88 protein-coding genes and 5 pseudogenes (1 of these 93 running past the window's edge) are annotated in these 115,343 nt (G+C 72.3%); 52 read left to right on the top strand and 41 right to left on the bottom strand.

Going from position 1 to position 115,343, the window contains the following annotated elements:
• Together ACIA8F_RS13165 and ACIA8F_RS13160 are read right to left on the bottom strand one after the other, a co-directional pair.
• Window positions 1-8,696, bottom strand: partial view of an amino acid adenylation domain-containing protein gene (locus ACIA8F_RS13165; RefSeq protein ID WP_399378400.1) — the 5' portion only. 1,921 nt of this gene lie to the left of the window's left edge; 8,696 of the gene's 10,617 nt are visible here — the first part of the coding sequence; the start codon lies at window positions 8,694-8,696; its stop codon lies off the left edge, out of view.
• Entirely contained in the window at window positions 8,693-16,660 is a 7,968-nt protein-coding gene (locus tag ACIA8F_RS13160) for an amino acid adenylation domain-containing protein (RefSeq protein WP_399378399.1), read from the bottom strand. Before ACIA8F_RS13160 ends, ACIA8F_RS13165 begins: the two co-directional genes overlap by 4 nt.
• Window positions 16,661-16,950: 290 nt before the next feature.
• On the opposite strand from ACIA8F_RS13160, the gene ACIA8F_RS13155 reads away from it, so the two are divergent.
• Window positions 16,951-17,466 carry a hypothetical protein gene (locus tag ACIA8F_RS13155; protein ID WP_399378398.1) on the top strand — a complete coding sequence of 172 codons (516 nt, stop codon included), beginning with the start codon at window positions 16,951-16,953 and terminating at the stop codon, window positions 17,464-17,466.
• Window positions 17,467-17,574: 108 nt separating this feature from the next.
• Here the strand turns inward: ACIA8F_RS13155 and ACIA8F_RS13150 are convergent, their stop codons facing one another.
• From ACIA8F_RS13150 to ACIA8F_RS13120, 7 genes are all read right to left on the bottom strand, one after another.
• The gene (locus ACIA8F_RS13150; RefSeq protein WP_399378397.1) at window positions 17,575-18,648 is read right to left on the bottom strand and encodes an ABC transporter permease; all 1,074 of its coding nucleotides are present in this window, start codon (window positions 18,646-18,648) and stop codon (window positions 17,575-17,577) included.
• The gene (locus ACIA8F_RS13145) at window positions 18,645-20,336 is read right to left on the bottom strand and encodes a sugar ABC transporter ATP-binding protein (RefSeq protein WP_399378396.1); all 1,692 of its coding nucleotides are present in this window, start codon (window positions 20,334-20,336) and stop codon (window positions 18,645-18,647) included. Before ACIA8F_RS13145 ends, ACIA8F_RS13150 begins: the two co-directional genes overlap by 4 nt.
• A 15-nt stretch (window positions 20,337-20,351) precedes the next feature.
• Window positions 20,352-21,311, bottom strand: coding sequence for a sugar ABC transporter substrate-binding protein (locus ACIA8F_RS13140; protein ID WP_399378395.1), 960 nt, complete (start codon window positions 21,309-21,311; stop codon window positions 20,352-20,354).
• A 98-nt stretch (window positions 21,312-21,409) separates the two neighbouring features.
• Window positions 21,410-21,799 (bottom strand): D-ribose pyranase, encoded by a 390-nt coding sequence (gene rbsD / locus ACIA8F_RS13135; RefSeq protein ID WP_399378394.1) that lies wholly within the window; start codon window positions 21,797-21,799, stop codon window positions 21,410-21,412.
• A complete protein-coding gene (locus ACIA8F_RS13130; RefSeq protein ID WP_399378393.1) occupies window positions 21,789-22,727 on the bottom strand; it encodes a ribokinase in 939 nt (312 codons plus the stop codon). The genes rbsD and ACIA8F_RS13130 overlap by 11 nt, the downstream gene beginning before the upstream one ends.
• Window positions 22,720-23,826, bottom strand: a complete 1,107-nt coding sequence (locus ACIA8F_RS13125; protein ID WP_399378392.1) for a LacI family DNA-binding transcriptional regulator — start codon at window positions 23,824-23,826, stop codon at window positions 22,720-22,722. The genes ACIA8F_RS13130 and ACIA8F_RS13125 overlap by 8 nt, the downstream gene beginning before the upstream one ends.
• 175 nt (window positions 23,827-24,001) lie before the next feature.
• A complete protein-coding gene (locus tag ACIA8F_RS13120) occupies window positions 24,002-25,165 on the bottom strand; it encodes a nucleoside hydrolase (RefSeq protein ID WP_399378391.1) in 1,164 nt (387 codons plus the stop codon).
• A gap of 411 nt (window positions 25,166-25,576) precedes the next feature.
• Here ACIA8F_RS13120 and ACIA8F_RS13115 point away from each other — a divergent pair, with 411 nt between their 5' ends.
• The gene (locus ACIA8F_RS13115; protein ID WP_399378390.1) at window positions 25,577-26,185 is read left to right on the top strand and encodes a hypothetical protein; all 609 of its coding nucleotides are present in this window, start codon (window positions 25,577-25,579) and stop codon (window positions 26,183-26,185) included.
• Window positions 26,186-26,301: 116 nt separating this feature from the next.
• On the opposite strand, the gene ACIA8F_RS13110 is transcribed toward ACIA8F_RS13115, so the two are convergent.
• On the bottom strand, window positions 26,302-27,147 hold the full coding sequence (locus tag ACIA8F_RS13110) for an alpha/beta fold hydrolase (RefSeq protein ID WP_399378389.1): 846 nt from the start codon (window positions 27,145-27,147) through the stop codon (window positions 26,302-26,304).
• Between the two features lie 65 nt (window positions 27,148-27,212).
• Here ACIA8F_RS13110 and ACIA8F_RS13105 point away from each other — a divergent pair, with 65 nt between their 5' ends.
• A complete protein-coding gene (locus ACIA8F_RS13105; protein WP_399378388.1) occupies window positions 27,213-27,674 on the top strand; it encodes a MarR family winged helix-turn-helix transcriptional regulator in 462 nt (153 codons plus the stop codon).
• A gap of 120 nt (window positions 27,675-27,794) precedes the next feature.
• Here the strand turns inward: ACIA8F_RS13105 and ACIA8F_RS13100 are convergent, their stop codons facing one another.
• Window positions 27,795-28,496, bottom strand: coding sequence for a TetR/AcrR family transcriptional regulator (locus ACIA8F_RS13100; protein WP_399378387.1), 702 nt, complete (start codon window positions 28,494-28,496; stop codon window positions 27,795-27,797).
• Window positions 28,497-28,551: 55 nt separating this feature from the next.
• On the opposite strand from ACIA8F_RS13100, the gene ACIA8F_RS13095 reads away from it, so the two are divergent.
• The 4 genes from ACIA8F_RS13095 to ACIA8F_RS13080 all read left to right on the top strand — a co-directional run bounded on the left by ACIA8F_RS13095 (window position 28,552) and on the right by ACIA8F_RS13080 (window position 33,543).
• Window positions 28,552-29,457: an SDR family NAD(P)-dependent oxidoreductase gene (locus tag ACIA8F_RS13095; protein WP_399378386.1), complete on the top strand. Its 906-nt coding sequence runs from the start codon at window positions 28,552-28,554 to the stop codon at window positions 29,455-29,457.
• 15 nt (window positions 29,458-29,472) lie between these two features.
• Window positions 29,473-30,075: a SpoIIE family protein phosphatase gene (locus ACIA8F_RS13090; protein ID WP_399378385.1), complete on the top strand. Its 603-nt coding sequence runs from the start codon at window positions 29,473-29,475 to the stop codon at window positions 30,073-30,075.
• A gap of 762 nt (window positions 30,076-30,837) precedes the next feature.
• Window positions 30,838-32,463 carry an IPT/TIG domain-containing protein gene (locus ACIA8F_RS13085; protein ID WP_399378384.1) on the top strand — a complete coding sequence of 542 codons (1,626 nt, stop codon included), beginning with the start codon at window positions 30,838-30,840 and terminating at the stop codon, window positions 32,461-32,463.
• 120 nt (window positions 32,464-32,583) lie between these two features.
• Window positions 32,584-33,543, top strand: coding sequence for a virginiamycin B lyase (locus tag ACIA8F_RS13080; protein ID WP_399378383.1), 960 nt, complete (start codon window positions 32,584-32,586; stop codon window positions 33,541-33,543).
• A gap of 168 nt (window positions 33,544-33,711) precedes the next feature.
• Here the strand turns inward: ACIA8F_RS13080 and ACIA8F_RS13075 are convergent, their stop codons facing one another.
• From ACIA8F_RS13075 to ACIA8F_RS13065, 3 genes are all read right to left on the bottom strand, one after another.
• On the bottom strand, window positions 33,712-34,011 hold the full coding sequence (locus ACIA8F_RS13075; RefSeq protein WP_399378382.1) for a ubiquitin-like protein: 300 nt from the start codon (window positions 34,009-34,011) through the stop codon (window positions 33,712-33,714).
• Window positions 34,012-34,199: 188 nt separating this feature from the next.
• Window positions 34,200-34,586 (bottom strand): restriction endonuclease, encoded by a 387-nt coding sequence (locus tag ACIA8F_RS13070; protein WP_399378381.1) that lies wholly within the window; start codon window positions 34,584-34,586, stop codon window positions 34,200-34,202.
• Between the two features lie 591 nt (window positions 34,587-35,177).
• Window positions 35,178-35,786 carry a hypothetical protein gene (locus tag ACIA8F_RS13065; RefSeq protein WP_399378380.1) on the bottom strand — a complete coding sequence of 203 codons (609 nt, stop codon included), beginning with the start codon at window positions 35,784-35,786 and terminating at the stop codon, window positions 35,178-35,180.
• A gap of 1,151 nt (window positions 35,787-36,937) precedes the next feature.
• Between ACIA8F_RS13065 and ACIA8F_RS13060 the strand changes: the two genes are divergently transcribed.
• The 5 genes and pseudogenes from ACIA8F_RS13060 to ACIA8F_RS13040 form a co-directional block, all read left to right on the top strand.
• Window positions 36,938-37,141, top strand: a complete 204-nt coding sequence (locus ACIA8F_RS13060; protein WP_399378379.1) for a cold-shock protein — start codon at window positions 36,938-36,940, stop codon at window positions 37,139-37,141.
• A gap of 444 nt (window positions 37,142-37,585) precedes the next feature.
• Window positions 37,586-37,978, top strand: a complete 393-nt coding sequence (locus ACIA8F_RS13055) for a lipocalin/fatty-acid binding family protein (protein ID WP_399378378.1) — start codon at window positions 37,586-37,588, stop codon at window positions 37,976-37,978.
• Between the two features lie 502 nt (window positions 37,979-38,480).
• Window positions 38,481-38,777: a hypothetical protein gene (locus ACIA8F_RS13050; protein WP_399378377.1), complete on the top strand. Its 297-nt coding sequence runs from the start codon at window positions 38,481-38,483 to the stop codon at window positions 38,775-38,777.
• 257 nt (window positions 38,778-39,034) lie between these two features.
• Entirely contained in the window at window positions 39,035-39,442 is a 408-nt protein-coding gene (locus tag ACIA8F_RS13045) for a PPOX class F420-dependent oxidoreductase (RefSeq protein ID WP_399378376.1), read from the top strand.
• 414 nt (window positions 39,443-39,856) lie between these two features.
• Window positions 39,857-40,048 (top strand): annotated as a pseudogene (locus ACIA8F_RS13040) (HAD-IA family hydrolase); the annotation flags it as partial.
• Window positions 40,049-40,106: 58 nt separating this feature from the next.
• Here the strand turns inward: ACIA8F_RS13040 and ACIA8F_RS13035 are convergent.
• On the bottom strand, window positions 40,107-40,343 hold the full coding sequence (locus tag ACIA8F_RS13035) for a hypothetical protein (protein WP_399378375.1): 237 nt from the start codon (window positions 40,341-40,343) through the stop codon (window positions 40,107-40,109).
• Window positions 40,344-40,380: 37 nt separating this feature from the next.
• Entirely contained in the window at window positions 40,381-40,830 is a 450-nt protein-coding gene (locus ACIA8F_RS13030) for a hypothetical protein (protein ID WP_399378374.1), read from the bottom strand.
• Between ACIA8F_RS13030 and ACIA8F_RS13025 the strand changes: the two genes are divergently transcribed.
• From ACIA8F_RS13025 to ACIA8F_RS13005, 5 genes and pseudogenes are all read left to right on the top strand, one after another.
• The gene (locus ACIA8F_RS13025; protein ID WP_399378373.1) at window positions 40,798-41,568 is read left to right on the top strand and encodes a hypothetical protein; all 771 of its coding nucleotides are present in this window, start codon (window positions 40,798-40,800) and stop codon (window positions 41,566-41,568) included. The genes ACIA8F_RS13030 and ACIA8F_RS13025 overlap by 33 nt on opposite strands.
• Before the next feature lie 241 nt (window positions 41,569-41,809).
• Window positions 41,810-42,216, top strand: a pseudogene (locus tag ACIA8F_RS13020) (site-specific integrase); the annotation flags it as partial.
• A gap of 147 nt (window positions 42,217-42,363) precedes the next feature.
• Window positions 42,364-43,608, top strand: coding sequence for an MFS transporter (locus ACIA8F_RS13015; RefSeq protein ID WP_399378504.1), 1,245 nt, complete (start codon window positions 42,364-42,366; stop codon window positions 43,606-43,608).
• 136 nt (window positions 43,609-43,744) lie between these two features.
• Window positions 43,745-44,087: pseudogene (locus ACIA8F_RS13010) on the top strand (site-specific integrase); the annotation flags it as partial.
• 119 nt (window positions 44,088-44,206) lie between these two features.
• Window positions 44,207-45,769, top strand: a complete 1,563-nt coding sequence (locus ACIA8F_RS13005; RefSeq protein ID WP_399378372.1) for an FAD-dependent oxidoreductase — start codon at window positions 44,207-44,209, stop codon at window positions 45,767-45,769.
• A 127-nt stretch (window positions 45,770-45,896) separates the two neighbouring features.
• On the opposite strand, the gene ACIA8F_RS13000 is transcribed toward ACIA8F_RS13005, so the two are convergent.
• Complete coding sequence (locus ACIA8F_RS13000; protein ID WP_399378371.1) at window positions 45,897-46,712, bottom strand: IclR family transcriptional regulator; 816 nt, start codon at window positions 46,710-46,712, stop codon at window positions 45,897-45,899.
• Between the two features lie 96 nt (window positions 46,713-46,808).
• Between ACIA8F_RS13000 and ACIA8F_RS12995 the strand changes: the two genes are divergently transcribed.
• Window positions 46,809-47,762 (top strand): amidohydrolase family protein, encoded by a 954-nt coding sequence (locus ACIA8F_RS12995; RefSeq protein WP_399378370.1) that lies wholly within the window; start codon window positions 46,809-46,811, stop codon window positions 47,760-47,762.
• Between the two features lie 29 nt (window positions 47,763-47,791).
• The gene (locus tag ACIA8F_RS12990; RefSeq protein WP_399378369.1) at window positions 47,792-49,237 is read left to right on the top strand and encodes an amidohydrolase family protein; all 1,446 of its coding nucleotides are present in this window, start codon (window positions 47,792-47,794) and stop codon (window positions 49,235-49,237) included.
• Window positions 49,238-49,456: 219 nt separating this feature from the next.
• Here ACIA8F_RS12990 and ACIA8F_RS12985 read toward each other — a convergent pair whose 3' ends face one another.
• Both ACIA8F_RS12985 and ACIA8F_RS12980 read right to left on the bottom strand, forming a co-directional pair.
• Complete coding sequence (locus tag ACIA8F_RS12985) at window positions 49,457-50,566, bottom strand: hypothetical protein (RefSeq protein ID WP_399378368.1); 1,110 nt, start codon at window positions 50,564-50,566, stop codon at window positions 49,457-49,459.
• Window positions 50,567-50,769: 203 nt separating this feature from the next.
• A complete protein-coding gene (locus ACIA8F_RS12980) occupies window positions 50,770-51,342 on the bottom strand; it encodes a TetR/AcrR family transcriptional regulator (protein ID WP_399378367.1) in 573 nt (190 codons plus the stop codon).
• A 78-nt stretch (window positions 51,343-51,420) separates the two neighbouring features.
• Here ACIA8F_RS12980 and ACIA8F_RS12975 point away from each other — a divergent pair, with 78 nt between their 5' ends.
• Both ACIA8F_RS12975 and ACIA8F_RS12970 read left to right on the top strand, forming a co-directional pair.
• Window positions 51,421-52,053, top strand: coding sequence for an NAD(P)-dependent oxidoreductase (locus ACIA8F_RS12975; RefSeq protein ID WP_399378366.1), 633 nt, complete (start codon window positions 51,421-51,423; stop codon window positions 52,051-52,053).
• Entirely contained in the window at window positions 52,050-52,958 is a 909-nt protein-coding gene (locus ACIA8F_RS12970) for an SDR family NAD(P)-dependent oxidoreductase (protein ID WP_399378365.1), read from the top strand. Before ACIA8F_RS12975 ends, ACIA8F_RS12970 begins: the two co-directional genes overlap by 4 nt.
• Before the next feature lie 11 nt (window positions 52,959-52,969).
• Here the strand turns inward: ACIA8F_RS12970 and ACIA8F_RS12965 are convergent, their stop codons facing one another.
• From ACIA8F_RS12965 to ACIA8F_RS12955, 3 genes are read right to left on the bottom strand one after another with little or no spacing between them, the layout of a single operon-like run.
• Window positions 52,970-54,712, bottom strand: a complete 1,743-nt coding sequence (locus tag ACIA8F_RS12965; RefSeq protein ID WP_399378364.1) for an acyl-CoA dehydrogenase — start codon at window positions 54,710-54,712, stop codon at window positions 52,970-52,972.
• A 56-nt stretch (window positions 54,713-54,768) separates the two neighbouring features.
• Window positions 54,769-60,585: an alpha/beta fold hydrolase gene (locus tag ACIA8F_RS12960; RefSeq protein WP_399378363.1), complete on the bottom strand. Its 5,817-nt coding sequence runs from the start codon at window positions 60,583-60,585 to the stop codon at window positions 54,769-54,771.
• Window positions 60,586-60,599: 14 nt separating this feature from the next.
• Complete coding sequence (locus ACIA8F_RS12955) at window positions 60,600-62,369, bottom strand: methyltransferase (protein WP_399378362.1); 1,770 nt, start codon at window positions 62,367-62,369, stop codon at window positions 60,600-60,602.
• A gap of 211 nt (window positions 62,370-62,580) precedes the next feature.
• On the opposite strand from ACIA8F_RS12955, the gene ACIA8F_RS12950 reads away from it, so the two are divergent.
• Entirely contained in the window at window positions 62,581-63,513 is a 933-nt protein-coding gene (locus tag ACIA8F_RS12950) for a hypothetical protein (RefSeq protein WP_399378361.1), read from the top strand.
• Between the two features lie 203 nt (window positions 63,514-63,716).
• Here the strand turns inward: ACIA8F_RS12950 and ACIA8F_RS12945 are convergent, their stop codons facing one another.
• Window positions 63,717-65,069 (bottom strand): hydrolytic protein, encoded by a 1,353-nt coding sequence (locus tag ACIA8F_RS12945; protein WP_399378360.1) that lies wholly within the window; start codon window positions 65,067-65,069, stop codon window positions 63,717-63,719.
• A gap of 195 nt (window positions 65,070-65,264) precedes the next feature.
• On the opposite strand from ACIA8F_RS12945, the gene ACIA8F_RS12940 reads away from it, so the two are divergent.
• From ACIA8F_RS12940 to ACIA8F_RS12905, 8 genes are all read left to right on the top strand, one after another.
• Entirely contained in the window at window positions 65,265-65,987 is a 723-nt protein-coding gene (locus ACIA8F_RS12940; RefSeq protein ID WP_399378359.1) for a LuxR C-terminal-related transcriptional regulator, read from the top strand.
• Window positions 65,988-66,204: 217 nt separating this feature from the next.
• Entirely contained in the window at window positions 66,205-69,375 is a 3,171-nt protein-coding gene (locus ACIA8F_RS12935; RefSeq protein ID WP_399378358.1) for a hypothetical protein, read from the top strand.
• Entirely contained in the window at window positions 69,372-70,085 is a 714-nt protein-coding gene (locus tag ACIA8F_RS12930; protein ID WP_399378357.1) for a DUF4255 domain-containing protein, read from the top strand. The genes ACIA8F_RS12935 and ACIA8F_RS12930 overlap by 4 nt, the downstream gene beginning before the upstream one ends.
• Window positions 70,082-72,211 (top strand): ATP-binding protein, encoded by a 2,130-nt coding sequence (locus ACIA8F_RS12925; RefSeq protein WP_399378356.1) that lies wholly within the window; start codon window positions 70,082-70,084, stop codon window positions 72,209-72,211. Before ACIA8F_RS12930 ends, ACIA8F_RS12925 begins: the two co-directional genes overlap by 4 nt.
• Window positions 72,212-72,586: 375 nt before the next feature.
• Window positions 72,587-74,146 carry a phage tail sheath family protein gene (locus ACIA8F_RS12920; RefSeq protein WP_399378355.1) on the top strand — a complete coding sequence of 520 codons (1,560 nt, stop codon included), beginning with the start codon at window positions 72,587-72,589 and terminating at the stop codon, window positions 74,144-74,146.
• Between the two features lie 46 nt (window positions 74,147-74,192).
• Complete coding sequence (locus ACIA8F_RS12915; protein ID WP_121833625.1) at window positions 74,193-74,633, top strand: phage tail protein; 441 nt, start codon at window positions 74,193-74,195, stop codon at window positions 74,631-74,633.
• Window positions 74,630-75,133 (top strand): hypothetical protein, encoded by a 504-nt coding sequence (locus ACIA8F_RS12910; protein ID WP_399378354.1) that lies wholly within the window; start codon window positions 74,630-74,632, stop codon window positions 75,131-75,133. The genes ACIA8F_RS12915 and ACIA8F_RS12910 overlap by 4 nt, the downstream gene beginning before the upstream one ends.
• Complete coding sequence (locus ACIA8F_RS12905) at window positions 75,130-75,288, top strand: DUF6760 family protein (RefSeq protein ID WP_399378353.1); 159 nt, start codon at window positions 75,130-75,132, stop codon at window positions 75,286-75,288. Before ACIA8F_RS12910 ends, ACIA8F_RS12905 begins: the two co-directional genes overlap by 4 nt.
• Before the next feature lie 1,719 nt (window positions 75,289-77,007).
• Here the strand turns inward: ACIA8F_RS12905 and ACIA8F_RS12900 are convergent.
• A complete protein-coding gene (locus tag ACIA8F_RS12900) occupies window positions 77,008-77,148 on the bottom strand; it encodes a hypothetical protein (protein WP_399378352.1) in 141 nt (46 codons plus the stop codon).
• Window positions 77,149-78,019: 871 nt separating this feature from the next.
• Between ACIA8F_RS12900 and ACIA8F_RS12895 the strand changes: the two genes are divergently transcribed.
• The 10 genes and pseudogenes from ACIA8F_RS12895 to ACIA8F_RS12850 form a co-directional block, all read left to right on the top strand.
• Window positions 78,020-78,427, top strand: coding sequence for a hypothetical protein (locus ACIA8F_RS12895; RefSeq protein ID WP_399378351.1), 408 nt, complete (start codon window positions 78,020-78,022; stop codon window positions 78,425-78,427).
• 29 nt (window positions 78,428-78,456) lie between these two features.
• Window positions 78,457-78,882 (top strand): phage tail protein, encoded by a 426-nt coding sequence (locus ACIA8F_RS12890; protein WP_399378350.1) that lies wholly within the window; start codon window positions 78,457-78,459, stop codon window positions 78,880-78,882.
• 63 nt (window positions 78,883-78,945) lie between these two features.
• The gene (locus ACIA8F_RS12885) at window positions 78,946-79,668 is read left to right on the top strand and encodes a LysM peptidoglycan-binding domain-containing protein (protein WP_399378349.1); all 723 of its coding nucleotides are present in this window, start codon (window positions 78,946-78,948) and stop codon (window positions 79,666-79,668) included.
• Entirely contained in the window at window positions 79,665-81,488 is a 1,824-nt protein-coding gene (locus ACIA8F_RS12880; RefSeq protein WP_399378348.1) for a VgrG-related protein, read from the top strand. The genes ACIA8F_RS12885 and ACIA8F_RS12880 overlap by 4 nt, the downstream gene beginning before the upstream one ends.
• 51 nt (window positions 81,489-81,539) lie before the next feature.
• Complete coding sequence (locus ACIA8F_RS12875) at window positions 81,540-81,857, top strand: PAAR domain-containing protein (protein ID WP_399378347.1); 318 nt, start codon at window positions 81,540-81,542, stop codon at window positions 81,855-81,857.
• A 37-nt stretch (window positions 81,858-81,894) separates the two neighbouring features.
• Window positions 81,895-82,317, top strand: a complete 423-nt coding sequence (locus ACIA8F_RS12870; RefSeq protein ID WP_399378346.1) for a GPW/gp25 family protein — start codon at window positions 81,895-81,897, stop codon at window positions 82,315-82,317.
• Window positions 82,317-84,275: a putative baseplate assembly protein gene (locus ACIA8F_RS12865; protein WP_399378345.1), complete on the top strand. Its 1,959-nt coding sequence runs from the start codon at window positions 82,317-82,319 to the stop codon at window positions 84,273-84,275. The genes ACIA8F_RS12870 and ACIA8F_RS12865 overlap by 1 nt, the downstream gene beginning before the upstream one ends.
• Window positions 84,272-84,841 (top strand): phage tail protein, encoded by a 570-nt coding sequence (locus ACIA8F_RS12860; protein ID WP_399378344.1) that lies wholly within the window; start codon window positions 84,272-84,274, stop codon window positions 84,839-84,841. Before ACIA8F_RS12865 ends, ACIA8F_RS12860 begins: the two co-directional genes overlap by 4 nt.
• 2 nt (window positions 84,842-84,843) lie before the next feature.
• The gene (locus tag ACIA8F_RS12855) at window positions 84,844-86,190 is read left to right on the top strand and encodes an NADase-type glycan-binding domain-containing protein (RefSeq protein ID WP_399378343.1); all 1,347 of its coding nucleotides are present in this window, start codon (window positions 84,844-84,846) and stop codon (window positions 86,188-86,190) included.
• A 135-nt stretch (window positions 86,191-86,325) separates the two neighbouring features.
• Window positions 86,326-86,499: pseudogene (locus tag ACIA8F_RS12850) on the top strand (Ku protein); the annotation flags it as partial.
• Between the two features lie 8 nt (window positions 86,500-86,507).
• On the opposite strand, the gene ACIA8F_RS12845 reads toward ACIA8F_RS12850, so the two are convergent.
• Window positions 86,508-87,086, bottom strand: coding sequence for a TetR/AcrR family transcriptional regulator (locus ACIA8F_RS12845; RefSeq protein ID WP_399378342.1), 579 nt, complete (start codon window positions 87,084-87,086; stop codon window positions 86,508-86,510).
• Window positions 87,087-87,435: 349 nt separating this feature from the next.
• On the opposite strand from ACIA8F_RS12845, the gene ACIA8F_RS12840 reads away from it, so the two are divergent.
• Window positions 87,436-88,134 (top strand): ALF repeat-containing protein, encoded by a 699-nt coding sequence (locus tag ACIA8F_RS12840; protein WP_399378341.1) that lies wholly within the window; start codon window positions 87,436-87,438, stop codon window positions 88,132-88,134.
• Window positions 88,135-89,245: 1,111 nt separating this feature from the next.
• Here ACIA8F_RS12840 and ACIA8F_RS12835 read toward each other — a convergent pair.
• Window positions 89,246-89,803: an EF-hand domain-containing protein gene (locus ACIA8F_RS12835; RefSeq protein ID WP_399378340.1), complete on the bottom strand. Its 558-nt coding sequence runs from the start codon at window positions 89,801-89,803 to the stop codon at window positions 89,246-89,248.
• 142 nt (window positions 89,804-89,945) lie between these two features.
• Here ACIA8F_RS12835 and cqsA point away from each other — a divergent pair, with 142 nt between their 5' ends.
• Complete coding sequence (cqsA, locus tag ACIA8F_RS12830; protein WP_399378339.1) at window positions 89,946-91,133, top strand: alpha-hydroxyketone-type quorum-sensing autoinducer synthase; 1,188 nt, start codon at window positions 89,946-89,948, stop codon at window positions 91,131-91,133.
• A 759-nt stretch (window positions 91,134-91,892) separates the two neighbouring features.
• On the top strand, window positions 91,893-92,543 hold the full coding sequence (locus ACIA8F_RS12825) for a TMEM175 family protein (RefSeq protein WP_399378338.1): 651 nt from the start codon (window positions 91,893-91,895) through the stop codon (window positions 92,541-92,543).
• 302 nt (window positions 92,544-92,845) lie between these two features.
• Here ACIA8F_RS12825 and ACIA8F_RS12820 read toward each other — a convergent pair whose 3' ends face one another.
• The gene (locus tag ACIA8F_RS12820; protein WP_399378337.1) at window positions 92,846-93,118 is read right to left on the bottom strand and encodes a hypothetical protein; all 273 of its coding nucleotides are present in this window, start codon (window positions 93,116-93,118) and stop codon (window positions 92,846-92,848) included.
• Between the two features lie 291 nt (window positions 93,119-93,409).
• Window positions 93,410-93,826 (bottom strand): hypothetical protein, encoded by a 417-nt coding sequence (locus ACIA8F_RS12815; RefSeq protein ID WP_399378336.1) that lies wholly within the window; start codon window positions 93,824-93,826, stop codon window positions 93,410-93,412.
• 186 nt (window positions 93,827-94,012) lie between these two features.
• Between ACIA8F_RS12815 and ACIA8F_RS12810 the strand changes: the two genes are divergently transcribed.
• Window positions 94,013-94,276 carry a hypothetical protein gene (locus tag ACIA8F_RS12810; RefSeq protein WP_399378335.1) on the top strand — a complete coding sequence of 88 codons (264 nt, stop codon included), beginning with the start codon at window positions 94,013-94,015 and terminating at the stop codon, window positions 94,274-94,276.
• A gap of 256 nt (window positions 94,277-94,532) precedes the next feature.
• On the opposite strand, the gene ACIA8F_RS12805 is transcribed toward ACIA8F_RS12810, so the two are convergent.
• The 4 genes from ACIA8F_RS12805 to ACIA8F_RS12790 form a co-directional block, all read right to left on the bottom strand.
• Window positions 94,533-95,120, bottom strand: coding sequence for a hypothetical protein (locus ACIA8F_RS12805; protein ID WP_399378334.1), 588 nt, complete (start codon window positions 95,118-95,120; stop codon window positions 94,533-94,535).
• A gap of 882 nt (window positions 95,121-96,002) precedes the next feature.
• Complete coding sequence (locus tag ACIA8F_RS12800) at window positions 96,003-96,368, bottom strand: RNA polymerase sigma factor (RefSeq protein WP_399378333.1); 366 nt, start codon at window positions 96,366-96,368, stop codon at window positions 96,003-96,005.
• 153 nt (window positions 96,369-96,521) lie between these two features.
• Window positions 96,522-96,824, bottom strand: coding sequence for a hypothetical protein (locus tag ACIA8F_RS12795; protein WP_399378332.1), 303 nt, complete (start codon window positions 96,822-96,824; stop codon window positions 96,522-96,524).
• 172 nt (window positions 96,825-96,996) lie between these two features.
• Window positions 96,997-97,269, bottom strand: coding sequence for a hypothetical protein (locus ACIA8F_RS12790; RefSeq protein WP_399378331.1), 273 nt, complete (start codon window positions 97,267-97,269; stop codon window positions 96,997-96,999).
• A 491-nt stretch (window positions 97,270-97,760) separates the two neighbouring features.
• On the opposite strand from ACIA8F_RS12790, the gene ACIA8F_RS12785 reads away from it, so the two are divergent.
• Window positions 97,761-99,371 (top strand): hypothetical protein, encoded by a 1,611-nt coding sequence (locus ACIA8F_RS12785; RefSeq protein WP_399378330.1) that lies wholly within the window; start codon window positions 97,761-97,763, stop codon window positions 99,369-99,371.
• 87 nt (window positions 99,372-99,458) lie between these two features.
• Here ACIA8F_RS12785 and ACIA8F_RS12780 read toward each other — a convergent pair.
• Window positions 99,459-99,663 (bottom strand): annotated as a pseudogene (locus ACIA8F_RS12780) (adenylosuccinate synthetase); the annotation flags it as partial.
• Window positions 99,664-99,897: 234 nt separating this feature from the next.
• Between ACIA8F_RS12780 and ACIA8F_RS12775 the strand changes: the two are divergent.
• Entirely contained in the window at window positions 99,898-100,935 is a 1,038-nt protein-coding gene (locus ACIA8F_RS12775; protein ID WP_399378329.1) for a hypothetical protein, read from the top strand.
• A 92-nt stretch (window positions 100,936-101,027) separates the two neighbouring features.
• Here ACIA8F_RS12775 and ACIA8F_RS12770 read toward each other — a convergent pair whose 3' ends face one another.
• The 5 genes from ACIA8F_RS12770 to ACIA8F_RS12750 all read right to left on the bottom strand — a co-directional run bounded on the left by ACIA8F_RS12770 (window position 101,028) and on the right by ACIA8F_RS12750 (window position 103,490).
• Window positions 101,028-101,354: a hypothetical protein gene (locus ACIA8F_RS12770; RefSeq protein ID WP_399378328.1), complete on the bottom strand. Its 327-nt coding sequence runs from the start codon at window positions 101,352-101,354 to the stop codon at window positions 101,028-101,030.
• A gap of 161 nt (window positions 101,355-101,515) precedes the next feature.
• Window positions 101,516-101,779, bottom strand: a complete 264-nt coding sequence (locus ACIA8F_RS12765; RefSeq protein WP_399378327.1) for a hypothetical protein — start codon at window positions 101,777-101,779, stop codon at window positions 101,516-101,518.
• Between the two features lie 45 nt (window positions 101,780-101,824).
• Window positions 101,825-102,616 (bottom strand): maleylpyruvate isomerase family mycothiol-dependent enzyme, encoded by a 792-nt coding sequence (locus ACIA8F_RS12760; RefSeq protein WP_399378326.1) that lies wholly within the window; start codon window positions 102,614-102,616, stop codon window positions 101,825-101,827.
• A gap of 12 nt (window positions 102,617-102,628) precedes the next feature.
• A complete protein-coding gene (locus ACIA8F_RS12755) occupies window positions 102,629-102,958 on the bottom strand; it encodes a hypothetical protein (RefSeq protein WP_399378325.1) in 330 nt (109 codons plus the stop codon).
• Between the two features lie 133 nt (window positions 102,959-103,091).
• Window positions 103,092-103,490, bottom strand: a complete 399-nt coding sequence (locus ACIA8F_RS12750; RefSeq protein ID WP_399378503.1) for an STAS domain-containing protein — start codon at window positions 103,488-103,490, stop codon at window positions 103,092-103,094.
• Between the two features lie 424 nt (window positions 103,491-103,914).
• Between ACIA8F_RS12750 and ACIA8F_RS12745 the strand changes: the two genes are divergently transcribed.
• Window positions 103,915-104,127 (top strand): hypothetical protein, encoded by a 213-nt coding sequence (locus ACIA8F_RS12745; RefSeq protein WP_399378324.1) that lies wholly within the window; start codon window positions 103,915-103,917, stop codon window positions 104,125-104,127.
• Between the two features lie 397 nt (window positions 104,128-104,524).
• On the opposite strand, the gene ACIA8F_RS12740 is transcribed toward ACIA8F_RS12745, so the two are convergent.
• Window positions 104,525-104,692 carry a hypothetical protein gene (locus ACIA8F_RS12740; RefSeq protein ID WP_399378323.1) on the bottom strand — a complete coding sequence of 56 codons (168 nt, stop codon included), beginning with the start codon at window positions 104,690-104,692 and terminating at the stop codon, window positions 104,525-104,527.
• A gap of 409 nt (window positions 104,693-105,101) precedes the next feature.
• On the opposite strand from ACIA8F_RS12740, the gene ACIA8F_RS12735 reads away from it, so the two are divergent.
• From ACIA8F_RS12735 to ACIA8F_RS12715, 5 genes are all read left to right on the top strand, one after another.
• Entirely contained in the window at window positions 105,102-108,566 is a 3,465-nt protein-coding gene (locus ACIA8F_RS12735; RefSeq protein ID WP_399378322.1) for an RHS repeat-associated core domain-containing protein, read from the top strand.
• 60 nt (window positions 108,567-108,626) lie between these two features.
• Complete coding sequence (locus ACIA8F_RS12730; RefSeq protein ID WP_399378321.1) at window positions 108,627-108,764, top strand: hypothetical protein; 138 nt, start codon at window positions 108,627-108,629, stop codon at window positions 108,762-108,764.
• Window positions 108,765-108,977 (top strand): hypothetical protein, encoded by a 213-nt coding sequence (locus ACIA8F_RS12725; protein ID WP_399378320.1) that lies wholly within the window; start codon window positions 108,765-108,767, stop codon window positions 108,975-108,977. It abuts the gene before it with no gap.
• A gap of 1,714 nt (window positions 108,978-110,691) precedes the next feature.
• Complete coding sequence (locus ACIA8F_RS12720; RefSeq protein ID WP_399378319.1) at window positions 110,692-111,312, top strand: RHS repeat-associated core domain-containing protein; 621 nt, start codon at window positions 110,692-110,694, stop codon at window positions 111,310-111,312.
• Between the two features lie 756 nt (window positions 111,313-112,068).
• The gene (locus ACIA8F_RS12715) at window positions 112,069-112,221 is read left to right on the top strand and encodes a hypothetical protein (protein WP_399378318.1); all 153 of its coding nucleotides are present in this window, start codon (window positions 112,069-112,071) and stop codon (window positions 112,219-112,221) included.
• 557 nt (window positions 112,222-112,778) lie between these two features.
• Here the strand turns inward: ACIA8F_RS12715 and ppk2 are convergent.
• Both ppk2 and ACIA8F_RS12705 read right to left on the bottom strand, forming a co-directional pair.
• The gene (gene ppk2, locus ACIA8F_RS12710) at window positions 112,779-113,738 is read right to left on the bottom strand and encodes a polyphosphate kinase 2 (protein ID WP_399378317.1); all 960 of its coding nucleotides are present in this window, start codon (window positions 113,736-113,738) and stop codon (window positions 112,779-112,781) included.
• Between the two features lie 145 nt (window positions 113,739-113,883).
• Window positions 113,884-114,912: a magnesium and cobalt transport protein CorA gene (locus tag ACIA8F_RS12705; protein ID WP_399378316.1), complete on the bottom strand. Its 1,029-nt coding sequence runs from the start codon at window positions 114,910-114,912 to the stop codon at window positions 113,884-113,886.
• Window positions 114,913-115,343: the final 431 nt, after the last annotated feature.

Here is a 115,343-nt window from a genome sequence, read left to right as displayed (position 1 = left end):
TCCCGGTCGACGACCCGTACGGTCGCACCGCACACGAGCGGGACCAGCAGCTCCAGCACGGCGATGTCGAAGGAGGCGGTGGTGACCGCCGCGACCGTGTCACCGGCCGTCAGCTCCAGCCTGCTCACCATGTCCCGGGTGAAGTTGGCCAGCGCCCGGTGCGGGACGGTGACCCCCTTCGGGCGTCCCGTGGAACCCGAGGTGTACAGGGTGTAGGCCAGTTGCTCCGGCTCCGGGGCCAGCTCGGGCCGCTCGGCCCGCTCGGGTCCGAGCGCGCGGCCGGCGGGGGCCGCGGCCCCGGTCAGCGCGTCGAGGTCCAGCACCACGACCCCGTCCGGTGCCTCGGCGGGGCCGGCCAGACCCGACACCACCAGCACCCGGGCGCCGCTGTCCGCGATCATGTAGCCGATCCGGTCGGCCGGGTACCCGGGGTCCACGGGCACGTACATGCCGCCGGAACGCAACACGCCCAGCAGCGCCACCGGCAGCAGAACGGAGCGCTCCGCGCACACGGCCACCGCCGTCTCCGGACCCACACCCAGGCGGGCCAGCTCCCGGGCCAGTCGGCCCGACGTCTCCCACAGCCCGGCGTAGGTGAGGGTCCGTTCGCCGTCGTCCACGGCGACGGCCCCGGGCGTCCGCAGGGCCTGCTCGCCGACGAGCACGGGGAGCGCGGGGAGCGCGGGCAGCGCCCGCACGGCGGCGGGCCCGGCGGCTCCGCCGCCCGCTTCCAGGACCCGGGCCTCCGCGGCCGCGTCCATCAGGGGCAGCGCACCCAACGGGGTGGCGGGATCGGCGACCGCGGCCGCGAGCAAGGCGGCCAGAGCCGACGTCATCCGCGCGACGCTCGCCCGGTCGAAGAGGTCGGTGGCGAACACGGCCTCGCCGCGCAGCGCCCCCTGCTCCTCGACGAAGTACAGCGACAGGTCGAACTTCGAAGCGCCGCTGGCCAGCGAGAGCGGTTCGAGGTCCAGGCCGGGCAGGGCGGGCGGCTTGGAGGCCTCCTCGTCCAGCACCAGCATCACCTGGAACAGCGGGTTGCGGCTCAGGTCGCGCTCCGGCCGCACCTCCTCCACCAGGCGCTCGAACGGCACCTCCTGGTGGGCGTACGCACCCAGGGCCGTCTCACGGGCCCGGTCCAGAAGCTCGCCGAAGCCGGGATCGCCGGACAGATCGGTGCGCAGTACCAGGCTGTTGACGAAGAAGCCGATGAGCGGCTCCAGTTCGGTGCGGTCGCGCCCGGCGATGGGGGAGCCCACCGCCACGTCCTCAGCGCCCGACCAGCGGGCCAGGAGGGCCTGGAAGCCCGCCAGCAGCACCATGAACAGGGTCGCGTCGTGCCGCCGGCCCAGCTCACGCAAGCCCCGCAGCAGCGGCTCGGGCAGTGTGAAGGAGAACTGCTCGCCGCGCCCGGACGGGGTGGCCGGCCGGGGCCGGTCGGTGGGCAGGTCCAGCGGGGCGAGCCCGTCGAGCCGGCCCCGCCAGTACTCCAGGGTGTCCGCGAGGGCTTCACCGCTCAGCCGCTCGCGCTGCCAGGACGCGAAATCGCGGTAGAAGACGGCGAGTTGCGACAGTGGCTCGGCTCCTTCGAGGGTGCGGGCCCGGTAGGCGGCGGAGAACTCCCGCCAGAACACCCCCACCGACCAGCCGTCGAAGGCGATGTGGTGCGCGACGATCACCAACAGGTGCTCCTGCGGGGCGATGCGCACCAGCCTGGCCCTCAGCGGGCCCGCCGCGGAGAGGTCGAAGGGCAGCGCGGCGTCCTGAGCCGCCAGCTCCCGCGCCCGCTCCCCGGCCACCGTCGCACCCAGCTCCGACAGGTCGGTGAACAGAGGCGTGAACATCGAGGCCGGACCGGGCACGACCCGGGCCGCGAACACCGCCTCGGCGCTGCTCCCTTCGGCCTGGCAGCCTTCTTCGGTCTCTTCGATCCGCGAACGCAGCACCTCGTGCCGGGTGACGACGTCCTCCAGCGCGCCCAGCGCCGCGGCGCGGTCCAGCGCCCCGGTCAACCGCACGGCGCCGGGCATGTTGTAGTCGGGCCGGCCCGGCTGGAGCCGGTCCAGCAGCCACAGCCGCTGCTGCCCGAAGGAGAGCGGTCCCGGCCCCGGGGGCAGCGCCGGGATCACCGGCTCCGACGCGTCCGACGCACCCAGCGAGGCCAGCGCCCGTGCCAGGTCCTCGGCCACCGGATGCCGGAAGAGCAGGTGAACGGGGATGTCCAGCTCCAGCAGGGCGCGCAGCCGGGAGACGACCCGGGTGGCGCGCAGGGAGTGCCCGCCGCGCTCGAAGAAGTGGTCGCGGACCCCGATCGGGCCCTCCCCGAGCACCTCCTCCCAGACCTCGACGACCGTCCGCTCCAGCGCGGTGCGCGGGGCGATGTGCGCGCGGTGGCCGCCGGCCGTGCCGGGCTCCGGCGCGGGCAGCGCCCTGCGGTCGGTCTTCCCGTTCGGCGTCAGCGGCAGCGCGTCCAGTACCACCAGCGCGGACGGCACCATGGCGGCCGGCAGGGCAGCGCGTACGAAGTCCAGTACGGCGGCCGGATCGCCGGTGCCGTCCCGCCAGACGACGTACGCGGCGAGCGCCCGGTCGGCGCCCTCGCCGTGCGCGGCGGCCACGGCCCGTGCGACGTCCGGGTGGCGCAGCAGGGCGGCCTCGACCTCGCCGAGTTCGATGCGGTGACCCCGGACCTTGACCTGGTTGTCCCGGCGGCCGTGGAACTCCAGCACCCCGTCGGAACGCAGCCGCGCCAGGTCACCGGTGCGGTACATGCGCGCACCGGGCGGCCCGTACGGGTCCGGAGGGTACGACTCGGCGGTGCGGGCCGGGTCACCGAGGTAGCCGCGGGTCACCCCCCGTCCGGCGATGAAGAGTTCACCGATCGCGCCCCGCGGCAGCGGTTCGAGGTGCTCGCCCAGCACGAGCACGCGGGCTCCGGGCAGCGGCCGGCCGATGGGGATGCGGCCCGCCTCGATGTCGGCGTCCGTCACCTCGTGCCAGGTGGTGGTGTTGGTGCACTCCGTCGGACCGTACTGGTTGACCAGCCGCAGCCGGCCGGGCGTGCCCAGGGTGTGCCCGGCCCGGGCCAGCCCGGGCGTCAGCGCCTCACCGGTGGTCATCACCAGCCGCAGGGCCGGCGACGGCCCCTCTCCCGCGGCCACGGCGCCGACCAGCGGCTCCAGCATCGACGGGACGATCGACAGCAGCGCCGTCACACCCTCGGCGTGCAGCAGCCGGGCCAGGGCGTCCGGATCCCCAGCCTCGTCCTGGGAGGCGAGGACGATCCGGCCGCCCGTGGTCAGCGGGGCGAACAGGTCACGGACCGACGGGTCGAAGGTCAGCGCCGTCCGGGCGAGCACCGCGTCGTCGGGGCCGAGCCCGAAGGTGGAGGTCAGGGCTGCCAGATAGCCGGTGATCGCGGCGTGCGTGACGGCCACGCCCTTGGGACGGCCGGTGGACCCGGAGGTGTACAGCAGGTAGGCGAGGTGCGCGGGGGAGGCCGTGGCGGGCGGCTCCGTCGCGGGCAGTGCGTCCACCCGGTGCCGCTCGGCGTCCAGGTCCAGGTCCAGCACCGGTACGGCGCCGGCCAGGTCCGCGGGCAGCCCCCCGGGCAGGCCCGCCGTCAGCACCAGTCGGGCACCGCTGTCGGCCAGGACCGTGCGGACCCGCTCGGCCGGGTGCCCCGCGTCGAGTGGCAGGTAGGCGCCGCCGGCCTTCAGGACCGCGAGGACGCAGACCAGCATGCGCAGGTCGCGGCCGGCCAGCACGGCCACCGTGGTCTCGGGGCCGGTCCCGAGCTGACGCAGCCGGTGGGCCAGCCGGTTGGCGGCCGCGTCGAGCTCCGCGTAGCTGGTGGTGCGGCCCGCGCAGGTCACGGCGGGGGCGTCCGGCCGCAGCCGGGCCTGCTCCGCGACCAGGGAGTGCAGCGTCCGGTCTGCCGGCCGGTCCGCGCGCGGGCCCGGCTCCTCCCCGAGCAGGGCGGCGTGCTCCTGCGGGGACAGGACGTCCAGCCGCGACAGCGGTGCGTCGGGTTCCTCGGCGGCGCCGGCCAGCAGGCGCAGGTAGTGCGCGCCGAACCGCTCGACCGTGGCCCGGTCGAAGAGGTCCGTCGCGTACTGCACCGTGCCGGTCAGACCGCCGGGGTGCTCCGTCATCGCGAGGCTGAGGTCGAACTTGGCCGTCCCGTTGGACGTGTCGAGGTCCTCGACCTCCACACCGTCCAGCGGCAGGGCGGCGAGCTGCTCGGGATGCAGCTGGAACAGCACGTCGAACAGCGGGTTGCGGCTGAGGTCGCGCTCCGGCCGCAGCTCCTCCACCAGCCGGTCGAAGGGGACGTCCTGGTGTTCGTACGCGGCCAGCGCGGTGCGGCGCACCCGGCTCAGGAGTTCACCGAAGGCCGGGTCACCGGACAGATCGGTGCGCAGGACCAGGGTGTTGACGAAGAAGCCGATGAGCGGCTCCAGTTCGGTGCGGTCGCGGCCCGCGATGGGCGAGCCCACCGCGATGTCGGCCTGGCCCGTGTAGCGGGCCAGCAAAGCCTGGAAGCCGGCCAGCAGCACCATGAACAGGGTGGCGCCGCGCTCACGGGCCAGCACGCCGAGCCGCCCGGCGAGTGCGGCCGGGACTTCGAAGACGAAGGAGCCGCCCGTACCGGAGCGCACCTGCGGCCGCGGCCGGTCGGTGGGCAGCTCCAGGGCCGGGAGCCCGGCCAGTGCCTCCCGCCAGTGGGCGATCCCCGCGTCGGCGTCGCCGTTCGCCAGCCGGTTCTGCTGCCAGAACGCGAAGTCCCCGTACTGGACGCTCAGTTCCGGCAGCACGGGACGCTCACCGCGGCGCAGCGCCGCGTAGGCACCGGACAGCTCCCGCCACAGCACCGGCATCGACCAGCCGTCGCCGACCGTGTGGTGCAGGACCAGGACGAGCAGGTGCTCATCGGCCGTGACCCGCACCACCCGGGCCCGCAGCAGGGGAGCGGAGCCCAGGTCGAAGGGGGCGGCGGCATCCGTGTGGGCCAGGCCGAGCGCCCGTGAACGGGCCTCCTCCGCGGGCAGGTGGCCCAGGTCGGTGCGGACGGGGACGAAGACCTCCGGGGCTTCCACGGTCTGTACGGGACCTCGCGGGCTCTCGGTGATGCGGGAGCGCAGCACCTCGTGCCGGGTCACCACCGTGCTCAGCGCGTCGGCCAGCGCGTCGGCGTCGAGCGGGCCCCGCAGCCGGGCCGCGACCGGGATGTTGTAGTCGGGGCGGCCGGGCTGGAGCTGGTCCAGGAACCACAGGCGCTGCTGGGCGAAGGACAACGGCGCGGGTTCCCCGGCGGGCCGGGCACCGATCGCGCTGACGCGGCCACCGGCCGGGCCGGCGGCGTCCGCACGCAGGGCGTCCAGCGCCGAGGCGAACCGTTCGAGCGTCGGGTGTTCGAAGAGCAGCCGCAGCGGTACCCCGGTGCCCAGGCGGGCACCGAGCCGCGACACGGCGCGGGTGGCCCGCAGGGAGTGCCCGCCGAGCGCGAAGAAGTCGTCGTGGCGGCCGGTCCGCTCGGTGCCCAGCACCTCGCACCACACCGACGCGGCGAGTTCCTCCGACGGGGTCGCCGGTGCGGCGAACTCGGCCCGGTGCACCCCTTCCTCGGGCGGAGCGGGCAGCGCGCGCCGGTCCAGTTTGCCGTTCGGCGTGACCGGCAGCACGTCGAGCGGCACGATCGCCGAGGGCAGCATGTACGCGGGCAGCCGTGCGGCGAGCACCCGGTGCAGCTCGGCCGGTTCGGCCTGCTGCCCCTGCGCGGGCACCACATAGGCGATGAGCCGCTGCTCGCCGGGGACGTCCGCGCGCACCACGATCGCGGCGTGCCCGACCTGCGGGCAGCGGGTCAGCTGGGCCTCTATCTCGCCCGGCTCGATCCGATGGCCGCGGATCTTGACCTGCTGGTCGCTGCGGCCCAGGTAGTCGACGGCGCCGTCCGGGCGCCGCCGGGCGAGGTCGCCCGTCCGGTACATCCGGGCGCCCGGGACGCCGTAGGGGTCGGGGGTGAACTGCCGCGCGGTCAGGCCGGGCCGGTCCAGGTAGCCGCGGGCCACCCCGGTGCCGCCGATGCACAGCTCGCCCACGGCGCCCTGCGGCACCGGGCGACCGCGCTCGTCCAGGACGTAGAGGCGGGTGTCGTCCAGCGCGGTGCCGATGGGGATCCGGCCGTCCACGACGGCTCCGGCGCTCGGGTCCAGCCGGTGCCGGGTGGCGAAGGTCGTGGCCTCGGTGGGCCCGTAGACGTTGACGAGGACGGTCCCGGGCGCCTGCTCCAGAGCCCGGGCGAAGGCGTGCGGGGAGGCGGCCTCACCGCCCGTCCACACCTCCCGCACGTGCGTCAGGAGCTCCACGCACTCCTCGACCACCAGGTTGAAGAGGGCGGCCGTGAGGAACAACGAGGTGATCCGGTGCTCCTGCACCAGCCGGGTCAGGGCCGCGGTGTCCACCCGGCCGGGCGGCGCCAGGACCACCTGCCCGCCGGACAGCAGCGGTACCCACAGTTCGTACGTCGAGGCGTCGAAGGACAGCGGCGAGTGCGCCAGCACCCGGCGGTGCGCGGCGCCGAAGGAGGCATCCTGGGCGAGCGCCGCGACGTTGGCGTGCGTGACGCCGATGCCCTTCGGCTCGCCGGTGGAACCGGAGGTGTACATCACGTACGCCAACTGGTCCGGCGAGCACGGCGGGTACGGGCCCGGCGAGGCGGCCGGGGCCCCGTCCAGCAGCGCCTCGTCCACCGGTGTTTCGTCCACCGGAGCGCTTTCTGCCACTGCCGAGACGTCGAGCACCGGCACCGGCGAGGTACGCACGGCCTCGTGGCCGGCCGTCGCGGCGTCGGCGAGCAGCAGGCGGGCGCCGGTCCGCTCCAGCATCCAGTGCAGCCGGGTGACGGGGAACCCCTCGCCGAGCGGTACGTAGAGCCCGCCGGCCTTCAGGACGGCCAGGATCGCCACCGGGAGGTGGACCGAGCGCTCCATCAGCAGGGCCACCGGCGATTCGCGCACCACCCCGGCGGCGGCCAGCCGGGCCGCCAATTGGTCTGACCGGTCGTCGAGTTCGGCGAAACTCAGGCGGTCGGCGCCGCAGACCACAGCCTCCGCTCCGGGGCTGCGCCGGGCCTGAGCGGCGAACAGCTCGACCAGGGTGGCCGGGGCGAGATCGGGGCGGACCGCGCCGTGGCCCTCGGTGACGAGCCGGGCCGCAGTCGGGGCGGAGGGCAGCAGCCCGGCCAGGGGCCGGTCGGGCTCCTCGGCGGCGGAGGCGAGCAGCTCCAGGTAGTGGCCGAGGAGGAGCTGGGCGGTGGCCCGGTCGAACAGGTCGGTGTCGAAGACGAGCGAGCCGGAGCACGTCTCGGCACCCTCGGAGACGAAGACGCTCAGGTCGAAGAGGGACCCGCCGAAGTCGGTCCGTTCGACCTGTGCGTCAAGGCCCGGCAGCCGCAGCCCGGCGGTCTCGTCCGGAGCCGACGCGAACATCACCTGCACGAGCGGGTTGCGGTCGCCGACCCGCTCGGGGTTCAGATGCTCCACCAGCCGGTCGAAGGGCACCTCCTGGTGGTCGTACGCGTCCACGGTCGCCCGGCGGACCCGGCCGAGCAGCTCGCGGAACCCCACCTCGCCCGACAGATCGGCGCGCAGCACCACGGTGTTGACGAAGAACCCGACGAGGGGCTCCAGCTCCACCCGGTCGCGCCCGGCTACCGGAGTGCCGACGGCGATGTCGGTGCGGCCGCAGCAGCGGGCCAGGGTGGCCTGGAAGCCGGCCAGCAGGGTCATGAACAGGGTGGCGCCGCCGCTCTCGGCGATCCCGCGCAGCCGCGCGGTGAGACGGGAGTCGATGGCGAAGTCCAGGCTCGCGCCGTCTCCGCTGCGGCGGGTGGGCCGGGGCCGGTCCGCGGGCAGTTCGAGGGGCTCCAGCCCCGCGAGGGACTGCTCCCACCAGCGCAGCTGCCCGTTCATCGCCCCGCTCGCGAACCGCTCGCGCTGGGTACGGGCGTACGCCTGGTAGTCGAGGGGGAGCGGCGCCCGCGGGAGCGGCCGGTCCGCGAGCAGGGCCGCGTAGCCCTCAGAGAGCTCCTGCCAGAGCAGCCCCATGGACCAGCCGTCGGTCGCGATGTGGTGGACCACGAGCACCAGCAGGTGGTCCTCGGCACCGAGCCGGATCAGCAGGGCGCGCAGCAGGGGACCCGTCGCCAGGTCGAAGGGTCTGCGGACCTCCTCCCGGGCCAGGGCGTGGGCCCGCTCCTCCAGTCCGGCGAGGGGGGCCTCGCCCAGGTCGAGCACCGGCAGCGGGAAAGCCTCCGGCGCGGGCAGGACCACGGGGTGCGGGGCGCCGTCGCGCTCCTCGAAGACGGTGCGCAGCGGTGCGTGGCGGGCCACGACGGCGGTCAGGCTCCGGCGCAGCAGGTCCGGCCGGAGGGGGCCGCGCAGCCGGACGACCTCGGGGATCGCATAGCCGGGGGTGCCGTCACTCATCCGGTCCACCAGCCACATCCGCTCCTGGGCGAATGAGGCGACAGGGGCGGGGCCGTGGCCGTCGGCGGCCGTGGTGGGGGGCGCCGAGGTGACCGGGGCGGCCGCCGAGTCGTCCAGCGCCGCGCGCACACGGCGGCGCAGCAGTTCGCGGGCGGCGGCCAGCCGGCCGTCCACACCGGCGGGCAGGCTCTCCTGGGTGGTCACGAGGTCTCTCCCTGAAGTACGAGTGAAGGAACGCTGTCGATGGCGTCGAGGACGGCGTCGGGGTGGGCGCCGCCGTCGGCGGTGGTGATGGCGGTGGCGGTCTCGGACCGTTCCTCGAACGGGCCCGTTTCGGCCTCCAGTTCGGCCAGCAGCACCGTCTCGACGGCGGTGGCGAGCGCGGCGACGGTCCGCTGTTCGAAGAGGGTGTGCAGGGGCAGATCGAGCCCGAGGGACTGGCGCAGCCGGGCCGCCACCCGGGTCGCGCTCAGCGAGTGCCCCCCGAGGGCGAAGAAGTCGTCGTGGCGGCCGATCCGCGGCGCGTCCAGTACGGAGGCCCACACCATGGCGACCAGTTCCTCGGTCTCCCCGGCGGGCGGCTCGTACCGGGTGGCGGCGGCCTCGGCGGCCGGCGCCGGGAGCGCCCTGCGGTCGAGCTTGCCGTTCGCCGTGACGGGCAGCGCGTCGACGACCACCAGCAGCGGAACCATGTACTCCGGTAGGGAACGCGCCAGTTCGGCGTGCATCGCCTCCGTGTCCGGGGCAGGCACCGCATCCGGGCCCAGGGCTCGGGCTCGTCCCGGTTCCCGTCCCGGGTCCTGGGCGGCCCCGGCCTCCGGGACGACGTACCCGACGAGCCTTCGCTCGCCCGGGACGTCCTCGCGGACGACGACCGCGGCCCGTCCCACCCCGGGGAGCCGGCCCAGCGCCGTCTCGATCTCGCCGAGTTCGATCCGGAAGCCGTGGATCTTGACCTGGTCGTCGGTGCGGCCGAGGTATTCCACGGAACCGTCGGCCCGGTGCCGGGCCAGGTCACCGGTGCGGTACATGCGCGAACCCGGCGGGCCGAACGGATCGAGCGGGAAGCGCTCCGCGGTCAGCGCCGGGCGGCGCAGGTAGCCGCGGGCCAGGCCCGCGCCCGCGAGGTACAGCTCGCCCGCCACGCCCACCGGGACGGGCCGCCCCCGCGGGTCGAGCACGTGCAGCGAGGTGTTCCAGATCGGCCGGCCGATCGGCACGGGCCCCGTCTCCTCGCGGAGGCAGTCCCAGTGCGTGACGTCCACGGCCGCCTCGGTGGGCCCGTACAGGTTGTGCAGGGGCACGTCGAGCACGTCGAGGAATCGGTTCTTCAACTCCTCCGGCAGGGCCTCGCCACTGCACACGACCCGTCGCAGCGACCGGCAGCGGCCCGCCTGCGGGTCCTCCGTGAACGCCGCCAGCATGGACGGCACGAAGTGGACGGTGGTGATCGCCTCCTCCTGGATCACCCGGGTGAGGTAGGCGGGGTCCTTGTGCCCGCCGGGCTCGGCGACGACCAGGGCCGCACCGGTCAGCAGCGGCCAGAAGAACTCCCACACCGACACGTCGAAACCGAACGGGGTCTTCTGGAGCACCCGGTCGTCCGCGCCCAGCCGGTACCGGTCCTGCATCCACAGCAGCCGGTTGACGATCGCCGCATGCTCGACGACGACCGCCTTGGGCCGCCCCGTCGACCCGGACGTGTAGATCACGTACGCGGGGTGCGCGGGCAGCGGCGCGGGCAACGGCGCACCGCCACCACCGCCGTGGACGGCCCCCGGATCCAGCCGCGGCAGGCCCGCGGCGGCGGGCAGCGCGGCCGCCACCGTGTCGTCGGCGAGCAGCAGGACGGGCTCGGCGTCGGACAGCAGGTACGCGATCCGGTCCGCCGGCAGCGAGGGGTCCACCGGAAGGTAGGCCGCCCCGGACTTCAGTACGGCCAGCAGCGAGACCACCATCTCGGTGGAGCGGTGCAGGGCGACCGCGACGATCCGCTCCGGACCGGCGCCTCGGTCGCACAGCTCCCGCGCCAGCCGCTCGGCACGGGCGTCGAGCTCGGCGTACGTCAGGCGCTCGCCGCGGAAGACGGTCGCCGGGGCGGCCGGCGTCCGGGCCACCTGCTGGGCGAACAGCTCCACCAGCGTGGTGCGGGGGACGGGCACGGCCGTGGCGTTCCACTCCCGGATCAGCCGGTGCTGCTCCGCGGAGAGCAGGTCCACCTCCCCGACCGGGGTGGCGGGAGCGTCGGCGACGGTCGTCAGCAGGCGCTCCAGCGCCTCGCCCAGACTGCGCGCCGTCCGCGCGTCGAGGACGTCCGTACGGTGGTCGAGGTGCAGCCGCAGCCGCTCCCCGGGCAGGACGATGAGATTGACGGTGTAGTGGGTGGCGTCCGAGCCCTCCACCCCGGTCAGCCGCGGCCCGCCGGCCAGGTCCCGCATCGACTCCAGGTCGAGCGGGTAGTTCTCGACGACGACGGTCGTGTCGAAGAGGGTGCCCAGCCCGACGGCGCGCTGGATGCCGGCCAGTCCGACGTGCTGGTGGTCCATCAGGTCCGCCTGCTCGTCCTGGAACCGGGCGAGCGCGGCCAGCAGCGGCTCGTCCTCGCGGATCCGGAACCGCACGGGCAGCGTGTTGATCAGCAGCCCGACCATCTGGTCGATTCCCGCGACGTCCGCGGTGCGCCCGGAGACGGTCCCGCCGAACACCACGTCGTCCCGCCCGGTCACCCGGCCCAGCAGCACCGCCCACAGGCCCTGGACGACGCTACTGAGGGTCACCCCCGCGCTGCGGGCCCGCGCGGTGAGCCGCGCCGTCAGTTCCGCCGACAGCTCGACCGCGGCCCGCTCGGGCAGGGCGTCGATCCGGTGGGGGTCGGCCGCGCCCAGCAGCGTGGGCTCCGCCAGCCCGGCCAGCGCGCCGTTCCAGGCGGCCTCGGCGGCGCGGTGGTCCTGGCGGGCCAGCCAGTCCAGGTGGGAGCGGTACGCGACCCCTTCCGCGACCGGGCCGCTCTCCCCGGGCCCGTTCCGCCCGGCGGGCGCGGTGCCTTCGGCGTATCCCGCGAGCAGTTCGCGCAGCAGGACCGCCGAGGACCAGCCGTCCCACAGGATGTGGTGGTTCGTCATGACCAGCCGGTGCTCCTCGGCGCCGAACCGGACCAGGGTGAAGCGCACCAGCGGGGGCCGCTCCAGGTCGAAGCGGCGGGCCCGGTCGGCCGCCAGCAGCCGCTCCCACTCGCGCTGCCCGTCCGCGGATCCGAGTCCGCCGAGGTCCACCGTCTCCCAGGGCGCCTCCACGGATTCCAGGACGATCTGCACGGGGCGGTCCAGCCCCTGGTCGGTGAAGGCGGAACGCAGCGCGCTGTGGCGGCGCAGCAGCCGGTCGCACGCCGTCCGCAGGGCGCGCTCGTCGACGGGGCCCTGAAGGGTGAGGACGAGCTGGCCGGTGTAGGCGTCCATCGCGCCCGTGTCGAAGGCGGAGTGGAAGAAGAGCCCCTCCTGGAGGGGGGAGAGCGGCAGCACGTCGACGAGCCCGGCGTGGCGTGCGGACAGGACGTCCGCCTCCGGCTGCGTCAGCCGGACCAGGGGCAGGTCCCGGGGGGTGAGCCTGCGGGGCCGCGCGGCGCCCGTCCAGGCGGCCAGCAGGCGCAGCGCCTCCCCCCAGGCCGCCACCAGGGCGTCCGCCTCGGCGTCGCTCAGCAGGGCCCGCGGATGGGTGACGGCCGCGGTGAAGGCGGTGCCGTCGGCGCCGTCCACGGCCATGGCGTCGATCTGCACGGCGTGCTCGACGGGCATCGCCGGGTCCACGTCGGCCCGCAGTCCGCCCGCCTCGGGGGCGGGGCTCCACGGCGCCTCGTCACCGCCGGAGAACCGGCCGAGGTAGTTGAAGAGCACCCGGGGGCGCGGGAGCGCGGACAGTTCCGCCGCGGCACGCGGATTGAGGCGGCTCAGCAGGCCGAAGCCCGTGCCGTGGTCCGGTACGGAGGCGACCACCGTGTGGATCCGGGCGACCAGCTCGGCGAGCGCCTCGCCGCCCCGGGCCGCCGCATCCAGGTCGAGGCCGGCCGGATCGAAGCGGACCGGGTACTGGGTGGTGAACCAGCCCACGGTGCGCGCCAGGTCGTGGCGGCCGGTGCGGTCGACACGGCCGTGGCCCTCCAGGTCGACCAGCAGCGGCCCGGTGGCGGTCCCGGGGGAGCGCAGGCGGTGGGCCGCGAGGACCAGCCCGGCGAGCAGCACCTCGGCCGGCCCGGTGCGCAGCGCGCCGGGCACCTCGGTCAGCAGCGGGCCGGCGACCTCGGGCGGCAGGCCGAGCGTCAGCGTGCGGGTGGTGCCCGCGGTGTCCCGCACCGGGTCGGGGACCCGGTTCCACGGAGTCCCGGGGGCGGCTTCCGTCCCGGGGGCCTGCAGCGTCGAGCGCCAGAAGGGGAGTTCGGCGAGCACCTCCGGGTCCTGCGCCAGGAGTTCGAGGTGCCGGGCCCAGGTACGGAACGACACTTCCCCGTCGGCGGCCGGCAGCGCCCGCCCGGCTACGGCGGCCTCCCAGGCCTCGGCCAGGTCGGCCGTCAGGATCCGCCAGGACACCCCGTCCACGGCCAGGTGGTGCACGCACAGCAGCAGCCGGTCCGGCCCGGCCCCACCGGCGTCGAAGCGCACCGCCCGCAGCATCACCGAGGCAGCGGGGTCCAGTTGGCCGGCCGCCTCCCGCGCCGCCCCGGCCATGGCCTCGGCGCGGGAGGACGCCTCCTGCCCCGCCACGGCCACGGTGCGGTACAGCCGGGACACGTCGACGGAACCGGGCTCGCCGACCGTGCACAGCGGTCCCTCGGGACCGGCGGCCACGCCGAGGCGCAGCGCCGCGTGCCGGTCCACGACCGACTGCAGGACCCGTACGAGCGTCGCATCGTCCGCGCCCGCGGGCAGGGACAGCACCATGGACTGGCTGAAGCGCCCGATGGGGCCCGGTCCGTCCAGCAGCCAGCGCATGACCGGCGTCGCCGGCAGCGGACCCCATGCGTCGGCGGCCGGAGCGGCGGACGGGGACGTACCGGTGGCCGGCTCACCCACGGCCGCGGCGAGGGCGGCTGCCGTCTTGTGCGCGAACACGTCGCGCAAGGTGAAGGAGAAGCCGTGCGCCCGGGCCCGGCTGGTCAGGGTGAGGGCGGTGATGCTGTCACCGCCGAGTTCGAAGAAGTTGTCGTCGGGAGCGGCGGTGACGCCGAGGGCTTCGGAGAACAGCGCCGCGAGGCTCACCTCGACGGCCCCGTACGGGCGCCCAGGGCCCTCAGGACGCGCCGCGGCCCGCGGTACGCGGAGCCGCGCGCGGTCCACCTTGCCGCCCGGGGTGAGCGGCAGCCGGTCCACGGCCACGATGGTGCGGGGCACCATGTAGCCGGGCAGGACCCGGCCCAGCTCCGCCGCCAATCGCTCCGGTTCGGGCTCCGGGCCGTCCTGCGGCGGTGCCACGAAGGCGACCAGACGCCGGGCGGCGCCGGCCGGCGCGTGCACGATCACCGCGGCCTGACCGACCGAGGGCTGCCGGCCGAGCACGGCCTCGATCTCGCCCAGTTCGATCCGGTGGCCGTTGATCTTGACCTGACGGTCCACCCGCCCGAGGAACTCCAGTTCGCCGCGCGCCGACCAGCGCACGAGGTCGCCCGTCCGGTACATCCGCGCACCGGGAACACCCGAGAACGGATCGGGCACGAAACGGTCGGCCGTCATGGCCGCGCGCCCCGCGTATCCCTGGGCGAGCCCCGCACCGGCCACGCACAACTCGCCGGTCGCCCCCGGCGGCAGCAGCCGCAGGTCCCGGTCCACCACGTACGCCCGGTGGTGGTCCATCGGACGCCCGATCGGCGGGATCCGGCCGTACGAGGGCGGTACCACCCGGTGCATGGTGACGGACACGGCCGCCTCCGTGGGCCCGTAGGAGTTCCAGACCTCGCGGCCGTCCGCCGCCCAGCGGTCGACGGCGTCCCCGGACGGGGCCTCGCCGCCGGTGGACAGGAAACGCAGCTCGGGAAGGGAGGCCGGGTCCAGCAGCGGCAGGAGCGCCGGCGGGAGGTCGGCGACCGTCACCGCTTGCCCGGCGAGCAACGCCTGGAGGCGGTCGACGTCGACCCGCTCGGCATCGGTGGCGAGCACCAGGGTGGAACCGCTCAGCAGGGAGCCGAAGACGTCCAGGACCGACACGTCGAAGGACAGCGAGGCGAACCCGAGGAACCGCTCCGTACGCCGGGCGCCCGCCGCCGCCGCGGCTCCGGCGGGTTCGCCCGCGCCGCACAGCGCGAGGTGACCGCGTACGAAGTCGACGGCCGCCGCGTGCGGGACCACGACGCCCTTCGGTTCGCCCGTACTGCCCGAGGTGTACAGCAGGTACGCGGCGCAGGCCGACGGCACCGCCGCACCTGCGCGGCCACCGAGGACCGGGCCGTCCACCGCTCCCGCGAGGACCACGGACGGCAGGTCGTGCGGCAGCCGGTCCCGGGTCCCGGGCCCGGCGACGACCGTACGCAGCCCCGCGTCGCGCACGACGTACGCGATCCGCTCCGTCGGCAGGCCGGGGTCGAGCGGTACGTAGCAGCCACCGGCCTTCAGTACGCCGAGCAGAGCGGCGACCATCGCGGGGGAGCGCTCCACGCACACACCGACGGGGGTGCCCGGCTCCACGGCCGGCCGCAGCCGGTCCGCGATGTCCGAGGCCCAGGCGTCGAGTTCGCGGTAGGTGACCTCCTCGCCCGCGCAGACCACGGCGACGGACTCGGGTGCCCGCGCCGCCTCCTCCTCGAACAGCGTGTGCAGCAGCCCGCCGCGCGGAGCGGGGTCGCCGCCGCCCTCGGCGAGGCCGGCGAGGCGCTCCTCGTCCTCGGCGGTCAGGAAGGGCAGCGAGCCGACCGGGGCCTCGTCGTCCGCCGCGGCGAGCGCGACCAGGAACCGGGTGAACCGCACGCGCAGCGCGTCGAGTTCGTCCGCGCCGACATCGGCGGCGTCGCCCTCGGCCTGCACGGTCAGCGGGCTGTCGCCGCCACGGTCGTAGACGTTGAGGGAGACGTGCTCGACCGGTCCGACCGCGAGGTTGTGCGCCGACGCGGGCGCGCCGGCGAAGGACAGCTCGTAGTCGAAGGACATGAGGTTGACCGCGGCGTCCCAGGACCGCGGTCCGGTCCCGGTGTACTCCTCGATCCGGTACCGCTGGTGGCGCAGGGCCTCCTTGATGCCGGCGGAGGTGTTCCGCACCAGTGCGCCGACCGTGGTGTCCCCGGTCACCGTCAGCCGCAACGGCAGGACCTTGGAGAACATGCCGGGCGCCCGGCGGGCGTCGGGGGTGGTGCGTCCGGTGACCGGCAGGCCGAGGACCACGTCCTCGGTGCTGCCGGCACGGTGCAGGTGGGCGGCGGCCGCGGCCATCACCAGCGCCGACCAGCGTGTCCCGTGCCGGCGCGCGGCCTCGCGCAGGGTACGGGCGTCGGCGGGGTCGAGCTCGCCGCTCACCCGCACCGTCGTACCGGACGCCGGCGCCGGGGCGCTCCCGGTGAAGGAGACGGGCTCGGGGGCGCCCTCCAGCCGGGCCCGCCAGAACTCCCGATCCGCCGCGCACCGTTCGGAGCGGGCGTACTCCTCCTCCTCGGCCACGATCCGCTCCCACGGGGCGCTCCCGTGAGCCGGTACGGGCTCTCCCGCGACCAGCGCCGAGTACACCTCGGCCACGCGCCGCGCGAGGATCGAGCCGGTGACCCCGTCGGCCACGAGGTGGTGATAGCCCTGCATCCAGCGGTGGACCTGCGGACCGGTCCGCACGAGCAGGTGACGGCACACGTCCCCGTTCGCCAGGTCCGTCGGCCGGCCCAGCTCGGCACGCATCAGCCGCTCGGACTCGGCGTCCGGATCGGGGTGAGCGCTGACGTCCACCGTGTCCATCCGCAGCGGCGGAGGCCCGGCCGGTATCTGGTGCACCACCCCGTCCACCTCGGCGAACCGCACGCACAGCGTCTCGGTCCGGGCCACCACGGTGCGCACCGCCTCGGCGAGCAGCTCCGGATCCACCGCCCCGCGGATCTCCAGGTACTCGCCGATGGTGTAGTCGAGGCGGGTGGGGTCGAGCTGCTGCGCGAACCAGACGCCGTTCTGCGGCGGGGTCAGGGGCAGCGGCCCGCGGTCGTGAATGGCCATGCGGTGGTCAGTCTCCTCAGTCGGATCGGTCGATCAACGACGACGTGACGCCACTCTCCGCGACGGCCGCAGGGCCCCGAAAGTCCCACTAATACGCCTCTTGACGAGCCCCGATCCACCCGGAAAAGTCCCCGGTACCGCATTCCCGTGACCACCCCGCCACGCCACGCCCTGCCTCCGCGGACGACGACGCCCCCTACGCCGGCCTGTCCGCCGCAGGCGCTGCGCTCCGTCTCCGCCCGCCGGCCACGAATCCCCGCACAGGGCCGCTGACCTGCGCGATCGTCCGCGTGGAGCGCCATGACGGGGCGCGTCGTTCCTCCCCTGCCTCGGCACTGGGCTCGTACCGGGCGGCTCTGCCCGGGAGCCGGCTGGAGGCGTGGGAGACGGCGGTCGGGCCGGACGGTGCCGACCTCGCGCTGGTACGGGCGAAGGCCGTGGTCAACCTGGCCCGGCACCAACGCGGAGGCGGCTGGGCGAAGGACACCGGCCATGAACAGTTCGCCGGTTTCCACGCCACGCCGGCCCGGGCCCCGCAGGAGAACGCGCGTGCGGCCGAGCTGAACCCCGACGACCCCTCGCCCCATGTCAACGAGATCTTCGCCGTGCTCGTCCTGGGCTGCTCCGACGAGGCCGTGCAGCAGATCTGGAAGGAGATCATCACCCGGGACCCGCACCACTACGGCGCCCACCACGCGGCACTGCAGTACTGGTGCGCGAAGTGGCGCGGCTCGGAGGAACGGGCCAGGGCGGCGGCGTACTGCCAGCGGAGGCACCGCGCCGCCCACCGAGCCCGCCAACGCTGAGGACTCGCGCGGCCGGACCGACCGAACCGCTGTGGGCGAGCGGGCCTGCGTGACGGAGTCCGCCCCGACGGTCGATCGACAGGATGCCGCCCAGGACGGGCCCCGGGCTCAGGCCGCGGCCCGGTCGTCGATTCGGGCTACCGGCAGGCGGTTGGCCAGACGGCCGCGGTAGTGGTCGACGACCACCGCGACCACGATCACCGCTCCGGTGATGATCTGCCGCTGGAAGTCCGAAACCCCCATCAGCAGGAGTCCGTTGGTGAGCACCCCGAGCAGGCACGCCCCCAACAGGGTGCCCACCATCGAGCCCTTGCCGCCCGACAGCGAGGCCCCGCCGATCACCACCGCCGCGATGGCGCTCAGCTCGTAGCCGCTGCCGATGATCGGGCTCGCGATGGACAGCCGCGCCATGTAGGTGACCGCCGCGATCCCGACCGCGAAGCCGGCGATCACGTACACCACCACCTTCACGAGGCCGGTCCGGTGCCCGGAGAGCCGCACGGCCTCCTCGTTGCCGCCGATCGCGAAGACCAGCCGCCCGAACACGGTCCGGGTGAGCACCAGGTGACCCACCAGCACCATCAGGAGGGCGATCCAGAACAGCGCGGGCACACCCAGCAGGGTCGAGGTGCCGAAGCGGGTGAAGCCGGGCGGGAAGTCGTAGAGGGTCTTGGCGTCGGTGAACTCAAGGGCCGCGCCCCGGGCCATGTTGAGCATGCCCAAGGTCACGATGAACGACGGAACCCGCCAGCGCTCCGAGACGAAGCCGTTCACCAGCCCGCACAGCATCCCCGTCCCGGCCGCGACGAGTACCGCCAGCGGCACGGCGATCGCTGCGGGGAATCCGCCCGAGGTCAGCACCTCGCCGGCGACCACGGCCGCCAGCGCCATCACGGCGCCCACCGAGAGGTCGATGCCGCCGACCAGGATCACGAAGGTCATCCCGACCGCGAGCATCGTGTTGAGGGTGATCTCCGTAGCGATGTTGGTCAGGTTCGCGCTGGTCGCGAACTTCGGCGCGACCAGCGCGAACACGGTCACAAGGGCCAGCAGTGCGATGCCGATGCCGGCCTCTCCCATCACCTGGCGGGCGAGTGAGGAGCCGGTGGGCGAACGGCGGCCGGCGGCCGGCCCCGTCCGCGCGGGAGCCGTGGACGGGGACTGGGTCGTCGAGGCGGTCACGGGGTGTCACCTTTCTGTGCGGGTGCGGGTGCGGGTGCGGGTGTAGGCGTAGGTGTAGGCGGCGTAGGTGTGGATCTGGTCCCAGACGCGGTATCGGGTCCGGTCCCGGGTGGGTGCTCGGTCCGCCCTTGTGTCGCGGTGTCGGTGTAGCCGGAGTAGGCCAGGGCGAGGATGTGCGAGCTGTCGAAGTCGGCCCGGGCGACCTCTCCGGCCAGGCCTCCGCGCGAGAACACGAGGATCCGGTCGCAGATGCCGATCAGTTCGGGCAGGTCGGAGGAGACCACCAGCAGTGCGCGCCCCTCGGCGGCCAGGTCGATGAGCTGCTGGTGGATCTCGTAGCGGGCGCCGACGTCGATGCCCCGGGTCGGTTCGTCGACCATGAGCACGTCGGCCCCGGCGAGGAGCCAGCGGGCGAGCACCACCTTCTGCTGGTTGCCGCCGGAGAGGGTGCGTACGGGAGTACGGATCCCCGGGGTCCGCACGGCCAGGGACTCCACCGCCTCCCGCGCCAGCCGGTCCTCCTCGGCCCGTCGCAGCAGGCCGCCCCGCGACACCTTGGCGGTCGCGGCGAGGGTCACGTTCGCCGCGAGGGGCATGTCCAGGACCAGGCCCTGCTCCTTGCGGTCCTCGGTGAGCAGCCCGAGTCCCTGGCGCACCGCGTCCCGGGGGCTGTGAATGCGTACCTCCCGGCCCCGGAGCAGGACCCGGCCGCCCACCGCCCGGTCGGCGCCGAAGAGAGCGCGGACCGTCTCCGTGCGCCCCGACCCCACGAGCCCGGCCACGCCCACGACCTCGCCCGCGCGCAGCGCGAAGGAAGCGGGCCGTCCTCCGGGTGCGGTGAGCCCCTCGGCCCGCAGCAGTTCGGGGCCCGGCTCGCGGGGCACGTGGGGTGGGTAGGCGGCCTCCATGTCGCGGCCGACCATGAGCCGGATCACCTCGGCGGTGTCCGTGTCGGCGGGCTCCTTGGTGACCACGTTGCGGCCGCCCCTGAACACCGTCAGCCGGTCGGAGATCTCGAACACCTCCTCCAGGTGGTGGGAGATGTAGAGGACGGCCGTACCGCGCGCGGTGAGCCGGCGCAGCAGGGTGAAGAGCCTTTCGGTCTCGCGCGGGGTGAGGGTGGCGGTCGGTTCGTCCATCACCAGCACCCGGCAGTCCTGCCACAGGGTGCGGGCGATCTCCAGCAGTTGCATCTGCGCGATCCCCAGGCGTTCCACGGGGGTGCCGGGGGCCACGTCCAGTCCTACCTCGTCGAGGAGTTCACCGGCCCGGCGGTGCAGGGTGCGCCGGTCGACGAGGCCGAAGCGTCGCGGCAGCCGCTGGAAGAAGAGGTTCTCGGCGACGGTCAGGTTCGGCAGCAGGTTCAGCTCCTGGTGCACCACCTGGACGCCCGCGCGCATCGCGTCGGCCGTGCAGGTGGGGGCGTACGGGCGGCCCTCCAGGAGCATGGCGCCCTCGTCCAGGGCCTGGACGCCGCCGAGGATCCGCACCAGGGTGGACTTGCCGGCGCCGTTCTCCCCGAGGAGGGCGTGTACCTCGCCGGGGTGCAGCGTGAGGTCCACCCCGGCGAGGGCGGTGACTCCGGGGAAGCGTTTGGTGATGCCGCGGGCCTCGAAGACGGGGTCTTCCTCGGCGTACGGGGTCTCTGCCGGGATGCCGGCCGGACGCGGTTGCGGTCGGGGGTTCACGGGACGGGTCACCGCTCAGCCCAGGTCTGCGGCGGTGACGAGGGTGAGCTTCGTCTTGACCCAGCCCTGAGGCTGTTCGCCCTTGACGGCCTTCATCGCCTCGTCGATGCCGTTCGCCGCCTGCTGGGCCCCGTACTGGTCCACGGTGGCCACCACGGAGCCGTCCTTCACGTACGGACGGATCGCCTCGATGTTGTCGAAGGAGGCGATCTTGACCTTGCTCTGCTTGGCCTGGACGGCCTTCACCGCGCCGAGGGCCATCGAGTCGTTCGAGGCGAGCACGCCCTGGATCTCGGGGTGGGTGGTGAGCCAGTTCCCGACCACGGTGTAGGCCTCGTCGGTCTCCCAGTGCGCCGTCTTGGAGTCCACGACCGTGAGGCCGGCGGCCCGGGCCGCGGCCTCGAATCCGGCCTTGCGCTGCTGGGCGTTGGCCGCGCCCGGGTTGCCCTCCAGGATGACCACCTTGGCCCCCTGGCCGAGCGACTTGCCGAGCGCCTCGCCGGAGAGACGGGCGCCCTCGGTGTTGTCCGGGCCCACGAAGGGGATGTCGAGGCCCGCCGCCTTCAGGGCGCCGTCGTCGAGCTTCACGTCGATGTTGACGACCTTGATCCCGGCCTTGACGGCCCGCCCGAGGGGGGCGACCAGGGCGCGGGAATCGGCCGGGGCCACCACGATGGCCTGGGCCTGCGCGGTGATGCAGCTGTTGACGGCGGCGACCTGTCCGTCGATGTCCGTCTCGTTCTGGATGCCGCTGGCCTTCAGGACCAGGTCGCCGCGCTGGGCTACGTGTTCCTCGGCGCCCTTCTGCATGGCCTGGAAGTACTCGTTGCCGAGCGACTTCATCACCAGGCAGACGGTGGGGCGGCCGCCGCCGGAGGCCTTGGCGCCGGATCCGGCACTCGGCTGGGCCCCGCCGTCGCCTTCCTGGCCGCAGGCGGTGAGGGCGGAGGTCAGGACGAGGGCAGTCGCGGTCATCTGGAACATTCTGTTCCGGTTGATGTTCATGAGGTCTCCCAGAAGGGTTGGAAGGGAAGGTTCGAAAGGGGTTTCTGCGAGGGGGGATTCAGGGGGATTCAGAAGGGAACGCCGGCGTGGAGCACGACGTTCGCGTAGGGGGTTGTTTCCCCGGTCCGGACCACCGCCCGGGCCCGACCGGTCAGTTCCTTGAGTCGTGCGTGCGGCACCCGGTCCACCGGCAGGCCCGCCAGCTCGCGGCCGAACACCGCCAGCAGCTCCGGAGCGCGGGCCTCTTCGGCCACCGTCGCGCGCTCGGCGACCAGCTCGCCCAGTACCGTCGCCAGCACCGGCCCGAGCGGCGGATCTCCTCGCCGCCAGACCAGGTCGACGCACTCCACCCCGGCCGGTACGGGCAGCCCCGGATCGGCGATGACCAGCAGGTCGCCGTGCCCGAGGCCGGTGATCAGATGCAGGAGTCGCGGATTCCACAGACCCTCAGCGCGCATGGACGGCCTCCAGCAGCTCCTCCACCTCGGCGCGGGTCGGCAGCCCCGCCTGCGCCCCCGGCCTGGTCGTGGCCAGGGATCCCGCGGCGCAGGACCGGCGCAGGGCCTGCGGGAGCGGGATTCCCGCGCCCAGGGCCAGGGCCAGCTGCGCGCAGAAGGCGTCACCGGCGCCCACGGTGTCCACGGCGTCCGCCGGGAAGCCTGGCTCGGACACCGTTCCCAGCGGTCCGGCGGCCACCGCGCCCGCCGCCCCCAGGGTGATGACCACGACCCCGGGCCCCAGCTCGCGCAGCCGCCGGGCGTGCGCGGCCCAGTCCGGGCCGGGGTCACAGGACAGCAGTCCCGCAGCCTCCGTCTCGTTGACCACCAGCACGTCCACCGCCCCGAGCAGCGCCTCCGGCAGCGGTACGGGGGGCAGCGGGGCCGCGTTCAGTACGGTGAGGGCGCCCGTGGCCCGCGCGGCCCGGGCCGCGGCGAGCACCGTCTCCACCGGCACCTCCAGCTGGAGCAGCAGGGTCTCGCCGGGTCCGGCCGGCGCGGTTGCCCCGTACAGCAGCTCCAGCGCGGCGGGGTCGAGGCGCCGGTTGGCCCCCGGGGACAGGGTGATGGTGTTCTCCCCGTCGCGCTGGACCACGATCAGCGCCAGCCCCGTCGACGCGCCGGGCAACAGGGCCACGCCCCGCACGTCGACTCCCTCCTCGGCCAGCCGGACCCGCAGCTCCCCGCCGAGGGTGTCCTCGCCGAGCAGGCCGGTCATCCGGACTTCGCCGCCGAGCCGGGCCGCGGCCACGGCCTGGTTGGCGCCCTTGCCCCCCGCGCCGCGCACCACGTCGGCGCCCGACACCGTCTCTCCCGGGCTGGGCAGCCGGGGCACGGTGACCGACAGGTCCATGTTCAGGCTGCCGATCACCACCAGTCGTTCACTCATTGCCGGGGTACTCCTCCGTCGAGCTCGTCGGGGCGGCGTGTTCGCCGCCCTCGGGGTCGGGGCACCCGCAGGAGCCCCGGGCCAGCAGGGACATCGGCAGGACATCCCGGGTGGGCGGCAGGTCCGGCTCCTTCATCCGCCCGAGCAGCCGTTGTACGGCGGTGCGCGCGAGGGCGTCGAAGGGCTGGCGCATCGTCGACAGGGCCGGGGTCGTGTACGCCCCGGCGGCGATCCCGTCGAAGGAGACCAGGGCGAGGTCGTCCGGGACCCGGATGCCCAGCTCCGTCGCCGCGCGCAGCACCCCGAAGGCCTGCTCGTCGGAGGTGACGAACAGCGCGTCCACCGAACGGTCCACGGACAGCAGCGCCCGCCCCGACCGGTAGCCGTCGAGCCGCCCGAACTGCCCGTGCAGCAGCGGGGCCGCCCCGGGGCACGCCTCCCATCCGGTGGTCCCGCCCGAACCGGAGCCCGCCCGCATCCCGGCAGCCTCCAGCGCACCGCGCCAGCCGACGACCCGGTCCACGGTGGGATGGATGCCGACCGGGCCCGCGATGCACCCGACCCGGCGGCGGCCGTGGGCGAGCAGGTGCTCCGTGGCGGCCCGCGCCCCGCCGACGTTGTCCACCACCACGTGGGAGGCGGCCACGCCGGTCAGTTCGCGGTCGAAGACGATGCTGGGCACCGCAGCCCGCGCCAGCTCGGCCCGCCAGGGCCGGGCGCCCTGGGACGGGATCAGCACCAGCCCGTCGACCTGCCGGTCGACGAAGGTCCTGATGTAGCCGGCCTCACGGCCCGGATCGTCGACGGTGTTGCCGACGAGCAGGGTGTATCCGGCCGCCCAGGCGTGGTCCTCCAGCGAGCGGGCCAGCTCCGCGAAGAACGGGTTCGCCGCGTCGGGGACCACCAGCCCCAGGGTCATCGTCTGGCTCATCCGCAGGGACCGGGCCACCGCGTTGGGCCGGTAGTCCAGTTCCCGTACGGCGGCCAGCACCCGTTCCTTGGTGGCGGGCGCCACCGAACGGGGCCCGTTGTTGAGTACGTAGCTGACCACCGCGGGCGAAGTGCCCGCGAGCCGTGCCACGTCCTGCCGAGTCGCCATGCTCAGAAACCCCCTGGAAGTGGGCGGACGCCGCTCCGCCCCGCTGCCGTGCGCGGCCGTGAACCCTGCCGCAACACGAGTTGGCAACTCGTGTTGCGCGGAGTATGGGAAGCAACCGGAGCAACCACAAGACCCCGGGAGGTCCCGGATCCGCGCACGGGTGACACGTTTCAGCTCAGGGGCGGCGCAACAGGCCCGTGTAGAGCGGCCAGAAGCGCCCGGCATCGATCCGGGTGACCACGGTGGCCTTGCGGGTCCCCACCGGATTGCGCGGGGCCGCGAACTCGTCCAGCCGGTATCCGATCGACCGCCCGTAGTCCGGCCCGAAGGTGGCGTCCACGTCCACGTACCGCTCCTCAGGTCCGACGGCGAGCGACGGGTCCAGCAGCACGGCCGCCGTCAGGGCGTCCCACACGTAGGTGAAATGGGCCGGGTCCTTGGCGAACTCCGGTCCCTGGAGGTCCTTGAACATCCGCGTCACCGGGGTCGAGGGGCCCGCGACGACGGCTTCGTACTCCTTGCGCGTGTACTTCACCCCCACGGCCGCGTCGTCCGGCAGTACGGTCTGCTTCGCGAAGGGGGTGCGCACGGCGATCCGGGCGGCCTCCGGGTCGAACCACCAGTTGAACTCGGCGGCCGGGGTGATGTTGCCGGGCTTGTCGAAGGCCCCGCCCATGTAGATGACCTCCTTGAGGAGCGGGACGATCTCCGGGTGACTGCGCACGGCCAGCGCGAGGTTGGTGGCCGGCCCGGCCTCGATGAAGGTGATCTGGTGCGGGTGCTTCCTGACCTGCTCGACGATGAACTCGACCGCCGTGGCCCGTACCGGCCGGGTGCGGGGATAGCCGCCGTACGGGGGCTTCGCGAGCCGGTCGTAGGAGGGCGGGCGCGGGGACTCGAAGGCCCCTGTCCACGGGGCGGTCCCGTAGAGGGCGTTCTCGGCGGTCAAGCGCTCCTGACGGCCGGGCATCAGGGGCTCACCCGCTCCGGCGGCCACCGGGACCTCGGGACGGCCCGCGATCTCCAGCTGGCGCAGCGCGTAGGCGGTGCCCTCCTCGACCCACGTGTTGCCTGACACCACGGTGACACCGAGCAGGTCGATCCGGGGCGACTTGGCCAGCATGAACATCGTGACGGCGTCGTCGTTCAGCTCGCCCATGTCGGCGTCGAGGATCACTTTGCGGGCACCTGAGGCGGGAGCGGACGCGACGGGAAGCAGGGCGGCGGGCACGGCGGAAGGAGCCGAGGGCTCCGGACCGGCGGCGGCCGAGGAGGCGGTGATGGCGGGAACCGCCAGAACGGCGGCGAGCAGGGACGAGAGCATGGCGCTTCTGCGCACGGAGACCTCCACGAAGCGGGGCGGTGGGCCGCGCGAGTATCGGGAGCAACCCGGTCAACGGCAAGGGGTTGAGAGCGGCGAGGGGTTGAGAACGGCGAGGGGTTGAGAACAGCAAGGGGTCGAGAGGTGACGTGCCGATCACGGCAGGTCGCATCGCTCGGCACCGTCCCCCGGCGGATGTGCTCGGAGGAGGGTTTCCCGCCGCCGAACCGGGCCAAGGGCGACCATGGCCCCGAGGAGTGGCCGCCGCATGCGAAGACGTAACCGGCCCGGACGGTACGGCTTCGGTGCGGATCCATGCCACCACTTCGTGAAAACCCGTCTGCCCGTCGGCCTGGCTGCGGCATCGTCGTGTTCAGGCGGCCCCGCACCGCGGGCCGCCTGAACACGGGGCAGCAGAGGGGCGGGGCCGTGGTGAGTAGGCGCGAGACGTGGACGACGGAGGAGTTCGGGACCTCCCACACGGGCGCGGTCGAGGCTGTCCTCGCTGATGGAACCGTCCCGGCCCCGGTGTACTTCGACAGCGGCTCGGGCGGGGGAGGGGACCCGGTGTCGCAGTGGAGCGTCTACGACGGCCACTGGCCCCACATCCCGAAAGCGGCCGCGCTGCGTGCGGTGTGCTCCTGTGGCTGGACGGGCCCCGAACACCGTCTGGACTGGGCGGCGATCGGGGACCAGGACCTTGAGGAGGGCGGGGGAGAGCAGGCGGACGCGGGCGAACGCGACTGGGACGGGCACACGGCCCAGGTCGAGACGACGGCGGTCCCCCTGCCGGAGACCGTCACCACGCTGCTGGAGCGACTGGAGGAGGAGATCGGCAAGCTGACGAAGAGCTCCCCGGTCGCGGGCGTGCGGGCGGCCCGCCGCCTGGAGGTCGTCGCGGAGCGGGTCGGGTACTGGGCGGCCCGGGACACCGCCGCGGACCTGGACACCGCGCAGGCCGCCGTGCACCTGGGCCTCAACGAGGACGCCGCGCGCAAACTGATGGCCCGCTTCGGCCGGTGGAGCCCCTACCGCTGACCCGGACGGGCCGCTCGTCCCGGCAGACGGTGCACATCACGCAGGAAGGCGGCCCCTACACGTCGAGGACTGCCCTCCCCACGAAGACGTTCGTTGTCTCACCCGCCCCACCCCCCTTACAGCCGGCGGGTGATCTCCCCGGCGGCCGTCAGCGGCAGCGCATGGTGCCCGACGCCCGGTAGTACCTCGACGCGCGCACCCGGCAGTGCCGCGCGGGCGGCCCGGGCCGCCCGGACGGCGTCGTGACAGCGGGCGCGCTCCGCGAACAGAACGTCGACGCGCATGCCCGGCGTCGTCGCGAGCGCGGCCAGGTCCGGGCGCGGTCCGGTGACCGGGCGGAGGGCGGGGAAGCGTGCGCTCTCGTCCTGCAACCGCAGCCAGGCCGGGTCAAGAGCGGCCCCGCGGGTCTCCCAGTCGAGGAATGAGCGGAGCCGCTCCGGGGTGGGCCGCACCAGCACGGGCAGTGCGCGCAGCACGTACCCGGGGCGGAGCCCGGCGAAGACCTGGGTGGGGTCGATCAGCACGAGGCGGTCGAGCCGGGCCGCGCTCCTGGCGGCGTAGTGGGCGGCGATCCAGGCCCCGTACGAATGGCCGCCGAGAGTCAGCGGTCCCTGCGCGCCGAGCCCGTCAAGGACCGCGTCGAGCCAGCCGACCAGGTCCGTCACGGACCGGATGGCCCGCCCGGGCGCCGGGACGCTGAGCCCGGGGTCGCCCACCAGATCCAGGGCGTGCACCCGGTGCGTGCGGGCGGCCCCGGCGGCGACGGCGCCCCACACGAGGGAGGTGGCTCCGCCGCCCGGCAGCAGTACCAGCGGCGGGGCGTCGGCCGGGCCGCAGCTGTTGACGCGGGTGATCCCGTACGGGGTGGGCAGGTCGACGGCCTCGACGGGCCCGGGCCACTCGCCGAGCGCAGCGTCGTAGGCGGCGCGGAAGGAGCGTGTCCGGAACACGGCGGATGACATGGCGGGGCTCCGATGCTTCGATCGGCGATAATCTCGCTCAGCGAGATATCATAGGCGGAGGCGATGTGGACGACAACCAGGAACCCGACAACCTGCAGCTGGTGCACCTCCTGCGGGCGGTGACCGTCGAGTTCGGCCTGCGCCAGGCGGAGTTCGCCGCCCGCAACGGGATGCACGCCACCGACGTACGGGCCCTCATCTGCCTGCTCGACGCGGCCCGCGCGGACGAGCCGGCCACAGCCGGCCTCCTGGGCGCCCGGCTGGGCCTCAACTCGGCCGGCACCACCGCCGTGATCGACCGGCTGGAGCGGCTCGGCCACGTGGAGCGGATCCGCGACGAGCGCGACCGACGGCGGATTCTGCTGCGCGTGGAGCCGGCCGCGATGCGGCTGGGCCGGGAGTTCTTCGGCCCGCTGATCGACGGGGTGCTCCACGTGCTCGACGACCTCGCGCCCGCCGAACAAGACACCGTCCGCCGCTTCCTGACGGCCACGCACGCCGTCTTCGCGGACCGTCCGGGTCATTGATCGTGGCAAGGCCGCGCCGCTGTTTGAGCTGGGTGGTGCAGCGCTCGACGGTGTTCCGCTGTTCGTAGGCATCGGGGTGGAAGGCCGGCGGCCTGCCGCCCCGGCTGCCGAAGAGACGGTCTAGCGGGCCCTCTCCCCGCGCTCCCCGTCCCCGCGGTCTCCGTCCCCGCGTTCTCCGCGTTCTCCGTCTTCGGCGACCATCCGGACGAGGGTGTCGACCAGGTCGTCGGAGGTGGCGCTCAGCCCGCCGGCTCCGAGGTGCCCGCTGAGCTCCATCTCCGCGATGCCGTGCGCGCCGGCCAGCAGCAGGGCGCCGTAGTGCCGTGCGTTCCGCTTCCCCACCAGGCCGGTGACCACGGCCTGGAATTCGTCCTGGAAGCGTCCGGCCGCCCGCATGCGGTCCGCGACCTCGTCCTCCGCCGGGGCGCACAGCTGCCGCCGGACGCGGTCGAGCCCCTCCGCCTGCTCCTCCGGACGGTGTCCGGGCCGCCGGAACAGCATCTGGTAGAGGTGCGGCCGGTCCCGGCCGACGCCGATCAGGGTGTGCAGGGTGCCGCGCAGCCTCTCGGCGGGCGCCAGTGCCGGATCGGTCCGCAGCGCGTGGACCCGGTCGGCGATCTCCTCCCAGCTCCCCGTCGCGACGGCGGTCAGCAGGCTGTCCTTGCCGGTGAAGTGCCGGTACGGCGCTCCTCGGCTGACCCCGGCCCGCGCCCCCACCTCGCGCAGGGTGACAGCTTCGGGTCCGCCGAGGTCGAGGAGCTCGGCGGCCGCGTCGAGCAGGGCGCGGCGGGTGAGGGCGGCGGATTCCGCACGGGTGACCATGGTGCCGATCCTACAACCAGTTGACGTTGTCATCTGAGCTGCTAGCGTAAGTGAGGTGACAACGTCATCTGAAACTCAGAAGCTGATCGTCGTGACCGGAGCCTCCACGGGCATGGGCGCCTCGGCCGCCCGCGAACTGGCGCGCCGGGGATTCCACGTCCTGGCCGGCGTCCGGCGCGACCGCGACGCCGACGCCCTCCGCGCCATCGGTATCGAGCCGGTCATCCTCGACATCACCCGGTCCGAACACATCTGGGCGCTGGGCGCCCGGATCGCCGAGGACCGGCGGCCGCTGCACGCACTCGTCAACAACGCCGGCATCCAGCTCAACGCCCCGGTGGAAACCTTGCCGTTGGCGGAGTGGCGGAAGGTGTTCGAGGTCAACCTGTTCGGCCACATCGCCGTCACCCAGACACTGCTGCCGGTGCTGCTGCGCGACAAGGGCCGTGTGGTCAACATCAGTTCGGTCGGCGGCCGGTTCGCCATGGCCACGTACGGGGCGTACGCGGGCTCGAAGTTCGCCCTGGAGGCGGTCAGCGACTCGCTCCGCCGGGAGGTCGGCCCGCTGGGCGTGCAGGTGGTCGTGGTGGAGCCCGGCGGCGTCCGCACGGAGATGGCCGACCGCGGGATCGCGACCGCGAACCGGCTGGCCGCCGGGATGACCCCGGAGCAGGACGCGCGCTACGGCGACCTGGTCCGGGCGAACAACGCACTCATGGCCGCCGGCACCGCCGCGGGCCTGACCGCCGACGCCGCCGCGCAGGTCATCGCGAAGGCGGTGACCGCCCGCCGGCCCCGCACCCGCTACACCGCCGGCCGGGACGCCGCCCTGATCATGCGCCTGGGCCGACTGCTGCCCGACCGCGCGGTGGACCGCGTACTGGCGGCGAACCTGCGCCGCCAACGCCCGACGGAATCCCCCGAGCCCACCGAGTCCACGGGGATCACCCAGGCCGCCTAGGCCGCCTCTTTCGACATGAGCGACTTCCTGCCCCAGCTCGGTGGACGCGGAGATCATCCTCAGCCCCCCGGCATGGGCCCGGTCCGGCGCCGAGTTCATCGCCGCGACGGGCGGGGACCTCGGCGCCTGGCGCTGGTCGCCACCGCCTACGTGTCCCTTGCGGCGGCGTACGCGGCACGATCCCGGCGGAAGACCGAGAGCCGCCTGCTGGACGTCGAGGAAGTCGCCAAGACGCTGGAGGACGTACTGTTCGTCCCCCTGCCATCGGTGATCGGACCGGTCCGCCTGGGAGCCTCCTACGCCTCCGTGAGCCGTGCAACCCGTGTCGGGGGAGACCTGTACGAGGCCGTATCTCCCCCCTACGGCGTGCGCCTCGTCATCGCCGACGTCCAGGGCAAGGGTCTGCAGACCGTCCGCTGCGCGGCAGTGGTGCCGGCCGCGTTCCGCGAGGCAGGCCACGAGATCGAAGGCCTGGCAGACGTCGGCCTCCGCATCGAGGCCGCACTGGACCGCCGAACGGACGGCCGGCGGTTCGTCACGGGCATCCTCGCCCAGATCGGCCCGGCGGGACACCTCCTCATGCGGCCCGCGACGGTCAAGGGCGGTTCTATCCCGTGAGCGAGCGAGTGGGGCCGCTGTTGAGGGGCGGCAGTCCGCAAGAAGCCCTCGCCCGGCTGCGCGCCGATGTCGCGGACTTCACCGGCGCCGCGCCCGATGACGACTCCGCCCCTCTCCTCGTGGAGGACATGAGGGCAACGGCCGATGTCATGTGGGTGGCAGCGTGTCCGCGAAGGCCGCTGCCGTCGTGGTCCAGTGGTCCGGCACGGGTTCCTGCGCCAGAGCCGGGCTCACCATCACCCAGCCACGCATCGGGCGGCCGGTGAAGGTCCTCCCTGACCGGCCGGTCTCGGCCAACTGTGGATATTTATGGAGGTTCTGGTTGGTGGCCGGCTGGTCGCTGCGACGATAGCCGCAGGAGTTCCTCCGGTCCGGGCTGTGTGCGGTGGGGTGGGCTGCAGGCTGTCGCGGTCTGGGTTCGTGCCGTGGTGGTGCGCCAAGGGACAGGCCCGCCGGCGGCTGCCGCAGTCGGCCGCGAGGGGGCTGGTCCTGTGTGACCGCACCGCTGCCGGTTCCCGGGGGCCTCCGGTTCCCGCCGTGGTGGTGTGTGACCGGAGGGGGACTTCGATGTATGCGACTACTGCGTCAAGCGGGCCGCTTGCCCGCTGGCGCCACCGCTTGTTGGCGGTTGCCGCGTCGTCCGCGCTCGCCGCGGGCGGCCTGACCGCCCTGGCGGCTCCGGCGTCGGCGGCTGGTTCGTGTGGGGCCCCGGTCGTGGCCGGTGCGATCGCCACGGTCACCTGCACGGGTGGTGCAGGCACCGTGACGTTCCTCGCCGGTGTCACGACGACCGACGTCACGCTCCTCGGCGCGGGCGGCGGGGCCAACTCAGCCGGTACCCCCGGCGGCAAGGGTGCCCAGCTGACGGCGACCCTGCCCCTGACACCGGGACAGGCCCTTGCCGTGGCGGCCGGACCCAAGGGCAGCGACGGCACCGGCACCGACGTGAACAAGTTCGGCAGGGGCGGCGAGCTCGTCGCGGTCACCACCGACACCGGCACACCGTTGCTGACCGCCGGATCCGGTGGCGGCGCCGGAAGCTGGGGCGGCAGCACGCTGAACGCGGGCGGCCCGGGCGGCGACAGCGCCGGCCCGGGCACCGCGGGCGCGGACGTGAGCCCGTCCACCGGCGGCGGAGGCGGCGGCGCCGCGACCGCCACCGGCGGGGGAACAGCCGGCCCGGGCGGAACGGGCGCGCAGCTCAACGGCCCGGCCGGGGAGCCGGGCGGCTTCCCGAACGCCCCGGTCACCGTGTCGAACTCGGGGAACTCGGGGCGCGGCGGGCAGGGCGGCGCGGGCTGGGGCGCCGGTGGCAGCGGCGGCAACGGCGGGTTCACCCGCCCGCCGCGCCCGGCCGCCGACCGGGTCGCCGGCGGGGGAGGCGGTGGTGGCGGCTCCAGCTACACCTCGCCCACGGCCACCGGGCCCGCCCTCACAGAGGGCTTCAACGCGGGCAACGGCTCGGTCGTCTTCGCCTACACCGTGGCGATCGCGCCGACGGTGACCGCGGTCAGTCCTGCCAGTGGCGTCACGGCCGGCGGCACGCTTGTGACGATCACCGGCACTGACTTCGCCGGCACCACGGCCGTCACCTTCGGCGGTATCCCGGCCCCCGGCGGCTTCTGCACGGCAACCTCCTGCACCGTGATCGCCCCTGCCGGGATGCCCGGCACGGTGGACGTCCAGGTGACCGCCGCGGGCGGCACCTCCGCGACCGGCCCCGCGGACCAGTACACGTACATCGCGCCGCCCGTGGTGACCTCGGTCAGCCCCGCCAGCGGCCCGCCCGCCGGCGGCAACCGCGTCACCATCACCGGCACCGCCCTTAACGGCGCGACCGCCGTCACCTTCGGCGCCAACCCCGCGACCGGCGTCTCCTGCACCGCGACCACCTGCACCGCCACCGCCCCGCCCGGGATGGCCGGCCCGGTGGACGTCCAGGTCACCACCCCCGGCGGCACCTCGGCCACGAGTCCGGCCGGCCAGTACACGTACGCGGCCGCCGACATCGCCGTCAACGTCACCGCGCAGCCCCACCTGGGCATCCTGGTGCCCTACCTCACCTACACCCTCACCGCCCACAACACCGGCCCCAGCCCGGTCGGTTCCGCCACCCTGACCGCCAGCCTCCCGGCCGGCGCCACCGCCACCAACCTGTCCACCGGCTGCACCACCGCCGGCTCCACGGTCACCTGCACCTACGCCGCCATCGCCAACGGGACCAGTGCCGACAAGACGTTCCGCATCCCTCTGTCGCTGCTTTCCCTGGGCCACGTCACCGTCACCGGGGTCCGCACCGCCTCCGCCCCCACCGACCCCAACCCGGCCAACGACACCGCCACCGCGACCTGCACCGTCATCTCCATCCTCCTGGCCACCTGCCCCTGACCCAACCCGCGGCATACGGGTGAACTGCGGATCTTGATCCGTTACGGGGGGTCTGGGTGCGGTCTGCTGGTGCCGGGTTCCGGGTCTCCGGGGCCCGGTACGAGCAGAAGAGGGACAGCCGTGAACGTGGCAACCATCATGCGTGGCAAGAAGCAGACCGTCGCATCGCTCGGAGCGGCGATGCTGTTGCTGTGCGCTTCACCCGCCACGGCGGCGGTGACGTTCACCGAGTACGCGGTGCCCAACACCGCGGACGCGATCACCAAGGGCCCCGACGGCAACTTCTGGTACACCGTCCCGGGCTCGGGAAGGATCGCGAAGGCGACCCCTGCGGGCGCGGTCACCGAGTATCAGGTGCCCACCGCCAATGCGGGCCTGACGTCGATCGCGGCCGGCTCGGACGGCAATGTCTGGTTCAGCGAGAACACCGGGCACAAGATCGGCAAGATCACCCCGTCCGGGGCCATCACCGAGTACACGCTGCCGACCGGGCCGAACTCCCCGGAGGTCAACAGCATCACCGCCGGCCCGGACGGCAACGTCTGGTTCATCGACGCCAGCAACTACAAGATCGGGAAGATCACCCCTGAGGGGGCGATCACCCAGTACCCGATCTCCTACTACCCGACGGAGATCACCGCGGGCGCGGACGGCAACCTGTGGTGGGTCGCCCCCAACAACGCCGGGATCATGAAGACCACCACCGCGGGCGTGACCACCAAGTACACGGTGCCGAACGTCACCTGGCAGTCCTACATGCAGTCGATCACCGCCGGCCCCGACGGCAACGTGTGGTTCACGGCGTACGGCGCGAACAAGGTCGGCAAGGTCACCCCGTCCGGGGCCATCACCCAGTACAACGTGGGCGGCCCGGCGGAGATCGCGGCCGGCCCGGACGGCAATGTCTGGTTCACCAAGAGCGGCAACAAGATCGGCAAGATCACCCCCGCCGGTACCGCCACCGAATACCCGGCACCCACCTCCGGCGCCAACCCCGCCCACCTCACCTCCGGCCCCGACAACAAGGTGTGGGTCACCTACTCCGGCGCCAAGAAGATCGCCGCCGTCACCACCAGCTGACCGTAGCTGACCGGGCTGGTACCGGTGACGACACCGGTACCAGGGCCGGCCGCGGGGAAGGCCCGAGACCGCGTCCTCTCCCTGACCCTCTCACCTGCCGTGATCCATCGTCCTTGACGCGAACCCGTGGCGGTCAAGAGTCCGGGGAGAGGGCTCGTGGCGGCTGGGTCAGCTTCCGGTCTGGTGGATCACCGCGTCGATGGTGTCGCCGGGAGCCAGGCCGAGTTCCTCGGCGCTCTGCTCGCCCTTGATGCGGTCGCCGTCGTAGAGGAAACGGATCGCGTCTGTCGGCTGGCCGATCTTCAGGCAGTAGGCGGACATGACCCTCTGCACCTGGGTCGTGGGCCTGATGCGGAAGGTCACCTCGCTGCCGTCCGCAGCCCGCACCCCGATCAGGAAACGGTCGTCCTCCTCGGCGCTCTCGGCGCTTGCCTCGGTCGCTTCGGTCGTCGTGTCGTCGCTCGTCACGGCATTCCCCTCCTGGCTGCTCCGCCCGCGCATTGCGGATGCTCGTCACCTATCCGGCCCGGCGGGCCTGTGCTGTTCCTCCGGTGCCCAGCCGCAGACGGTCCACACCGGACGAGCCGCCCTTGCCCCGGACACCGGTGCGCCTGTGTGAGACCGGACCGAACCGGATCGTGTGGACCGCGGCACGGTCAGGTGTGTGCCGGCAGGAAGGTTCCGGGACGTTGTTCGAGGCGGTCCAGTGATCCGTACAGGCCCTTGACCAGGCGGGCCCGGCCCTGCGCGTACGCGAGGACCCCGAGCGCGGAGGACGTCACCGACAGCCGACGGCCGGCTTCGGCCAGGGAGTACCCCAGCAGCTCCCCGAGCTCGGAGCTGGCGGGCAGTTGGCTGATCCTCGCCTCCAGCTCCTCCCGGATCACCAGGGCATGACCCGTCAGTTCGAGTCCGGCCAGATCGACGACCTCCAAGGAAGGTGTGCTCGCCGCACTCCAGGCGAGGACCTGCCCGGCAAGCCACAGGTGCCGTTCCCGGTCCAGTGGCAGGGCACGCCCCAGCGCACCGTCGGGATCTTCCACTAACTCGGCACCGGCCACGACAACCCCACCTCCACATCCAGGTCCGGCACACCACTCGGCCCCTGCGGCTCTGCGCCGGGCGGCCGGGCGCAGCCCTCCGCCTGGTCTTCGGATCATGACAGGCCGGCGGATGCAGACGCCGCCGCAATCCCGTATTGCCCCGCCTCGGGCCCTGGGGGTGCGAGGTCGGCGGACTCCGCGGCTTCTGCACGGATGCGGGGAGCTGCTGGACGCGTACCGGCCGGACTCAGGGCTGTTGTCCGGGGGTAGGGGATGCATCCCGTACCCGGCGCTCCGAGCGCGCTCGGTACGGGCCCGCCCGCGCACCGGTGGTGTCGGCGGGTCCAGCGGTGTGCGGCTGCCGGCTTCGGATGCGCCGCGGCAAGGAGGTCCGGCCGGGCAGGGCGCCGCGAAGTCCCGATCGCGGCGCCCAACATGAGCCTCAACGCTGGCCCTGCTCGGGGACGGCGCGTGCGCCAGGTGGGGCGGTATCTGCTCGTGAGAACCGCGCCCAGCCCCAGAGCCCTCCCCAAAGGCCTCCCCAGGGGCCTCCGTAGGCATGGCCCGCGTGGCCGGAGCGAGCCGGGGCGTCTACTTGGTGGTGTCGGCGACGCCGGTGAGGGTCTGGCAGCTGGTGCGGCCGGTGTCGGTGGTGAACTTCTTGGGGTCGCGCCAGCCGGCCATGAGCTTGTCGACCTTGGCCCACTGGTGGTCGTTGATCGCGCGGACCGTTTCCAGTTTGTAGTCGTAGAACGCGGTCAGGCCGCGGGAGGTCGCGCAGCCGGTGCGCAGGTCGCCCTTGAGGTCCAGGACCACATTCTTGAGGTGGTCGGCGTACTTGGCGGGGCCGTCGCAGACCGCCTTGCGGGTGTCCTCGGTCAGCCGCTCCTCCCGGAACAGGTCGAGGCGGGCCGAGGCGTCCGGTGAGATGGGCCGCTTCAGGTAGTACGGGGTGAGCGACTGCCACGAATCGGTGGCCAGCATCCACTCCCGCGAGTGCAGTTCCTGGTCCGGGTCCTGCTTGCAGAACGCGTCGAAGAGCTCCTTGGCGACCTTCTGCTCCGCCGTGTCCGCCTCGTCCGCAACCGGGACCCGCTGGACGGCCGCCCGGCCGCCCGCGGGTACCGTCGTGGCGCCGGCCGCTCCCGGCAGCACCGACAGGACGGTTCCTGCGATGAGTACCGCACAGCTGATCCGCACACGCCCACGGACTGTTCCCTGATCCACAATGACCTCACACTTAGTAGTCGCAACGCTACTTATGGCGATGATGATCGCAGGTGCGGCAGCTCCTCCCCGCCACCACCCGGCCAGCGCGCAGCGCCCGTATCGGCCTGCCGGAGGCGGAGGTCGCGGCGGCCAGCCGGGACAGCTGGCCAGGAGCAGGCGCCAAAGGGCCGGGTCATGCCGGCGCGCCATTGGGGCAGGGCGCGAAACCTCCCGCCGTTCTGGCGCAGCCGTCACGGAACAGCGGCCACCGCCGCTTCCCGCTCGGGGTGTCGTCAAGGACTGTGACGCCCGCTGCGCACGCCGTGACGCCGAAACCAGGCAGGCCCGCCCCTAGGCCGTCTCTTCCGGATCTTGCCGGGCCCGCGACGCCCGGCACCGCGCCCGGCCGCACTGCCGGGGCGACCACGTACGCCCAGTACGCGAACGCCCCGGCAGCACGCCCGGGCACGGCACCGGACGCCGCGGGCTCGGCCGACAAGATCCGAAAGAGACGGCCTAGGCCGCCCCTTCCGCGCATGCCCTGTCGGCCCCTCAGGTCGTTGAGGAGGGCGGGATGTACACCGGTCCGGGTGGGCCCCTGCCCGCACCGCTGGGCTCACCCGGAACGCCCCGGTCAGGTCCTGACGTCTTGGCGCTCCTGCCCGGGTTTTCCGGTCCCTTCCCGCTGTCAGGGCCTGGTGGGAGCGTTCGCTGTGAGCGGCGGTAGCGGCGTTGGCGGCGTCAGGACCGGCCCCGCCGCAGGCCCGGCGCCGCAAGCCCCGCAGCCCTGTCCGTCGTCGGCGTTCACCCACACCCGCACGCGTGTCCGCCTGCGATGCCGGGCAGGGTGTGCGCCCGCGCATCCGGGCGGCTCCCGGCGCCGCAGAGCGACGGAACGCCGGGCTGGGCCACCGGCACCTGCCCAGGGCCGGGGAGGGGGCGGGCCGGGAGTGCGGACCGCAGGCCGGCCCTTCGGGGGCGCCCTGTTCGACCCGCCCCGGATGGCGGGATCGCTGGGGTGGGGTGGCTGGATTCCTTGTATCGCCTTCGGTCGCGGGGACCGTACCGTCCGTGATGAGTGCTGCTCGCAGGGCATGACGGGCTGGCGCGCGGCACCTTGGGATCTCATAAGGGGAAAAGGCATGGCGACTGGCATTGTGAAGTGGTTCAACGCGGAGAAGGGCTTCGGGTTCATCGCGCAGGACGGTGGCGGCGCGGACGTGTTCGTTCACTTCTCCGCGATCCAGGGCACCGGCTTCAAGGAGCTCCAGGAAAACGACAAGGTCGAGTTCGACGTCGTCCAGGGGCAGAAGGGCCCGCAGGCAGAGCGGGTCAACCGCATCTAGGCCGTCTCTTCCGGATCTTGCCGGGCCCGCGACGCCCGGCACCGCGCCCGGCCGCACTGCCGGGGCGACCACGTACGCCCAGTACGCGAACGCCCCGGCAGCACGCCCGGGCACGGCACCGGACGCCGCGGGCTCGGCCGACAAGATCCGAAAGAGACGGCCTAGCGCCCTGCCCGCCGCCGGCACATGGCGTACGGGTTCCGGTATCCGGCACGCAGCGCCGGGCTCCCGCGTGCAGAGCACGCGGGAGCCCGGCCGCGCCGCGTCCGTGGCCGAAGGAAATCGGGCCGGCTGCCGCCGTACTGCGTGCCGGGCCGGTTGCCACGTTCGGCCCGGACGTTCCTGCGTCCGACGGCCCGGAGGCCACGGCCGGACAACACACAGGCCGTATCCCGCACACGCGGGGACCGGCCACCGATTTACCTCACTGGGATCAGGGGATCGATGAGCTTCGCCGGCAAGTACGAGATGACCAGCAGCGACAACTTCGAGGAGTACTTGAAGGCGGTAGGGGTGGGGTTCGCCACGCGGAAGTTGGCGGCGTCCTCGAAGCCGACGGAGGAGCTGACGGAGGACGGCAACGCCTTCACCCTGAAGACCGTCACCACGTTCAAGACCACCAATCTCGCCTTCGTCCTGGGTGAGGAGTTCATCGAGGAGAGGGAGGACGGCGACAAGTTCCCGACCACGATCGTCCGCGACGGCAACAAGCTGGTCCAGACCCAGAAGCTGGACAACGTCACCGCCACCATCACCCGCACCTTCACCGCCGACGGCCTGGAGGCCACCCTCGAAGCCGACGGCGTTGTCTCCAAGCGCAGCTACAAGCGGGTCTGAACCGGGCTGCGGAACAAGGCTCGGCCTCAACGACCCTGCGGACCGGTGCGCACTCGCTCTACCTGGATGCCGGGTGCGCACCGGTCCTTGCTGCTGTCCCGCTCGTCCGCCGCAAGGTCCTCGCTGGCGGACACCTTGCAGGTGGACACCGCGGAGACGGCTCGTGCGGAGGATTCGTGGGAGGAGGGCGCGGGCGCCCCGGGTACCTCAACGCAGTCCGGGCATGAGCGGTTCAGCCGCTCAGGGACGGTCTGGTTCCCTTTACGGGAGGATCCGTCGGGCCGGCGACAGGCCGTCACCGGTCCCTCGGCCCCGACCTTTTCCGCCGCGGCTGACCGGCGGGGCCGCTCACGATCACCGGCAACAGGTGGACCGCAGCCCGGGGGCGCGACAGCCCGCTCCAGCCCTTCGTATCGCGTGTCAGCGATGTAGGCCGTCAGGGTTGGCGGCGCCGAAGAGGTACGTTTCCGCATCCCTGAGAAGGTTTGATCGTTGACCGGTCATGAAGAAGATCATACTCGCGGTTCTTCCCGCGCTCGCCCTGTCCGTTGCCGCTCCGCTCGCGCACGCTGACGAGGGTCTCGCCGCTGACGCCGCGCTCGGGCAGCTGGCCCCGCTCAACCAAGGGATCCCGATGGCCCTGGGGAGCGCGCTCGAGCAGGGCCCTGCGGGTGTCCTGGGGAACTGGAACGCCAACGCCGGGCATGTTGCCCTGCAGGAGACGGCCCAGGTTCTGGCCGCGGGCCAGCAGGACGTGTACAACATCGCGTCGGGCGGCAACGCCAGCCACCACTCCTGACCGTCCTGCCCAATCCAGGATGTGCCGGCCGCGTCCGCGGTGACGTTGCCGGGCGGGCTCCGAAGGGGGCACGCGGCCTGTCCCTGTGTACGTCTCCTGCGGCCCCGGATCCAGCGCTCTGGTCCGGGGCCGCAGGCCGTCGCGGCCGGAGGACGGCACCACTTGGTGTCACTCTGTGTTGCTAGTATGTGACGCCTTGTTGTCTGTGTGGGGGTGTCGCGCTACAGGGCGGGGCATCCTCGTGGAAGGGACTGTCCATGCCTGCCGAGCTTTCCGGCGATCTCAAGAAGATCATCGACGACACTCCCGTCTTCGCGACGGTGGCGACCATCCAGCCCGACGGAAGGCCGCAGCTGTCGGTGACCTGGCTCGCGCGCGACGGGGACGATCTGCTGATCTCCACGACGGTGGGCCGCAGGAAGGAGGTCAACCTGCGGCGCGACCCGCGTATCACCGTCATGATCAACCCGGCGAATGCGCCGTACACGTATGCCGAGGTGCGGGGTACCGCGACCGTGATCACGGAGGGCGGCCAGGACTTGATCAACGAGCTGTCGCGCAAGTACACGGGCAAGGACTACTCGGACTTCAATCCGGCCTCCGCCGAGGACGCGGAGCGCGTCGTGGTCCGCGTCACCCCGGACAAGGTCGTCGGCTCGCTGTAGGACCCGTCCGGCCGGTCATGTGACGGCCCGTCCTCCACCACGGGCGCGCGCCCCGCGGCCCCGGCCGCGGACCCGGCTCGCGGTGGAGTTTCGGCCGCCGGCTGGCTGAGATCACGGTTCCGGGGGACAGCCCGGTGATCCTTATGGTCTGTTGCGTCACGTATCCCAGGGCTCTGTTTCCCTGCCCTGATACCCGACAGCAACGCAGCCCTTGTGACCGTCCTGGAGAAGTACAAGCCCCTGCTCGACCTCATCCGAGCCGAGGGCCCCAAGATCAGTCACGAGGTCATCACCGGGCTCCTCTTCTACACGCCGCAAGAGCGCGTCGCAGGCGGCGGCCGAGGGAACAGCGTTGCCGCAGGAGGGCGAGCGGCTGCACATCACGGGTGAGGCCGCCACGGTCGCGCTGGTGGACATGCGGCTGCACAGATGGGTCTGGCGCCCGGACGGTGCGCGGTAGTGGAGGACAGCCCCGCCGGCGTCCAGGCCGCCCTCGCGGCGGGCATGGACGCCTACGCCTTCACCGCGATGACGCCCGCAGAGCGCCTGCCCGGCGCCCGCACTCACTTCTGCGACATGACGCAGCTGGCTGAACTGCTCAGCTGAGCCGATGTGCCCCATCTGGTCCGGCGCGATCAGCTTCGGCCTGGTCGCTTCTCCGAACTTACTGCCGAGCCTTGCTCGTAGCCACCATGTCGATGGCGACTCGGAGTGGCGTTTCTGCATGTCCCAGTAGTGCCCTGGTGATGGCGATCGCCTGGATGATGCCCATCCCACGATCGGCGAAGAGGGCCTGAACGGCTTCCATTCCATCGCTCTTCAGGACTGGCCGAGACTCCTCGACCAAGGCGGTCCAGCGTGCGGCCTGCTCGGGGCTCAGCCCGACGACGTGGTCAAACACGGCTACTCCCTTCCCGCGCTGGGCCGATGGGTTGTACTCACATGGTCTCGGAGCTGAGTGCAGCGCTCAGGAAATTCAGGGCGTCATCGTATTGAGAGCGGCCGAAACGGAACGGGCCGAATCCCGAATAGTCGCGTGCCTGGCGATAGGGTTGCTCGAAGGCGTTCCAGGTCACGAGCTTGGGTGTTGCGGTGATGCAGGCCATGAGCGGCCAGCATCCCCACTCGCCGCACTCGCACCCGAGGACGGGTGTCTTCGGCCCCATGGCGCTGGTGGACCGTCCGTGGAAGTGGTCCTGCATCGGGCCGAACCGGAAGAACGCCGGGATCAGACCGCCGTAGGCATCACCCGAAGGTTCCATTTCGGCCGAGATCTCGAACCTGTCGATCAGCCCGGTGAGCGGTGCTCCATCGATGTGAGGGACCACCACGAGCGGGCCGCCGTCGCCTCGGGGGTGGCAGTCGAACCGGATCTCATTGCTGATCATTCCGCAATTGTCTCAGTGGTGCGCTGCTCCCTTCTGCAGAGCCACGAGGCTGCTCTCGCGGAGCTGTTGGGTGCGGCCTTCGGTACGGCACCCGCCCCCCGGCAGGTCAACCAACTCAAGTGGAACCACTGGGTCCGGCAGTCCCGGGGCAAGACCTCGATCCCGGAGGTCTTCGGGGGGTACGCACTGTCGGCAGGGCTGCGGCCGCCGGCCCTTGACGGTGACGACGAGACCGCCGAGATCGTGTTCAAGGCGCTCGACACCATCCTGGTCGAGGCGAAGGCCGCCGACCCGGCTGCTCACCGGCGCGGGATCGAGGCCTTCGCCGACCTGGTCGCGGTATGGCGGGTCGACCGACCTGCTGCGCGTCATCCAGCAGCGGCTACTCCCGATGGCGTACGAGTAAGCCGACCACGTGCCGCCGCTGGCTTTCTCGCCGTGCGGCGTGATCCGCATGGCCTCTCCTGCAGCTCCGCACGGATCTCTATGTGCTTTCCAGCTCGACACCGCCGACCCCTTGGGGCCTTGTTCATCCTGGCCGACCTGCTCGTCGGCGCGGTTGTTCCGGCAGTCCGGCTTGATGCTTCTCTGTCGGTGTCGGTGTCGGTGTCGGTGTCGGTGTCGGTGTCGGTGTCGAGTGTCGGGGTCGGCGCCGGCCAAGGGCCGACCCCCCGGACGGCGACCGGGCCCCAGCCCCGGCTTCGGGGTCACCGATTGAGGTGGATCTTGCGCACCTGAGGTACCAGCCCCCGCTGACAGCACGGTGTCATCGCCCGTGCCGTCCTGCCACGCCCGGTTCCCCGGCGATGGCGGTGGTGTGCTCGTGTCCAGACCCCCGCCGCCGCAGGCGAACTCCGACGCGAGCTCACCTACGACGGCCTGTGCGCCGCCGAGGACAAGGACAAGGGCAGCACGGGCGGACGGCATCTCGCCGTCCCGGCCGACAAGGCCGCAAACGTGCGCACCGCGTACCTGGGCGGCCAAGGGCGCCCGCAGCAAGGCCCGCCGCCGCGGTCAGGCACGCGTGGACTTCGTGCTGGAGACCGTCTACGGGGACGCCGGCACCACCCGGCTCCTGTCCCGGCTGCTGCGCGGCCGTATCCGGGGGCCGGTGTTCGTCACCCATTGCCGCCGGGGCCCGGGGAAGGCGGTCAGCCCGCGCGACGTCTGCCCGGACACCGGCCTGGCCCGCCTCTCCTCTGGCCAGGCCCGCGTCCTGCTCGACGAGCACACCGCCGTGCGTGGGCCGGGGACGGGCTGGGACCTGCATGAGTTCCGTCATTCCGCCCTGACCCACCTGGGCGAGCAGGGCGCCTCCCTGCTGATGCTGATGGCGAAGTCGAGGCACAAGAAGCCGGATAACATCCCCGCTACTTCGAGCCGGCGGTGGATGTGCGGTGCTGCCGAGAACGGTGCGCACCAGCGTCCGCGTCTCTCCAGTCCGATGCGGGCCGTGGAAAGACCGGGGCACTTGCTATAATCCACGAGTCGGCCTTCGGCGCCCCAGGTTGGGTGCGCGCGGAGGCTTTTTTCATGCCCTCTGACACATCTGCCTCCGGCACACCTCCCACCACCTACCGCGACCTGCTCCGCAACCGTGAATTCGTCGGCCTGTACGCCAGCTTCACCCTGACGGTCGCCGCGAGCACCTTGTCCGGCTTCGCGCTCGGCACGCTGGTCAACCAGCAGACCAAGTCCCCGTTCCTGACCGCTGTGAGCATGTACGGCGCCACCTTCACGACGGTACTCGGCGCGCTGACGCTGATGTCGGTCGCGGACGGAGGCCGCCCTCGCCGGACCCTTGTCGCGCTCCAGTGCGTCTCGCTCGTAGGTGTCGCCGCACAGGCGGTTCCAGGGCTGCCGCTCGCCGCCCGGTTCGGTCTGCTCCTTGTACTGGGGTTCTTCCAGTCCCTGGGAACGGGCACACGGATGGGGCTGCTCGCCGAGGTAGTGCCGAACTCCTCATATCCGCTGGCACGTTCGCTGATGAACAGCACCTCGGGAGGCATGGCCATCCTCGGCTACGCCATCGGCGCCGTACTGCTGCGGTACCTGAGCCCGCAGGAGGTCTTCGCCGTCGCGACAGCCCTGACCGGCGGTGGATTGATCATTGTGACGGTGACGGTGACGGTGACGGTGACGGTGACGGTCCGGGAACGGTCGATCCGTCTGACCCGTCGCCCGGGACTGCGCCGGACCTGGACGACGAACATCGAGCTCTTCTCCCACCCCGGCCAACGCGCGCTGCTGCTGAACCTGTGGGTCCCCAATGGCCTGATCGTCGGCTGCGAGGCCCTGTTCATCTCCTACGCTCCCCACCACGCCGGCGTCTTCATGGCCGCCGGATCGGCGGGCATGCTCCTCGGTGACCTTGCGGTCGGGCGGCTGTTCACCGCCGAGCAGCGACGCCGCTACGCATTCGCCCTGCGGCTGCTGCTCGCTTGCCCCTTCCTGCTGTTCGCCGTCCACCCGCCCGTGCTGGTTGCGACAGCCGCGGTGTTCATCGCCAGTGCCGGCTTCGCTGCCACCCTGGCGCTCCAGGAGCAGCTTCTGGAGCTGACCCCTGATCCGGTCCGTGGCCAGCTCCAGGGAGTTGAGTCCGCCGGCCGGATGACGTGGCAAGGTATCGGTGCCGCGATCGCCGGCGGCCTTGCCCAGCACTTCACTTCTGGTACGGCCATCACGTTTGTGGCCGCCGTCTCCCTTGCCATCACCGTCTTCTCCCGGTCCTTCGTGGTCCGCGGCCGAACCGTCAGCGTGCAAGCAGCCAACGCATAGAGGTCCCACGACGGTGCGAGCGGCGGGCACGGCGAGACGCGCCCGCCGCGTCTCGCTACCCGTCGACGGCGTCCGGGGCACGGAGGGCCCGCATTCCGCCGGGCAGGTCGGGGAGCCGGACCCCGTCGGGTGCCATTGCCTGGTCAAGGCCAAGGGCGCCCGGGCCAAGGCCCGCCGCCGGGGCCAGTCACGCAAGGACTACGTGCTGGAGCCCGTGTACGGGGACGCCGCCACCGCCCGGCTCCTGCTCCGGCTGCTCAAGGGCCGCGCCCGCGGACCGGTGTTCATCACCCACCGCCGTCCGGGGCCGGGGAAGGTCGTCAGCGCCACGAAATCGCGAGCAGGGCTCGTCGCTCCTGGTGCTCATGGCGAAGTCCCGGCACATGGAGCCGGAGAACGTCCGCCGCTCCTTCACGCCGTCCCCGGAGGCGATCGCCGAGCTCACGAGCCTGCCGGCTCCCGGCGATCGCCGCCGATGAGCCTCGGTCCTTGATCGTTCTCAGCGTTGACTGTGCCGGCCCCATCTTCACCGCGGGGCCGGTCCCTTGACACCGCCGCGCCTTTTTGGCCTGCCGGGCCCTCGGTCATAGTCGGCGCCATGGACTATGACGTAGTGGTGGCCGGAGGCGGCCCGGTCGGACTGATGCTGGCCTGCGAGCTCCGGCTCGGAGGCGCGCGGGTGGCCGTCCTGGAGCGCCTCACCGAAGTGAACCCGACGATCAAGGGCGGGGCGATCACCACGCCCGGCGCCGAGGCGCTCTACCGCCGAGGCATGCTGCCCGCGCTCGCCGAGGTGCAGCGGCAGGCGATGGACCGCTTCCAGGCGTTCCTACGCGAACGGAACGGCGGAGACGGAGACGTTGCCGCGGGCCAAGAACTCGGGATCGTCGGGCACTTCGCCGGAATCATGCTGCGCGCCGCCCTGGTCGACCGTACGGAGCCGGGCCTCGGCGACACCGGACCCGCCGCCGAGATCGCCTTCGTGGCGCAGCAGGACATCGAGCGGCTGCTCGGCGAGCGGGCGGACGAGCTCGGTGTCGAGGTGCGCCGGGGAGTCGAGCTGACCGGCTTCGACGCGGACGACGGAGCCGTCACCGTGCGGACCAGCCACGGGGCCGTACGCGCCGGCTGGCTCGCGGGCTGCGACGGCGGCCGCAGCACGGTCCGCAAGCTCGCGGGCTTCGAATTTCCCGGTACGGACCCGGAGATCACCTGTCACCAGGCGGTCGTGGAGATGACCGGCACCGAGGACCTGAACCTCGGCTGGACCGCCACGGACACCGGGGTGTACGCCCACGGGCCGATGCCGGGCCGCGTCGTCACCGTGGAGTTCGACGGCCCGCCGGCCGACCGGGACGCACCGGTCACCACCGAGGACCTCCAGGCGCGGCTGCGCCGCGTATCCGGCGTGGACGTCACGATCACCGGGGTGCGGACCGCGACCCGCTTCACCGACCACGCCCGTCAGGTCACCGAGTACCGCAAGGGCCGGGTTCTGCTCGCGGGCGACGCGGCGCACGTGCACTCCGCGTTCGGGAGCCAGGGGCTGAGCCTGGGCATCGGGGACGCGATGAACCTCGGCTGGAAGCTCGCCGCGGTGATCGGCGGCCGGGCGCCTGAAGGACTGCTGGACACGTACACCTCCGAGCGGCACCCGGTCGGTGCGTGGGTCCTGGACTGGACCCGGTCCCAGGTCGCGGCCATGCGCCCGGACCCGCAGTCCCGGGCCTTGCGCGAGATCGTCAGCGACCTGGCGGAGACGGTCGTGGGCACCACGTACCTCACCTCGCGGCTCAACGGTGGCAGTGTGCGGTACGAGCTGCCGGGCGAGCATCCGCTGACCGGCCGCAGCACCCCGGACCTCGAACTCACCGACGCCGGCCGCCTCGCGGACCACCTCCACTGCGGCCGGGCGCTCCTGCTCGACCTCACCGACGACCCGGAACTCCGGTCCCTCGCTGCGGGATATGCCGGCCGCGTCGACATCCTGACGGCCGGCTCTCCGTCCCGCCCGGACCTGGCGGCGGTCCTCGTCCGTCCGGATGGCTTCACGGCCTGGGCAGCCGACACGGGGGAGCACCCGCTGACGCCGACGGCCGGGCTGGCGGAGGCGCTGGAGGAGTGGTTCGGAGTGCCAGCGGGGGCGGTGGCGCCGGGGTGATCCGTCGCATCTCGGGGTTGTACCGGGGGTGCGGGGTCCCGGCCGCCGTCCGGCTGCCGGGGCGCGTTGAGGCCCGAACGCGTTGCGCGGCTGCAGGCCGAGGGCGTAGGCGATGGCCAGAAGACGGTCAGGGGTGTGCCGTCCGCTGGATGTCTTCAGCGAGTTTGCGGGAGATGGCGCGTGCTGTGGCCCGTACGGCCGGCCCGTAGCCGGCGTCGGTGAAGCCGGTGCTGGGTGCCACGACCGAGAGCGCCGCCACCACGTCGTGGCCGTCGCGCACGGGCGCGGCCACGGTGTCCAAGGGCCGGGGGCCGTTTTGTCGGCCGTAGGCGTGGTCGCCGCGCCGCACCTCCGCGAGTGCGCGGCGCAGGTCGGCCGCGGTGGCGATGCCGACGGGGCCCTGTCCGGGCTCGTAGGCGTCGATGGCGTGCTCTTGGTCGGGGGCCGGTGCGTGGGCGAGGAGCACCAGTCCGACGCCGGTGGATGTGAGGGGGAGGCGGCCCCCGACGCGGTAGGCCACGGGGCTGGCGTCGAGGGCCGAGAGCCGTTCGACGAGCAGGGCCTCCTGCCCGTCGCGCACGGCGAGCAGGACGTGCTGGCGGGTGACGTGGAAGAGGTCCTCCATGAACGGCATGGCCACGGACCGCAGCCCGTGGCCGCGCGGGGCCAGGGACGCGGTCTCCAGCAGCCGCAGTCCCACGACGTAGCGCCCGTCGGCGAGGCGTTCCAGCGCTCCCACGTGCACGAGGGAACGGGCGAGCCGCAGGGTGCTGCTGCGGGGGGTGCCGCTGCGCTGCGCCAGTTCGGCGAGGGACAGCGCACGGTGGTCGCTGTCGAAAGCGGCGAGCAGCGCGAACGCCCGGTCGACGACCGGCTGCCCCTCGGCGGGCTTGCCTCCCCGGCGCGCGGCGGCGCCACCGCCGGAACCCGGTGTTCCATTCATTGGAATCATCCATTCCATCCTACGGCCCGCTTCCTACGCTGGATCGCGTACCGGATCCAGATCGAGATCCCGGATCCACGAGCCAAGGAGCCCCGCGTGCCCCCGACGACCGGCCTGATCGATGTCCACGCCCACTTCGTCACGGACGGCTATGTCGCGGCGGCTCGAGCCGCAGGTGTCGAGCACCCGGACGGAATGCCGGGCTGGGCCACGTGGAGCGTCGGCCGGCAGCTCGACCTGATGGAGCGCACGGGCATCGAGAAGGCCTACCTCTCGGTCTCCTCCCCGGGCGTGCACTTCGGGGACGACGCAGGCGCCCGGACCTTGGCGCGGGAGGTCAACGCGTTCGCGGCCGGCCTCCGCGTCGAGCATCCCGGGCGGTTTGGCCACCTGGCCGCCCTGCCCCTGCCGGATGTCGAAGGCTCCCTCGCGGAAGCCGCTCACGCCCTCGACGAACTCGGTGCCGACGGTGTGGCCGTGGAGACCAACCATCACGGCCTCTACCTCGGCGACCCCCGGCTCGAACCCCTGTGGGAGGAACTCGACCGCCGAGCGGCCGTCGTCTTCGTCCACCCCACCTCACCGCCCCACGCCGAGCACCTCGCCCTGGGCCGGCCGCGGTCGATGCTGGAGTTCCTCTTCGACACCGCGCGGACCGCGAGCGACCTGCTCCTGCGCGGCGTGTTCACGCGGCATCCGCGGATCCGCTGGGTGCTGACCCACGGCGGTGGCGCCCTGCCGCTGCTCGCCGACCGCATCGACCTGTTCGCCGCGATGGCGGGGGAGCGCGCCCAGGACACGGCCGGCGCGGTGGAGCAGCTCGGCCGGCTCTGGTACGACATGGCAGGCACGCCCTTCCCGCGCCAGATCCCGGCACTGGAGGCCGCGTTCGGCACCGACCTCATCGTCTACGGAAGCGACTCCTGCTGGACCCCCGCGGAAGCGGTCCTCGCCCAGGTCGCGTCCATCGACGCGGCGCCGCAACCTTCCGCCACCGACACCTGGCGCGACCTCACCACCCGCAACGCACACCGCCTGTTCGGCATGTGACGGACCGCACGACCACCCCTGGGAGAGACATGAGCAGGTACGTAGAACCGTCCGTGGTCCGAGGACGCGTGTGGCTGAGGGACGTCACCGTGGTGGATCCGCTGGACGGATCCACCACGACAGGTCAGGACGTGGTGGTCGAAGGGGACCGGATCGTGTCCGTGACGGCGACCGGCGCCAAGGCCGTGGACGCGCACGTGGTGGAGGGAGGGGGCCGATTCGCCGTCCCGGCGTTCATGGACATGCACATGCACGCCCTGAACACTCCCGACGACGTCGACGGCACCTACGCTCTGATGCTCGCCAACGGCGTCGTCGGCTTCCGGCAGATGTCGGGCAGCAGGGCGCTGCTGAAATCCCGGCGCGAGGGCACGCTGCCCCGGCCGACCGGCGCACCGGCACTCAAGGCGACCGCCGGTGACCTGCTGACCCCGCTGAACGCCGGCACGGTCGACGCCGCAGTGCGGACCGTGCGGGAACAACACCGGGACGGAGCCGACTTCGTCAAGGCGGGCATGACCACCGGGGAGACCTTCCTGGCAGCGCTGAAGGAGGCGAACCGGCTCGGTATCCGCCTGGGCGGCCATCTGCCGGCCGACCTCGACCCCCGCCAGGCCGCGCTCGGCGGAGTGTGGTCGATCGAGCACCTGGGACCCGGTGTCACGGTGTTCGCGGCCGCGTCCTCCCGCGAGGCCGAGGTCCGCGCCACGAAGGCGGCCCGCAAGCTCCCGCCGATCCCCACCGTCAGGATCCCGGGCGCCGAGAAGCTGGTGATGAGGCTGGTCAAGGGCATGGCCGTGAACCCGGCGACCGGAACCTCAGAAGAGGAGGCCCACGCCTACGAGCTCGCCGACGCCTCCTACGACCAGCACAAGGCCGAGGAACTGGGCGCCTTGTTCGCCCGACACACCACCTGGCAGTGCCCGACCCTGATCCGGGTGCACACCCAGCAGTTCGGCGACTCACCCGAACACACCGCGGACCCCAGGCGCCGCTACATGGCCCCCAGCGAGCTGCGCGCCTGGGACAAGTCGGCGAGAAAGTTCGCCCGTCTCCCCGACAGCACCCGGGGCGCCCTGCGTGGACACTGGGCCGCGCAACTGCGGATGACCAAGACCTTCGCGGATGCCGGAGTCCCCATGGTGGCGGGCACGGATGCCTGCGGAGCCGCCGGGATCATCCCCGGCTTCTCCCTCCACGACGAGTTCGACCACCTCGCAGAGGCCGGACTCGATCCCCTGACCATCCTGCGGATGACCACCACCGAACCGGCCCGGTTCCTGGGCGAGGAAGGCGCCTTCGGCCGGATCGCCGCCGGCCTGCCCGCCGACCTCGTCCTCCTGGACGAAGACCCGCTGCAGCACCACACCGCCCTGCGCAAGATCGCGGGAGTGATGAGGGACGGCTCCTGGTGGTCCCGCGCCGAACTCGACGCCGTCCTGGACCGCATCGCCGCCAAGCCCGGTGCACACTGACCCAGCACGTAGTACGCCGAGCTCTCGGTCCTGGTCTGCTGCGGGACTGTCCGGCCCTGTCGGCCATCCTGAGCACAGACGAACCCGCCCGGCGCACTTCCCACCGACACCGCGCTCACCGCTTCTGAGCCGTGGCGGACGTGGCGGACGTGGCGGACGTGGCGGGGGTCGTGGGGGTCGTGGGTGCCTGGCGATCGCGTTCTGGTTCGGACCCCGGCGCTACGCGGACCCCGGGGCCGTGAGCGCGCCGACGAGCCAGGGCATGGCACGCCGCTCGACCGCGATGAGGACCTCGGTGTCGCCGTCCCGGCATTGGGCTATGCGGAAGAACTGCCACTGGTTGCCCCGTAGCGCGGGACCGGGGTCGGTGGCGTACGGGTGGCGGACCCGCTCCAGCACCAGGCCGGGCGGCAGCGGCGTGCGTCCTGAACGGCCGCTCGGGTCGTTGGTCCATGCCAGAACTCCGGGGCCTACGACGATGTGGGTGTGGCGCGGGGTGCCTCCGGGGCCGCTGGTGTCGCCGAACAGGAGAGCCGGGAAGGTCCGGTCCCGTTTCCTCGTGCGTGGGCGGACCCGGATCGTGTCGGTGTTCGTCCTCATCAGGTAGAGGCAGCCGGCGGCCATGGCGGCCACCCCGCCTGCCAGGACGAAACCGGACCAGCGCAGCGTCTCGCGGACGCTGTCGTACATGATCGGGGAGGTCCCCAGGATGACGGCCAGGAGGAGCAGCCCCAAGACCGGCACGTTGAACTGCCAGGGGGTGGTGCGCCAGGAGCGCGAGGGGAACCAGGTGAACCAGGCCCCGCCCCACAGCAGGGCGGCGCCTGCGGGCCCCAGGCCAAGGGCCCAGCCGAGCGGGGTCCGGTGGGCGGTGCGCGGGTCGTGCTCGGTGAAGACGGTCCTGGCGGCCTTGCCGGTGCCGTAGTTGACGTGCCGGATCTCGCCCCGCCAGCTGACCAGCCGCAGCGCCGTCCCGGCGGGCGCGAAGGAGGAGCTGGTGGAGCCGGGCACCCGGATCTCCTGCCGGCCACCGTCCTCCCGCCGGACCTCCAGGTAGACCCTCCGATTGCGGCTGCCCTTGCTACGGATCTCTTCCAAGACGGCCGGCACCCCGCTCAGGCAGTCGCCCGTTCGCTCCCGCGCGCTCCCGGCCACGCAGCTGGTGGCGGCGTCGTACGCACGGGCGTCGGCCCGGTCCTGGGGCACGGGGACGAGGAGCAGCCAGACCCCGGTCAGGATCGCCGCCACCCCCATGACCATCGCGGGTACGGAGTACAGCAGCCTCCGCGGGCTCGGCGGGGCGGCGGAGGGGGCAATCCGGATGATCACGCAGCCCAAGGATGCCCGAAGCCGCCCTCCCGTGACGGCATGCGGACGAGTGGCCTAGACCACTCGGCGCGGAGAACGCACCTTCGCATTGCGTCATGACCGGAGCCGGAATGCTCCCATGGGTGAGGGCGAGCGCCTTCTGCGCCGGGGCGCGCGGCCGGCGACTTGGGTGAGGTGGCCCTCGCTGATCATCTCCGAAACCACTACGGGGAGGTGGTCCAGGTGCCGAGGGCGGCGATGGCGGCCTCGATGAGGGTGGGGTCGGTCGGGGCGTGTTCGATGGTGCTCCGGTAGTACAGCGGGCCGATGGTCAGGGCGGCGGCGTTCCGGCTCGCGAGGGAGAGGGTCACCTCGCCACGCGCCTCGGCTTCGTCGAGGGCGCCCGCGAGCCTGTCGGTGAGGATGCCGGCGAACCGTGCGCGGCGGGCGTCCATCGCCTCGTCCCACAGGGCGGTGCTGGCGAGGGTGGTGGAGGCGGCGCGTACGTCGTCGAGTTCGAGCTGGCGGGCGAGCGCCTCCAGTTCCCGGCGGAGCCACGCCCGTGTGGGGACGGTGGGTTCGGCGAGGAACGGCATGGGGACGGTGGCCATGGCTTCGAGGAGGAGGGGCTCGGCCTGGGGCCAGTGACGGTAGACCGTCGCGCGTCCCACTCCGGCGCGCTCGGCCACCCGGGCATGCGTCACCGCGGTCGGACCGCTGTCCAGCAGCAGTTGGCGGGCGGCGTTCAGGATCGCTTCGCGGCTCCGCAGGAAGCGGGGGTCTGTATCGCTGGTCACGGACCAATCTTATGAGACAACTTGACTCGCAGTGCGCGGGTTGCGCATCCTTGCTCTATGAGACAATCTGTTTCACAGATGGAGCGTGTGGTCGTTCTCGGAGCGTCTGGTGCCACCGGACGGCACGTGGTGGCCACGGCTCTCCACCGCGGACACCACGTCGTCGCGCTGGTCCGTCGGACGGGAACCTTCGAGCCGAGGGGCGGACTGGACGAGGTGAGCTTGCCCGATGTTGCGGACGCGTCGACCCTCATCCGCGCCCTCACGTACAACCCGCGGGGCACCGGTGTAGTGATCAGCGCACTCGGCGGGGCGCAGAAGGGGCCGACGACGGTCTGCACCGACGGCATCCGCTCCGCGGTGGCGGCGATGCGGACCGCCGGGGCGCACCGGCTGATCACCGTCAGCGCGTACGGCGTACTGGAGACCCGCGGCGAGTCGCTGTACTCCAAGGCGGTGTGGGCGGGCGTGGCCGAGCGGATGCGCGACAAGGAGACGATGGAGAAGGCCGTCACCAGCTCCGGCCTGGACTGGACGATCGTGCGGCCGCCGAAACTCTCGGACCACGGCCCGACCGGGAAGTACCGCACCGGAACAGGCCTGGCCGTCCGGCTGTGGAGTTCCATCGGCCGCGCCGACCTCGCGGCCTTCCTCGTCGACGAGGCCGAGACCCCGCGCTACACCCACGCCCACCCGCGGATCACACGATGAACGCACCCCTCCCCGAGCTGTCGGGCCGGGTAGCCGTCGTCACGGGCGCATCCGGCGGCATGGGCCGGATCATCGCCACCGACCTCGCCCGCGCGGGCGCCCACGTCATCGCGGTGGCCCGCGATCCCGCCCGGACGGACGCCCTGCGCACCGGCCTCGGCGCACAGGCGGCACACCGGCTGCACGTGGTCACCGCGGACCTGTCCCGGCGCGCCGACGTGATCACCGCGTCCCGGACCATCCGGGAGCGCCACGACCGGATCCACATCCTCGTCAACAACGCCGGCGCCCACTTCCCCGACCACCGCCTCTCGGCCGACGGCGTCGAGATGCACATCGCCCTCGACTACCTCGCCGCGTACGGCCTCACCACCCTGCTGGACGGGCCTCTGCGACGCGGCCGGGCCCGTGTGGTCAACGTCGCCAGCGACACCCTGAACGACACCCGGCAGATCAAACTCGCGGGCCGGCCCCGCCCGGCCACCCTCGATCTGACCGGTGTCGACGACCTCGCACAGCTCAACCCGCGGGACGGCTTCGTACCGTTCGAGGCCTACGCGCGCGCCAAGCTGATGACCGTCACCGCCGGATTCGCCCTCGCCCGGGACCTGGCCACCGACGGAGTGACCCTGAACGCGCTGCACCCCGGGATCGTCGCCACCGGCATCATCGACCACCTGGTGCCACCGCTGCTACGCCCTCTGCGCGGACTGATCCGCCGCGGCATGCTCACCCCCGCCGAAGGAGCGAAGACCGCGACCCGCCTCGCGACCGACCCCGACCTGGTCGGCGTCACGGGGCGCTACTTCGTCCGCGACACCGACTCCGCGACTCCGGCGGTGTCCCAGGACACCGGGATCCAGAACAGGCTCCTCGCCCTGAGCCGCACCCACTTCCCGGGCTAGCAGTTCCCGCGTCACCCCGAGCCCGAGAGGTCGGCCACGTAGTCTTCGCCGCCCAGCGGGCCCTTGGCCATCCCGGCAGGTACGCCCAGCACCTCCAGCACCGCGTCCGCGTGCGCGGCCAGGTCGTGGCAGACCTCGGTCAGCCGGTCGGGCAGGAGGCGGGTGTCCTCGATGGTGAGCAGCCCGGCCTCGTGGAACCAGCCGGTGTCAGCGAGGGTCTCCTCCAGGCAGAACAGCAGGTACAGGGCTGTGCGGACGTGGGGATGGCCGGATTCGGAGTGCGGGGCCGGCAGCGCGGTGTGGACCGCCTCGGCGGTCACGCGTGCCAGGTGCGCCGCGGCGAACCGTTCGGCCAGGTCGCTGCAGTGGTCCCAGACCAGGAAACCGTCCGTGCCCGTGGCCTCGGCGGCGCGCAGGGCGCCGGTGAGCTCCTCGTGGAGCAGGTGCTCGCGAGCCCGGAACAGGCTCAGCCAGGGATCGGCCGCGGCCCCGGCCGGCGCGACGTAGCCGGTGCCCGCGGCCATGGAGCGGGCCGCGTCGAGGAGGATCAGCCGGTTGTCGCCGCCGGCCGACTGGAAGGCCATGGCCAGCCCGTGGTACTCGATGAGGCGGTTCTCCGAGAAGAAGGAAGCAGCGCCGGCCGCCGACCGGCTCCGGGAGATCGCCTGCTCCGCGAGCCGGTCGGCGGCGACCTTGGACAGGGCGCAGCGGCGCATCACCTCGGGGGCGGGCCCGCGGCCGCGGCCTCCCCCTTCGGGCACGTACCAGCAGTCCTCGCTGGACGCCCGGGCCAGGACGGAGGCGGCTTGGGCCTGGGCGGCGGCGACGAACAGGAGCCGACGCTGGTTGAGATGGGTGAGCGCGGGAACGCTGCCGGCAAGCCGGTCGTGGGTCCGTCGGCGTACCGAGTGCCGCAGGGCGATGCTCGCGGCGGAGCGCGCAGCCGCCGCGAGCCCCACCGTGACGGCGCCGCAGGCGAACCGGCTCATGCCGAGGCTGCGGCCGGTTCGGGCCGCGGGATCCGCCAGCGGGTCGTGAAACGTTCCCCCTTCGTCGATGCCGGCGCCGTCGGCGAGCCAGCGGTGCAGGGGCACCCGCACCCCCTCGAAACCGACGGTCGCGTAGTCCAGGGACAGGAGGGCGGTCGGCGGCCGCGGATGTATCCGGACTCCCGGACGCGGTGCCCGGGCGTCCCGCAGCGGGACGAGGAAGAGGAACGTCCCGCGGTCCTCGCCGCCGGTGTACAGCCGCGCGCTGACCACGGCCAGCCTCGGTATGCCCGCAAGACCTACGTTGGGCGGGTACTTGGCCGCTGACGGGTCGGGGGTGTCGAGGACGAACTCGCGGGTCGCCGGGTCGTACACGGCGCGGGTGCGGATGTCCGCGCTGCTGCTCCCCAGGCCGAGTTCCGTCATGAGCGCCGCGCCTACGGCGCGGGCCGAGGCGAGCTCGGCTATGTCGTCGTCGTGGGCGCCGTAGTCGAGGGCCGGGCCGATGGTCATGCAGTGGTGGAGGAACATGACGTGGAAGAGCGCGGGGTCGGTCATCGCGGTCAGTTCGAGCAGGTCCCGCAGTCTGCGGTGGTCTGCGAGCAGCGGCTCGGCGCCGCCGAGGACGGCCGTGATGCGCCGCAGGCGCTCGTACGCCCATGCCCCGGGCTCCGGGGGCGGGCTACCCCCGGGCATGGAGGTGATCCGGTCGAACGAGGCGTCGGAGAGGAGCGCGACGAGGTCCTGGTCGTACGGGGCGGTCATGCCTGCTTCCTTCGTTCTCTGTTCGGGGGCCGGGCGCGGACCTGAGGACGGCGCGGTCACCGGTCCGAGAGCCAGTCGCCGAGAACGGCGGCCACCGAGGCCGCATGGGGCGCGTCCATCATCGTGAAGTGGTCTCCGTCGGCGGTGGCGGTGGTGTGGGCCGCGTGACGGCGGGGTTCGGGGCCGCCCGCGGCGGTGCCCGGCAGCGGTAGGGCGGCACGGATCAGCAGCGTCGGGGTGGAGGCCGGTCCGGCGCTCAGGCCGTCGAGGAGCCGCAGGTAGGCACCGGTCGCGGTCAGGCGGGTGGTGCCGACCCCCGCGGAGCCGAGCACGCCCTCGCGTGCGGCGGCCGCGGTGAGGAAGCGGGGCATCAGCGCGGTGTGGAAGAGGTCGTCGTCCTCGAAGGTGTCCAGCAGGACGAGCCCGGCGGCGGGCCGCCCCAGTCGTTCCAGTCGTGCGGCCAGGGCGCGGGCGACCAGCCCTCCCGAGGAGTGCCCGCACAGGACGTACGAGGAGCCCGGGCCGAGCCGGGTGACGGCCGCCGTGTGCACGGCGAGCAGCGCCTCCCCGTCGGCCGGCAGCCGTTCGCCGGGTCCGAACCCCGGATGCGGGAGGGCCAGCACGCCGCGATGGTCCGGCAGGAGGCGGGCGAGCGCCGCGTACTCGTGGGGGCCTCCCGCCGGGACGACGGACGGCAGGCACAGCAAGGTCGGCGCGGTGTTTCCGTCGGCCAGCCGGACGGCCGGGGGCACGTGCGCGGCGTGGGAGGCGCCGTCGAAGGCGGGGCGCAGCAGGGCGGCGTCCGCGATCAGGCGCAGCGCCACGTCGGCCCGGCCGGTGGCCAGGGCCTGCCGGTACAAGGCTTCGAGTCCGTCCGGGAGTTCTCCGTCCGTGCCGGGCACGCGCCGTTCCAGGAGCCGGGTGAGGTGGCGGCTCAGCTCGGCGGGAGTGGGGTGGTCGAAGACCACGGTGGACGCCAGTTCCAGGCCGAGTCGGTGGGCGAGCCGGGTGCGCAGCTGGGCGGCGGGCAGCGAGGTCATCCCGGCGGAGAGGAACGCCTCGTCCGCCGCGGGGCCGGCGCCGTCCCCGTCCCCGTATCCGAGGACATCGGCCGCGAGGGACCGTACGAGGTCCAGGACCGCTGCTTCGCCGGTCGGAGCGGTGTCGCCCGCCGCGGTCGCCGCCGAGCGTACGGGCGGGCGCGGGGCGGGGACGCCGTGGCCCGCGGGCATGAGCCAGTGGCGCTCGCGCTCGAAGGGGTAGGTGGGGAGGTCGGCGTGGCCGGCTCCGCGGCCGGGTCCGGATACGGATGTCCGCCAGTCGACGGGCGCCCCCTGGACGAAGGCTTCGGCGGCGGAGAGCAGGAAGCGCCGCAGGCCCCCCTCGCCGCGCCGCAGCGTTCCGACGGCGGCGGCCGGCAGGCCGGCCGACTCCGCGGTCTCGTGGACGCCGTGGACGAGCAGCGGATGCGGGCTCATCTCCAGGAAGGTGGTGAACCCCGCGTCGAGCGCGGCTCTCACCGCAACGGCGAACTCGACGGGACGGCGCAGGTTGCGGTACCAGTAGTCTCCCGTCAGCCCGGTCGTGTCGAGGAGGGCGCCCTCCACCGTCGAGTAGAAGGGAACGCGCGCCGCACGCGGAGCGAGCCCCGCGAGGTTCGAGAGGAGCGGGACGCGCACGGCCTCGACGGCGGCGGAGTGGGAGGCGTAGCCGACCGGGACGGCCTTGGCCCTGATCCCCTCGGCGGTCAGTTCAGCCACCAAGCGGGCGACGGCGCCGGGCGCTCCGGTCACCACGGTGGAGCGGGGGGCGTTGACCGCGGCGACCGACAGGGAGGCCGTGTCGGGTCCGGTCGACCTCGCCATCCGGGCGGCGGTGTCCTGCCGGGAGAGGGCGACGGTGGCCATGGCGCCGGCGGGCAGGGCCCGCACGGCGGCGGCTCGTCGGGCCACGACTGCGGCGGCGTCGGAGAGGTCGAGGGCGCCCGCCACGTGGGCGGCGGCGATCTCGCCCTGACTGTGGCCGATGACGGCGTCGGGCAGGACGCCGTAGGACCGCCACTGCTCTGCGAGGGAGACCATGACGGCGAACAGCGCGGTCTGGGCCACGTCGTCCCGGCTGAGGGGAGGCGCTCCGGGGGCGCCGCGCAGGACGTCGGTGACGGACCAGTTCACGTGCGCGGCCAGGGCCCGGTCGCAGGTGGCGAAGGCATCGGCGAACGCTGTCGACTCGCCCAGGAGCTCGACTGCCATACCGGGCCATTGAGCTCCCTGGCCGGGGAAGACGAAGACCGTACGGGTACGGGGGAGGGCGCGTCCGGCGACGACCCGGGGATGCCACTGCCCGTCGGCCACCGCCCTCAGGCCTTGGCGCAGTTCCTCGGGGGCGCCGGGAACAACCACGGCGCGGTGTTCGAACACGCTTCTGCCCAGCGCGAGTTGTCGTGCGGCGGCGGGGTCGGTGACCGCCGGGGCCTGTGCGAGCCCGGCCGCGGCCGCCCGCAGTGCGGGCTGGGTACGGGCGGACAGCACCCAGGGCAGGGGCCGCCCGGCCGCCGACTGCGCGGCGGGATGAGCGGTCGGCGCGTCGGGTTGCGGGGGTTCCTGGAGGATGAGGTGGCCGTTCGTTCCGCTGATGCCGAAGGCGGACACCGCCGCCCGGCGGGGCCCGGTCCCACGGGGCCAGGGCAGTGAGTCGCGCAGCAGACGCAGGGAACCGCTCCCCCCGGCGACACGGGGGCTGGGCCGGTCGGAGTGGAGCGTGCGGGGAAGGGTGCCGTGACGCAGAGCCAGGACCGTCTTGATGACCCCGGCGACCCCTGCGGCCGCCTGGGTATGGCCGATGTTCGCCTTGATGGAGCCGAGCCCGAGCGGCCGGTCTCCGCGCCGCTCCCGGCCGTAGGCGGCGAGCAGGGCCTCGGTCTCGATCCGGTCGCCCAGTGGTGTTCCGGTGCCGTGGGCCTCGACCAGGTCGATGTCGGCGGCCGTGAGCCGTGCGTCGGCCAGCGCCTCCCGGATGACCTGTTCCTGCGCCGGGCCGCTGGGGGCGGTGAGGCCGTTGCTCGCCCCGTCCTGGTTCACGGCGGAGCCGGCCAGGACGGCCAGGACCGGGTGCCCCTCGCGCCGGGCCCGCGACAGGCGTTCCAGTACGAGCACTCCGGCCCCCTCGCCCCATCCCGCGCCGTCGGCGGCTTCGGAGAAGGGTTTGCACCGGCCGTCGGCGGACAGCGCACCCTGCCGGCCGAAGTCGATGAAGGAGGCGGGGGTCGACATGACCGTGACCCCGCCCGCGAGGGCCAGGCCGCACTCCCCGCGCAGCAGGGCCTGACGGGCCAGGTGCAGGGAGACCAGGGAGGAGGAACAGGCTGTGTCGACGGTCAGTGCGGGGCCCGTCAGGCCGAGGGTGTAGGCGATGCGCCCGGACGCGACACTGGCCGCGTTCCCCGTCAGCAGGCCTCCGTCGTAGGCCTCGGGGGACTCGCTCACCCGGGGCGCGTAGTCGGACGCCATCATGCCGACGAAAACGCCGGTACGGGAGCCCCGCAGGGACCGCGGATCGATCCCGGCGCGTTCCAGTGCCTCCCAGGAGGTCTCCAGGAGCAGGCGCTGCTGCGGATCCATGGCCGTCGCCTCGCGCGGCGAGATCCCGAAGAAGCGGGCGTCGAAGCCGGCCGCGCCGGCGAGGAAGCTGCCGCGGCGGGCCGGGGTCGCTCCGGGCCGGTCCGGATCGGGGTGGCGCAAGGCGGCCAGGTCCCAGCCCCGGTCCTCGGGGAACTCACCCACGGTCTCCCGCCCGTCGATGACGAGCCGCCACAACTCCTCCGGCGTACGGACGCCTCCGGGGAAGCGGCAGCCCATACCGGTGATCACCACGGGGTCGTCCGCCTCCGGCACCGGGACTCGGACATGTCCGCCGACCCGGCTGGAGTGAGCGTCGCGCACGTCCGTGACAGCGGTCTCACCCGCGAGGGTCAGCAGGTGGGCGGCCAGGGCCGGCGTCGTGGGGTGGCCGAAGACCGCGGTGGCGGCCACCGGCAGACCGGTCAACGCGGCCAGTGTCCCCGCCATGCGCACCGCGGCGAGGGAGCCGATGCCACGGTCGCGGAAGGCTGCGTCCGGGCCGGCATCCTCGTTCCCTGCCCCGTCGGTGACCTCCCGCACCGCGTCGTCGACCAGCTCCTGAGCCCGTCGCGTGCGCTCCGACGGGGTCAGGGCCGCCAGACCGGCCGCCCATGCGGGATCTCCGTGCGCGATCGGGGCCGCGAGCAGGGCCGTCAGAGCGACCCGGGCGACTTTGCCGGTGGGGGTCATCGGGACCTCGTCGACGACGAGCAGTTCGAGGGGCCACTTGTACTCGGCGACGCCCTTGGCCCGCAGGTGGGCCCGGACCTCGTCGAGCCCGATGGCGGCGCCCGGGCGCACGGCGGCCACCAGGCACGGGATCTCGCCCAGCCTGGCATCCGGCCGTGCCCCGACCGCGAGTGCGGTGAAGGGAAGGTCCCCGAGGAGGCCCTCGACCTCCGCGGCGCTGAACTTCACGCCCCCGACGTTGATCAGCTCGGCCTCGCGGCCCCGGAAACCGAAGGTGCCGTCGCCCTGGCGTGCGGCCCGGTCGCCGGTGCGCAGCCAGCCGTCGTGAGTGAAGGCGGCGCGGGTGGCGTCGGGATCACCGAGGTAGCCGCGGAACAGGTGCGGGCCCCTGAACTGCAGCTCGCCGGTCTCGCCGTCCGGGCACGGCGTCCCGTCGGGTGCGAGGACCCGGGCCTCGCTGCCGGTGACGGGCCGGCCGATGCCCCGTACGGCCGCCTCCGGCGGGTCGTCGGGCCGGGTGTACATGCCGGCGCCGAGCTCGGACATGCCCCACTGCACGATGGTCCGGGCCCCCAACAGGCCCCGTACCTCGGTGACCAGATCGCCGGGGACGGCCGCACCGCCGGTCCGCACTTCGTGGAGCCGCACGCTCTGCTCCGCCCGTGCCCCGTCCCGGCCTGCCGTCCGCTGCACCAGGTCGCGCAGCTGGGCCGGGACGGCGAACAGCGTGGTCCGCTCCCCGGCGTCCGCGAGCGTGCGCAGGGCGTCGGCGTCCCAGGCCGGCAGGAGCGCCTGGCGCGCGCCGGTCAGGAGGGACAGGTGCACCGAGAGCAGGCCGAACAGGTGCGTGAACGGGCTGGCGCTGATCAGGGTGCGGTCCGCGGCGGCGCCGCCGTCGCGGGCCACCACCGCCGCGTTCGACAGGAGCCCGCCGTGGCTGTGCAGGCAGATCTTGGGGCGGGCCGAAGTGGTTCCCGAGGAGGGCAGCAGGACGAAGGGCGTGTCGGGAGTGACCGCGACGGGCTCGGGCCGGGCGCCCGCGTGCACCCGTACGAGCTCGGCGAACGAGCCCGCGGTGTACGTGCCTCCGGGGCCGTCGGGTGCCCGGCCCGCCCCCGCGCCGGAGGTGATCAGCGTGTGCTCCACGCAACCGGGCCGCGCCTCCCGCGCCGCACCCGCCGCATCGGCCGAGACCACGAGCAAGCGGGCCCCGGCCCGCTCCAGCAGCGCCCGCACCTCCCGCCCTCCGAGGACCCGGTGCAGGGGCAGCATCACGGCGCCGATGTCGGCGATCGCCACGTGGGCCAGGAGGAATTCCCAGGAGTTGGCCAGTTGGACGGCGACCACGTCACCGGTGCGGACGCCGAGGTGCTGCAAGCCGGCCCCCAGCGCCCGTGACTCCTCCCTCCACTGCCGCCACGTCCGCCGCTGGTGCGCGTCGCGCACCGCGTACGCACCGGGGTCACCGGTCACGGCCGCGGCGAACACCTCCGGCAGCGTGCGAAGGGAGTCCTGCTCCGGCGCCGGAGGCTGGACGAGGTAGTCGCCTGACGAAAGGGGCATGGGAGGGCTCCGGGCTAGGAGGTGCGGCGGGCGCGGATCAGGAAGCCGTCCAGCGGCAGGGGCGACACCGCGACCGGGGTGAAGCCCGCAGCGCTGAGGAGCCGGCCGTAGTGCTCGGCCGTCCGCTCGCGGCCGCCGACGTTGCAGAGCATGTGGACGTCCCAGGCAGGAGCGAGCGAAGGGCGGCCGTCCTCGGGCAGGAGGCGTTCGACGACCAGCAGTTCCGCGCCGGGCTCCATCGCCAGCGCGCACCGGCTCAGGATGGTGGCGCACTGCTCGTCGTCCCAGTCGTGCAGCACCCGCGAGAGGAGGTACACGTCCCCGCCGCGCGGCACGGACTCGGTGAAGTCGCCCACCACGAAGGTGCAGCGGTCCGCGCAGCCCGCCCGACCGAGCCGCTCGCGGGCAGCCCGCACGGCCTGGTCCCGCTCGAACAGGATGCCCCGCAGGTGCGGGTGGCGGCTCAGGACCTGGGCCAGCAGCTCGCCGTTGCCGCCCGCGACGTCGACGACCACCGCGGCGCCGGAGAGGTCGGCCAGTCCCGCGATCGGGTCGAACATCTCGGCACTGGCCGCCATCGCCCGGTCGAAGAGGCCGGCGAGGCGCGGGTGCCCGGCGAAGTGGTCGAAGTGGCCCTGCCCGTGGAGGCGGGCGAAGCCGTCGCCTCCCGTGCGTACGGAGTGTGCCAGCTCCGCGAAGGACCGGTAGAAGGGGCCGCCGTACAGCAGGGCGAGGGGCGCCATCGAACGGGGCGCATCCTCGCGGAGCAGCGCCCCTGTCCCGGAGAGGGCGTACGAGTCCTCCCGCGCCTCCAGGAGTCCCAGGGCGGCGAGATAGCGCAGCAGACGGCCAAGGGCATCGGGCTGGGCACCGACGCGTACGGCGAGGTCCGCGACTGCCTGAGCCTCCTGAGCGGATGCCGTGCCCGGGAGGTGGTCGGCGATGCCCAGTTCGGCCGCGACGGCTATCGCCTGCGTGGCCCAGGCCCCGGTCATGAGTCCGAGGAGCGCACGCGCGGGTTCCTCGCCGTCGTTCGAGCCGGCCCGCGTCTCGACGGTGCGGCGCGGGGCGGTATGAGCGGTCAGGGCTCCCTCGAAGTGTCCCGGGGCGCTGAGTTCGATCCGGTGCCCCAGCGCCCCGGACCTGCTCGACCGGTCACCGTGCCCGGCCGGGTGCCCGTCCGGCGGAGGCTGAAAGCAGAGGACGGTCGTGTCCTCGTGCTCGTTGTGGCCGCCGCCGTCGGCCCGCAGCCCGCCCCGGGACATCAGGAGCGTCCGGAGCCCAGCGAGGACCACCTCGTCCGCCGACCCGACCGCGAAGGCCACGTGTGACTCGTTCCGCTCGGCACGTTCCCGGGCCGCGATCGCCTCGTGCCCAGGTCCGGTCCTGCCGGCGAGGGCGAAGATCTCCACCTCCCGCAGGCCGCCGTTCGCCACCGGAACCGGGGCGCGCAGGATGACGACGTCCAGCCCGGCAGGATCGATGCCGTGGCGGAGCGCGACACGCTCCCGGACGACCGTGCTCGGCAGCGCCGTGCCGACCGCCAGTCCCGCGTCGGCAAGTACCTTGCGGAGCAGCTCGATCGAACGAGGGAAGACCATCACCGCAACGTGCGCCAACACGCAATGAGCACCTACCGCCGACCGCTCCGCCTCACCGAGGCCGGGCACAAGCGCCTCCAGCGCGGTGTCGGTGTCGTACGTGTCCACGTACTCCAAGGCGTCGTCGAGCGCTGCGGAGTCCTCCCTGTGCAGACCGCCTGACCGCGGCTGATTGTTCGTCACCAGAGCTCCTGTGCAACGGTATTCGCGCTCCAGCGCAGATTATCCGAGCATTCCTGATCATGAAGACGAACACTGTCTGTGACCGGAAAGGACCCATGGCGCGTCGGGGCCGCCCACCAGGGCCGAGCCGGGACCGGGGACCCTGTCTTGCCCTTGGACACCCCGCTATCGTGCAGTAGGAGCAGACTATTTACGCGTGGGAGTGTGAGCTGTGCCATTACGCAAGCGCCAGGAAGAAGCCGAGGGAGCCGCGAGGTCACTGCGGCGCACGGCGGGTCCCCGTGAGGACCGGCAGGTCTCCGCGGGCTTCGAACCGGTCACCCCGGCAACGGCCACGGTCATGCAGCGCTCCGTGGGCAACGACTTGCTCGGGCGGATGATCTCACGGGACGCGGGTGGGACGGTGGTGCCGCACGCCGCCCCCAGCAAGCGCACTCAGGACGAGGTGGTCGAGCGTGGCGACAGTCCGCCGACCAACCAGCAGAAGACCGAGGCGGGAGCGGTCACACGGACCACCCGCAGCGGGAAGGCCGGGGCGACGCCCTCGGTGAAGGGCAAGGAGAAGAAGGTCGAGGAGGAGATCGGCAACCCGACCCTCGTCTTCACCTCCGAATACGAAGGCGACCAGGAGCAGTCGCTGAACGGCAGCGCCGACATCGGCTTCGCCCAGACCGCGACGCTGCAGCGTGCGAACGGGATGGAGACTCCGGCCGCCGAGGCGTACGACTTCTGGCAGGAGGTCTCCGACGAGAGCCGGCAGATCGTTCCGGCGTCGGCGAACTACAAGCCCAAGAAGTCCAGCCGGGCCTGGGTCGTGGACGGCCCCTTCCGCCCGCCGTACAACGACGAGGACGGCAATGTCGTCAAGACGGCCGACCGGATCACCTTCGTCGACAACCCCGGCTTCTCCACCAGCACGCGCATGACGGCCGGCTACTTCCTGGTCGACTACACGGTCCGGTTCCGCTGGAAGGTCCGCAAGAAGCAGGCCGGACGCTTCACCAAGGGCGAGCCGTACTGGGAGAGCAACGAGATGGTGCACCGCGTAACGTCCGCCTTCGACGCGGAGAACCCCGAGGAGGCGGTGGCGGTCAACCATCACGCGGCGGGCAACCGCACCTGGAACGTGCAGCTGCCCAACTGACCTTCGGCACCGAGCGCCGGCCGAACGCACGACCGGCCCCCACGTACATGATCGGCCCCGCGGACGCGAAGCGTCCGCGGGGCCGATCATGTTTCGAGTCTCGGGCTGGCGATTTCAGGCCGAAAGGCATCCGAACTCCACAAGCACGCTTTACAAATGCGATCAACGGCGATCGATAATGCTTCGGACGGGTAGCGTCCGGTTCAGTCGGTACTGCTGAGCACGCCGCTCACGTTGACGACCTCGTGACACTCCCGTGCCTGCTGTCCCGTCGCGGGCGTACCGGGCTTCGTGCAGGTCACGTCGATGGTCACGGTGCTCTTCTCGCCGATCCTGATCGGAGTCACCCAGTGGTAGTCCTGGTTGCGGAACGTCTCCAGCGCGATCGTGGTGATCTTCCGGTCGCCGAAGGTGATCGTCATCACCCCTTCGTCACCCTGGAAGTTCGCGACCACGACGTCCGTGATTCCGAAGACGCTCTTCTCGGGGACCGTGTACGCCCCGCTCTTGGACTGCCCCCTTCCCGTCTTCAGGTCGACGGTGGCCGAACTCTGCCGGCCCGCGCCGGTCGCGGTGCCGTCGCCCGAAGTGCCGCCTCCGGTCGAGGCACCGCCGCCACCGCCCGGTGCCGTCCCGGGCTTCTGGCTGCTGCCGCCGGACGGTTTGCCGGCCCCGCCGGTGCCGGAGGACGCTTCGTCCGAGGCGCTCTCCGTCGGAACGGGGCGGGGCTGCACCGCCGAGGTGGCCGCCTCCTCGGCGGCGCTGCGCACGGCCGGCCGGACCAGTGCGAACCAGGCGATCAGCAGCGCGATCAGCGCGGCGAGCAGGGCGAGCAGCCACTTCGGGAAGATCGGTATCTGGACGAACTCCGCGTCCAGCGCAGGTGCGGCGGAGGATCCCACGGGACGGTCCTCCGCCTCCGCCGGCTCGCCGGTCTCGCGGGTGTCCACGGTGAACGGCCGCACCACGGGTGCGCCGAGCCACACCGGACGGGAGGTGCGGACCCGCAGCCGGACCTCCTTCGACTCCCCGGGCTCCAGTGCCGGTTTGGCGAGGGCGAAGGCGAAGGCGAGCTCCTCACCGGCCTGTCCCGGTGTGAAGGCCACCCGTACCGGGGCGTTCCCCTGGTTGCGGACGGCCAGCAGGTAGCGGCCGCGCAGCCAGCCCCGCCGGCGGCGCGGCGAGAGCTGGGTCCGCACATCATGGAATTCCCCGACCGACACCACCGTTTCGAGCACCGTGACCGACTCGGGATGCTCGGTCGGCAGCACCCGTACGCCCAGGGGCATCTCGCCCGCCCGGATCTCCGGCGAGCGCGGCGGCGCCAGACGGAGCGTCACCGTCTCGGAGGTGCCGGGGTACAAGGAGAGCCGCTCGGGCTCAACGGTGGTCCATGCGGCACCGTCACCGACGACCGTCAGGCCGTACGCCTCGACGATGTCGCTGTCGTTGCGGATGGTCAGGGTGGTGCTGGCGATGTCACCAGGCGTCACCGATACGGCCGGGATGTCGAGGCCGGGCGTACGGGGACCGGAGGGGGCTGCGGAAGGCGTCACCCGTCCCACCGTAGAAGGTACGGAAGGCGGGGGGCAGGGACGCGAGGGCAGTGTCCGGGCAGCGGCGGTGCCCGGCGAGCACAAGTAAACTCGCCAGTAACAACGTTGCCCGGTAAGGAGATCCGGCCGGCGCGCGGTCCGCCCGCGGTCGTGCCGCGCGGCGATCCCCCCTATCGACTCACAGAAATGGACCCCATGCTCCGCACACAGGAGAAAGGCCAGGCTGCGACGGGCGGCACGGCCCACAAGGCCGTCACTGGTCACTCGGTACGCGGCGCCTCCGGTTCCGGCCGCACGCCCCGGGTGACCGTGGCCGTCTACGCCGCCGACCCGGTGCTCCGCGTCGGCGTCGTCCAGCAACTGCGCCAGCGACCCGAGGCCGAACTGATCGACGCTGCCGACGAGGACAGCGCCCAGGTCTCCCTGGTCGTCGTGGACAGCCTCGACGACGACGTCACCGCCCTGCTGACCCGACTGCGGTACAACGCCGCCACCCGCACGGGCCTGGTGATAGGCACCCTTAGCTCCGGCGGACTCCAGCGCGTCATCGAGTCCGGGGTGTCGGCGGTGCTGCGCCGCTCCGAGGCCGACCAGGACCAGCTCCTCCACCTGGTCCTCGCCGTGGCCAACGGCGAGGGAGTGCTCCCCGGTGATCTGCTCGGCGAGTTACTCGGCCACATCGGCAGCATCAGCCGCTCGGCCCTCGACCCCGGGGCCCTGGCCCTCTCCACCCTCACCACCCGGGAGGCGGAGATGCTGCGCCTGGTCTCGGAGGGGCTGGACACCGCGGAAATCGCCCGCAAGACCTCGTTCTCCGAACGGACCGTGAAGAACGTCCTGCACGAGATCACCACACGTCTCCAACTGCGCAACCGGGCCCATGCCGTGGGCTACGCGCTGCGCAACGGGCTGATATGACCCTCCCGTCCGACGGGTCCGACGGGTCCGACGGGTCCGACGGGTCCGACGCCTCTTCCGACGGCCGGCGCGGCAGTGCGGGGAAGGCGGCACTGCCCCAAAGCGCACACCGCGCTTCCCCCGCGTGGGGCTCCCGGGCCCTGTCGCAGCGCGTGCCGTCGGTGCACGGTGGCGGGGGCGCCTCCCGGCGCCGCACCGGACTGTGAAGGGGACCGTGATGGAAACCGCTGGCCCCGGCGGACGGCGCCGCCTGAGGAGACTCGGCTCGGTGCTCCTGCTGCTCGTCCCCCTGCTCGGGGCGACGGGCCCGGCCGGGCAGGGCGGCACCGCGCCCGGTGCGGGAACGGCCGACGCCGCGGACACCACCCGGATCGCCTACGCCGGCACCGGCCACCGCAGCCTCGGCGAGCCCGCCTCCACCACCTCCAGCACGCCGCTGTTCGGTGCCGGCCCCGTCCACTACGACACCGACCCGTCCGCCCTCGGCGACCGGCTCGTCTTCGCGAGCCGCCGCGACGAGAAGCACCCGCAGATCTACCTGCGAGGCGCCGACGGCGCGGTCCTGCGGCTCACCAGCGGCATGGACGCGGCCCATCCGCAGCTCACCCCGGACGGTGGGTCGGTCCTGTTCGACGCGGCCGGGCCGGCCGACGGCCCCGAGCGCGACCTGTGGCTGGTGCGCACCGACGGCACCGGGCTGACCCGGCTGACGGACACGCCTGCCAGCGAGGAGGACCCGACGGTCTCTCCCGACGGCCGCCGGATCGCCTACACCAGCGACGCCGACCCCCTCGCCGGGCGGCAGATCTACGTCCGCGCTCTCGCGGGCGGCGCCGCCACCCGGCTCACCGACCCCGCGAACGGCACCGCTTCCGAGCCCGCGTGGAACCCCGTCGACGACGACGTCAACCGCGAGTGGATCGCGTACACGTCGACGACGACCGCCGACGGACGCCCCGTGCAGCGGCTGCGGATCACCGACAAGGCCACCGACGAGCCACTGTTCACCGGCGCCTACGCGAACTGGCGGGGCCACGGGGCGGCGTGGCTGCCGGACGGGGACGGCCTGGTCTTCCTCAGCCCCGAGATCACCTGCACCTGCGAGGGGGACTACGACCACGTCTTCCGGTCGGTCGTCCACTCCGGGCAGGAACCCTCCCTGGTACTCAACGAGGACCGCGCCGTCCTCTCGCCCACCTGGCTCGGCACCGTCGGAGGCGGCCGTACGGTCGTGGAACGCACCTCGGCCGCGAGCCCGCACACGGTGACCCTCCAGGACATCCGCTCGGACGGTTCCGACCCGCGCGACCTGGGCCTGGGGATCCTCCGGGAGGATCCCGCGGCCGACACCAACACCGATCCGGCCAAGGACCCGCTCTTCCAGCCCGCGTCCCCGTACGACCCGTGGACCGAGCGGCAGAACTACACCCCCGACGGGCGCCGCGTCGTCGTCACCCGCTTCGAGGGCGGCGACGGCGAACGGACCGAGCGGATCTGGACGGCCGACGCCGACGGCACGAACGAGGCCCCGATGCCGCTCGACGGGCGGGGCGCGCGGGACTGGGACACCGACCCGGCGTTCTCCCCGGACGGCGCGCACCTCGCCTTCACCCGCACCTCGCCCGGCGGGGCCGAGGGGGACAGCCGCATCCTCGTCGCGGAGGCGGCCACCGGCCGGATCACCGGCGAGATCGTGCCCCCGGCCGGTCAACTCCGGGGCCGGGACGCCCAGCCGACCTGGTCCTCCGACGGCACCACGCTGGCCTTCACCCGTGCCATGCAGATCAACGGGGGCGGCGGTAACAAGCACGTGTGGACCGCGCCCGTGGCCGACCTGGGCCGGCAGCGCGACCTGAGCGCGGCGAACTGCCCGCGTGCCTGCGAGGTCATCGACGACAGCCCGGCGTTCTCGCCCGACGGACGCGCCCTCGCCTTCAACCGCAAGAACGGCGGCGGCCGGATCGACGAGCAGAACGGCCTCCTCCTCACCTCCGTCTCCGGCGACGCCTGCCGGGTCCTGCTGCCCGCCGCCGCCCGCGACGGGGCCGACGCCTGCCGCCGGGACCTGCCGGACACCACGGTCACCGGACCGCACCAGCCGCGCGACGCCGCCTGGACCGCCGACGGCAAGCGCCTGGTGTTCAGCTCCCGGACCGGGGCCGCGGTCAACAGCCCCGAGAAACTGGCGATCCTGGACGTCGGCTCCGGCGCCGTCACCCCGCTCACCGCCGGGCTCGCGGGCCGCCAGAAGGAACCCACCGTCCAGCAGTCCGTGGACCTCGCGGTCCGGGCGCCCGGCACCGCGCCGGAGGTCACCGTCGGCGGCTCCGCCACGGTCAACGTCGACGTGGTCAACAAGGGTCCCGCCGCCTCGCCCGGCACCCAGCTGACCGTCGCCCCGCCCGCCGGCGTGCGGATCACCGGGATCACCCGGCCCGGCGGCACCTGCGACGCCTCCTCCCTCCAGTGCGACCTCGGAGTCGTCGAACCCGGCGCCACGGTCCCCGTGGTCATCACGCTCACCGGCGTCACCACCGGTGACGCGCCCGTCGACTGGTCGGTCACCGGCGCGGTCATCGACCCCCGGCCCGGCGACAACGCGAGCCGGACCGTGATCCCCGTACGCGAGGCGCCCCCGAAGCCCACCCCGACCCCAACCCCGACCCCAACCCCGACGCCGACCCCGCCGCCGACTTCCACCCCGCCACCGACCCCGACCCCGCCGGTGCCCCCGGAGCCGAAGGCCGGACCCGGGGTGCGGATCACCCTCCAGCCCGAACCGGGCTACGTCGGCGGGCGCGTGGTCGTCACGTACACCGTCCGCAACGGACGCAACGCGCTGGCCACCGGCCTGCGGCTGACGGTCGGTCTGCCCGCAGGCGTGCCCGACGGCGGACTCCCGGCCGGCTGCGACCGCGAGCGGGTGTGCGCGCTGCCCGACCTCGCACCGGGAACGAGCACCGTCGTACAGGTCGTCCTCAGCCCGCAGAAGGCGATGACCGGCCAGGTCACCGCCGTGCTCACCACCACCGGGACGGACGCCGACCGGAGCGACAACACCGCCCGGGAGCGGCTGCGCGTCCTCCAGCCGCGCATCGTCGCGGTACCCCCGATCGGCAAGCCCGGATTCGTCACCTCCGTACGCGGCCTGGACTTCCCGCCGGGCGCCCCGGTGCGGTTCACCTGGAACCCGGGGATCACCGCCGCCGCCGCGCCGACGCTCCCGAAGGCCGACGGGACGTTCATCGGACAGCTGCTCATCCTCGCCAAGGACCAGACCGGGCCCCGCACCATCACGGCCGACGGCCCCGGATTCTCCCCGGTGAAGACCGACTTCCTGGTCGTCAGCGGCACCGTGCAGCCGCCGGACGAGGTGAGCCGCCGGTGATCCACGAGGTCGACGAAGGACTCAGGCGGCTGCTCGCGGGCAGCGGCCTGGAGGCCTCGGGCGTGGAGGTCGCCTTCGACGCCCCCACCCGCGACTGGGCGGCGCGCCGCAGCGCCCCCGCCGTCTGCGTGTTCCTGTACGACATCCGCGAGGACGCCCTGCGGCGCGGTTCGGGAACGGGCGAGGTCTACGACGCGGACGGCCACCTCGTCGCGCGCCGCTCCCCGCCGCGCTGGTTCCAGCTCACCTATCTGGTGACGGCGTGGGCCAACCGCCCGCAGGACGAGCACCGGCTGCTGTCCCAGGTGCTCGCCGTCCTGGTGGCCCAGGACGTGCTTCCCGCGCCGCTGCTCACCGGCTCGCTCGCCGCACTCGGCCTGACCGTCAACCTGGAGACCGCGGGGGCGGGCACGGACGCGCCGGCGGCGGCCGACGTGTGGTCGGCCCTCGGCGGAGAGATGAAGGCCTCCCTCGGACTGCGGGTCCGGGCCCCGCTCGCCGGAGTGACCGAGGCCACCGCGCCGCCCGTCACCGAGGGGCTCGTCGTCCGCTCGACCGCCGCCGCCGACGGCGCGGCCGAGGAGGGGGACCCGGGCCGCAAGCTGCGCTACACCGAGGTCACCGACCCCGGCCGCGACGGCTTCACCGGCCCACGCGAGCGCCCGCCCGCCCCGGCCCGGCGCCGTCGCAGGGGGGACCGCCAGCCGTGACGTACACCGTGGAACCCCTGACCGACGCCGGGACCGGTACGGGACGCCGCCGCGACCCGGACGCCCTCTGGGCGCGGCTCGGCGTCGTCGAGGCGCGCGTGCGGGAGGCCGTCGCGGCACGCCGCGCCCTCGACCCCGACCCCGACGACCCCTACCGCGGCCAGTACCTCACTCCGGAGGCCGCCGAGCGGATCCTGGACGAACCGGGCTGCCTCGACCTGCCGGAGCCGGGGCCGGGGCCGGAGCCGGAGCCGGGGCCCTGGCGGCCTCCCGCCGGGTCCCTCCTCGACGTACTGGCACGGCGGTTCGGGCTGACCCCGCTCGACCTGGACCTGCTCCTCGTCGCCGTCGCGCCGGACCTGGACGCCCGGTTCGAGCGCCTCTACGGCTATCTCAACGACGACCTGACGCGCCGCCGGCCCACGCTCGGGCTCGCTTTGGAGCTGTGCGGCCTCGGCGGTGCCTCGCCCGCCCGGTTCCGGCTCGCTCCCGGTGCGCCGCTGGTCGACCACGGCCTGTTGCAGGTCACCGAACCGCAACGGCCTCCCCTGTCCCGGGTCCTGGCCGTGCCCGACCGGGTCACCGCCCACCTCCTGGGCGACGACCGGCCCGACGCCCGGCTCGCCGGGGTGCTCGACGAGGTCCGCGAGGACCCGACCGCCGACCCGGCGGAGGTCCGCCGCGCCGCCGGGGCGGCCACGACCGGCGTCGGACTCGTCCACCTGCGCGGCCGCGGCGGCGACGCCGGGGGACTGGCCGCCGCCGCCCTCACCGCGGCCGGACTCGGCACGCTGGCCTTGGACGCGGCGGCCCTCGCCCGGCGCCCGGCCGACGTGCCCGTGCTCGCCGGGGTGCTGGCCCGCGAGGCCCGGTTCACCGGCTCCGGAGTGGTCCTCGGCCCGCTGACCGCGCTGCCCGGCGAACCCGGCGAACGGGCCCACGTGCTTGCGTCGCTCTGCTCCGCGCTGCGCGGCCTCCCGCTCCTCACCCACGGCACCGTCGGCTGGGACCCAGCCTGGGCGGCCGACACCCCCGTCGTCCTGGACGTCGGGGCGCCCACCCCCGAACGCCAGGCTGCCCGCTGGCGCCACGCCCTCGACCGGGCCGCCGGCGACGCGGGACCGGCGACCGGTGACACCGCGGTGCTCGCCCGGGCCGTCGCCGCGCACCGCCTCGACTCCGGGCAGCTGCGCCGGGCCGCCGACGCGGCCGTGCGGACGGCTGCTCTGGACGGCCGGCCGGTGGAGCCCGACGACCTGCGAACCGCCGTACGGGCGCAGAACGGCTCGGGACTCGACCGGCTCGCCCGCCGGGTGGAGCCCGGCGTCGGCTGGGACGACCTGGTGCTGCCGCCGACCACCCACCGCCGACTGCGCGAACTCGCCCTGCGCGCACGCCACCGCGAGCGGGTGCTCGGGCAGTGGGGGATGCGGCCGGGCGGCGGCCGGGGCCGCGGGGTCGTCGCGCTGTTCGCGGGCGAGTCCGGCACGGGCAAGACCATGTCGGCCGAGGTCGTCGCCGCCGACCTGGGCATGGACCTGTACGTGGTGGACCTTTCCACGGTCGTCGACAAGTACGTCGGGGAGACCGAGAAGAACCTGGAGCGGATCTTCACCGAGGCGTCGGCGGTCAACGCCGTCCTGCTCTTCGACGAGGCCGACGCCATCTTCGGCAAGCGCTCCGAGGTCAAGGACGCCCACGACCGGCACGCCAACATCGAGTCGGCGTACCTGCTCCAGCGCATGGAGTCGTTCGACGGGATCGCGGTGCTGACCACCAATCTGCGGGCCAACCTGGACGAGGCGTTCACCCGCCGTCTGGACGTGGTCGCCGATTTCCCCGTACCCGACGCGGAACAGCGCCTGGCGCTGTGGGACCGGTGCCTGGGCACCCGGCTGCCCCGGGGCGACGACCTGGACCTGGCCTTCTGCGCCGACCGCTTCGAGCTGGCCGGCGGTTCGATCCGGGCCTGCGCGGTCACCGGGGCCTACCTCGCCGCCGAGTCCGGCGAGCCGCTCACCATGGTGCAGGTGGTCACCGCGGTCGCCCAGGAGTACCGCAAGCTCGGACGGCTGGTCCTGGAAAGCGAGTTCGGTCCGTACCTGGCGCAGGCCGCTGGGGCCTGACCGCGGGGTCCCGCGGCTCCATCATCCCGGCCCGGCGCTCGCCCCGGCCGCCTGCGGCGGCACGGTGAAGGAGAGCACCGCGTGCAGGATCCAGACCCGCCCGCCGGCCGGTCCCGGACGCCTCCCGCCGGGCCCCGGACCGGGGTCGCGCACCGGCGGCCCGCGCGTCCAGGGACGAACGGGCAACGCAGGGGCAATACCGGGTGACGACCGGACGGTCGGCGCGGACCGTCCGTAAAGGCGGCGTTGCCCCCGGGCAGGTCCACAGGTCCCTGCCGGTCCCGCTGCAGACCGCGCAGACTCGTCCTGGACACAGGCCGCAGCACTGCCTGGCCACAGATGACCGCAGGACCGCAAGGACGCTAAGGAGCGAGCATGCCGACGTACCTCACCCCGGGCGTGTACGTGGAGGAGGTGCAGTCCGGTGCCAGGCCGATCGAAGGGGTCGGCACGGCCGTCGCCGCCTTCGTCGGCTTCGCCGAGAAGGGCCCGTTCCACATCCCGACCCTGGTCACGAGCTGGGACCAGTACACCCAGACGTTCGGCGGCTTCACCGAGGGCACGTACCTCGCCCACGCTCTCTACGGGTACTTCTCCAACGGCGGCGGCGCCGCGTACGTCGTGCGCATCGGCGGGACGGCCGAGACCGGCGCCCGGTCCGCCGACGCCGGCCGGCGCGACCGGGAGACCGCGGCCGCACAGCCGGTGGAGCTCGGCGGCTTCCTGATCGCGGCCAGGCCGGGCGTGACCGGACTGTCGGTCGAGATTGCCGACGCCGAGGGCGAGAACCCGCCGGAGGACCGCTTCAGGCTCCTCGTCCGCCGGGGCGACCAGGTCGCCGAGACGTACGAGGCCTCCGCCCGCAAGAACGTCAAGGGCTACCTGCTCACCCAGGCCCGCGCCTCCGAGCTGATCGAGGTCACCGAGCAGCGCGGCGCCCCGCAGACCCGGCCGGCCACCCGGACCGTCGCGATCCCCGACGCGCCCGCGGCCCCCGTCCTACCGGCCTCCGCCGAACCGGCCCGCATCGACCCCGCCGAGTACGTCGGCGACGCGGCGGCCCGCACCGGGTTCGGCGGCCTGGAGACCATCGACGAGATCACCATGGTCGCGCTGCCCGACCTGATGGGCGCCTACCAGCGCGGCGACATCGACGCCGAGGGCGTGCGCACCGTGCAGCTCGCCGTCATCTCGCACTGCGAGCAGATGGGCGACCGCGTGGCCGTCCTCGACGCCCCGCCCGGACTCAGCGCCCAGCAGGTGCGCACCTGGCGCATGGACGAGGCAGGCTACGACTCCCGGTACGCCACCCTCTACTACCCCTGGGTGCGGGTCTTCGACCCGGCCCTCGGACGCAACACGACCGTCCCGCCGAGCGGTCACATCGCCGGTGTGTGGGCGCGCAGCGACGCCGAGCGCGGGGTGCACAAGGCCCCCGCCAACGAGGTGATCCGCGGCGCCGTCGACCTGGAACTCCGCCTCAGCAAGGGCGAGCAGGACCTGCTGAATCCGATCGGCGTGAACTGCGTCCGGGCCTTCCCCGGCCGCGGCATCCGGATCTGGGGCGCCCGCACCCTCTCCTCCGACCCGGCCTGGCGCTACTTGAACGTGCGCCGCCTGTTCAACTACCTGGAGGAATCGATCCTCCTGGGCACGCAGTGGGTCGTGTTCGAACCCAACGACGACCGGCTGTGGTCCAGCATCCGGCGCAACGTCACCGCGTTCCTCACGGAGGAGTGGCGCCGGGGCGCACTGTTCGGCCGCACCGCCGACGAGGCGTTCTACGTGAAGTGCAACCGCGAGAACAACCCGCAGGAGTCCATCGACCAGGGGCGCGTGGTCTGTGAGATCGGCGTCTCGCCGGTCAAGCCGGCCGAGTTCGTGGTCTTCCGGCTGGCCCAGTTCTCCGACACCACCAGCCTCATCGACGAGTGACCCGCGGGTCCCGGTCGCAAACGCAAGGAAAGGTTGACAGACAGTCATGGCAACGGGCGATGCTCTTTCCACCCACGTCTTCGGCGTGCAGCTCGGCGGATACCTCGTCGAGTCCATCCAGGAGATCAGCGGCTTCACCGTCGAAGAGGACGTCGTAGAGGTCAAGCAGGTCACCGCCGAGGGCAAACAGATCATCCGCAAGCAGCCGGGCGCCCGGCAGGCCGGCGAGATCACGATCACCCGCGGGCTCGACCAGAGCAGCGAGTTCACCAAGTGGATCAAGGAGACCCTGAACAACGGGGCCGTGAACTCCGCTCGGCAGAACCTGACCATCGAGATCAAGGACACCGAGGGCAACACGGTGCGCCGCATCCAGCTCATGCAGGGCTGGGCGTCCAAGTGGGAGGGCCCGTCGCTGAAGGCGGGCGAGTCCTCCCCGGCCACCGAGTCCGTCACGATCGTGTTCGAGGAGATCGTCGTCGAATGAGGCGCCGAACCGTCACGGCGGGCAACCTGGAGGAGATCCTCCAGATCACGACGCCCGACCGGGCGCCGGACCAGCAAGCCGCGCCCCCGGCCTCGGCCCCGCCGCCCCCGCGACACCGGGAGGGCGGCGGGCTGCGCACGGAGTTCGAGTTCGAGCTGCCGCGCGGCTACGTGGACGAGGCGGGAACCGTGCACCGCCACGGCTCCATGCGGCTGGCCACCGCCCGCGACGAACTGCGGCCCCAGATCGACCTGCGGGTCAAGGAGAACCCGGCCTACCTGAGCGTGGTCCTGCTGAGCCAGGTGATCACCCGGCTCGGCAACATCACCGATGTGCACGCCGGGATCGTCGAGCGGATGTACGCCACCGACGTGGCCTTCCTCCAGGACTTCTACCGCCGCGTCAACAGCGAGGGGCACACCCGCGCCGCCGTGACCTGCCCGCACTGCGAAGGCGGCTTCGAGGTCGACCTCTCGGGTGGGCGCCTGGGGGAATCGTGACGTACGCCCTTCCTCGCCTCCGGGAGGAGATCGCGTACATCGCCTACCACTTCCACTGGCAGCGGGAGGAGGTCCTCGACCTCACCCACGGCGAGCGGCAGCTGTGGGTGGCCGAGATAGCCCGTATCAACACCCGTATGAACGAAAGTAGTTGAGCACATGGCATGGCGGGACAGAGTGCGCCGCCGCGCCGGGACGACCGACCGGGCGGGCCTGGGCGCGCAAGCGTCCGGTGGTTCCGCCGGGCCGAGCGGGTCCGACGGCTCCGCCGTGCCCGGCGCCGGCGCGCCGGCCCCTTCCGTCCTGCCCGGTGACTGGGACGGCGGCTGGCGCCGCACCGAACCACAGTCCCTCACCCTCTCCGGCGGGCCCCTGGGTGTGAGCGACGGCCTCGCCTTCCGCGCTGGCCTCGCCGCCTGGCAGAACCCTTCCTTCGACGGAGGCATGGGCCACGCCCTGCTGCCCACGGCTCCCACCGGCCTGGTCCACGGGATGACCCGCCCGGCCGCGCCCCACGTCACCGAGTCCGGCGGGGGACCGCTGCTGCTGCGGGCGGTGCGCGCGGAGGGAGCCGGGGCGGCGGCGGACGCCTCCAGCCCGGCGGCACCGTCCGCGCCCGGGGGGTCGCAGACCGCCCGGGCCCCGAAGGCCCGGAACACGCCTGTGGGGGATCCGAAGGCCTCCAACGCGGCTTCGACGTCCCGGAAGGCCCCGACGTCCCGGAAGGCGCCGAAGGCCCCGAAGACCCCGAAGGTCCCGCATGCTGCGAAGACCCTGGAGACCCCGAGGGCTTTGACGAGTCCGGGGACCCCGACGACTCCGGAGGCTTCGGCCGTCCGGCCGTCCGGCCCGGCGGCCCCTTCGCCGCCCGGCGGCGCGAACGGTACCGGCGACGCCTCGGAGCGGCCGGGTCCGGGCGGTCGTCCGCCGAGCCGCGACCTTCCCACCATGACGTCCCCGGAGGTGCTCTCCACGCCGACGCCCGCCGCCCAGCGGGCCGCCTCCGGCGCCGGCCGGTCGCCGGTCGCGGCGCCGATCCCGCTCGTCCGGCGGATCGTGGTGGTCGCCGCGGGCGCGGTGGCGCGGGACACGCCCCCGCGCGGAGCCGTGACGGGCACGGTGGGGAGGACCGCGCCGCAGAAGGGTACGGCGCAGCCGGGCGCCCCGGCGGACGGGACACGGGACGTACCGAGCGGCGGCCGCCAGGAGTCGTCCTCCCGTCCCGTCGTGCGGTCCCGTCCGGTCGGGCCCCGCCTGACGGACGCCCGCCGCGTGCCGGGGGGAGCGCGCCCGGTGCCCGCGCTCCGTCCCGCCGCGCCGGTGGTCCCGCTCCAGGCCGCGGCGGCGGTCGCCGACGCCCCCGAGCCCGCGGAACCGTCCCGTTCCTCCACGACCGGGGCCGAGAGCCCCGACCGGACCGTGCCGGGCCCCGACGTCCGGCGCGCCGCCACCCGGACGGCCCTGGGTCCTCCCTTGACCGAACTTCCCCCGTCAGCGGTCCCGTCGGCCGGGAACGCACCCCCCGGCCCGGGCCTCCCCGTCGTCCAGCGGCCGGCCGAGGACACGTCCCGTAGCGCGACCGGCGTCCCCGCGCCGAGCCCGGACCCGGTGTCCCCCCACCGCTCCGTGGCACGGGCGCGCGGCGGCCTGGGCGCGCCCCTGTCCGCGATGCCTCCCAGCGCGCGCCCGCCCGGCGCCCCGCCCGGGGGTCCGGCACCCGGACCCGGTGTCCGGCGCACCCCGGCCCCGCCCTCACCCGCCGCGGGAGGGCCCACACCCTCCGGCAGCGGTCCGACCGCTCCAACCGCCGCGGGGGCCGCCGCGCCCCATGCCCCCGTGCTCGGGGCCGCCGACGTCCAGCGCCGGATCACGCATCACCCGGTGTCCCGGGGCGGCGGCTCCACGGACCGCCCCTCGGGCGGTACTTCCGCCGTCCCCGCAGCGGGCCCCGCCATGCCGCCGGTGTCGCCGTCGCCGTCCCCGTCCCCGTACCTGTCACCGTCCGCGGAAGCCACGCCGCAGGCTTCTGCCCGTCGTGACCTCGTGCAGCCCGACAGGGCTCCCGCCGGTCCCGGCCCTGTCGGAGCGCCGCGGCCCGCGGGCGCCACCGCTCCTGCCCCGGTCGTCGTGGCTCGCGCGGTGTCCGGACCGGGTGCGGGCACCCCGGCCGCGGCACCGGGTCCCGGCGGCGACCGACGGGGAACGGCCACGCCGAAGGCGGCCAACGGCCCGTCCGGACCCGTCCGGGCCACCGCCGTGCCTGCGCCCGGATCCGGCCGACGCCCCACCGCTCCCGCGTCCGGGGCCTCCGCTACCCGCCCCGCGGCGGCCCCGTCCGGCGCGGACTCGCGGGCCTCGGCCGCGCCCGCCCGGCGCGCCGGGACCGCGTCCGGGCCGGTGGGCCGCCGCACCCTCGCGCTGCTGTCCGCCCGCCCGCTCACCCTCAGCACCCGGGCTCCGGACGGCCCGGCGCTGTCCGCCGCACCCCGCCCCGTGAGCGGCCCTCCGGTGGTGCCGGCGCGCTGGAGCACGGCAGAGGACACCCGTACGCCCGTACAGCGGGCCGCATCCGCATCCGCATCCGCACCCGTTCCACCGTTCCGGAGCGCACCGGCACCCGGCGCGTCCGGCGCGTCCCGCGCACCCGGTACCTCCGGATCCGCCGCACCGCCGCCGTCCACACCGCGGGACACGGCGGCCCCCGTCCGGCCGGCTGCCACGGCGTACGGGCCGCCGCCCGGTGACGGTGGGGCGGTGCCATACGTCCCGGCTCCCGTCGGGAGGGTGCCCGTCGTCAGGCCCGCCCCGCCGGGCACGGGCGCGCCCGCCACGCCGACGGGTTCCCCGGCACGGGCCCTGCCGGTCGCGCCGTCGCAGGCACCCCCCGTGGCGGACGGCCCGCCGGCGCCGCTGTCGCCCGCGCCCGGCACCGCCGTTCCCGTGGTGCGGCCCCGGGCCGCGCCGTCGGCCGCCCCCGCGGCGAGCGGCGGCGCGGCTTCCCGGATCCAGCGTGCCCCGTCGGACGGGGCGACCAGCCCGTCGGCCACGCCGGCCGCGGCCGCACCGGCGAAGGAGGTTCCCGCGCACGGGAAGCGGGGCTCGTCCCCGGCATCGGCCGCCACCGGCCGGAATACCGGCCGGAACACCGGCCGCGGCACCGACCCGGCGCAGGACGCCGGCCTCGACCTGGACGACCTCGCGCGCCGACTGCTCGACCCGATGGCCCGCCTGCTGCGCACCGAACTGCGGCGCGGCCGGGAACGCACGGGTCGCCCCTACGACGGACGCCGCTGAACGCACGGCGCGGAACGGATGACGGACCGATGACGGACAACATCTTCGCGAGCAGCGTGTTCTTCCGGCTCGCGATCGGCGGCAACGACCTGGGCGCCTTCAACACCTGCTCCGGCATGGGCGCCGAAGTCGAGATGGAGAGTTACGCGGAGGGCGGCAACAACGGCTTCACCTGGCAGCTTCCCGGCCGGGTGACCTGGTCGAACATCACGCTGACCCGGCCGGTCACCGCCGACACGGCGAAGATCGCCCGCTGGCTCGACGAAACGCTGAAGCGCGTGGAGCCCAAGGACGGCGAGATCGTGGCCCTCCGGCCGGACCTGACCCGGATCATCAGCTGGCAGGTGTTCGGGATCGTCCCGGTGCGCTGGCAGGGTCCGTCCTTCGACCCCAGCAGCTCGCAGGCGGCAGTGGAGTCCCTGGAGATCGCCCACGAGGGCCTCCGGGCCTCCTGACGCCCCCTCACCACCTCTTACCCGCCCGTCACATCCGTCCGCTCCCGGAAAGGAACCCCCGACATGCCCCCAGCGTCCCGCGCCAGTCGGGCCAGGGCCCAGCTCACACTGAAGGAGCCCCCGGCCTCCGTGGGCGCCAAGCCCGGCGGGACGCTCGCACGGCTGGACCTCCAGTTCAACCCCTCCACCCTGGAACTGCGCAAGACCACCGAATGGCGGCGCTCCCCGTCCCGGATGGCGGAGGAATCCTCCCTCCCCGAATTCGTCGGCAGCGGTCCGCGAGAGCTCAGCCTCGAAGTGTTCCTGGACGCCACCGCCACCCACGACAACTCCGTGGAACAGGCGGTGGAGAAGCTGATGAAGGCATGCGTGCCGACCAAGGCCAGCCTGGGCCGCAAGAAGCCCGCCAGCCCCTGGGTGCGGTTCGAGTGGGGCAGCGCGCGCACCACGTCGTTCGACGGCGTCCTCTCCAACCTGTCCGTGTCGTACACGCTGTTCGACGTGGACGGCAAACCGCTGCGGGCCACCTGCCGGCTCTCCATCGAGGAGGCGAGCGTCGGCCCCGCCGGGCAGAACCCGACATCCGGCTCGCGCACCGGACGCAGCACGCACGTCGTCGTGGCCGGCGACAGCCTGGCCCTGCTGGCCTGGCGGGAGTACGGCGACGCGACGGCCTGGCGGGCCATAGCCGAGGCCAACGGCATCGACGACCCGATGGCGCTCGTGCCCGGCACCGAACTGGTCGTGCCGGCCCTGAGCGACGCGGGCGCCGGGGAGGAGCGGTGACGGGCGGGGCACGGGACGGCCGCTCGTTCGCGGCGGACCCGATCGTGGAGACGCCCGGCGAACTGCCCCCGGTGTGGGCGGCCCAGCTGGTGAGCTGTGTGATCGACGAGAACGTGGGGCTGCCGGACGCGGCGGTGCTCACCTTCCGCGACCCCGACCACGAGTTCCTGCGCAAGACCGGCATCACCATCGGCACCCCGCTGAGGGTCTCCGTGGTCACCGTGACCGGGCAGGCCCGCGAGCGGCTGTTCGACGGCGAGGTGACGGCCCTGGAGGCGGACCGGGACGGCACCGGATCGTTCACCGTGGTGCGCGCCTACTCCAAGGCGCACCGGCTCCAGCGCGGCCGGAAGGTGGCGGCGTACCGGAACATGACGGCGGCGGCGATCGTCCGGAAGGTGGCCGCCGGCGCTGGACTGGCCTGCGGCACCGTCGAGGCCGCGCCCGTCACCTACAAGCAGCTGTCCCAGGCCAACGTCTCCGACTGGGACTTCCTGCAGTTCCTGGCCGCCGAGAGCGGTGCGCAGGTGCGCGTCGACGACAAGGGTCTGCTGCAGTTCACCAAGCCGCGCAAGGCCTCCGGGGCGCCCTCGCCGTCCACCTCGGCCGCCCGCGACCCGCTGGTCCTGGAGTACGGGCGCAACCTGCTGGCGCTGCGGGCCTCCCTGTCCGCGGCCGACGGGGCGCAGCAGGTGGAGGTGCGCGGCTGGGACGTCACCACCAAGCGGCCCCTGATCGCCCGGAAGCCCTCGGTCGACAGCGACACCGTCGTACCGGGGCTGAGCCCGGCGTTCGCCGCCCGGTTCGGCAAGGCGTCGAAGCTCACCGTCACCGACACCCCGTACCGCACCCAGGCCGAGACGACGGCCGTCGCGGACGCCGTCGCCGGGCAGGTCAGCGCCGGGTTCGCCGAGCTGGAGGCGCTGGTCGAGGGCAACCCGATGCTGCGCGCGGGCAAGCCCGTGGCGCTCGGCAACGTCGGAGGGGCGTTCTCCGGCAAGTACACGGCGACGGCGGTGCAGCACGTCCTCGAACCGCACGGCGGCTACCGCACGACCGTCTGGGTGAGCGCCAGCCCCGACCGCTCCCTGACCGGCCTGGTCACCGGTGCCAACGCGCCGTCCCGCGGGCCGCGCATGCCGGGCCTCGCGATCGGCGTGGTGACGGACGTGCGCGAGCCGGGCGGCGCCGAGAGCGGCTCGGTGCGGCTGAGGTTGCCCTGGCTGGACGACACCTACGTCACCGACTGGGTGCGCACGGTCCAGTGGGGCGGCAAGGGGGGCGGCGGCGTGATGAGCCCCGAGGTCAACGACGAGGTCCTCGTCGGCTTCGAACAGGGACTCCTCGACAGCCCGTACGTCATCGGCGGGCTCTACAACGGCGTGGACAAGCCCTCGCCGCACGACGTGCCCCTGATCGACAAGACCACCGGCAAGGTCAACCGCCGTTCCCTCGTGTCCCGTTCGGGCCACCGGGTGGAGTTGCTCGACGCACGGGCGCCGGGCCGCTCCGGAGTGCGGCTGATGTCTGCCGACGAACGCCTCGAAGTCTTCCTCGACAACCGGCGGGACCGCATCGAGATGACGGTGTACGCGGGAAAGAGCCGGCAGGTGCTCAGCTCCTTCGTCATGGACAAGCGGGGCATCACCGTGGACGCGGGACGCGGGAACGTGAGCGTGTCGGGCCGCAACGTGGACATCAACGGCCGGGTCGGCGTGAAGATCGGCGGCCGCACGGTGGACGTCACCGGCGCCTCGGGCGTCACCGTCGACGGCGGCCTGCTCGCCACCCTCAAGGCCAAGCTCATCCGGATCAACTGACCCTCAACTGACCCCCCACCCCTACCGGAAAGCTCGTGAAAGGAGCTCCCCATGCCCGCCGCGGCCCGTACCGGCGACCCCACCGACCACGGCGGGGTCGTCGCCACCCCGCCGCCCGCCGTCGCGAGGAAGGTGGCGACCGTACTAATCGGCGGCCGCCCCGCCGCGGTCGTCGGCAGCCTGCACACCTGCGTGGTGCCCCCGCACGCCGCCACCGGACCCGCCAACGTGATCCTGCCCAACCCGGCCGGACTCGTCTCCGGGCAGGTCCTCATCGGAGGGCTCCCGGCCGCACGCGCCCGCGACAAGACGGCGTGCGGCGCGACGATCCTCACCGGGGCGCTCAACGTGCTGATCGGGGGCGTCTGATGGACCGTGTGACGGACACCCCGACGGGAGGCGGGCGATGAGCGAGCGGTTCATCGGCCGGGGCTGGGGATTCCCCCTGCGCGTCGGACCGACCGGGGGCATCGCCCTCGTAGAACGGGAGCGGGAGATCGAGGAGGCGATCCGTCTGGTGCTCGGCACCGCGCCCGGCGAGCGCCCCATGCGCCCCGAGTTCGGCTGCGGCATCCACGACTACGTCTTCGCCCCCGGCGACGGCGCCACCGCCGGCCGCGTCGCGCAGCAGGTGCGGGAGGCCCTGGAGCGGTGGGAGCCGCGGATCACCGTGGACGACGTGGCCGTCGCCTTCGACGCGGTCGAGGACGGCACCCTCTACATCGACGTGCACTACACCCTGCGTTCCACCAACGACCGGCGCAACCTGGTCTTCCCCTTCTACACGATCCCCTCCGAGGAGGGGGCCGAGGAAACGGTCGCCGACTGATGGCCCTGCCCTCCCCGAACCTGGACGACCGCCGGTTCCAGCAGCTCGTCGACGAGGCGAAGCGGTACGTGCAGCAGCGCGCCCCGGAGTGGACCGACCACAACGTCTCCGACCCGGGCGTCACCCTGATCGAGACGTTCGCCTATCTCGTCGACCAAGTGCTCTACCGGCTCAACCGGGTCCCGGACAAGAACTACCACGCCTTCCTCGACCTCCTCGGCATCCGGCTGTTCCCGCCGACCGCGGCCGCCGCCGACGTCGACTTCTGGCTGTCCGCCCCACAGGCCGACACCGTCACCCTGCCGCCCGGCACCGAGGTGACCACCGCGGGCGGCGAGGCCTACGAGGCCGTGGTGTTCGCCACCACCGGGGAACTGCGCATCCTGCCGAGCGAGCTGACGCGCCTGGTGACCGCCTCCCGGACCGGCGAGCAGCACGACCGGACCGGCATGCTCGCCGAGGGACTCGACGTCACCTGCTTCCAGGCCACCCCGGAACCCGGCGACGCGCTGCTGTTCGGGATGCCCACGGCGGTGCCGCGCTGCATCGTCGCCGTACGCCTCGACAGCCGCGTCGAGGGCGTCGGCGTCGACCCGCGCCAGCCCCCGCTCGTGTGGGAGGCGTGGAACGGCGGCGGCTGGCAGGTCTGCGAGACCGGCGACGACACCACCGGCGGCCTCAACCGGCCCGGAGAGGTCGTCGTCCACGTACCCGCCGGCCACGTGGCGTCCGTGATCGGCGGGACCCGGGCCGGGTGGCTGCGCTGCCGGGTCACCGAGGCGGAAGAGGGCCAGCCGTTCTACTCGGAGTCCCCGACGGTCCGCGAGGCGGCCGTCTTCACCGTCGGCGGCACCATGCCCGCCGAGCACGCCGAGACGGTTACCGACGTACCGCTCGGTGTCTCGGAGGGCGTCGCGGGGCAGACCTTCCGGCTCGGCCGGCCGCCGGTCCTGCTCGACGCCGGGCCGCCCTTGGTCGAGGTGTCCTCCGAGGAGGGCTGGCAGCGCTGGGAGGTGGTCGAGCACTTCGGCCGCTCCCTCCCCACCGACCGGCACGTCCGGGTGGACGCCACCGACGGCGAGTTCACCTTCCCCCCGGCACTGCGGGAACCGGACGGGACCCTGCGGCAGTGCGGCGCGGTACCCCCCAAGGGCGCGCGGATCCGCGTCGCCCGCTACCGCACCGGCGGCGGCACCGCGGGCAACGTCGCCCGCGGCGCGATCTCCGTCCTGCTCAGCTCCGTTCCGTACGTGGCCCGGGTCACCAACCGGGAGGCGGCGCGCGGCGGAGTCGCGGGGGAGAGCGTCCACAACGCCCGGCTGCGCGCACCCGAGGCGCTGCGCATGCAGGACCGCGCGGTGACCGCCGAGGACTACGAGATAATCAGCCGTCAGGCCGCGCCCTCGGTGCGCCGGGTGCGCTGCCTGCCGGCCGCGGACACGCCGGGCGCGGTACGGGTCCTGGTGGTGCCGGACGCCGTCGCCGACGAGGGTGACGACCGGCTCCGCTTCGAGCAGCTGATCCCCGGCGAGCAGATGCTCTCGAAGATCACCGCGAGCCTCGACGAACGCCGCCTCATCGGCACCCGCCTCGTGGTGGAACCGCCGGTGTACCAGGGCTTCACCGTGGTCGCCCGCCTCGTCGCCGCCCCCGGCGAGGTGGACGCGGTCCGCACGGCGGCCCTGGACGCCCTGTTCCGCCACTTCAACCCGCTGACCGGCGGTCCGGACGGCACCGGATGGCCGTTCGGCCGGCCCGTCCAGTACGGCGAGGTCTTCGGCGTCCTGCAACGCGCCGCGGGCAACGCGCTGGTCGAGGAGATCCGCCTGTTCCCGGCCGACCCGGTCACCGGCCGGCGCGGCGCCCCCGTGGACCGCATCGACATCGGCCCCGGCGCCCTCGTCTTCTCCTACCGGCACCAGGTGGTCGTGTCCGCCGGCGGACCGGAGGGACGATGAGCCGCGCGGCGATACCCGGGCTGCCCAGCAGGCACCCCATCGGGGAGCAACTGCCCGCGCTCTACGCCGACGACCACCTTGCGCAACGCCTCACCGCCGGCCTCGACACGGTCCTCGCCCCGGTCTTCTCCACCCTCGACAACCTGCCCGCCTACTTCGATCCCCGCCTGGCGCCGCCGGACTTCCTGGTGTGGCTGGCGTCCTGGGTGGCCGCCGCCGACGATCCGCGCCGGCCCCTGGAGCGGCGCCGGGAGACGGTCGCCCGCGCTGTGCAACTGCACCGCTGGCGCGGCACGAAACGGGGCCTGGCCGAGGCACTGCACCTCGCGCTGGACGTGCGTACCGAGATCGTCGGCGACGGCGGTGCGGTCTGGTCGGACTCCGCGGGCTGCGACCTGCCGCCGGAGCCCGCCGCCGAACTGCTCGTCCGCATCGTCCCCGACGGGACGCGGCCCGGACGGGTGGACGCCGACCGGGTCCACGAGATCGTCCGCGCTATGTGCCCGGTGCACATCGCGTTCCGGGTGGAGGTCGTCACCGGCCCGCCCGCAGAGGAAGGGAGCTGACCATGCGCGCGTGTCCCTCGTGCGGGGCCGCCAACGACCCCGCCGACGACTTCTGCGGCAACTGCGGTGCCTATCTGGGCTGGTCGGACGAGCCCACGAGCCCCGGCACACCTGCCGCTCCGCCGCCGCCCGCCGGATCTCCGGAGCGTACGGCCGTGCCACCGGTGAGCACCGCCGGACCGGGGGGCGACACGGGCCCGGACGAGAACGGGGCAGCGCCCGTGACCGCCCCCGACGCCCCCTCCGGCGCCCCGGGCGACGAAGCCCCGAACGGCGCACACCCCGCACGCGGAGACGACGAGGAGCACGCCACTCCGCAGTCGGCCGGCCCGGCCCCGGATGCACCGGCACCGAATGCACCGGCCCCGGACACGGTGGTGGCCCGGACCCGGGGGTCCCTCACCGGGGCGGCCCGGACGCGGTTCCCCCGGCCCCGGACCGCCCGGCCCTCGGACACCCCGCCGACCGGCACCGGGGACCCCGTACGCCCCGCCGACCCGGCGCCCGCACCTGACCCGGCACCCGTCCCGGCCGCCCGCCCGCCGAGCGCCCCCGCCACGCCGGTCCACGACCCGGTCCTGCCCGTGCTCCCGGCGAAGGCCGTCGCGCCCCGTCCGGTCGTACGGCACGCGGCGGTGCAGGACGAGGGGAGCGGGCAGCCCTGCCCGGTGTGCGGGACACCCAACCGGCCGGAGCGGAAGTTCTGCCGGCGCTGCGCCGCGAAGCTGCGTCCGGCACCGAAGGCCGCGCCGCTGCCGTGGTGGCGGACGGTGTGGCCGTTCCGGCGCCGGGCGCGGGCGGGTTCGGGCCGGGGGGTGCGCTTCGCCGTGATCCTCGCGGTCGTGCTCGCGCTGTGCGCCGCCGGGTTTCTCATGCTGCCGGCGGGACGCGTGCTGATCGAGGACGTCCGGGACAAGCTGGGTAAGGCCACGCCCATCACCCCCGTACGGGTCGAGGCGAGCGGCGAGCTCCCCGGGCACCCCGCGACCAACACCACGGACGGCTTGAACAACAAGTACTGGGCGGCCCCCGAGCCGGGCGCCTCGGTGACGTACACCTTCCGCAAGCCGTTCCGGCTGGTCGACCTGATCATCACCAACGGCGCGTCCACGACCCCGGAGGCGTACGCCCGCCAAGCACGCGCGCTCCAGGTGGACCTGGAGGTGACGACGACGGACGGCACCCACCGCACCAAGGAATTCACCCTCAGCGACAAACCGGGCCCGCACACGATCCAGACCGGGATCAGCGAAGTCAGGACAATCCGCCTGACGCTGCGCTCACCCGTGGACCTGTCCCCGGAACGCCACCTGGCGCTGGCAGAAGTGGAGTTCTTCAAAAGAGGCTGAAGGCGAACCGAGACCGCTGAGGAATCCCGCCCGACGAGGTCCGCCGACCCCGGAGCCGCTCCCGGATCCCGCCCCAAGCGGCCGGCCATTTCGCCGGTCCGGTCGCCTACTGGTGGCGGAGGGTGCCCTTGAGGTCTTCCCTGGCCGACCACGAAGGCGATCGAGATCGTGGCGTTTGCGCCGGCCTCCGCGAAGCCGTACGTCCTGCGGCGCATGGCCCTGGAGCGCTCCAGCAAGGTGGCCGTCGCGAAGGTCGCGCCCCGCGGCCGCGAGCGTCTCGCCCTGCTCCGGGTCGTCGGTGAGGACCTGTCTACAGGTCAGCGCTGACTGGGGGCAGGTCTCAGCACGGGCAGGAGTGTGGTGAGGACCGTTTCCATGAACCCCTCGGGCACAGGGCGGGTGCGCAGCAGCCAGGTGTGGTAGATCGGCCCGTAGATGAGCTCGACCGCCAGCTCGAGGTCGAGGTCGGCGCGGATCTGTCCGGCGTCACGGGCTTTGGCGAGGCGGGCGACGCATTCATTGATGGAGACACGCAGAATGCGGGCGACGCCGTCGGCCGCGGCCTCGTCGGACTGGGCGGCGCTGATCAGTCCGCGCCAGATCGCGCCGAACTCCGTGGTGAACATCCGCATGACGCTCGCGGTCTGCGCGATCAGGTCCGCGTAGATGTCGCCGGTGTCGGGAAAACCGGCGGAGGTGTCCCGGGCGTTCTCTACGGCCTCGATGAGGATGGCGGCCTTGGAGGGCCACCACCGGTAGATGGTCGTTTTCCCGACACCCGCACGTACCGCGATCCCCTCGATCGTGACCGCGGCGAACCCCCGCTCGGCGCAGAGGCCGAAAGCGGCCTCGATGATGGCCTGACGGGCCTCTTCGTTACGGATGGCGGGACTCACGGACCGACTTTACCCAACGCCAGATCTTGTGTTGACAGCCTCAGGTTCCGGCCACACAATGATCACGCAACGATGCGTTTCGTATCGGTTGCGCAGCGGGGGCGTCGCCGGTACCTGCATCTCGGGTACCGGCACGACGCCCAGGCGGACCTGCGACCTCAACATCTCCTGAAGCTGCGGGAGATGGAGGTGCAGTGAAGCGGAACGCTGTGGCAGCCGAGGAACCTGGGAACCGGAGGGAACGGTGCCGAACGAGGTCTCCGGTCATCAGCGAAACGACTCGAGTGCGCGTAGGGGAATTTCGTAAATTCGGGAATCGATCACTGGTCGGTTCCAACGAGGGGGACTCATGAACACGACCCGTGCGGCGGTCGTCCTGGCCGCCACCGCTCTGACTCCGGCTCTGCTGCTCGCCACACCTGCGTTCGCTGCGGCTCCGGCTGCCACGTCCACGTCGGCTGTGATCAACTCCGATGCGGACAACGGCGTCGCGATCGCCCGGATCTTGGCGGATCCTGCGTCGGGTAAGGCTGTGAAGCGTGAGGCCAACAAGGCGCTCAGCGGTACGCCGGCCGACCGGGTCGCGTTCCTCGCTACCGGCTACGCGAAGGCCCAGGACGAGGACAACGCCGTCGCGATCGCCCGGATCTTGGCGGATCCTGCGTCGGGTAGGGCTGTGAAGCGTGAGGCCAACAAGGCGCTCAGCGGTACGCCGGCCGACCGGGTCGCGTTCCTCGCCACCGGCTATGCGAAGGCCCAGGACGAGGACAATGCCGTGACGATCTCCCGGATCCTGGCGGATCCTGCGTCGGGTAAGGCCGTGAAGCGTGAGGCCAACAAGGCGCTCAGCGGTACGCCGGCAGACCGGACAGCCTTCCTGCAGGCTGGACTGCGGCTTGCTCAGGCCGAGGACGACCGCGTCGCCGTCGCCCGCATCCTGGCCCGCCCCGACATCAGCGACGCTCTGCGGGCCGCAGCCAATAAGGCTCTCAGCGGCACACCTGAGGAACTGCGCTACTTCATCACGATCGGCCAGTACCAGGTCTGACCAGATTGACCGGGCCCCACAGCGGCAGCAGCCGGTCCTTCGCTGCGAACCGAGCGAGTTGGCCCGGGGCGGTGGCGGAGTGCCATGCGGTCGCGAGGGTCCGTGCAACTTGTAGCCAAGCACAGCCCCGGGAAGGCCATCCGACGGAATCGGCATCGAGCGCGTGCCATTGAGGCGCAGAGCTGTCGGGGAGACCGAGACGTTCCGCCTACGCGGTGAGGCGAAGGCGGTGGCCGACGCCGGACTGCTGCTGACTGAGACGGCTGCGGGGGCGGGCGCCGTCGCCTAGGGAACCGACCGTACGACGCCTTCGAGGACGAGGACGAGGACGAGAACGCGGGCTCCCGGGCCTCGGCCCGGGAGCGTCCGCACGGGTTAGCCCGGGGGGAACCGCGGACGCCGTCCGGTCCGGATCGTCCGGCCCCACTGCCCTCGCCGCTGAACTCGAGGAGCATCCGTCGGACGGCCCGCCCGGCTGCCCGTCGGCGAGCCGTCTTCCGAAGCGCTCACCGAAGACGCGCAGTCTGCTGCCCTCGCGATGCGCCTCGCCGACGCCGTACAACCGCATCGACGTATGCCCCCGGAAAAGGGGGTTCGGTTCCTCCGAACCTCGCCGGTTGAAACCCGGACGGCTTCGGGCACGTCGAGGCCAGCTACGAGCCGGGTGACGCGGCTGACGAGCTGGTTCAGGGCCTCTTCGGAATCCGCTGCCCGGTCCCCGTGATCGTCGCCGGCGAATCCCACGGCGAGGGCACGGGCCAGTGCCCACACGGGGCCGCCGACGGCAGCGGGGACGGCGTAGGCCTCGGACAGGGAGGCGAGAGCCCTGCGGGTCCCTTCGCCACGGACCAGTCCCTCGAGGGAGGCGACCGCACTGTCCGGCTGAGACCGGGTTTCGTGGAGAGCTCGGTTCCCGGACCCGCACGTCCGGGTGGATGGACCCCTCTGGTGGCAGGGCCCTTCGCCGTGACCACGGTCGGCCTGCCCCAGCTGGTGGTGGGGCAGGCCGGGGCCGCAGGACGGGACCGTTTCGGCGGGGATCCGTCGGCCGCCTCGCGCCGGTCGGGAGGGCTGCCGCCCCGCCGGGGGCCGGGGGCCGGGGGCCGGGGGGTTAGAGGTTGCCGAAGAGCCAGTTGCCGGGGGCCTGGGGATCTTCGCTGGTGTAGTACTCCTCGGTGGCGCGGCGGATCTCATCGCGGTCGAGGTGGCCGTCGCCGTCGGTGTCGAGCTTGGCGAAGGCAACGGTCAGGTCGACGGGGGAGGCCCCGAGGGACTTGATGTACATGGTGTGGAACTCGGCCTCGTCGATACGGCCGTTGCCGTCGGTGTCGGCGATGTCCATCCAGGCGTCGACCATCACGTTCAGGCGCTCGAGGATGCCCTCGCGGTCGTTGGCGACGGCCTTCTTCATCCCGGCGATGAACTCCGCCCGGTCCAGGACCCCGTCGCGGTCGGCGTCCATGGTGGACAGGTCGTGGATCCACAGCTGGGTGAAGGCCTGACGCAGTCGGGTGATCTTCACGGCGTCGCCGCTGGAATCGAACGCGCCGGCCAGGCGGTCGCTCAGGGCCAGGAGGTCTTCCTCGCGCAGGTCGCCGTCCGCGTCCGCGTCGAGCAGGGCGAAAGCGCGGCCGAGCTTGACGTCCAGCACTCCGGTAGCAGCATTCACAGGGCTTCTCCTCGATATCAGCCTGTACAGGGCCAAAGATCACCCGATGGTGATCACATGGGAGGAAACGATCGGCCATCTGCTTTGATACGGCTTCCCACCCGATCGAAGTCGTCCGACCGCCGGCAAGAGGCCCACGTCCATGACAGCCACCACCATTACGGCCCCGCGTCTTCCCGAACGCTTTCGCCAGGGCGTCGAGCAGCACCTGGAGCGCGTGCGCCGGCACTGGGACGGCCGCCACCCCCTGCACGGCCGACCCCCGAGCCCGGGCGCGATCCGCGTCGACCACAACGACTACCTCGCTCTGGCCCGCCACCCACGCATCGTCACGGCCATGACCGACGCCCTGCACACCCACGGCACCGACGCGCTGATGTCCGGGGTGTTCCTCTACGGCGACCACCCCCAACTCCGTCTGGAACGCCGGCTCGCCGCGCACATGGGGGCCCCGGCCGGGATCCTGTGCCAGTCCGGGTGGGCCGCGAACACCGGACTGCTCCAGGCCCTGGCGGTCCCCGGCACCCCGGTCTACATCGACATGCTGGCCCACATGTCCCTGTGGGAGGGCGCCCGTGCCGCCGGCGCGGTGGTGCGCGGCTTCCGCCACAACGACATGCGGCACCTGTCCCGGCGACTGGCCGAGTACGGGCCGGGGATCATCCTGGTCGACTCCCTCTACAGCACCGACGGCAGCGTCTGCCCCCTGGCCGAGACCGCGGCCCTGGCCCAGGAGCATGAGTGTGTCCTGGTCGTCGACGAATCCCACTGCCTGGGCACCCGCGGCTCCCTCGGAGAGGGCACCACCGCCGAACTGGGCCTGACCGGGCAGGTCCATTTCCGCACCGCCAGCCTCTCCAAGGCCTTCGCCGGCCGGGCCGGCTTCATTGCCTCCTGCGACGAGGACTTCACCGGACACTTCAAAATGGCCTCCCACCCGGCCGTGTTCAGCTCCACTCTGCTGCCCCACGACCTCGCGGGCCTGGCCGAGACCCTCGCCCTGATCCGCGAGGACACCTGGCGCCGCCCACGCCTGCACACCATCGCCGCGCACGTCCGCCAGGAACTCGGCGCGGCCGGTATCGATCTGCAGGGCTCCCGCAGCCACATCATCGCCCTCACCGCAGGCGACGAATGGCAGGTCATGGCATTGCGTGACGCTCTCGAAGGTGACGGCGTCCACGGCGCGGTGTTCTGCCCGCCCGCCACCCCCCGCACCCGCAGCCTGGTCCGCCTCTCCCTCCACGCGGCCCTCACCGACCCCCAGGTCGATCACCTCATCACCGCCTGCCTACGCCACTGCCAGCCACTTTCAGGCCTACGGGAGTGAGCCTCCGGGAGGGGCTGCCGAGGCTGCGAGCGGGGCCCGGCGTCACGTCCCCGCGCCCGATCGGCGTGCCCAACCCGGTCCGCCACCGATCGCTCGCTCGTCGCACCCGGGCAGTGCTCGTGCGGGGCGACGGGATGGATTGCGGCCCGTCACGGTGTCCAGTGGTGGGTCGTTGGGCTGGTCATGGACCAGAGAACCGTTCCAGCACCAAGGTGTGCCACCAGGCCGGAGCCGTGGCTGGGGCCGGTTGGCGGGTTGATGTCGGATTCGCCGATCTACGACGCCGTGAAACGGCAATGGCTCCAGGGGCCGGGTGGTTGCCGCTACGGGAGGATCCGTCGGGCGGGCGACGGGGCCGGCATCGGTCCTTCGAATCCGACCATTTCCATCGCGGCTGACCAGCGGGGCGGCTCAAGGCCACTATCGGCGAGCCCTAGCTACGAGGCGGTGCCAGGCTCCTCGACTCGGCCTTGGGCCAGGGCAGGGCGCGGCGACGATCAGCTGCGCGCGGTGGCACCGTCACGCGGAGCTCACCGTGGCCGGTATCCGGCCCGAGGTTCTTTCCGCGTGGTCGTACGGAAAGCCGCGCCTGCTCGCATTGATCGAAGCGGTCGCGAAGGAGGACGGCTCTTTCGGCACCTGGGCCCTCGCCACAGGGGCCACCCCGAGCACCGCAGGGTCGTGGGGAGCGCCGGCTGAGGTAGGTTCGATCCTTTTGCTCCGGAAATCTCATTTCCGTTGCTTTGGGAGCATGGTGGCATGGCGGTTCGGGATCCGGGCGGGGCGGAAAGGGCCGAGGGGAGCCCGGACCGGCTGATGGCCTCGTCGGACGGGATCTACGCGATCGTGCTGACGCTCCTGGTGCTGGACATCAAGGTGTCCGACGGTCTCGATGCCGCGGCGTTCCGACAAGCGGTCGTTGACCTGTGGCCGCAACTGGCGGCCTATCTGTGGAGGTTCTACATCCTGGCGACGTTCTGGCGCGATCACCGAAGACCGTTCCTGCGCGTGCGCCGTGTGGACACGCTCTTGTTGCGGCTCACCCTGGCCTCGCTGGGCGCCGTCGCCCTGCTGCCCTTCACCACCGGACTGCTGGCCGAGTACCGCACCCAGTCGCTTACCATTGCCCTGTACGCGGCCGTCATCACCTGCATCGTGGGCCTGCACCTGACCATCGCCGCCACCGTCTGGCGCCGAAAGGAACTCCAGGCCGACCACGTCAGCGACCAGCTCGGCAGCGCGGTCGTCCGGGACCTGGGCGTCACCGTCATCGTCTTCGCCCTCTCGGTACCCGCCGCCTTCGTCTCGCCGGTAGCCGCGCTATGTCTGTGGATCTTGCTCATCCCGGCCAAGGTCGTCACAGGGCGACACACCCGTATCGCAAACCGAAGCACCGGCATCGGCCGCTGACGTCCAGAGCGCCACGTACCCCGGCGCCCACCGACCCTTCGAGGCGGTTCGGATCGGGATCCGGCAGACCGGGGACGTGGGCGAAATCGATTGGGGCGGATGCGCCGGGCGGACGCCGACACCTCCTGGACCCGCGCGTTCCCGCACTACGAGCGCCTGGTGGCCGAGGAGTTGCCCAGGCACCTTGCCCGCGGCAGCGGAACTGGCAGCGCCGCCGGCGACTGGTGCGTGCACCCCCGTCGAGGGCCTGCTGGACGGGGCCACCGTGCTCGACCACACCGCGCCGCAGCTAGGACCGGCCCTCAGCGCAGGACGTTGGCCCAGTTGTCCAAGATCGACGGAAGCTCATTGGCGTCCACCCACGCCCGGAACAGCTGGTGTCCATGACCTTCGGCCCGTTCCTCGGGAGTGCCGGTATAGACCGCGACGATCGCACGATCGTGCATCAGGGCTTCATCTCGCTGACCGTTCGCCTCCTTCCACACGATCACGTGGCCCTGACGATACGTCAGCGGCCCTATGGCATACGTCTCTTCTCCGGCCTCGGGGATGCCGGGGTCTCCATTTACGTTCATGGGCCCGGAGCTTATGCCTGCTGCCCTGACTTCGAGGTGGGGATGAGAAATCCATTCGATCCTGCGTGGTGAGAGGCTTGAAGCCGATGTGTGACCAGACGGTCACCATCTGCCTTCGACCAACCCGCGGCCCCTCCCGCTTCGATTGGCCGCCGTACGCGGCCACGGCCGGGTCTCAGGGTCTACGGATCACGGCGCCGGGACGAGCCGCTCCACGCCGAGGCCCCAGCGGCCAGTGGCGCGGGGGACCGAGGCCGAGGAACCCCGCCATCGTCTTCAGTAGCTGGCCTGTCAGCGGTCCGCCGCCGCACTTCGAGGGGCTCGCCGAGTACGAGCGCCGCCTGGAGACGCTGTTGACCTCCGGTGTCGTAGCCGACCGTTGTCGTAGGCGAAGCTCCAGTACCCGCCGGTCAGCTTGCAGCCGGCCTCAACCTGAGGCACCGTCACCACCTCGGCCAGGAATACCTCCCGGCGGGTGTTGCAGCCGTCCCCGGAGTTCAGGCCCTTGTTCCAGTGCATGTAGAGGCCCCGCTCGTAGCCCTCGCGGTGCTCAGCGGCGACGGGGAGCCGGTCGATCGCCTCGAACAACGGCAGCGGTGCCCGCACCCCGACCGCGCCCCGCGCCGCGGCGGCGGTGCTGTGGACGAAGCCGTGCTGGGCGGGGGAGCTGGCCTTCGCGGGCGGCGTGTTGGCAGCGGCCGGCAGCACGGTGGTGGTCAGCAGGGGAGGGCGGCGAGCGCGAGTGCGGGCAGGCCACGGCTCAGCAATTTGTTGATCATGGTCGGTTTGTAGCCGGGTACGAGGTTGGTGTGGAAGGGGGCGGCATGGATGCCGGTGCCCGGTGGCAGGATCCGACGGGTCCAACGAGGCACGTATAAGGGACAGGGCATCAGGTTGAGCCGTCGGGAACGGGTCGCCTCGGACGGCTTCCTCCTCGCCGCCGGGGTCACCGCAGTCGGCTGGGGCGCGGCCCACTACGGCTTCGACCGGACCGCACACCTGGCCTTCACCCCGAGCCTGCTCCTGGTGCTCGTCACAGCCTGCCGCACCGTGTTCCACGGCCTGACCCTCGTACGGCTCCCACAGCCACGCATTCCGGCGTCGGAGGCAGTCCGCCGTCACGCGGCCCGCCAGGCCGGGATGGACCCCGATGCGTGACGCAAACTGAGGGCCCCACGACCAACCGGCCCTCATACCAGCGCGACGGTTCCTCGGGCACGGATCGATCGTCACACCTGTGAGCGACCCGGACTCGGGCGACTCGACGACACGCGAGAGCCTTCGTCTGCACCGTGTCGTCGCGCACGAAGCGTCATCAGGTTGCCTTTCGCGATCAACGCTCGTGTCCACCAAGAAGTCGCGGAGCCTTCGCGTACGTGCTCACGTGGAGAGCCGTGTAGCACGCAGTGGGCGCTCAGTGCCCGTTCTGTGCCTTGACGCAGGAGTTCTCGAAGGCGGGCAGGGAGATCGTGCCCTGTCCGGGTGGTCCGTCCCTGTACTCAGCGACGATCCTCCATCCGCGCTGGTCCAGGAGCACCTTGGAGGTCCAGACCTCGCCCGTCTTGTCTTTCACCTGCTCCGGCTTCCCGGCCTGCTTCCATCCGCGCCGGCCCAGCTCGCGCAGCGTCGCCTCGAACCTTGCATGGTCGAGCGGTGCGTCATCGCTCTCGAATCCCTTGAAGGCGACGACGCACGACGACAGCGAGCCGGGCTCGGCGTCCTCGGGCATGGCGGCCCATTCCGCATCGGTCGCCGGGGCCTTCGCGGCCGCCGCCGAGGTGTCGAGGTCCGCGCGCACGACCTCCCGCGTAAGGGGCCCGGTGCCCTCCGGCCGGGGGGACACCGCGACGGACGCGGCTCCCGCCCCGGTGCCCTCCGGCGAGGGGGAGACCGAGGCGGCCGCGGCTCCGGTGCCTTCCGGTCGGGGGGAGGCCGAGGCGGACGTGGCTCCTGTGCCGGTGTCACCGCAGCCCGCCGCGCCGAGCGCGATCGTCGCTGCCATCACAGCAGCCCACTTCGTCCTACTCATAGCCCCACCCCAGGTCAGGGGGCTGCTCGCCCCCGTGTTCGGGGGAGGAGTCTGCCACGGGCATGCGTCGGAGCGGCTACCGGGGCCTCCGGTGGGAACAGGGGGCAGCGAGTTCGCTACGGTGCCCCGGGTTGCCTGCTGGAACCGGACCACCGCTGCCGCCCAGGCCTCCTCGCTGGGGGACATACCGGTGGCCCCCTGCACGTCGCCCGTGGGGTTTCGACCCCTCTGTCCCCACGAGCATGTCGGAGCAGCTGCGCCAGAGCTACCGGACTGCTCTGGGGGCGGAGGCGCAACCTGCTGGGAGACGGCGGGCGTCCGAGTGGGCGGTCCCTCCGGAGCTGCTGAGGCGCGCGAGCTCTGCGTGCCGGGGGGCTGTTCCAGAATTCTGGAACAGCCCCCCGGGGCCGGGGCCAACCTCTGGCCCAGCTGTCCCTGACTCCGGCTACCGCGCGCAGTCCAGCCTCAGCTCGCCGGGCACGAGCTCGCCGGGCACGCCGAGCTCGTCGGGTACGAGCACGAGCTCCCCGGGCACGAGCACGAGCTCGTGAGCACGAGGACGCGCTCGCTGAGCACGTGCTCGTGCTCGTGCTCGTGCTCGTGCTCAGCGAGCACATCGTGGTGCCTGGTTGATGATCGGGGCTCTGGTCTGGTGCTCCACGCCGTGGGGGAGTCGTTGGCCGGGGCCGGATACCGCTGGGCTTGCGCGTCTGACCTGCGTGAGGGTGTGTTCGTCGGCCTGGAAGGTGGTCGGGGCCGGCCCGGGGCTGGGTGCTGCGGGCGCCTTGGTAGTGGTCGGTGCGGGGTGTGTCACGGCGGCCGGTCCGTGGCGGGTCCGGCCGCCGTGGTGGGTGGTCAGGCGTTGGTGGTTGTCGGGTGGCGCGGTGCGTTTTTGGCGTGGCGGCGGTGGGAGCGGACGGCGTCGGTGGTGATGTTGAGGGCGGCGGCGATGGCGGTGTCGGTGTAGCCGTCGAGCTGGAGGCCGACGACTTGGGACTGGTGGGGTGCGAGGTGTCGGATGGCCTGCTCGAGGTAGAGGAGGTCGAGACGGTCCTCGGGGCCGGGCTCGGGGGCGGGGATGGCGGCGAGGTGGTCGTCGGAGACGGGGACGTAGCGGCTGCTGTAGGCGCCGCGGGCGTGGTTGCGGGCGACGACGTAGAGGTACGCGGCGGGGGAGGGGCGGGCTGGGGTGTACTGCTCCCCCGGTGTCGGGCGCAGCACATGTGCAGCGCCCCTTCTCGCAGCCGTGGGCCACCCCCTCCCACGAGCGCCTACCGGGCCCAGTCCACGCCCAGCTCGGCGAGCTGCCCGCCGTCGAGCCGGTCGCGCCGCAGCTTCTGGCTGACGATCCGTGAGTAGAAGGAGGTGTGCGGATCAGGCCGTCCGGGTCCCGGCTGGGGCCGTGCCGGTGCTCGGGTCCGCAGGCGTGTTGCTGGTGTCGGCCGGCAGGTGGGCGTGGCCTGCCGTGGTGAGCAGCAGGGGTTTGCGCAGGCTTGCCTCGGGTCCCCATGTGGCCCAGCCGTTCCTGACGAGGACGGTGATGGTGGCCGCGGTGATGTGTCCTGTGGGCGAGTGGACGGTTTTGTCGGCGAAGGCGCGGGTGCTGCGGTTGCCGCCGCCCCCGGCCAGCAGCCGCATCGCTTCTTGCTGTGCTTTTGTCGGCTTCGGTGTTTCCACGGCCCACGTCCCTTTCCTCGATTCCTACGGGCGGCCCCGGCACTGATCATCGCCGCGGCCGTGCTGAAACGCCCATTGAACCCGGGTACCGGGCCCAGTGGACGCCGAGCTCGGCGAGCTGGGTGAGCTGCCCGGTATCGAGCCGGTCGCGGCGCTATTTCTGGTTGACGATCTACACCCCGGTCCGGTGCTGCCGGCTGTCGGGGAGCCGTTCGACGTGCCCGCGCCCCGGCAGACCTCCGCCTTCGCCTTCGCGTTCCCGGTACTGCGCGAGGGCTCCAACGCCGGCCCGGAAGGCGGCTGCGCCCCGCCCGGACGTGGAGGTCGCGGGCGCCTTCGCGACGGTCTTGCGGGCCCGTGCGGCCTTCTTCACACCGAGCGTGCCAAGGCGTTCGCGCTGCTTGTCGCCGAGCCCGTTCCAGTCGCGGTGTTGGTGGCGAGCCACCGTCCGATGTCCTCGCCGTGGTCGGCGACTCCGGGGGTGATGGCGGCAAGGCGTGCGCCTTCAGCGAGGAGCTGGGCGAGGTAGGCCGATCGCGGCGAGGGCTCGGTCCGACGGCGGGCGCGGACCGGCTCTTTGCCCAGTCCCCCGTGGCGCTCCACGGTCAGGTGTTCTGTCCCACCCATCGCCTGACCGGCCGGTCGAGGGCGACGCTGTGCCGCGGCGCGGCCGGCGTCCGGTGGACCTCGAAGTAGGCCTGCGCGGTGTGGGGGTTTCGGCGAAGGCGGTGTTGGCGGTGTCCTCGTCGGTCATGCGGCGTGGTCGGGCGGCCCGTACAACCTTTTGACCGGTAGGCGGGTCTGATCTGCGTATGGCGGTCACGTCATCGACGATTTTCCCTCATTGGGATGAACAGAAGTGGGGGGCCGGTGCGTAATCGCCGACTCATGGTTTCGGCTGCCTTCGTGGCAGCAGGGGTGGGACTTCTTCCGGGCATGGCACAGGCGGCTCCGGCCGCTCCCGGGGCGGCCCAGCCCGACCTGGATCCGCTCGAGGCCGGGGGGCCCAAGAGCGAGACCGTCCGCAGTTCCGCCGACCGTACGGTCGTCACGCCGCTGGCCGGCGCGGGGAACAGGGCGGTGGGGGCTCAGGGCAAGCTGAGCACCGCGGCTCCCACCCTCGCGCTGGAGGCCACCGCCACCACCGCGCACCTGATGGAGCTGTCGGTCCTGGCCAGGAGCGAGGACGCCGAGCTCGACGTCACCGTCGATTGGGGCGACGGGACGAAGACCGACGCCCAGGGCTCCGCGAGCCACGGCTATGAGCGCTGGGACTTCGAGCACGCGTACGCGCTCGGCTCGTACACCATCAAGGTCACGGTGAAGGACACCACGCACGGCGTCCAGGCCGTGAACGAGGTCGAGTTCGTCACCGCGGGTACCGAGTTCACCCCGCACGCGCCCACCCGGCTGCTGGACACCCGTGCCGGCGTCGGCGCCAAGAAGGCCAAGGTCGCGGGGCGCAGCTCGGTGGCTCTGAAGGTCGCGGGCGCCGCCCAAGTTCCCGCCGGGGTCCGGGCGGTGGTCCTCAACGTCACCGTCACCAACACCACGGGCCCGGGCCACATATCGGTCCAGTCCGACAAGGGCCTGGCCGAGACGCTCCAGACCTCGAACGTGAACTACCTCGCGGGCCAGAGCGTCCCGAACCTGGTGATCGCGAACGTCGGCAAGGACGGTTTCGTCCACCTGTTCAACGGTGGCTGGGAGTCGGTCGACCTCCTCGCGGACGTCACCGGCTACTTCACCGCGTCGGAGGCCGGCGGCTACACCGCGCTGAACCCGACCCGCGTCCTGGACACGCGTGAGCGCCTAGGTGGCCGGGTCCCCGACTACGGCACCATCGACGTCGCGATCGCCGGGACAGGGCGCGTGCCGAAGGGCGCCACCGCCGTGGCGCTCAACCTGACCGTCACCAACCCGTGGCAAAGCGGCCACCTGACCGCCTACCCCGCCGGTCAGCTGGCTCCGTCCACCTCGAGCGTGAACTTCGCCCCCGAGCAGACGGTGGCCAACTCGGTGATCGTGCCGGTCGGCGCCGACGGGAAGATCACCGTCCGCAACGGGAGCTGGATGTCCACCGACGTGGTCATCGACGTCGTCGGCTACTACGGTGCCGACAGCCAGGCCGCCTACGTGCCCGCCTCGGCCCCGTACCGGGCCCTGGACACCCGTAAGGACAAGTGGTGGAGCGACAGGAAGTCCGGACCGGTCCCTGCCCGTTCCTACCTGCCCGTCTACCTGCCGCACGATGAGGACCGGGATCCGATCGTCGGCTGGGTGCTCAACGCCACGGTGACCAACACGACCGAGGTGGGCTTCTTGTCCGTCGCCGCCGACCACAACCAGTGGTCCGACTACAAGGACGGCACCGCGACCGCGCCGGAGCGCCCCGTCTCCTCGGCCCTGAACTGGACGGCGGGCGCGACCGTGCCGAACCTCGTGCAGACGACCATCGGCCAGGGCATGCACGTGGACCTCTGGAACCAGGGGTGGAAGAGCGTCGACATGATCGTCGACGTGCAGGGCCGCTACCAGGTGGGCTGACCCCCTGCGTAAACGCGCGAGGGGCGGTGCACGCCGTATGGTGCGCACCGCCCCTCCCGCGTTTCCGTCCGTCGTGCTCGACCATTCCTAGGGGAACGAGTTGATCTCGATCGTCTCGGTGCGGCCGGGGCCGACGCCGATCGCGGAGATCCGGGGCGCCCGACATCTCCTCCAGGGCCTTGACGTACGCCTGGGCGTTCTTCGGGAGGTCCGCGAAGGTCTTGGCCTTGGTGATGTCCTCGGACCAGCCGGGGAAGTTTTCGTAGATCGGCTTCGCGTGGTGGAAGTCCGTCAGGTCGCGGCACCGGTGCCGGTGGCGGTCGGCTCGGGCCTGGTCCCGGCCGGTGGTCGAGGCGGCCGATCCGGAGCAGGTGCGGGCCGCGTTGCGGGGCCCGGTGGGGGCTGGGGTGGCGGCGAACAGGTTGACGGAGGCGTTGGGTGAGCCGTTGCGGTGTCGGCCGCGGGTGACCGCCGCGGTCGGGCACCTCGTTGCAGCAGGCCTGCTGGTCTACCTCGGCGGGGACAGGTGGCCGAGCTCGGACGCCGCCGGGACCTGCCCGCTCTCCTCGACCGGTATGTTCCCCTCGGCCCGGACCAGGCCGCGGTACGGCTCGGGGTCCGCCGGGCCGACTTCGACCATGCCGTCAAGCTCGGGTGGATCGTCCCCACCGGGTCGGTCGAGATCGACTTCAAGCGCCAGGGCGGCATCACCACGGTCCCGCTGTACTCCGCGGAGGACGTCGCCCTGCTCCCGGTCGTCCGCCCGTACGTCGACTGGCGGGCCGTCTACGCCGTTGCCGACGGCCGCCGTTCCCCGCTCGCGGCCTTCACCCCGGTTGTCCGGGGCCAAGACCGTGTGCAGCTCGGGGACATCGCGCGGATGGCCCGAGTCGGGCGGGCTGCGGCGGCAGCCCGGCGCCGCCGCTACCCCGACTTCCCCGCACCGGCCGGAGGCACGGAGCTGCGCCCGCTGTTCGACCGGCCCGCGGTCGTCGCCTGGCTGCTGGCCCAGGACAAGATCGGCGTGCCCGTGGCCATGCCCGCGGGCACGCTGACCCTGGTCTGTTCCGGGCGGGGTGCGGCCCGGTTCCGGCTCGATGGCCCGTGGCTGGAGCTGGCCGACGACACCGAAGGGCAGGACCAGCTGTCCGGCTGGACCACGGACACCGACGCCGACGAGCTCGCCGAACTCGCCGCGGGCGAGTTCGGGGCGTCGACTAGCCGGCTGACGGTTCCGGGATCGGGCCCGGTGGCGGTGCTGGGGGAGGTCCGGGTCATCGAGCGCTACCGGTCAGGCGCGGGCGGCCTGCGCATCACGCTCGCATGGCCGGCCCGCCTACGGGGCGCCGCGGGCGAGAGACCTGCGGGCGGGGTGATCCGGCAGGCGGTGCCGTACGCCGGCCCGGCGGACGCCTGCCCGTGCCGTCGGCAGGACTGCGGGGGCCTGGTTCCGGCACCCCGGTGCGAGGAATACGGGGACGCAGCCGTCCCGGTGATGGAGTGGCACCCCGGCGGCGGAAGCCGCTGCGCGCAGCTGCACACCCGGTCGCTCACCCGCCGCTGACGAGTCCCTTGGTACTGACTTGCGTGGCTGCGTAGGTGGAGGACCTCGGCGACACCGCTCTCGTGTCGCATCAGGCGACCTCAGCTTGCCGTTCAACCTCCGGTGCCCGACGGGGCAAGTTCGATCGGCGTGGCGAGGGTTACTCGGGCGGTCCATGACCAGGGCTCCGTGGGCAGATCCCAGGTCACCTCGACGTCGGTGTCGTGGACGTCGCGGGCGAGTTCCACCACCATGACTGCCGCAGCGGCTCGCGCGTCCTGCGGGTCGGTGTTGATCGGAAGGTCCAGGCGCCCGCAGAGCATGCCGCCTTCGACGGGTTGGATCATGAAGCGCCAGCCCTCCGGCGTCGCCAGCAGGACGATCCCCTTCGGAATGCCCCAGGCGGGCCGCTTTTTCTTCTCCTTCTTGCGTCTCACCATGCCGCTATCCAACATCGTCGGGATCGTGGCGATGAACGGGGGTGGCGGGGCGGGCTGCGCCTCGGCCCGGTTGGTGCATTCTTGTGGTGAGCGGGGCGGGCGTAGGGCTCGCCCACCACGAGGTCGGCACCAAACCCCGACGGAGTGGCGGGTCGGCGAGCTCAGACTGATAGCAGGAATCCACCGATCTGATACTCCAGCCCTTCGCGGAACTCCAGGTGCGGGACGGCACTCCGCATTGCCGAGTACAGCTCGGGTGGCACCTCGTAGACCAGTGTCTCAAGGAAGTCGTCGTCCCGGCCGGGGAACAGGTCCCTGATCCTCAGGATCTCAATTCGGTTGAGGCCAGCGACATGTACGGCTTGCTCGTCACTGTCCCAGCCGATGAGTTCCCATCCAAGGGTTTCGGTGTTGATGTCGTCCACGCGCCTACGGTAAGCGCGAACCGCCCATGAGGTTAAACGGCAAGCTTATGCGTTCGGGTCCCAGGCGAAGAGCCGCTCGAAGATGACGCGGTCGCCGTCGATCGTCACCGAATCGCGCGGTGTGCGTCCGTGGAACCACAGGACCAGCTCACTGGCCGTGCCCCGGGCGGAGGCATCGGCCGGGGCCTGGGCCTGGCCTTCATCGGCGGCCGGGAGGCGGGCGGCGCGGGCGGCGGCGGCCTCGACCGTGAAGCGCCAGGAGCGGCCCTCGACGGCGTGGTAGTCGACGACGGCCGGCTCGTGCGGCCAGACACCCGACCACGCGCAGCAGGTGAACAGGAACTCCTCGACGCCGTCCAACACCACCTCCGCCGGCAGCGGCTGGGCGACGCCCACGGTGAGCTGGGCGTCATAGGTGTGCATCGCGATCTCCTGAAGCTGGTGTCGGGCGACGGCACCGCTGGTCCGCGGCGACTGCGAGGCGCCCCACCACGTCCAGCACTCGGCGTCCGGGCCGACCTCCTGCAGCGTGTCCAGCAGTTCCTGCGTCGAGGTGGCCAGCCAGGCCACCAATGCCTCGCGCTCCCGGGGCGCCTGCGCCTCGGCGCGCGCCGCCACGGCCTCGGCAGGCGGGGCGTCGGCCGGACCGGCCTTGATGACGGCGGCCCAGAACGGGCGGCCCGAGCCCACGTGCTGCGCCAGGTCGAACAGCGTCCACTCGGGACAGGTCGGCACCTGCACGTCCAGGCTGGGCGCGGCGGCGATCACGGCCCGGAAGGCCGTCGCCCGCTCGTCGATCAGCCGCAGCAGGTCAGGGAGTTCAAGGTTCTTTTGCACTACGGCTGCCTATCACTGCACTCCGGCGGCCGAAAGCGAGTTTCCCAGCCGCCGTGCGAATCTGCGGTTGCTTGTCACTGGCGGGAGCGGTCTGTGGTGCCTGCTCGTGGGGTACCGCTCGTGCTGGTGACGGCCTGGTGACGGCCTGGTGACGGCCTGGTGCGGGCGGGGTGGTGACGCGTTGCTGTGGTCCTGGTCGAGGGCGGTCGCGTGCCGTGGTGCGGCCAGGGTCCCGTGGAGCTCGTAGGCGTAGGCGTCGGCGAGGTTCTCGGCGAAGGCGGCGTCGGCGGTGTCCCGGACGATGCCCAGATCTTCCAGCTCGCCTGCCTGCTCGCCGGTCATGGTTTCGGCCCGGGAAGGCGCGTCGCCGGTCGGAGAGCACCGTCCGAGCGGGTATGCGCCCTCTCTTTATGTGCCGGAATGGTGGCTCGCAGGAAGCCCGCCCCTCCCGGCGTGCGGGCACGCCGGGGCGTCGCTAGAGGTGGGGCAGCCAGTTGTTGGTGAAGTGGGAGCGGTCCCGTGCGCGCTGTGCTTTCTCCTCGAGGAGCCTGCGGAAGCCTGCGAGGGCGTAGCGTTCCCCGGTGTCGGCTCTGGGGCCGGGGATTCCGACCACGGTGGCCATGCACTGCTGGGGCTGGGGCTGCCAGCCGGTCACCAGGACGCGTAGCCGCATGTGCTCCGCGCGACGTTGCATCTCCAGGAGGTGGAGCAGGCCGTCGACGTCCATGGACGCGACGGCGTGCAGATCCACCAGGAGGTCGCGCTCGTTGATGGTCACGTAGTCCAGCGCCCGCTGGAGCACTTCTCCGGCGGCCTCGTCGAGGTCTCCGGCGGCGCTGATCAGAATTGAGCTGCCGCAGTGCTGGACGTCCACGTTGATCAAGATGCTGCTCCCGTCACCCGAAGGCACCATACCTACGGGCCCATCATCCTGGCGCGAGGCGATGGAGGGCTGGCGTGCGGCGCGCGGGAGCGCGCAGTGGTAGCGGGTCGGGGCAGGATCCGCCGGCTGGGGGCTGGCCTACGGGGTGAGGGTGAAGAGGTCTCGTGCGCCGGTGATGTCCAGGAGGCGCCTGCCTTGGGTTGCGCGATGTCTGGCGCATTCTGAGGCCGCCGGAGACCGGCCGCCTGCCCGTGTCGTGTACCTTGCCGCTCCCTTCTTCGGCAACGAAGCCCTCCTCGTACTCGAACTGTCCTTCCCGGCGGGTGCACTCGGGTGTTCGCGCCTTCCGGATGCTCGCGGCGGGGTAGAAGGTGGGGGAGGCAGGTTGGTCCGTACCACGTGGAGGGGCAGCATCATGGCGGAGAGCAGCGGGGAGACCCTGGCCGCGCAGGCGTTACGGGAGGCGGAGAAGCTGTTTCCGCTGCCGCAGGTGAAGCCGCCGAAGGACTGCGATCGCTGTCTGGAGTACGCCCGCCGCCGCGACGAATCTGAAGGTCCTAACCGGCTCACGGTGGTAACGGACATGCAGGTCCTGATGAAACGATGCGCCGCGGCCGGCCACCGATGACCGAAGGGCAGCCGCAGTTCACGGTAGGGCAGGAGGACTTCGACCACGGCCGTCAGAAGCAGGGCCGGGTGGTCCGCCTGTACTCCTCACCGCTGGTGCTACGCCTGCGGGGTACGGGCGCGGCGACCCGGCCAGGGCGGCGCCCCCCTACTCCGTCAGTCCCGTACGCGCCGTCGTTCCGCCGGACACGTTCCCGGTGGAGTGGAGTGCGCACCCCACGAACTGCGGGTCGGGGAGCGGATCCTGCATGGCGGCCGGCCGCTGTGCATCCTTCGGTCGGACTTCGGCGGCCGTGGACCTGAGCCGCGCACCGTTGTCGCTCCCGGCGGGCTGGGCCTCAAAAAGGAGCTGATCCCTCGGTCGTCGCACCTGGGTGCGGTGGACGTGCATCCTCCTGCTACGCGGCGGCTCCGTGCTGGCCATCCGTGCTTTCAGTGAGCCGGACTCGGGTCATGCGGGAGGAGTTGGGGGAGCGGTGGTTGTGGAGGGCCAGCAGGAGGCCCAGGCCCATGGCCGTGATGGTCCAGGCGGCGAGGACGGCCAGTGCGGTGAGCCAGAGGGACATGACGGCACTCCGTTCGTGATGTTGCGGGCGGCTGCTGAGGAGACCTTTTGCCCTGGCTTTGGGAGCACATGCGTGTGGATTTGTTCATATGGTCTGCACCTTCAACATTTTGTTAGGTCGAAGAGAGCCGTAGCCATCGAATGTCGGCCAGTCGAGGCACGGAAACCTTCCATCGGGCAGTCAATGGCTAAGAAATTCCGTTGATTCACCCTGTGTGACCTTGGTTCCTTAGGGTGATTGCGACGCGGAACCTTTCATTCCACTGTGGATCTGTCGTGAGGATGAGGAGTGCTCGCCAGGGGGGCGGGTGCTTCTTCATGGGGGATCAATGTCGAATGTGCGCGTCAAAAAACGCTGGTCACAGGCGGTTTGCGCGAGCGGAGTGGTCGCCGCCGTCACCGTGTGGGGGATGACCCCCGCGGTAGCGGCGCCTGGAGTGCTGTCGCAGTTGGTGGCGTTGACGGAGTCGACGCAACCGGTGCTGACGGCGAAGACCGCGGCCGGCTCGGGCCAGGTCACGGTCAAGTTCTATGCCGGCACCTACGCCGGTGGCGGTGCCAACGACATGGTCGACGGCACCGCGGTCACGGTCGCCGCGGGCGAGGTCGCCCGGCTGAAGGTGCCGGACCCGCTGCGTACCGGCACGCAGTTCGACTGGCAGGCGCAGGCCTGCACGGGTAGCGACTGCACCGCCCTGACGGCCCGCCAGTCCACCCGGGTGAGCCCGATGACGGGCGCGGGTGAGCGGCCGGGGGCGACCCGGTTGAAGTTCGCCGCGGGCGACCACGTCGGCGCGCAGGTCGACGTGGGCACCGGCAACCTGCTGGTCACCACCGGCGATCTGACCCTGCCCGGTATCAGCGGCGACACCGGTCTCGGCGTGGCCTACAACAGTGCGTCGATCGGCACGGAGGCCACCGGCTCCGCAGCAGCGGCCGGCTACGGCTGGAAGCTGGCCCCGTACGACATTTCCTTGACGGTGCACGAGGAGGGATCGGTCACTTACTACGGCCGCGGTGGCACTACCTGGCTGTTCACCAACTCCGCCTCCGGCCTGCAAGCTCCGGCCGGTGCGAAGGCCAAGCTCGTCAAGAACGGCGACGGCAGCTACACGCTCACCGCCAACGACGGCTCGGGCAAGCAGGACTTCGACACGGCTGGCAAGCTGACGAAGAGCACCGACCGCAACGGCAACGCCACCACCCTCACCTACAACGGCGCCCTGCCCTCCACCATCGTGTCCACCCGCGGTACCCAGGCCCAGAAGACGGCCGCCTACGCCACCGCCTCCGGCCACGTCACGACGCTGACGCAGACCGGCCAGGACGGCACGAAGCGCACCGTCACCTACACCGTCAACGCCGCAGGCGATCTCTCCTCGGTCAAGGACACCCTCGGCCGCACCACCTCGTTCGGGTACACGGCGCACAAGCTGACCTCGATCACCAACCCGGGCGGCGGCGTGACCCGCTTCGCCCACGGGTCGGTCGGTGTCACCTCCATCACCCAGGAGAACAAGGCCTCCGGCTCCCCGGGCGACTCCGTCACCCGCCTGTCCTACGCCGACCCGGCCAAGACGGTCGTGGCCTCACCGAACACCGACCAGGCCCAGGCGATCACCGCGGTCCCGCACACCACCTACGAGCTGACCGACGACAAGTCGGGCCGGGTCAAGAAGGCAACCGACGCCGAGGGCCGCGAGCGCTCCAAGACCTACACGGCCAACTTTGACACCGCTACCGCCACCGACGGCACCGGTGCCGGAGCCGGCACCACGACGAACACCTTCGGCGCCAACAGTGGTGAGTCCGTCACGAAGTCCGAGTCCGCGACCGGGGCCTCCTTCTCGGCTGCCTACGGCAACACGGCGGCCGGCTCGAAGTATCTGCCCTCCGAGTCGACGGACGGACAGTCGAACAAGTCGACTTACACCTACAACGGCGCCGGGAACCTCTCCGAGACGACTGACGCCAATGCATCCACCGCGAAGGTCGACTACAACGCTGACGGCACGGTGAAGACCTCCACCGACCCCGGCAACACCACCAGCACCACCTACAACTACGACACCGCCACCCACCAGGCCACCTCCGTGGACCCGGCCGGCGGTTCGCTGAAGGTCAAGTCCTACACCTACGACACCTTCGGCCGTATGGCCACCGCGAAGGACGGCCGTGGCACGACCAGGGTCTTCACCTACGACGACGGCGACCGGATCAGCAAGGTCGACTACTCCGACACCACCCCGGACGTCTCCTATACCTACGACGGGTTCGGCCGGGTCGCCACCCGCACGGACGCCTCCGGGACCACCACCTACGGCTACGACGACCTGGGCCGGCTGACCTCCCGCACCGCGACGTCAGGCGGCGGCACGCTCGCCTACCGCTACGACAAGAACGGCAACCAGACCGCCCTCACCGACGCCCGCGGCACCACGACCTACAGCTACGACGACAGCAACAAGCTGACCCAGCTGACGACCAACGCTCCCTCCACGTCGACGAAGATCGGTTTCGTATACGACGACCGGGGTCGGCGCACCGACACCTACTTCGGCACCAACGACGCGCGGACGATCTTCAAGGCCCGTGTCCACCAGGACTACGACGCCGGAGGCCGCATCAGCCGAGTGTGGGCCGATCAGGGCCCTGCCACCTCGCCGACCCGACAGTTCGACACCACCTACTGCCGCGCGATCGGCACCTCCGGAACCTGCTCCACTGCGACGGGCGACGACCGCAGCCTGCTGCAGTGGAGTAAGGACAACCTTTCGGGTAAGACGACCAGCTACGGCTACGACACGGCCAACCGGCTGACGCAGGTCGCGACCTCGGGGGGTGGCAAGACGTACACGTACACCTACGACGCCCGCGGCAACCGCAAGACCTCCTCCGACGGCGCCACCACCCAGACCCTCGCCTACGACGCCGCCAACCAGATCACCACCGCCGGCTACGCCTACGACGGCCAGGGCAACCTCACCACCACCCCCGCCCTGTCCGCGGTGACCTACGACGCGGCCGGCCGGATGGCCACCGCCAAGACCGCCAACGGGACGGGCACCTACACCTACGCCGGGACCACCGCCAATGAACTGGTCCACCAGACCACCGACAAGGGCGAGAGCGTCGACTACGTCCACGGCCGCACCGACCAGTACGGCATGCCCGTCATTGAGCAGGTGAAGCTGGCCGCCGGCACCGCCTACATCGAGCACGACCCCACCACCGGCCAGCCCCTGGCCCTGCGCACCACCAACGGCTACGAGGCCTACTACATCATCGACGGCCTCGGAAGCCCGGTGCAGTTCATCAACCAGTCCACCGTCCAGTCCGGGGTCTACGAGTACGACCCCTACGGCGCCGCCCAGACGGTCAAGTCCGGCACCGCGGCCACCGAGAACCCCTACCGGTTCGTCGGCGGCACCTACGACCGCACCACCGGCTACCTCAAGTACGGCCAGCGCTGGTACGACCCCACCACCGGCCGCTTCACCAGCCAGGACCCCCTCACCTTCCTTGCCGACCCGGCACAGGGAAACCGCTACGCGTATGCCGGCGACGACCCCATCAACAACATCGACCCCAGCGGGAAGTCGATCTGGAGCTCCGTCACCGGCGCCGTGGGGATGGCGAACGACATCAACGACGTCGGCGAAGCATGGAACGCCGGACTCGAAGGGAACTGGGGAGAAGTAGCCGGAATCACCTTCGGAATGGCTTTCGGCACAGCAGTGGAAGCCGCCTGCATCGGTGTCGGAGGTTATGTCGGAGGCCCCATGGGGGCAGCAGCGGTGGCCCTTCCCTGCATTGCGGCAGGCGAGGCCGCCGGAGACTTCGCGAAGGAACAGACAGTCGAAGCCTGGTCATAAGAAATGATGCGGCGGCCGGCCTGAACCGGCCGCCGCATCGAACCAACAGGAGGAATCATTATGGGTTCGGAATCGACCCTGCTGCTGGCCAGGGGCGAGTGGATCCCCGAAGGATGGACCGGGCCGGTCTTCTTCATCTCCCTTGCTGTTGCAGCCTTGGCCCTGGTGGCCGTCCGCTGGTACCAGAAGAAACGCTGAATGGAGAATAAGCACATGCAACGCGGCAACCCGTCAATCGCTCTCATCTGTGCCTACATCGGCGCGGTCACCGGAGGGATCGCGTCCGTTATCGGTGTTGTGGCCAGCCTTTCCCTCGGGGGGAGTCCAGCTGTGTACGGGTTGGTGGTGGCCATGATCGTGCTGACGGCGCTGGCTGTCTGGTACATCCGCCAGGCCCACAGTCGACGATGAAAGGCGGCGTGGCAGGCGCCGTCCTGCGATGACCCGATCAACAACATCAACTCGCAGTGCATTTCCGTTCTGACCAGCGTCGGCGGAGCCGGTCCTATCGCTGGCAGAATTATCATCACTGCCGAGGAGATGCCTCGGTGCTGGGCGCGGGAACCCTTTCCATCCCGGCGCCCTTTACCGTGATCGGGTTCGGCCCGGACCTGTTCGGAGTCGGCCTTACGGCTACTGGTGACTGAAACTCAAAACTTCATGAATGTGGTGCGGGACGCGTTGGGCGGTGTGCAATGCACCGTAAAGCCCGTCGATAGATGGGGTGATCGAGATGTCCCGAGATAAAAAGTTTTCACTGGTTCTCGCCCTCGTCGGTGCCGCGCTCTTTACTGTTGGTGCGCTCATCTACGCGACTGACCAGCTGTGGAATTAGATGCGACATCGTGCAGGGTGGGGGACCCGAGGCTCTTCCGCCCCTCCGGTGCGGTCCCGGCTGCGGCTTCCCGCCGAGTGCGCGGCGCGGTCAACCGCTCGCAAGTCGGCGAGGCTCCGTCCCCGGCGAGCGGCAGCCTGGCACCTCGACAAGCCGACGCCTCGATGGAACGCCGGGCGGCCGGCGCGATCCGGCCGCGCACGTGTCTGCTTCGTCTACAGGTCGGTGAACGGCGAACGGGGGGATGACCCGGACGATCGCGACGAGGTGCAGACGGGGCAGGGGCAGGGCGTATAACCAGCCGCCGGTTCAGGGGGCGTCGGCGGCGCGCTCGAATACGACCAGCAGCCACTCGTCGCCCCGCGCTTCCACGGCCAGGCCGGCGGCGCGGAGCGCTGCTGCCATGGCCAACCCGAACGCGTGCCGCAGCCCGGGTAGATCGGCGGGGGCGGGGCGGCGGCCGCGGCGAGGCTGGGCGAGGTCTTCGGGCAGCCAGCCGACCATGACACCGGGCGTGGCGGATCAGGTGGACGCCTTCGGCCCCGGTGGCGATCTCCTCGAACCCCGCATCCGACAGGACCGCCCGCACACGGGCCAGCAGCTCCTCGCCCTGATCATTCATGCCGCGACCCTAGAGTGCCTTGCCCCGGAACAAGACGGGGGCGCTGCCGGCTGGGTGCGCGTTAGCCGGGTAGCCCCGCGCACGCCGCCCGGTCCGGACAGGTCGGGCCCGTCCCGGTCCCGCTGACCGCGTGACCTGCTGAACTCCAAGGAGCCTCCTGCTGATGGCCACCCCCGCACCCCTGTCCGCTGGCGCGCCGTTCTCCGAAGCGCCCGCCGAGGCCGTCCAGTCCGCCGCACCGGACGGTCGCTGCTGAGCTTCGCCGAATCGGCGAGCAAGAAGGTCTCTTTCGCCAACGACATCATCATGATTGGCCAACTTGGCAGCCAGATATCGCAAGGGGACTGGGAAGGAGCAGCAGGGACAGCACTGTCGTTCGCGGTCGACAAGGGAACCGAGGCCGGCTGCCTGTACGTCAGCAGCGGGGCGGCTGCTCCCGTCTGTTCCTTCATAGGAAATGCAGCGGGCCAAGCCGCCGGGGAAATCCACACAACGCTACTTCATGAGGTGAGTACATTGAGAGAACTGGCATACAAGGGTTTCCCGTCCGGAACTCCGCTTTGGATCCTTGCGATCATCATCATAGTTGGGTTTGCAATAGCTTTCGCGGTTCGCCGAAAGCGCTGACGGGCTTTACAGGCAAAGTGGGTGTGCGGCCGTGCCATGCCATGGCCGTTGAGCTGATCCTGTGGGGCAGCGCCCCGACGCTGGCTGACTTCCCGCCCGGGCCTACGCACGGTGACCCCGACCAGATGTCTGGTCGGGGCCGTATGTGCGGGGTCGCTGAGCTAACGGAGAAGTCCGGCACGGCCGCCACCGAGAATCCCTACCGGTTCGTCGGCGGCACCTACGACCGCACCACCGGCTATCTCAAGTACGGCCAGCGCTGGTACGACCCCACCACCGGCCGCTTCACCACCCAAGACCCCCTCACCTTCCTCGCCAACCCGGCCCAGGGCAACCGCTACGCCTACGCCGGCCCCAACCCCGTCAACAACATCGGCCCTACAGGAAAGCGTTTCCTCGAGGCGGTTTCCAGCGCCCTGGACGCGAAGTCCTTGGGCGAGGCAGCCGGGGCCGCCGAAAATAGCGAATGGGGTGACTTGGCCGGAGTAGCCGCCGGCGCTTTGGCGGGCGCAGTGACCGAGGCCACCTGTGGAACCGCCGCAGCAGCAATATCTCTCCCGACCGCCGGCGTCGGTGGCGTCTTGGTGGGCGCAGGCTGCCTGGAACTCGGGGAATTCGTCGGAAGTCAGGTGGAAGGAGCAGTCTCGGAAAAGATGGCGTAGAGGCAGCGAAGCGCAGCGATCCGAAGTGGCCTAATCGCATTGTGAACAAAAGGCTAAGATGAGAGGGATTACATGCTGGTTGCACTTGCCAAAAGTGGACCGTATGGCTATCTTCCCGCTGCGGGGTGGGTTCTCGGTTTCATAGCCCCAGCGCAGGAAGGTTTCCAGGAGGCGGGCGCCGAGGTAGCCGCCGATCAGCCCGCCAGCGCCGCAGGCCAGGCCGAGCCCCGGCGTCGTCCCGGACGGGCCGGTTCCGTTGACGGACCGCGTGACGGCGGGCCCGGGTGGAGCGATGACCGATGAGGTCGGCGTCATCACCGGCGACGTCACCGTGACTACCGAGGCCGGTCCGGAGGGCCAGGCCTTGGTACGGATCCAGTACACGGGCGCCAAGGAGTGGTACACCCTCACCGGTAGCCCCACCCCATTGCCACCCGGCGGCCGCGTCGGCTGGTCCGGGTGGCTCTGCCTGTGTATCGGCCGTGCGGTGAGCGGAGGCGAACGCATCGGTTCAGCCGGAAAGGCTGCTTCCCGGTCGGAGGCATCGGCTCGTGAAACGGGACCGTTGGGCTGCGGTCGGCATGATCGGTCTTGGGCTCGGGGTGCTCGGCATGGCCCTCACCCTGCTCGATCGTTTCCTCATCTGAGATGCCGACGGGAGCGAGGCCGGATCACCGGGGCGGAGTTCCTTGGCGGCGCTGTCGAGAATTCGGCCACCGGACGCGTGGTCGTAACCCGCAGAGAGAGGAGGGCACTGTGCAGCACGGAGATCTGACGGAGCTCGCCAATCGTGGACGCCTGATCCCCGAGGGCACCGCAGGGCTGGTCATCTTCCTGGTTGCCATCGCGGTGGTGTTGATGATCGTTTACGGCCGGAGGTCGCGAAAGCGGGTAAGTGAGATCGGCTGACCGGTTGACCGGAGGTGCCGGTCTGCGCGGCGATCGAAGTGATCACCGGTGTGATGCGATGCGGCGCGGTGCGAAGCATTCTGGGGGCCGACAAAAACCTGTCGGCCCCCAGAATGCTTCGCACGGCAGACTGAGGAAGTAGGCGCGACCGCTGTCCAGGAGCGGGCGGTCCACGACGCCCGCGCGCTCAGACCAGCGGTGGCTGCCAGCAGTTGCCGGGGGACGCGGGGCGGGTCCGTGGGTCCGAGCCGCGCGTGCCGCACGGCGTCGGTCGGATGCCTCGTACTGGGCCCCGCCATGAACAGCCCGACCGGTGTGCGGCGTGTTCCCATCGCAGACTTCGGCGGTGATCTCGCAGGGTTGGAGGAGAGTGCCAGGCAGGGGGCATGCCCGTTCATCTGAGTGAGCCCTCATGAGCATTGGTCTCCTCATTGGCCCTGCCTGCCCAGCCTCCTGATCAGGGCTCGGGCCTCGTCGCCGTGGACGATGAAGCCTTTTGGCGACGGAAGGACCTCATCCACCGCTCGGTCACGGATGCCGTGTGCGGGTGCTGCCGGTTAGGGGTGACGGCCCGGGCCAAGAGGTGAGCCTGCCAAAGGAGTCGGGGAGAGAGCGGCGTGTTCCTCGCCTGCTTCCAGCAGGGTGTCTGCGGCGCCGACGATCAACGGGTCGGGTTGACCGAGGGCCGAGGGGTCCTTGCGGTCGTAGTCGATGCGCGCCAAGAGGCTTCGGATCGCTTCGAGGCGGGCCCGGCGCTTGTCGTTGCTCTTGACCACGGTCCACGGCGCGTGGTCGGAGTCGGTCGCCCGGAACATGTCTACTTTCGCCTCCGTATAGGCATCCCACAGGTCGAGGGAGGCAAGGTCGGTGGGCGACAGCTTCCACTGGCGTACCGGGTCTACCCGCCGGATCGCGAAGCGGGTGCGTTGCTCGGCTCGGGAGACGGAGAACCAGAACTTGATCAGGATGATACCGTCCTGGACGAGCATCTCCTCGAACGGCGGGCACTGGCGCAGGAAGAGCGCGTACTGGTCATCGGAGCAGAACCCCATGACCTTCTCGACGCCTGCGCGGTTGTACCAGGAGCGGTCGAAGAAGACGATCTCACCGGGGGCTGGGAGGTGGGATATGTACCGCTGGAAATACCACTGCCCGGCTTCGCGCTCGGTGGGCTTGTCCAACGCGACGATGTGGGCGCCGCGGGGGTTGAGCCGCTCGGTGAACCGCTGGATCGTTCCGCCCTTTCCGGCGGCGTCGCGGCCCTCGCACACCACGACGACCCGGGACCCGGTGGCCTTGACCCAGCTCTGCAGTTTGAGCAGCTCGATCTGCAGGATCCTCTTGGATCGCTCATATTCCCCGCGCCGGAGCTTGCGATCGTAGGGGTGGTTCTCCCGCCAGGTTTTGATCGTGGTGCCATCGGCGTCGAGCAGCACGGGCTCCTCGGGTCGGCTCGCATCCACACTCAATCCTGCGAGGAGATTTTGGGCATCCTGTGGTGCTTTCTCGGCGTCCATACCGCGCGTCTACCCCACGAGTCGTAGCTCGACCTTGCACGCGGAGAGTTCCCGGCATGACCCGCCGATGGCCGCAGGCCGACGCGGATCGAGGAAGAGCCGGGCTCTCGACCTCTGGCTGGCTATCGGCCGGCCGGGGAAGGTGCTAGAGCCATTTGTTGCGGCGCAGGGCACGGTGGATGACCGTGCAGGCGCTCACCATGACGATCCAGACGGCCGGGTAGCCATAGGGGGATTTCAGTTCGGGCATGTGCTCGAAGTTCATGCCGCACACGCCGACGACCATGGTGGGGACGGCGATCAACGCTGCCCAGGCGCTGATGCGGCGCATGTCGGCGTTCTGCTGGACACCGAGCTGGGCGATGCTGGCGCTGAGCATCCCGGTGATCAGCTCGTCGAAGGACTGGATCTGCTCACTGACCCGCTGGTGGTGGTCGGCGACGTCCCGGAAGTATGCGGCCACCTCCTTCGGAATCTGGGGGATGGTGCCCTCACTGAGGCGTTGCAGGGCTGATGCCAACGGCATGACGGCACGCTTGAACTCCAGGAGTTCGCGCTTGAGCTGGTAGATGCGCCCGGCGTCGACGGGCCGGTCGGGGGAGAACACCTCACTCTCCAGGGTGTCGACGTCACCCGCGAAGGCATCGGCTACCTCGACGTAGCGGTCGACAACCATGTCCGCGACCGCGTGCAGGATGCCCGCGGGCCCGCAGCCCAGCTGCTGCGGATCGTCCTGGAGCTGTTGCCGGACACCGTCCAGAGAGGGAGCGCTGCCGTGGCGGACGGTGATCGCGTACCCGGGCCCGGCGAAGACCATGATCTCCCCGGTGTCGACGATCTCACTCGTCGAGGTGACCCTCTCGTGGTCGACGTAGACGATCGTCTTCAACACCAGGAACAGCATGTCCCCGTAGCGCTCCAGCTTCGGCCGCTGATGCGCGTGAACGGCATCCTCGGCCGCGAGCGGGTGCAGACCGAACGCCTGGGCAACCTCATGCAGCTGCTCCTCACTCGGCTCGTACAAGCCGATCCACGCGAACCGACCCGCCTCCGGTTCGATCCGCTCCATGATCCTGCCCAGGTTCACCTGCCCGGGGACCCGTTTCCCGTCCTCGTACAGCGCGCAGTCCACGACCGCCGACGGCAGGCCACCGTTGCTGTGCTGCGCTTCCATCTGCTGCCCCTTTGTCTGACATCGAACGTGTACTGAGGCGGCCTAACCACGACCGCTTGTCTCACGGCCCTCGGTTTCCGTGGCTGTGGCGTGGAGCATGGAGCCGTCGCAACGGACGCTCTGCCCGTTGATGCTGAACGCCGGAGCGTCTTTCCACAGCTTCGGTCCAGCGTGATGGCCGGCCGACGGACAGGGCCAATCTCGCCCGTCGAGGCCCAGGGCCGTCGCGCCCTCGTCCAGCTCGGACGGCCATCTCTTCGGCCGGGCCGAACCGCACCGGCCCCTGCCCGACGCCTGACCAGGAAGAACGGCCTGTGCACATGGGTCGGGGGGGGGGGGGGCCGCCGGGGGGGGGGGCCCCCCCCCCCCCCGCGCCCTGGGGTAAAAAAATGTTTGCATATAATATTTATAGCAGGGGGGGGCCGCGGGGC

The sequence above is a fragment of the Streptomyces sp. NPDC051563 genome, from assembly GCF_044454225.1.
Lineage (GTDB): Bacteria > Actinomycetota > Actinomycetes > Streptomycetales > Streptomycetaceae > Streptomyces.
The sequence above is the reverse complement of the archived record's forward strand: the minus strand, read 5'-3'. Positions and strand labels throughout refer to the sequence as shown.

Excerpts from the sequence above, each read along its gene's own strand:
- ACIA8F_RS13000 (WP_399378371.1), bottom strand. The coding sequence starts at position 46,712 with ATGAATGGAACACCGGGTTCCGGCGGTGGCGCCGCCGCGCGCCGGGGA.
- ACIA8F_RS12865 (WP_399378345.1), top strand. The coding sequence starts at position 82,317 with ATGGCCCTGCCCTCCCCGAACCTGGACGACCGCCGGTTCCAGCAGCTC.
- rbsD (WP_399378394.1), bottom strand. The coding sequence starts at position 21,799 with ATGCGCGCTGAGGGTCTGTGGAATCCGCGACTCCTGCATCTGATCACC.
- ACIA8F_RS13055 (WP_399378378.1), top strand. The coding sequence starts at position 37,586 with ATGAGCTTCGCCGGCAAGTACGAGATGACCAGCAGCGACAACTTCGAG.
- ACIA8F_RS13090 (WP_399378385.1), top strand. The coding sequence starts at position 29,473 with ATGAGCGACTTCCTGCCCCAGCTCGGTGGACGCGGAGATCATCCTCAG.
- ACIA8F_RS12745 (WP_399378324.1), top strand. The coding sequence starts at position 103,915 with ATGGCGGAGAGCAGCGGGGAGACCCTGGCCGCGCAGGCGTTACGGGAG.
- ACIA8F_RS12915 (WP_121833625.1), top strand. The coding sequence starts at position 74,193 with ATGGCAACGGGCGATGCTCTTTCCACCCACGTCTTCGGCGTGCAGCTC.
- ACIA8F_RS12840 (WP_399378341.1), top strand. The coding sequence starts at position 87,436 with ATGAACACGACCCGTGCGGCGGTCGTCCTGGCCGCCACCGCTCTGACT.
- ACIA8F_RS12725 (WP_399378320.1), top strand. The coding sequence starts at position 108,765 with ATGGAGAATAAGCACATGCAACGCGGCAACCCGTCAATCGCTCTCATC.
- ACIA8F_RS12870 (WP_399378346.1), top strand. The coding sequence starts at position 81,895 with ATGAGCGAGCGGTTCATCGGCCGGGGCTGGGGATTCCCCCTGCGCGTC.
- ACIA8F_RS13140 (WP_399378395.1), bottom strand. The coding sequence starts at position 21,311 with ATGACCGCGACTGCCCTCGTCCTGACCTCCGCCCTCACCGCCTGCGGC.
- ACIA8F_RS12855 (WP_399378343.1), top strand. The coding sequence starts at position 84,844 with ATGCGCGCGTGTCCCTCGTGCGGGGCCGCCAACGACCCCGCCGACGAC.
- ACIA8F_RS12965 (WP_399378364.1), bottom strand. The coding sequence starts at position 54,712 with ATGACCGCCCCGTACGACCAGGACCTCGTCGCGCTCCTCTCCGACGCC.
- ACIA8F_RS12920 (WP_399378355.1), top strand. The coding sequence starts at position 72,587 with ATGCCGACGTACCTCACCCCGGGCGTGTACGTGGAGGAGGTGCAGTCC.
- ACIA8F_RS12875 (WP_399378347.1), top strand. The coding sequence starts at position 81,540 with ATGCCCGCCGCGGCCCGTACCGGCGACCCCACCGACCACGGCGGGGTC.
- ACIA8F_RS12805 (WP_399378334.1), bottom strand. The coding sequence starts at position 95,120 with ATGGCAGCGACGATCGCGCTCGGCGCGGCGGGCTGCGGTGACACCGGC.
- ACIA8F_RS12910 (WP_399378354.1), top strand. The coding sequence starts at position 74,630 with ATGAGGCGCCGAACCGTCACGGCGGGCAACCTGGAGGAGATCCTCCAG.
- ppk2 (WP_399378317.1), bottom strand. The coding sequence starts at position 113,738 with ATGGACGCCGAGAAAGCACCACAGGATGCCCAAAATCTCCTCGCAGGA.
- ACIA8F_RS13030 (WP_399378374.1), bottom strand. The coding sequence starts at position 40,830 with ATGATCAGCAATGAGATCCGGTTCGACTGCCACCCCCGAGGCGACGGC.
- ACIA8F_RS12770 (WP_399378328.1), bottom strand. The coding sequence starts at position 101,354 with ATGGTGAGACGCAAGAAGGAGAAGAAAAAGCGGCCCGCCTGGGGCATT.
- ACIA8F_RS12935 (WP_399378358.1), top strand. The coding sequence starts at position 66,205 with ATGGAAACCGCTGGCCCCGGCGGACGGCGCCGCCTGAGGAGACTCGGC.
- ACIA8F_RS13005 (WP_399378372.1), top strand. The coding sequence starts at position 44,207 with ATGGACTATGACGTAGTGGTGGCCGGAGGCGGCCCGGTCGGACTGATG.
- ACIA8F_RS13015 (WP_399378504.1), top strand. The coding sequence starts at position 42,364 with ATGCCCTCTGACACATCTGCCTCCGGCACACCTCCCACCACCTACCGC.
- ACIA8F_RS13050 (WP_399378377.1), top strand. The coding sequence starts at position 38,481 with ATGAAGAAGATCATACTCGCGGTTCTTCCCGCGCTCGCCCTGTCCGTT.
- ACIA8F_RS12740 (WP_399378323.1), bottom strand. The coding sequence starts at position 104,692 with ATGTCCCTCTGGCTCACCGCACTGGCCGTCCTCGCCGCCTGGACCATC.
- ACIA8F_RS12820 (WP_399378337.1), bottom strand. The coding sequence starts at position 93,118 with ATGAACGTAAATGGAGACCCCGGCATCCCCGAGGCCGGAGAAGAGACG.
- ACIA8F_RS13100 (WP_399378387.1), bottom strand. The coding sequence starts at position 28,496 with ATGGTCACCCGTGCGGAATCCGCCGCCCTCACCCGCCGCGCCCTGCTC.
- ACIA8F_RS12975 (WP_399378366.1), top strand. The coding sequence starts at position 51,421 with ATGGAGCGTGTGGTCGTTCTCGGAGCGTCTGGTGCCACCGGACGGCAC.
- ACIA8F_RS12825 (WP_399378338.1), top strand. The coding sequence starts at position 91,893 with ATGGCGGTTCGGGATCCGGGCGGGGCGGAAAGGGCCGAGGGGAGCCCG.
- ACIA8F_RS12755 (WP_399378325.1), bottom strand. The coding sequence starts at position 102,958 with ATGACCGGCGAGCAGGCAGGCGAGCTGGAAGATCTGGGCATCGTCCGG.
- ACIA8F_RS12735 (WP_399378322.1), top strand. The coding sequence starts at position 105,102 with ATGACCCCCGCGGTAGCGGCGCCTGGAGTGCTGTCGCAGTTGGTGGCG.
- ACIA8F_RS12720 (WP_399378319.1), top strand. The coding sequence starts at position 110,692 with ATGGCCGTTGAGCTGATCCTGTGGGGCAGCGCCCCGACGCTGGCTGAC.
- ACIA8F_RS12785 (WP_399378330.1), top strand. The coding sequence starts at position 97,761 with ATGGCACAGGCGGCTCCGGCCGCTCCCGGGGCGGCCCAGCCCGACCTG.
- ACIA8F_RS12705 (WP_399378316.1), bottom strand. The coding sequence starts at position 114,912 with ATGGAAGCGCAGCACAGCAACGGTGGCCTGCCGTCGGCGGTCGTGGAC.
- ACIA8F_RS13130 (WP_399378393.1), bottom strand. The coding sequence starts at position 22,727 with ATGAGTGAACGACTGGTGGTGATCGGCAGCCTGAACATGGACCTGTCG.
- ACIA8F_RS13060 (WP_399378379.1), top strand. The coding sequence starts at position 36,938 with ATGGCGACTGGCATTGTGAAGTGGTTCAACGCGGAGAAGGGCTTCGGG.
- cqsA (WP_399378339.1), top strand. The coding sequence starts at position 89,946 with ATGACAGCCACCACCATTACGGCCCCGCGTCTTCCCGAACGCTTTCGC.
- ACIA8F_RS12990 (WP_399378369.1), top strand. The coding sequence starts at position 47,792 with ATGAGCAGGTACGTAGAACCGTCCGTGGTCCGAGGACGCGTGTGGCTG.
- ACIA8F_RS12885 (WP_399378349.1), top strand. The coding sequence starts at position 78,946 with ATGCCCCCAGCGTCCCGCGCCAGTCGGGCCAGGGCCCAGCTCACACTG.
- ACIA8F_RS12940 (WP_399378359.1), top strand. The coding sequence starts at position 65,265 with ATGCTCCGCACACAGGAGAAAGGCCAGGCTGCGACGGGCGGCACGGCC.
- ACIA8F_RS12890 (WP_399378350.1), top strand. The coding sequence starts at position 78,457 with ATGACGGACAACATCTTCGCGAGCAGCGTGTTCTTCCGGCTCGCGATC.
- ACIA8F_RS13160 (WP_399378399.1), bottom strand. The coding sequence starts at position 16,660 with ATGGCCATTCACGACCGCGGGCCGCTGCCCCTGACCCCGCCGCAGAAC.
- ACIA8F_RS13045 (WP_399378376.1), top strand. The coding sequence starts at position 39,035 with ATGCCTGCCGAGCTTTCCGGCGATCTCAAGAAGATCATCGACGACACT.
- ACIA8F_RS12860 (WP_399378344.1), top strand. The coding sequence starts at position 84,272 with ATGAGCCGCGCGGCGATACCCGGGCTGCCCAGCAGGCACCCCATCGGG.
- ACIA8F_RS12960 (WP_399378363.1), bottom strand. The coding sequence starts at position 60,585 with ATGCCCCTTTCGTCAGGCGACTACCTCGTCCAGCCTCCGGCGCCGGAG.
- ACIA8F_RS13125 (WP_399378392.1), bottom strand. The coding sequence starts at position 23,826 with ATGGCGACTCGGCAGGACGTGGCACGGCTCGCGGGCACTTCGCCCGCG.
- ACIA8F_RS12970 (WP_399378365.1), top strand. The coding sequence starts at position 52,050 with ATGAACGCACCCCTCCCCGAGCTGTCGGGCCGGGTAGCCGTCGTCACG.
- ACIA8F_RS13110 (WP_399378389.1), bottom strand. The coding sequence starts at position 27,147 with ATGTCATCCGCCGTGTTCCGGACACGCTCCTTCCGCGCCGCCTACGAC.
- ACIA8F_RS12730 (WP_399378321.1), top strand. The coding sequence starts at position 108,627 with ATGGGTTCGGAATCGACCCTGCTGCTGGCCAGGGGCGAGTGGATCCCC.